The sequence below is a fragment of the Nonomuraea sp. NPDC003201 genome, from assembly GCF_053590415.1.
In genome coordinates, this window is sequence record NZ_JBSFTC010000001.1 from 1 (window position 1) to 112,141 (window position 112,141).

The 112,141-nt window shown below is 71.6% G+C and carries 107 protein-coding genes and 1 pseudogene (1 of these 108 cut by a window edge); 57 read left to right on the forward strand and 51 right to left on the reverse strand.

All coding sequences use genetic code 11. The features are described 5' to 3' along the window. The coding region (locus ACWDX9_RS00005; protein WP_449947040.1) for an NAD-dependent epimerase/dehydratase family protein at positions 1-774 on the reverse strand (774 nt) is incomplete at its 3' end. Between the two features lie 124 nt (positions 775-898). Here ACWDX9_RS00005 and pdxR point away from each other — a divergent pair. The 4 genes from pdxR (at position 899) to ACWDX9_RS00025 (ending at position 5,195) form a co-directional block, all read left to right on the forward strand. Next, positions 899-2,296, forward strand: coding sequence for a MocR-like pyridoxine biosynthesis transcription factor PdxR (gene pdxR / locus ACWDX9_RS00010; protein WP_449947042.1), 1,398 nt, complete (start codon positions 899-901; stop codon positions 2,294-2,296). A gap of 65 nt (positions 2,297-2,361) precedes the next feature. Beyond that, positions 2,362-2,793, forward strand: coding sequence for a hypothetical protein (locus tag ACWDX9_RS00015; protein ID WP_449947045.1), 432 nt, complete (start codon positions 2,362-2,364; stop codon positions 2,791-2,793). A 40-nt stretch (positions 2,794-2,833) separates the two neighbouring features. Then, a complete protein-coding gene (locus ACWDX9_RS00020) occupies positions 2,834-4,051 on the forward strand; it encodes a winged helix-turn-helix domain-containing protein (protein WP_449947047.1) in 1,218 nt (405 codons plus the stop codon). Positions 4,052-4,385: 334 nt separating this feature from the next. Continuing rightward, the gene (locus ACWDX9_RS00025; RefSeq protein ID WP_449947050.1) at positions 4,386-5,195 is read left to right on the forward strand and encodes an N-acetylmuramoyl-L-alanine amidase; all 810 of its coding nucleotides are present in this window, start codon (positions 4,386-4,388) and stop codon (positions 5,193-5,195) included. Between the two features lie 198 nt (positions 5,196-5,393). On the opposite strand, the gene ACWDX9_RS00030 is transcribed toward ACWDX9_RS00025, so the two are convergent. From ACWDX9_RS00030 to ACWDX9_RS00040, 3 genes are all read right to left on the reverse strand, one after another. Beyond that, positions 5,394-6,815, reverse strand: a complete 1,422-nt coding sequence (locus ACWDX9_RS00030) for a serine hydrolase domain-containing protein (protein WP_449947053.1) — start codon at positions 6,813-6,815, stop codon at positions 5,394-5,396. Between the two features lie 11 nt (positions 6,816-6,826). Further along, positions 6,827-8,269 carry an MFS transporter gene (locus ACWDX9_RS00035; RefSeq protein WP_449947056.1) on the reverse strand — a complete coding sequence of 481 codons (1,443 nt, stop codon included), beginning with the start codon at positions 8,267-8,269 and terminating at the stop codon, positions 6,827-6,829. 117 nt (positions 8,270-8,386) lie between these two features. Next, positions 8,387-9,043 carry an L-2-amino-thiazoline-4-carboxylic acid hydrolase gene (locus tag ACWDX9_RS00040; RefSeq protein ID WP_449947059.1) on the reverse strand — a complete coding sequence of 219 codons (657 nt, stop codon included), beginning with the start codon at positions 9,041-9,043 and terminating at the stop codon, positions 8,387-8,389. A gap of 383 nt (positions 9,044-9,426) precedes the next feature. On the opposite strand from ACWDX9_RS00040, the gene ACWDX9_RS00045 reads away from it, so the two are divergent. Then, positions 9,427-9,609 (forward strand): hypothetical protein, encoded by a 183-nt coding sequence (locus ACWDX9_RS00045; protein WP_449947061.1) that lies wholly within the window; start codon positions 9,427-9,429, stop codon positions 9,607-9,609. A 150-nt stretch (positions 9,610-9,759) separates the two neighbouring features. Then, positions 9,760-10,986 (forward strand): S1C family serine protease, encoded by a 1,227-nt coding sequence (locus ACWDX9_RS00050; protein WP_449947062.1) that lies wholly within the window; start codon positions 9,760-9,762, stop codon positions 10,984-10,986. Positions 10,987-11,009: 23 nt separating this feature from the next. On the opposite strand, the gene ACWDX9_RS00055 is transcribed toward ACWDX9_RS00050, so the two are convergent. Then, positions 11,010-11,354 carry a hypothetical protein gene (locus tag ACWDX9_RS00055; protein ID WP_449947064.1) on the reverse strand — a complete coding sequence of 115 codons (345 nt, stop codon included), beginning with the start codon at positions 11,352-11,354 and terminating at the stop codon, positions 11,010-11,012. A 167-nt stretch (positions 11,355-11,521) separates the two neighbouring features. Between ACWDX9_RS00055 and ACWDX9_RS00060 the strand changes: the two genes are divergently transcribed. Then, positions 11,522-12,406 carry a sigma-70 family RNA polymerase sigma factor gene (locus tag ACWDX9_RS00060; RefSeq protein WP_449947067.1) on the forward strand — a complete coding sequence of 295 codons (885 nt, stop codon included), beginning with the start codon at positions 11,522-11,524 and terminating at the stop codon, positions 12,404-12,406. Positions 12,407-12,409: 3 nt separating this feature from the next. On the opposite strand, the pseudogene ACWDX9_RS00065 reads toward ACWDX9_RS00060, so the two are convergent. From ACWDX9_RS00065 to ACWDX9_RS00085, 5 genes and pseudogenes are all read right to left on the reverse strand, one after another. Next, a pseudogene (locus ACWDX9_RS00065) lies at positions 12,410-12,697 on the reverse strand (GNAT family N-acetyltransferase); the annotation flags it as partial. A 503-nt stretch (positions 12,698-13,200) separates the two neighbouring features. Further along, on the reverse strand, positions 13,201-13,866 hold the full coding sequence (locus ACWDX9_RS00070; RefSeq protein WP_449947070.1) for a response regulator: 666 nt from the start codon (positions 13,864-13,866) through the stop codon (positions 13,201-13,203). Continuing rightward, a complete protein-coding gene (locus ACWDX9_RS00075) occupies positions 13,863-15,035 on the reverse strand; it encodes a sensor histidine kinase (RefSeq protein WP_449947071.1) in 1,173 nt (390 codons plus the stop codon). Before ACWDX9_RS00075 ends, ACWDX9_RS00070 begins: the two co-directional genes overlap by 4 nt. A 23-nt stretch (positions 15,036-15,058) precedes the next feature. Next, positions 15,059-15,643, reverse strand: coding sequence for a hypothetical protein (locus ACWDX9_RS00080; protein ID WP_449947073.1), 585 nt, complete (start codon positions 15,641-15,643; stop codon positions 15,059-15,061). Positions 15,644-15,735: 92 nt separating this feature from the next. Next, a complete protein-coding gene (locus ACWDX9_RS00085) occupies positions 15,736-15,915 on the reverse strand; it encodes a hypothetical protein (RefSeq protein WP_355193846.1) in 180 nt (59 codons plus the stop codon). A gap of 154 nt (positions 15,916-16,069) precedes the next feature. Here ACWDX9_RS00085 and ACWDX9_RS00090 point away from each other — a divergent pair, with 154 nt between their 5' ends. Further along, the gene (locus tag ACWDX9_RS00090) at positions 16,070-17,320 is read left to right on the forward strand and encodes a sensor histidine kinase (protein ID WP_449947076.1); all 1,251 of its coding nucleotides are present in this window, start codon (positions 16,070-16,072) and stop codon (positions 17,318-17,320) included. Further along, complete coding sequence (locus tag ACWDX9_RS00095; RefSeq protein ID WP_449947078.1) at positions 17,308-17,958, forward strand: response regulator; 651 nt, start codon at positions 17,308-17,310, stop codon at positions 17,956-17,958. The genes ACWDX9_RS00090 and ACWDX9_RS00095 overlap by 13 nt, the downstream gene beginning before the upstream one ends. Positions 17,959-17,962: 4 nt before the next feature. On the opposite strand, the gene ACWDX9_RS00100 is transcribed toward ACWDX9_RS00095, so the two are convergent. Genes ACWDX9_RS00100 through ACWDX9_RS00115 form a run of 4 tightly spaced genes read right to left on the reverse strand, consistent with a single transcriptional unit; the run spans position 17,963 to position 19,659 of the window. Next, the gene (locus ACWDX9_RS00100) at positions 17,963-18,211 is read right to left on the reverse strand and encodes a hypothetical protein (RefSeq protein WP_449947081.1); all 249 of its coding nucleotides are present in this window, start codon (positions 18,209-18,211) and stop codon (positions 17,963-17,965) included. 53 nt (positions 18,212-18,264) lie between these two features. Then, the gene (locus ACWDX9_RS00105; RefSeq protein ID WP_449947083.1) at positions 18,265-18,627 is read right to left on the reverse strand and encodes a hypothetical protein; all 363 of its coding nucleotides are present in this window, start codon (positions 18,625-18,627) and stop codon (positions 18,265-18,267) included. Positions 18,628-18,633: 6 nt separating this feature from the next. Next, a complete protein-coding gene (locus ACWDX9_RS00110; RefSeq protein ID WP_449947086.1) occupies positions 18,634-19,218 on the reverse strand; it encodes a hypothetical protein in 585 nt (194 codons plus the stop codon). Between the two features lie 15 nt (positions 19,219-19,233). Beyond that, positions 19,234-19,659: an Hsp20/alpha crystallin family protein gene (locus ACWDX9_RS00115; RefSeq protein WP_449947089.1), complete on the reverse strand. Its 426-nt coding sequence runs from the start codon at positions 19,657-19,659 to the stop codon at positions 19,234-19,236. 175 nt (positions 19,660-19,834) lie between these two features. On the opposite strand from ACWDX9_RS00115, the gene ACWDX9_RS00120 reads away from it, so the two are divergent. After that, positions 19,835-20,851: a CapA family protein gene (locus tag ACWDX9_RS00120; protein ID WP_449947091.1), complete on the forward strand. Its 1,017-nt coding sequence runs from the start codon at positions 19,835-19,837 to the stop codon at positions 20,849-20,851. A gap of 103 nt (positions 20,852-20,954) precedes the next feature. Continuing rightward, complete coding sequence (locus ACWDX9_RS00125; RefSeq protein WP_449947093.1) at positions 20,955-22,280, forward strand: hypothetical protein; 1,326 nt, start codon at positions 20,955-20,957, stop codon at positions 22,278-22,280. 49 nt (positions 22,281-22,329) lie between these two features. Here ACWDX9_RS00125 and ACWDX9_RS00130 read toward each other — a convergent pair whose 3' ends face one another. Beyond that, positions 22,330-23,718 (reverse strand): hypothetical protein, encoded by a 1,389-nt coding sequence (locus tag ACWDX9_RS00130; protein ID WP_449947096.1) that lies wholly within the window; start codon positions 23,716-23,718, stop codon positions 22,330-22,332. Between the two features lie 90 nt (positions 23,719-23,808). Next, entirely contained in the window at positions 23,809-25,230 is a 1,422-nt protein-coding gene (locus ACWDX9_RS00135; RefSeq protein ID WP_449947099.1) for a glycoside hydrolase family 43 protein, read from the reverse strand. Between the two features lie 176 nt (positions 25,231-25,406). Here ACWDX9_RS00135 and ACWDX9_RS00140 point away from each other — a divergent pair, with 176 nt between their 5' ends. The 3 genes from ACWDX9_RS00140 to ACWDX9_RS00150 all read left to right on the forward strand — a co-directional run bounded on the left by ACWDX9_RS00140 (position 25,407) and on the right by ACWDX9_RS00150 (position 27,070). After that, complete coding sequence (locus ACWDX9_RS00140; protein ID WP_449947102.1) at positions 25,407-26,429, forward strand: LacI family DNA-binding transcriptional regulator; 1,023 nt, start codon at positions 25,407-25,409, stop codon at positions 26,427-26,429. Positions 26,430-26,552: 123 nt separating this feature from the next. Continuing rightward, on the forward strand, positions 26,553-26,861 hold the full coding sequence (locus ACWDX9_RS00145) for a hypothetical protein (protein ID WP_449947104.1): 309 nt from the start codon (positions 26,553-26,555) through the stop codon (positions 26,859-26,861). Positions 26,862-26,863: 2 nt separating this feature from the next. Continuing rightward, positions 26,864-27,070 (forward strand): hypothetical protein, encoded by a 207-nt coding sequence (locus ACWDX9_RS00150; RefSeq protein ID WP_449947107.1) that lies wholly within the window; start codon positions 26,864-26,866, stop codon positions 27,068-27,070. A gap of 157 nt (positions 27,071-27,227) precedes the next feature. On the opposite strand, the gene ACWDX9_RS00155 is transcribed toward ACWDX9_RS00150, so the two are convergent. Next, positions 27,228-27,563, reverse strand: coding sequence for a hypothetical protein (locus tag ACWDX9_RS00155; RefSeq protein WP_449947109.1), 336 nt, complete (start codon positions 27,561-27,563; stop codon positions 27,228-27,230). 161 nt (positions 27,564-27,724) lie between these two features. Between ACWDX9_RS00155 and ACWDX9_RS00160 the strand changes: the two genes are divergently transcribed. Both ACWDX9_RS00160 and ACWDX9_RS00165 read left to right on the forward strand, forming a co-directional pair. Continuing rightward, on the forward strand, positions 27,725-28,480 hold the full coding sequence (locus tag ACWDX9_RS00160; RefSeq protein ID WP_449947112.1) for an XRE family transcriptional regulator: 756 nt from the start codon (positions 27,725-27,727) through the stop codon (positions 28,478-28,480). 10 nt (positions 28,481-28,490) lie between these two features. Continuing rightward, positions 28,491-28,958 carry an NUDIX hydrolase gene (locus ACWDX9_RS00165; RefSeq protein ID WP_449947115.1) on the forward strand — a complete coding sequence of 156 codons (468 nt, stop codon included), beginning with the start codon at positions 28,491-28,493 and terminating at the stop codon, positions 28,956-28,958. 354 nt (positions 28,959-29,312) lie between these two features. Here the strand turns inward: ACWDX9_RS00165 and ACWDX9_RS00170 are convergent, their stop codons facing one another. Further along, a complete protein-coding gene (locus ACWDX9_RS00170) occupies positions 29,313-29,780 on the reverse strand; it encodes a hypothetical protein (RefSeq protein WP_449947118.1) in 468 nt (155 codons plus the stop codon). 435 nt (positions 29,781-30,215) lie between these two features. Here ACWDX9_RS00170 and ACWDX9_RS00175 point away from each other — a divergent pair, with 435 nt between their 5' ends. From ACWDX9_RS00175 to ACWDX9_RS00195, 5 genes are all read left to right on the forward strand, one after another. Beyond that, positions 30,216-31,391: a trypsin-like serine peptidase gene (locus ACWDX9_RS00175; RefSeq protein WP_449947120.1), complete on the forward strand. Its 1,176-nt coding sequence runs from the start codon at positions 30,216-30,218 to the stop codon at positions 31,389-31,391. A gap of 141 nt (positions 31,392-31,532) precedes the next feature. Then, the gene (locus ACWDX9_RS00180) at positions 31,533-32,273 is read left to right on the forward strand and encodes a response regulator transcription factor (RefSeq protein ID WP_350723497.1); all 741 of its coding nucleotides are present in this window, start codon (positions 31,533-31,535) and stop codon (positions 32,271-32,273) included. Next, positions 32,270-33,697, forward strand: a complete 1,428-nt coding sequence (locus ACWDX9_RS00185) for a sensor histidine kinase (RefSeq protein ID WP_449947121.1) — start codon at positions 32,270-32,272, stop codon at positions 33,695-33,697. Before ACWDX9_RS00180 ends, ACWDX9_RS00185 begins: the two co-directional genes overlap by 4 nt. A 79-nt stretch (positions 33,698-33,776) precedes the next feature. After that, positions 33,777-34,193: a hypothetical protein gene (locus ACWDX9_RS00190; RefSeq protein ID WP_449947124.1), complete on the forward strand. Its 417-nt coding sequence runs from the start codon at positions 33,777-33,779 to the stop codon at positions 34,191-34,193. 6 nt (positions 34,194-34,199) lie between these two features. Beyond that, positions 34,200-34,484, forward strand: a complete 285-nt coding sequence (locus ACWDX9_RS00195) for a hypothetical protein (protein WP_449947126.1) — start codon at positions 34,200-34,202, stop codon at positions 34,482-34,484. On the opposite strand, the gene ACWDX9_RS00200 is transcribed toward ACWDX9_RS00195, so the two are convergent. After that, positions 34,468-36,009, reverse strand: a complete 1,542-nt coding sequence (locus ACWDX9_RS00200) for an FAD-dependent monooxygenase (RefSeq protein ID WP_449947129.1) — start codon at positions 36,007-36,009, stop codon at positions 34,468-34,470. The two genes, ACWDX9_RS00195 and ACWDX9_RS00200, sit on opposite strands and share 17 nt — an antisense overlap. A 107-nt stretch (positions 36,010-36,116) precedes the next feature. Here ACWDX9_RS00200 and ACWDX9_RS00205 point away from each other — a divergent pair, with 107 nt between their 5' ends. Both ACWDX9_RS00205 and ACWDX9_RS00210 read left to right on the forward strand, forming a co-directional pair. Then, the gene (locus tag ACWDX9_RS00205) at positions 36,117-37,310 is read left to right on the forward strand and encodes a cytochrome P450 (protein WP_449947131.1); all 1,194 of its coding nucleotides are present in this window, start codon (positions 36,117-36,119) and stop codon (positions 37,308-37,310) included. A gap of 78 nt (positions 37,311-37,388) precedes the next feature. Further along, the gene (locus ACWDX9_RS00210) at positions 37,389-39,719 is read left to right on the forward strand and encodes a M28 family peptidase (protein WP_449947132.1); all 2,331 of its coding nucleotides are present in this window, start codon (positions 37,389-37,391) and stop codon (positions 39,717-39,719) included. A 129-nt stretch (positions 39,720-39,848) separates the two neighbouring features. On the opposite strand, the gene ACWDX9_RS00215 is transcribed toward ACWDX9_RS00210, so the two are convergent. Next, positions 39,849-40,802, reverse strand: coding sequence for an NAD-dependent epimerase/dehydratase family protein (locus tag ACWDX9_RS00215; RefSeq protein ID WP_449947134.1), 954 nt, complete (start codon positions 40,800-40,802; stop codon positions 39,849-39,851). Positions 40,803-40,880: 78 nt separating this feature from the next. Here ACWDX9_RS00215 and ACWDX9_RS00220 point away from each other — a divergent pair, with 78 nt between their 5' ends. The 5 genes from ACWDX9_RS00220 to ACWDX9_RS00240 all read left to right on the forward strand — a co-directional run bounded on the left by ACWDX9_RS00220 (position 40,881) and on the right by ACWDX9_RS00240 (position 45,568). After that, positions 40,881-41,804, forward strand: a complete 924-nt coding sequence (locus ACWDX9_RS00220) for an AEC family transporter (RefSeq protein ID WP_350723511.1) — start codon at positions 40,881-40,883, stop codon at positions 41,802-41,804. Positions 41,805-41,817: 13 nt separating this feature from the next. Further along, complete coding sequence (locus ACWDX9_RS00225; RefSeq protein ID WP_449947138.1) at positions 41,818-42,942, forward strand: sensor histidine kinase; 1,125 nt, start codon at positions 41,818-41,820, stop codon at positions 42,940-42,942. A gap of 67 nt (positions 42,943-43,009) precedes the next feature. Continuing rightward, complete coding sequence (locus tag ACWDX9_RS00230; protein WP_364245146.1) at positions 43,010-43,681, forward strand: response regulator transcription factor; 672 nt, start codon at positions 43,010-43,012, stop codon at positions 43,679-43,681. A gap of 99 nt (positions 43,682-43,780) precedes the next feature. Further along, complete coding sequence (locus ACWDX9_RS00235) at positions 43,781-44,761, forward strand: NAD(P)-dependent alcohol dehydrogenase (protein WP_449947141.1); 981 nt, start codon at positions 43,781-43,783, stop codon at positions 44,759-44,761. A 57-nt stretch (positions 44,762-44,818) separates the two neighbouring features. Continuing rightward, entirely contained in the window at positions 44,819-45,568 is a 750-nt protein-coding gene (locus ACWDX9_RS00240; RefSeq protein ID WP_449947144.1) for a sulfite exporter TauE/SafE family protein, read from the forward strand. Here the strand turns inward: ACWDX9_RS00240 and ACWDX9_RS00245 are convergent, their stop codons facing one another. Then, positions 45,569-46,270 (reverse strand): hypothetical protein, encoded by a 702-nt coding sequence (locus ACWDX9_RS00245; protein WP_449947147.1) that lies wholly within the window; start codon positions 46,268-46,270, stop codon positions 45,569-45,571. It abuts the gene before it with no gap. Positions 46,271-46,405: 135 nt separating this feature from the next. Between ACWDX9_RS00245 and ACWDX9_RS00250 the strand changes: the two genes are divergently transcribed. The 4 genes from ACWDX9_RS00250 to ACWDX9_RS00265 all read left to right on the forward strand — a co-directional run bounded on the left by ACWDX9_RS00250 (position 46,406) and on the right by ACWDX9_RS00265 (position 53,787). Then, positions 46,406-47,749: an AAA family ATPase gene (locus ACWDX9_RS00250; protein WP_449947149.1), complete on the forward strand. Its 1,344-nt coding sequence runs from the start codon at positions 46,406-46,408 to the stop codon at positions 47,747-47,749. Then, complete coding sequence (locus ACWDX9_RS00255) at positions 47,746-48,948, forward strand: tetratricopeptide repeat protein (protein WP_449947152.1); 1,203 nt, start codon at positions 47,746-47,748, stop codon at positions 48,946-48,948. Before ACWDX9_RS00250 ends, ACWDX9_RS00255 begins: the two co-directional genes overlap by 4 nt. Before the next feature lie 111 nt (positions 48,949-49,059). Continuing rightward, complete coding sequence (locus ACWDX9_RS00260; RefSeq protein WP_449947155.1) at positions 49,060-50,622, forward strand: cellulase family glycosylhydrolase; 1,563 nt, start codon at positions 49,060-49,062, stop codon at positions 50,620-50,622. 300 nt (positions 50,623-50,922) lie between these two features. Further along, positions 50,923-53,787, forward strand: a complete 2,865-nt coding sequence (locus tag ACWDX9_RS00265; RefSeq protein ID WP_449947157.1) for an ATP-binding protein — start codon at positions 50,923-50,925, stop codon at positions 53,785-53,787. Here the strand turns inward: ACWDX9_RS00265 and ACWDX9_RS00270 are convergent. After that, entirely contained in the window at positions 53,784-56,333 is a 2,550-nt protein-coding gene (locus tag ACWDX9_RS00270) for a M4 family metallopeptidase (protein WP_449947159.1), read from the reverse strand. The two genes, ACWDX9_RS00265 and ACWDX9_RS00270, sit on opposite strands and share 4 nt — an antisense overlap. 250 nt (positions 56,334-56,583) lie before the next feature. Here ACWDX9_RS00270 and ACWDX9_RS00275 point away from each other — a divergent pair, with 250 nt between their 5' ends. From ACWDX9_RS00275 to ACWDX9_RS00285, 3 genes are all read left to right on the forward strand, one after another. Further along, complete coding sequence (locus ACWDX9_RS00275; RefSeq protein WP_449947162.1) at positions 56,584-59,679, forward strand: BTAD domain-containing putative transcriptional regulator; 3,096 nt, start codon at positions 56,584-56,586, stop codon at positions 59,677-59,679. A 103-nt stretch (positions 59,680-59,782) separates the two neighbouring features. After that, complete coding sequence (locus tag ACWDX9_RS00280; RefSeq protein ID WP_449947165.1) at positions 59,783-60,925, forward strand: FAD-dependent monooxygenase; 1,143 nt, start codon at positions 59,783-59,785, stop codon at positions 60,923-60,925. Positions 60,926-60,958: 33 nt separating this feature from the next. Then, entirely contained in the window at positions 60,959-61,531 is a 573-nt protein-coding gene (locus ACWDX9_RS00285) for a hypothetical protein (protein WP_449947168.1), read from the forward strand. Here the strand turns inward: ACWDX9_RS00285 and ACWDX9_RS00290 are convergent. Both ACWDX9_RS00290 and ACWDX9_RS00295 read right to left on the reverse strand, forming a co-directional pair. Next, positions 61,521-62,339, reverse strand: a complete 819-nt coding sequence (locus ACWDX9_RS00290) for an SAM-dependent methyltransferase (RefSeq protein ID WP_449947170.1) — start codon at positions 62,337-62,339, stop codon at positions 61,521-61,523. The two genes, ACWDX9_RS00285 and ACWDX9_RS00290, sit on opposite strands and share 11 nt — an antisense overlap. A 138-nt stretch (positions 62,340-62,477) precedes the next feature. Further along, positions 62,478-63,419 (reverse strand): NAD(P)H-dependent flavin oxidoreductase, encoded by a 942-nt coding sequence (locus ACWDX9_RS00295; protein WP_449947173.1) that lies wholly within the window; start codon positions 63,417-63,419, stop codon positions 62,478-62,480. A 163-nt stretch (positions 63,420-63,582) separates the two neighbouring features. Between ACWDX9_RS00295 and ACWDX9_RS00300 the strand changes: the two genes are divergently transcribed. Next, a complete protein-coding gene (locus ACWDX9_RS00300) occupies positions 63,583-63,768 on the forward strand; it encodes a hypothetical protein (RefSeq protein ID WP_345000866.1) in 186 nt (61 codons plus the stop codon). Between the two features lie 13 nt (positions 63,769-63,781). On the opposite strand, the gene ACWDX9_RS00305 is transcribed toward ACWDX9_RS00300, so the two are convergent. After that, positions 63,782-64,882 carry a serine hydrolase domain-containing protein gene (locus ACWDX9_RS00305; protein WP_449947176.1) on the reverse strand — a complete coding sequence of 367 codons (1,101 nt, stop codon included), beginning with the start codon at positions 64,880-64,882 and terminating at the stop codon, positions 63,782-63,784. A 102-nt stretch (positions 64,883-64,984) separates the two neighbouring features. Between ACWDX9_RS00305 and ACWDX9_RS00310 the strand changes: the two genes are divergently transcribed. Beyond that, positions 64,985-65,644, forward strand: a complete 660-nt coding sequence (locus ACWDX9_RS00310) for a TetR/AcrR family transcriptional regulator (RefSeq protein ID WP_449947179.1) — start codon at positions 64,985-64,987, stop codon at positions 65,642-65,644. Here ACWDX9_RS00310 and ACWDX9_RS00315 read toward each other — a convergent pair. Beyond that, positions 65,625-66,419, reverse strand: coding sequence for an N-acetylmuramoyl-L-alanine amidase (locus tag ACWDX9_RS00315; RefSeq protein ID WP_449947182.1), 795 nt, complete (start codon positions 66,417-66,419; stop codon positions 65,625-65,627). The two genes, ACWDX9_RS00310 and ACWDX9_RS00315, sit on opposite strands and share 20 nt — an antisense overlap. Positions 66,420-66,683: 264 nt before the next feature. Between ACWDX9_RS00315 and ACWDX9_RS00320 the strand changes: the two genes are divergently transcribed. From ACWDX9_RS00320 to ACWDX9_RS00370, 11 genes are all read left to right on the forward strand, one after another. Then, positions 66,684-67,316, forward strand: a complete 633-nt coding sequence (locus ACWDX9_RS00320; RefSeq protein WP_449947185.1) for a GOLPH3/VPS74 family protein — start codon at positions 66,684-66,686, stop codon at positions 67,314-67,316. 26 nt (positions 67,317-67,342) lie between these two features. Continuing rightward, positions 67,343-68,818 (forward strand): APC family permease, encoded by a 1,476-nt coding sequence (locus ACWDX9_RS00325; RefSeq protein ID WP_449947188.1) that lies wholly within the window; start codon positions 67,343-67,345, stop codon positions 68,816-68,818. A gap of 22 nt (positions 68,819-68,840) precedes the next feature. Then, positions 68,841-69,431 (forward strand): GNAT family N-acetyltransferase, encoded by a 591-nt coding sequence (locus ACWDX9_RS00330; protein ID WP_449947191.1) that lies wholly within the window; start codon positions 68,841-68,843, stop codon positions 69,429-69,431. A gap of 96 nt (positions 69,432-69,527) precedes the next feature. Then, on the forward strand, positions 69,528-72,038 hold the full coding sequence (locus tag ACWDX9_RS00335) for a glycoside hydrolase family 9 protein (protein WP_449947193.1): 2,511 nt from the start codon (positions 69,528-69,530) through the stop codon (positions 72,036-72,038). A 77-nt stretch (positions 72,039-72,115) separates the two neighbouring features. Next, positions 72,116-72,436, forward strand: a complete 321-nt coding sequence (locus ACWDX9_RS00340) for a PadR family transcriptional regulator (protein WP_350723555.1) — start codon at positions 72,116-72,118, stop codon at positions 72,434-72,436. Beyond that, on the forward strand, positions 72,433-73,344 hold the full coding sequence (locus ACWDX9_RS00345; protein WP_449947197.1) for a hypothetical protein: 912 nt from the start codon (positions 72,433-72,435) through the stop codon (positions 73,342-73,344). The genes ACWDX9_RS00340 and ACWDX9_RS00345 overlap by 4 nt, the downstream gene beginning before the upstream one ends. Before the next feature lie 34 nt (positions 73,345-73,378). Then, positions 73,379-74,314, forward strand: coding sequence for a hypothetical protein (locus ACWDX9_RS00350; protein WP_449947199.1), 936 nt, complete (start codon positions 73,379-73,381; stop codon positions 74,312-74,314). A gap of 28 nt (positions 74,315-74,342) precedes the next feature. Then, positions 74,343-75,230 (forward strand): hypothetical protein, encoded by an 888-nt coding sequence (locus ACWDX9_RS00355; RefSeq protein ID WP_449947201.1) that lies wholly within the window; start codon positions 74,343-74,345, stop codon positions 75,228-75,230. 7 nt (positions 75,231-75,237) lie between these two features. Next, the gene (locus ACWDX9_RS00360) at positions 75,238-76,947 is read left to right on the forward strand and encodes a peptidoglycan-binding protein (RefSeq protein WP_449947203.1); all 1,710 of its coding nucleotides are present in this window, start codon (positions 75,238-75,240) and stop codon (positions 76,945-76,947) included. After that, positions 76,940-77,686: an ABC transporter ATP-binding protein gene (locus tag ACWDX9_RS00365; RefSeq protein ID WP_449947206.1), complete on the forward strand. Its 747-nt coding sequence runs from the start codon at positions 76,940-76,942 to the stop codon at positions 77,684-77,686. Before ACWDX9_RS00360 ends, ACWDX9_RS00365 begins: the two co-directional genes overlap by 8 nt. Then, complete coding sequence (locus tag ACWDX9_RS00370) at positions 77,686-78,864, forward strand: ABC transporter permease (protein ID WP_449947208.1); 1,179 nt, start codon at positions 77,686-77,688, stop codon at positions 78,862-78,864. The genes ACWDX9_RS00365 and ACWDX9_RS00370 overlap by 1 nt, the downstream gene beginning before the upstream one ends. On the opposite strand, the gene ACWDX9_RS00375 is transcribed toward ACWDX9_RS00370, so the two are convergent. From ACWDX9_RS00375 to ACWDX9_RS00400, 6 genes are read right to left on the reverse strand one after another with little or no spacing between them, the layout of a single operon-like run. Then, complete coding sequence (locus ACWDX9_RS00375) at positions 78,857-80,284, reverse strand: pyridoxal phosphate-dependent decarboxylase family protein (protein ID WP_449947209.1); 1,428 nt, start codon at positions 80,282-80,284, stop codon at positions 78,857-78,859. The genes ACWDX9_RS00370 and ACWDX9_RS00375 overlap by 8 nt on opposite strands. After that, entirely contained in the window at positions 80,281-80,916 is a 636-nt protein-coding gene (locus tag ACWDX9_RS00380; protein ID WP_449947212.1) for a TetR/AcrR family transcriptional regulator, read from the reverse strand. The genes ACWDX9_RS00375 and ACWDX9_RS00380 overlap by 4 nt, the downstream gene beginning before the upstream one ends. A gap of 57 nt (positions 80,917-80,973) precedes the next feature. Continuing rightward, a complete protein-coding gene (locus ACWDX9_RS00385) occupies positions 80,974-81,393 on the reverse strand; it encodes a hypothetical protein (protein WP_449947215.1) in 420 nt (139 codons plus the stop codon). A gap of 47 nt (positions 81,394-81,440) precedes the next feature. Next, entirely contained in the window at positions 81,441-82,346 is a 906-nt protein-coding gene (locus ACWDX9_RS00390) for a D-ribose ABC transporter substrate-binding protein (protein WP_449947217.1), read from the reverse strand. An 11-nt stretch (positions 82,347-82,357) separates the two neighbouring features. Then, complete coding sequence (locus ACWDX9_RS00395) at positions 82,358-83,323, reverse strand: ABC transporter permease (RefSeq protein ID WP_449947220.1); 966 nt, start codon at positions 83,321-83,323, stop codon at positions 82,358-82,360. Continuing rightward, the gene (locus ACWDX9_RS00400) at positions 83,313-84,815 is read right to left on the reverse strand and encodes a sugar ABC transporter ATP-binding protein (RefSeq protein WP_449947223.1); all 1,503 of its coding nucleotides are present in this window, start codon (positions 84,813-84,815) and stop codon (positions 83,313-83,315) included. The genes ACWDX9_RS00395 and ACWDX9_RS00400 overlap by 11 nt, the downstream gene beginning before the upstream one ends. An 89-nt stretch (positions 84,816-84,904) precedes the next feature. Between ACWDX9_RS00400 and ACWDX9_RS00405 the strand changes: the two genes are divergently transcribed. After that, positions 84,905-85,879 (forward strand): ABC transporter substrate-binding protein, encoded by a 975-nt coding sequence (locus tag ACWDX9_RS00405; RefSeq protein ID WP_449947225.1) that lies wholly within the window; start codon positions 84,905-84,907, stop codon positions 85,877-85,879. Positions 85,880-85,915: 36 nt separating this feature from the next. Here ACWDX9_RS00405 and ACWDX9_RS00410 read toward each other — a convergent pair whose 3' ends face one another. From ACWDX9_RS00410 to ACWDX9_RS00425, 4 genes are all read right to left on the reverse strand, one after another. Continuing rightward, the gene (locus ACWDX9_RS00410) at positions 85,916-87,055 is read right to left on the reverse strand and encodes a monooxygenase (RefSeq protein WP_449947228.1); all 1,140 of its coding nucleotides are present in this window, start codon (positions 87,053-87,055) and stop codon (positions 85,916-85,918) included. A 124-nt stretch (positions 87,056-87,179) separates the two neighbouring features. Further along, the gene (locus tag ACWDX9_RS00415; protein WP_449947231.1) at positions 87,180-87,845 is read right to left on the reverse strand and encodes a hypothetical protein; all 666 of its coding nucleotides are present in this window, start codon (positions 87,843-87,845) and stop codon (positions 87,180-87,182) included. A gap of 9 nt (positions 87,846-87,854) precedes the next feature. After that, a complete protein-coding gene (locus ACWDX9_RS00420) occupies positions 87,855-88,784 on the reverse strand; it encodes a hypothetical protein (protein WP_449947234.1) in 930 nt (309 codons plus the stop codon). Continuing rightward, positions 88,775-89,095 (reverse strand): hypothetical protein, encoded by a 321-nt coding sequence (locus tag ACWDX9_RS00425; RefSeq protein WP_449947236.1) that lies wholly within the window; start codon positions 89,093-89,095, stop codon positions 88,775-88,777. The genes ACWDX9_RS00420 and ACWDX9_RS00425 overlap by 10 nt, the downstream gene beginning before the upstream one ends. A 131-nt stretch (positions 89,096-89,226) precedes the next feature. On the opposite strand from ACWDX9_RS00425, the gene ACWDX9_RS00430 reads away from it, so the two are divergent. Together ACWDX9_RS00430 and ACWDX9_RS00435 are read left to right on the forward strand one after the other, a co-directional pair. Further along, positions 89,227-89,613 (forward strand): YbaB/EbfC family nucleoid-associated protein, encoded by a 387-nt coding sequence (locus ACWDX9_RS00430; RefSeq protein ID WP_449947239.1) that lies wholly within the window; start codon positions 89,227-89,229, stop codon positions 89,611-89,613. 14 nt (positions 89,614-89,627) lie between these two features. Continuing rightward, positions 89,628-90,005, forward strand: coding sequence for a YbaB/EbfC family nucleoid-associated protein (locus tag ACWDX9_RS00435; protein ID WP_449947242.1), 378 nt, complete (start codon positions 89,628-89,630; stop codon positions 90,003-90,005). A 1-nt stretch (position 90,006) separates the two neighbouring features. On the opposite strand, the gene ACWDX9_RS00440 is transcribed toward ACWDX9_RS00435, so the two are convergent. Beyond that, the gene (locus ACWDX9_RS00440; protein ID WP_449947245.1) at positions 90,007-91,083 is read right to left on the reverse strand and encodes a sensor histidine kinase; all 1,077 of its coding nucleotides are present in this window, start codon (positions 91,081-91,083) and stop codon (positions 90,007-90,009) included. Positions 91,084-91,136: 53 nt separating this feature from the next. Then, the gene (locus tag ACWDX9_RS00445; RefSeq protein WP_449947248.1) at positions 91,137-93,080 is read right to left on the reverse strand and encodes a family 10 glycosylhydrolase; all 1,944 of its coding nucleotides are present in this window, start codon (positions 93,078-93,080) and stop codon (positions 91,137-91,139) included. Between the two features lie 322 nt (positions 93,081-93,402). On the opposite strand from ACWDX9_RS00445, the gene ACWDX9_RS00450 reads away from it, so the two are divergent. Next, positions 93,403-94,917, forward strand: coding sequence for a golvesin C-terminal-like domain-containing protein (locus ACWDX9_RS00450; RefSeq protein ID WP_449947250.1), 1,515 nt, complete (start codon positions 93,403-93,405; stop codon positions 94,915-94,917). A gap of 101 nt (positions 94,918-95,018) precedes the next feature. Here ACWDX9_RS00450 and ACWDX9_RS00455 read toward each other — a convergent pair whose 3' ends face one another. The 3 genes from ACWDX9_RS00455 to ACWDX9_RS00465 all read right to left on the reverse strand — a co-directional run bounded on the left by ACWDX9_RS00455 (position 95,019) and on the right by ACWDX9_RS00465 (position 96,654). After that, positions 95,019-95,384, reverse strand: a complete 366-nt coding sequence (locus ACWDX9_RS00455; RefSeq protein WP_449947253.1) for a DUF2809 domain-containing protein — start codon at positions 95,382-95,384, stop codon at positions 95,019-95,021. A gap of 228 nt (positions 95,385-95,612) precedes the next feature. Continuing rightward, positions 95,613-95,837, reverse strand: a complete 225-nt coding sequence (locus ACWDX9_RS00460) for a DUF397 domain-containing protein (RefSeq protein WP_431913763.1) — start codon at positions 95,835-95,837, stop codon at positions 95,613-95,615. Beyond that, a complete protein-coding gene (locus ACWDX9_RS00465) occupies positions 95,824-96,654 on the reverse strand; it encodes a helix-turn-helix domain-containing protein (protein ID WP_449947257.1) in 831 nt (276 codons plus the stop codon). Before ACWDX9_RS00465 ends, ACWDX9_RS00460 begins: the two co-directional genes overlap by 14 nt. Before the next feature lie 136 nt (positions 96,655-96,790). Here ACWDX9_RS00465 and ACWDX9_RS00470 point away from each other — a divergent pair, with 136 nt between their 5' ends. Both ACWDX9_RS00470 and ACWDX9_RS00475 read left to right on the forward strand, forming a co-directional pair. Further along, positions 96,791-97,234, forward strand: coding sequence for an ATP-binding protein (locus ACWDX9_RS00470; protein WP_449947260.1), 444 nt, complete (start codon positions 96,791-96,793; stop codon positions 97,232-97,234). After that, positions 97,231-97,449, forward strand: a complete 219-nt coding sequence (locus ACWDX9_RS00475; protein ID WP_449947262.1) for a hypothetical protein — start codon at positions 97,231-97,233, stop codon at positions 97,447-97,449. Before ACWDX9_RS00470 ends, ACWDX9_RS00475 begins: the two co-directional genes overlap by 4 nt. Before the next feature lie 4 nt (positions 97,450-97,453). Here the strand turns inward: ACWDX9_RS00475 and ACWDX9_RS00480 are convergent, their stop codons facing one another. The 5 genes from ACWDX9_RS00480 to ACWDX9_RS00500 form a co-directional block, all read right to left on the reverse strand. Beyond that, positions 97,454-98,212 (reverse strand): SDR family NAD(P)-dependent oxidoreductase, encoded by a 759-nt coding sequence (locus ACWDX9_RS00480; protein WP_364245274.1) that lies wholly within the window; start codon positions 98,210-98,212, stop codon positions 97,454-97,456. 20 nt (positions 98,213-98,232) lie between these two features. Continuing rightward, complete coding sequence (locus ACWDX9_RS00485) at positions 98,233-98,811, reverse strand: TetR/AcrR family transcriptional regulator (RefSeq protein ID WP_449947266.1); 579 nt, start codon at positions 98,809-98,811, stop codon at positions 98,233-98,235. Positions 98,812-98,849: 38 nt separating this feature from the next. Then, positions 98,850-100,070 (reverse strand): hypothetical protein, encoded by a 1,221-nt coding sequence (locus ACWDX9_RS00490; protein ID WP_449947269.1) that lies wholly within the window; start codon positions 100,068-100,070, stop codon positions 98,850-98,852. Continuing rightward, positions 100,067-100,582: a SigE family RNA polymerase sigma factor gene (locus ACWDX9_RS00495; protein WP_449947272.1), complete on the reverse strand. Its 516-nt coding sequence runs from the start codon at positions 100,580-100,582 to the stop codon at positions 100,067-100,069. The genes ACWDX9_RS00490 and ACWDX9_RS00495 overlap by 4 nt, the downstream gene beginning before the upstream one ends. Before the next feature lie 61 nt (positions 100,583-100,643). Beyond that, positions 100,644-102,179: an IucA/IucC family C-terminal-domain containing protein gene (locus tag ACWDX9_RS00500; RefSeq protein WP_449947274.1), complete on the reverse strand. Its 1,536-nt coding sequence runs from the start codon at positions 102,177-102,179 to the stop codon at positions 100,644-100,646. An 81-nt stretch (positions 102,180-102,260) separates the two neighbouring features. Between ACWDX9_RS00500 and ACWDX9_RS00505 the strand changes: the two genes are divergently transcribed. Further along, positions 102,261-103,778, forward strand: coding sequence for an IucA/IucC family protein (locus ACWDX9_RS00505; RefSeq protein WP_449947277.1), 1,518 nt, complete (start codon positions 102,261-102,263; stop codon positions 103,776-103,778). Between the two features lie 18 nt (positions 103,779-103,796). On the opposite strand, the gene ACWDX9_RS00510 is transcribed toward ACWDX9_RS00505, so the two are convergent. After that, the gene (locus ACWDX9_RS00510) at positions 103,797-104,885 is read right to left on the reverse strand and encodes a sialidase family protein (protein ID WP_449947279.1); all 1,089 of its coding nucleotides are present in this window, start codon (positions 104,883-104,885) and stop codon (positions 103,797-103,799) included. 167 nt (positions 104,886-105,052) lie between these two features. Here ACWDX9_RS00510 and ACWDX9_RS00515 point away from each other — a divergent pair, with 167 nt between their 5' ends. Beyond that, entirely contained in the window at positions 105,053-106,459 is a 1,407-nt protein-coding gene (locus ACWDX9_RS00515) for a dihydrolipoyl dehydrogenase family protein (RefSeq protein ID WP_449947282.1), read from the forward strand. Positions 106,460-106,470: 11 nt separating this feature from the next. Here ACWDX9_RS00515 and ACWDX9_RS00520 read toward each other — a convergent pair whose 3' ends face one another. Genes ACWDX9_RS00520 through ACWDX9_RS00535 form a run of 4 tightly spaced genes read right to left on the reverse strand, consistent with a single transcriptional unit; the run spans position 106,471 to position 109,675 of the window. Then, a complete protein-coding gene (locus ACWDX9_RS00520; protein WP_449947284.1) occupies positions 106,471-106,875 on the reverse strand; it encodes an STAS domain-containing protein in 405 nt (134 codons plus the stop codon). A 42-nt stretch (positions 106,876-106,917) separates the two neighbouring features. Next, positions 106,918-107,439 carry a MarR family winged helix-turn-helix transcriptional regulator gene (locus tag ACWDX9_RS00525; RefSeq protein ID WP_449947286.1) on the reverse strand — a complete coding sequence of 174 codons (522 nt, stop codon included), beginning with the start codon at positions 107,437-107,439 and terminating at the stop codon, positions 106,918-106,920. Positions 107,440-107,480: 41 nt separating this feature from the next. Then, positions 107,481-108,479, reverse strand: a complete 999-nt coding sequence (locus tag ACWDX9_RS00530; protein ID WP_449947288.1) for a hypothetical protein — start codon at positions 108,477-108,479, stop codon at positions 107,481-107,483. Next, entirely contained in the window at positions 108,476-109,675 is a 1,200-nt protein-coding gene (locus tag ACWDX9_RS00535) for a hypothetical protein (RefSeq protein WP_364245304.1), read from the reverse strand. The genes ACWDX9_RS00530 and ACWDX9_RS00535 overlap by 4 nt, the downstream gene beginning before the upstream one ends. A 390-nt stretch (positions 109,676-110,065) precedes the next feature. On the opposite strand from ACWDX9_RS00535, the gene ACWDX9_RS00540 reads away from it, so the two are divergent. Beyond that, positions 110,066-112,141 carry the 5' portion of a transglycosylase domain-containing protein gene (locus ACWDX9_RS00540; RefSeq protein WP_449947292.1) on the forward strand. 66 nt of this gene lie beyond the right edge of the window, so only the first 2,076 of its 2,142 coding nucleotides appear in the window; the start codon lies at positions 110,066-110,068; its stop codon lies off the right edge, out of view.

Here is a 112,141-nt window from a genome sequence, read left to right on the forward strand (position 1 = left end):
GGGCGCGGGGGCGGGAGCCCCGACGGCGGCGGCCAGCGCGGGCAGCCACTCGCGGGCGGGCGCGGGCTCGTCGTCCACGATGTTGACGGTCCCGCTCGGCCAGCGCAGCGCGGCGACGGTCGCCTCGGCCGCGTCCTCGACGTGCACGAACGAGCTGACCGCGCCGTCTGCGGCCAGGCCGCTGAGGAAGACCGAGGCCGGGTCGTCGGTGGGGCCGCCGTTGCGCAGCACGTCCGCCACGAGGCCGCCGGGCCGGTACCACGTGCCGGGTCCGTAGAAGAGGCCGTAGCGCAGCACGACGTGCTCGTCCAGCTCCGCGACCGCCTCTTCGAGCGCCTGGACGCCGCCGACGACGCCCGAGCGCGGCGCGGGCGCGGTCACGTCCAGCGGCGTGTCCTCCGTGGCCGGGGCGTCGCCCGCCTCGTACGCCCAGGCGATGGACTGGGCGACGATGCGGCGCACGCCGGCCCGCTCGGCGGCGTCGACCAGGTTGCGGGTGCCGATCCTGCGGATGCGGCCGTTGTCGGCGGGGGTGCCGCCGTTCAGCGCGGTCAGCTGGTGGACGATCGCGTCGGGCGCGGCCTCGGCCACCGCGCGGGCGACCGCCTCGGCGTCGAAGACGTCCAGCCGTACGGCGCCGGCGCCGTGGGCGCGCAGCCGGTCGAGGCCCGAGTCGGTACGGGAGCTGCCCGTGACGCGGTGACCGGCCTCGACCAGCAGGGGGACGAGGTAACGGCCGATGGCGCCGGCGGCACCGGCGACGAAGACGTGCATGCGGAGGTTTCCTTGCGTTGGGCGGCGCGGGCGGTCGGGCGGATCGGCGCTCGCACGGCCAGGCTAGGAGACAACTGTCCCAGTATTATGGTCCAGTCATCGGCCGGAAAATTGGACCATTTACATGACCGACGCGCTCGGGCCCGAGCTCCTGCTGGAGCTGCCCGGCTGGGGTTCTCGTGGCAGGGCGCTGGAGGAGGCGCTGCGGTCCGCGATCCGCGGCGGGCGGCTCGTGGCCGGCACACGCCTGCCGTCGAGCCGCGATCTCGCCTCCCAGCTGGGGCTGTCGCGGGGGACGGTGACGCAGGCGTACGAGCAGCTGGTGGCCGAGGGCTGGCTGACGGCGCGGCAGGGCTCGGGCACCCGCGTGGCGGCGGGCACCGCGGAGGCCCCGGCCCGTTCCGGGAGGTCGGCGGGCTCGGCGGAGGCCGCCGCGTCGGGGCGCCACGACCTGCGGCCCGGGCGGCCGGACGCGTACGCGTTCCCCCGCGAGGCGTGGGCCCGGGCGATGCGGCACGTCCTGCGGGAGGCGCCGACCGAGGTGTTCGGGTTCGGCGATCCGCGGGGGCGCATCGAGCTGCGCACGGCGCTGGCGTCGTATCTCGGCCGGACCCGCGGCGTCCGGGTCGATCCCGCGAACCTGATCGTCTGCTCCGGGTACACGCAGGCGCTCGGCCTGCTGGCGGAGGTCTTCACCGAGCTCGGCGTGCGTACGGCGGGCATGGAGGACCCGGCCATCGGCGACCACGTCCGCCTCCTGGCCGGCCGGCTGCGCGTCGCCGCCGTTCCCGTGGACGCGGCGGGCCTGCGCGTGGACGCGCTGCGCGACTCGGGCGCCGAGGTGGCCGTCTGCACGCCGGCGCACCAGTTCCCGCTGGGTGTGAGCATGGCGCCGGAGCGCCGCTCCGAGCTGCTGGAATGGGCGGACGACAGCCTCGGCTGGATCGTCGAGGACGACTACGACGGCGAGTTTCGCTATGACCGGCATCCGATCGCCGCGCTCCAGTCGCGCCGCCCGTCCAGGATCGTGTACGCGGGCTCGACCAGCAAGACCATCGGCCCCGCCGTCCGGCTGGGCTGGATCGCCTGCCCGCCCCTGCTGCTGGAGCCGCTCACGGAGGCCAAGCGGCGGGCGCGCGAGACCCGGCCCCTGGAGCAGCTGGCCCTCGCGCGCATGATCGAGCTGGGCGACTACGACCGCCACCTGCGCACGATGCGCCGCGGTTACCAGCGGCGCCGGGACACGCTGGTCGCCGCCGTGCGATCCGGCCTGCCGGACGCCCGGGTACGCGGCATCGACGCCGGCCTGCACGCCCTGCTCGAACTGCCCTCCGCGCCGTCGGAGCGGGCCGTCGTGGAGGCGGCGCGGGCGGCCTCGGTCGAGGTGCATCCGCTGGGCGAGTACCTGCGCGGCGACCGCGACCGGCACCCGCCGTCGCTGGTCGTCGGGTACGCCACGCCGCCGGCCCACTCCTACCCCGCCGCGCTCGACGCGCTGATCCGCGGCCTGCGCCGGCTCTGACCGGAACCCCGCGTTCGCCTGACTCGTTTTCTCATCAACACGGGGTCCCCGGGGGAAAGGCGGACATGGTCACGAGTGAGCGGCGGCTGAGAAGGCGCGCCCGCCGGCAGGCGGGCAGGTTCGTGTCGGCGCCTCCGGAGAAGCGCCGGCGCCTGACCCAACGGCAGCGCCGGCGGATGGCGCACCAGGCCAGGGCGGACGCCGCGCAGCGCCGCTCGGTGTGGCGGGAGTGGGGACCGGTCACGGCGATCACGCTGGCCGTCTTCGAGCTGATCTACTTCTTCCTGGTCGCCGACATGGTCGGGGGGACGAGCGTCGCCGGTGTGATCGTGACGGGCGCCATCGGCTGCGTCACGGTCTGCTCCAGATTCGTGCAGGAATATGCGGCGTGGAACAGGGCCGATTCCAGGGCCGTCCCGTTCCTCGTCGTGGCCGTGGTCTCGGTGGCCGTGACGCTGGTCGCCGTGGGCGCCGAGACGCTGTCGGAGATGCTCTGAACCCGTCTCGTACGAACGTGTTTTCGAGTAAACTGCCGGCATGCCGAACCCGCTGGCCCTCAGCCTGGAGAGCGCGCGACGCCTGGCCGTGACGTGCCAGCACCTGGCCGGCCCGCGTCCCGGCGGCGGCCTCGACGGGCTGCGGCAGGTGCTGCGCACGCTGCGGTGCCTGCAGCTCGACCCGATCGACGCGGTGGCCCGCAGCCACTTCCTGGTGCTCTGGAGCAGGCTCGGCGGCTACGACCGCGCCGACCTCGACACGCTGCTGTGGCAGGAGCGCTGGCTCTTCGAATACTGGGCGCACGCCGCGTCGATCGTGCTGGCGGAGGACTATCCGATCCACCACGTCATGATGCGCGGCTACGCGACGGGCGAGTCCCCGCACGCGCAACGGGTGCGCGGCTGGATGGAGGCCAACGACGGGCTGCGGCAGCACGTCCTCGACCGCTTAGGCACTGCCGGGCCGCTGCCGCCGGGGGCGTTCGACGACCTCACGAGCGTGCCCTGGCAGTCGAGCGGGTGGACCAACGGCCGCAGCGTCGAGCGGATGCTCGACTTCCTGTGGTTCCAGGGCAGCATCATGGTGGCCGGCCGGGCGGGCCGCACGCGCCACTGGGACCTGGCCGAGCGCTGGCTGCCCGCCTGGGCCGACGCCACCCCGCTGCCCCGGCGGGAGGCGGTGTCGCTGGCGGCCGAGCACGCGCTGCGCGCCCTCGGCGTGGCCCGCGTGGCCGACATCGAGCGCCACTTCATCCGCGATCGCTACCCCGAGCTCCCCGAGGTCCTGGACGAGCTCCAGCGCTCCGGCCGCGTGGTGCCGGCCGAGATCGAGGGCGGCACCGAGCGCTGGCACGTGCACCGTGACGTCCTCGGGCTGCTGGAGCGCGAGTGGCAGCCGCGCACCACGCTGCTGTCGCCGTTCGACAACCTCATCTGCGATCGGGCGCGCACCGAGCGGCTGTGGGGTTTCGAGTTCCGTACGGAGATGTACGTGCCCAAGCACAAGCGGCGCTACGGCTACTACATCATGCCGATCCTGCACGGCGAGCGGCTCATCGGGCGACTGGTGCCCCGCTTCGACCGGCGCAAGCAGGTGCTGGAGATCGAGGGCCTGTTCCCGGAGCCCGGCCTCCCGGGCGACGAGGTCTCCGTCCGGGCCATCGGGGAGGCGGTGACCGAGTTGGCCGTGTTCGCGGGGGCCCGCGAGGTCGCCTACGCGGCCACCGTGCCGGCGCCCTGGCGGGCCGTCTCAGGCTGAGCTGCGGCATCGCGCATCCCCGTTCGATTCCCTCGATCACGGGCAAGTAGGGCATGCTAAAGATCCGTCAGCATCCGCCCCGCATCACCAGGGAAGCCGTAGTCATCCACCCCGTCACCGCCCGCAGCATCCGGCGATGGATCCGCACAGGACGTCTGACCAGCGACGACGTCTCCCAGCCCATCGCCCGCGCGACGGTGCCGTGTCGCCCCGAAACCCCGCTCAGCGCGGCGATCACGCCTTTACCCTGCTGTGATCACATATAGCAATCTCATGACTACTTTTCGTTAATCGGCGGTTGCGAGACTCATCGAAAAGCTTGAGGGAGGTCCCTATGCCGTACCTGACCCAGCTGGCCGACGTCGCCCGCCGCACAGGATTCCCCGTGACCGAAGTGGCCGGGTGGCAGACCCGCGGCCACGGCCCGCAGCCCCAGGTGCAGGGCGTCGTGTGCCACCACACCGCAGGCCTCGCCGGCGGCGGCGACTACCCGTCGCTCGCGGTGGTCCGCGACGGCCGCCCCGGCCTCGACGGGCCGCTGTCCCAGTTCGGGCTCGGAAGGTCCGGCCACATCTACGTCATCGCCGCCGGGCGTTGCTGGCACAACGCGCCTTCGACCTCGACGATGCACACCAACTCCGCCTCCCTCGGCATCGAGGCGGAGAACGACGGCACCCAGCCCTGGCCCGATGTCCAGAAGGACGCGTACATCCGGTTGTGCGCGGAGTTGTGCCGCGAGTTCGGGCTGCCCGCCTCGCGCGTGAAGGCGCACCGGGAGGTCAACACCTCCAAGCCGGACCCGCACTCCATCGACATGAACGACTTCCGGGCGGCCGTCGCCGCCCTCATCCAAGGCGCCCCCGCGCCTGACCCAACGTCCTGGACGGAGGAGATCGTGAAGCAACTGCCTATGGTCCGGCCGGGTGACGACAGCTTTGACGTCAAGACCGTCAGAGGCTGCCTGTTCGCCCGGGGCCGAGTTCCCGTGTCCGCGTACGCGCAGGTGGGGCTGGAGGACTGGCTCAAGTCCACCCGCTGCGACCCGGGGCTGGTCGAGCTGGTCCGCGGCTTCCAGCAGGCGGAGGGCATCGGCGCGGACGGCGTCGTCGGCCCGAAGACCTGGCCGTCCCTCCTCCGCGTCTGACCCCGCGACACCCCTACCCCCCACCCAACGGTCCGGGCCCCGACGCCCAGGGCCCCAACGGCAATCGGCCTGACGGCATGAGCCCGGCGGCTGGGTGCACCTGCCGCCGGTCAACCGGGCGCGCTTACCGTCAGTCGAGCGCAGCGGGCGTCGGTTGGCCGGGGGCGCTTACCGGCGGTCGAGCGCAGCCGCCGTCGGTCAGCCGGATACCTTCGGTGTGGCGCGCATCCCGACGTAGCACACCGGGGTCCCGTCGGGCAGGGTCGAGAAGACGACGGGCATGTAGTCCTCGCTGAACGAAGCCCCGATGCCCGAGGCCGCGAACACCGTCTCCGAGACCGGGGTCAGATCGGCCTCCAGCGGCGGCGACAGGTCCTTCATGCCGTCGACGAACTCGTACCGGATCCGGCTCGGGCTGATCGTGATGACGACGCCCTCGCGCTTGTACGTGCCCACGAACGGCGCCATGTCCACCGCAGGCGGCTGCGCCGGCGGGCCGAACGCGTCCGGCATGCGTACCCCGGCCAGCTCGGTCAGCAGCTCGCGGAACAGGGCGGCGTACACCTGCCGGGCCCCGCCCCCGTTGGTCATGAGCGCGACGGCCACGCCGGCCTGCGGGACGACGCGCAGGTAGGCGTACTGGCCGATGGCGGCGCCGTCGTGGCCGTAGCCGAAGACCCCGTCCCAGTCGTAGAGGGTCCAGCCCAGGCCCCAGCCGTCCGCGCTGACGGTCCACTTGTCCGGGACGTCCACCTCGCGCCGCTGCATGGCCGCCACCGCGTCCGCGGGCATCACGCGCGTGCCGTCGGGAGCCAGGCCGCCGGCCAGGTGCGTCTGGGCGAAGCGGACGAGGTCGCCGGACGAGGTGATGATCCGCCCGGCCGGGCCGGCCGAACGCGGCATCATGTCCCAGACGGGCGCCGGGTCGGGGTCCTGTCCCGGCTCCCCCAGGTGGCTCATCGCCGCGCGGAACCGGAGCGCCTCCTCCTGCAGCGTCATGGAGCGTTCGAGCCCGAGCGGCGTGAACACCATGTCCCGCAGCGCCTGGTCCCAGGTCTTGCCGGTCAGCACCTCGACGAGGCGGCCGAGCACGATGTAGCCGAGGCCGCCGTAGGAGACGGCCATGCCGGGCCGGCAGTCCAGCGCCACGCCCCGGGCCGCCTCGACGTACTTGGCCAGGCAGTCGTCGCCCCGGCCGGAGTCGTGATTGAAGTCGTTGGTGACCCCGCCGGTGTGGCTGAGCAACTGCCGGACGGTGATCACCTTGGTGGCCTCCTCGTCGGGAGTGGCGAACTCCGGCAGCATGTCCACCACCCGGGCGTCCAGGTCCAGCCTTCCCTCGCCGACAAGCTGCATGACCAGCGTCGCGGTATAGACCTTGGCGATCGAGCCGGACAGGAACACCGAGTCGGGGGTCATCGGCACGCCGGTCGCGCGGTTCAGCACGCCGGTGGCCAGTTCGTGGATGTTTCCGCCGGTCAGCACCGCCAGGGTCGCGCCGGGCACGTGGTGGGCGGCGCACAGCTCGTCGAGCCGCCGCTGCCAGTGCTCGACGTAGAAGCCGCGGCCGGTCGAGTCCAGCGTGCCCCAGTCGCCGGTGGCGTTCCAGTTCAGGTTCATGATCTTTCTCCTTAGATCGAGGCGGTCTTCTTGGGCATCACCAGCAGGGCCAGTACGGCGGCCGCCACCACGCCGGCGGCGCTGATGAGGAAGGCGGACGACATGGCCGTGGTGAAGGCGTCGCGGGCGGCGGCCGCGATCCCGGCGTCGCCGAGGCCGAGCGCGCTCCCGATCGAGAGGCGGGCCGCCGCCGGCGCGGTCGCGGGCATGGCCGCGGTGTAGGCACTGGCGAGGACGCTGCCCAGGACGGCGATGCCGAGGGCGGCGCCGGCCTGCTGGATGGTGTCGTTCAGGGCCGAACCGACGCCGGCGTGCTCGGCCGGGATCGTCCCCATGAGGGCGGAGACCGCGGCGGGCATGGCCAGGCCGCCGCCGGCGCCCATGAGGAGCAGCGAAACGGCCGCGGTGGCCGGGCCGCTCGACGCGTCGAGGGTGCTCAGCAGCGCGAATCCGCCGGCGCTCACGGCGAACCCGGTGACGATCAGCTGACGGTTGCCGATCCGCGCGCCGAGGGTCGCGCCGAGGGTGTTGCAGGCAAGGGAGGCGACGGCCATCGGGATGAAGGCCAGGCCCGACTCGGTGGGCGTGTAGCCGAGGACGTACTGCAGGTACTGGGTGAGCACCAGCAGCAGGCCGCCGTTGCCGATCTGGACCAGGGTGAGCGAGAAGCTGCCGCCGCTGAAGGTGCGGTTGCGGAACAGGCCGAGCGGGACCATGGGGTGCGGCGTACGCAGCTCCCAGAGCACGAACCCGGCGAGCGCGACGACCGCCACGGCCAGCGCCGGCACGGACAGGCCGTGCGGCAGCTCGATGATCGTCCAGACCAGCGCCGACATGCCGGCCACCGACAGCACGGCGCCGATCGGATCCGGCTTGGTCTGCGGGCCCCTGGACTCGGGCATGAGCACCAGCGAGGCGACGATGGCCAGCGCCGCGATCGGCACGTTGATCAGGAAGACGGCGCCCCACCAGAACCAGGCGATCAGCGCGCCGCCCAGCACCGGCCCGCCGACCAGGCCGACCATGGCGACCGCGCTCCAGGCGGCCATCGCCTTGCGCCTCTCCCGCTCGTCGAACACGATGATCAGGATCGACAGGGTGCTCGGCATGATGAGCGCGCCGCCGATGCCCATCACCGTGCGGGCGGCGATCAGCGTCACCGGATCGGCGGCGTAGGCGGCCGCCAGCGAGGCCACCCCGAACAGGGCCAGCCCGATGATCATGACCCTGCGCCTGCCGAACCGGTCGGACAGGCTGCCCGCCGTCAGCAGCAACCCGGCGAAGACCAGGATGTACGAGTCCAGGATCCACTGGATGTCCTGCGCGCTCGCGCCCAGGTCGGCGGTCAGCGGCGGGATCGCCACCGAGAGCACCATGTTGTCGATCACCAGCACGAGCGTGCTGAGACACAGCACCACCAGGATCAACCAGCGGCGCGAATCACGTGCATGCATCAGACTCTCCCAGACTGCGAGTACGTTGTCCTCGTCATGCGAACACTGTACGCACAAGGGAGTAGCGTACGCAACCGAGGCGGGCCCGCGTCCGGACGCGGGCCCGCCCCTACCGGGTCAGTCCTGGTTGCGGGTGAAGTGGAACGGGCAGTGGCTGCCGCCCAGGCCGATGGTGGTGCGGCGCTCGAACGCGAAGCCGTGCCTGCCAGGCTCGATGGCCTCGATCCAGTTGGCGTCGAACGCGCACATGATCGGGGTCAGCTCGGGAGCCCCGTTGGCGGTCAGCACGTCGTGATAGAAGCACCGGCGGACGTCGACGTGATAGCGCCGGTCGTCGTCGGCCGGCCGGTCGAAGACGAACCCCTTGCCGAACGCGTGCTCCTCGCGCGACTTGGACACCGCCACCATGGCCAGGAACGGGTCGGGAGCGCTGTCCAGCATGGCCAGGGTGCCCTGCCGGGTGGCCTCGCCGAGCGGCTCGACGAACGCCGCGCGCACGGCGTCGATCGTCGCCGGCCGGCCCAGCCTGGGCAGCAGCAGCTCGTACGCGGCCACGAGGGCCAGGGTCATGCGCAGGTTGTGGCGGGCGGGCTCGTCGACGATCAGGTGCCGGTTCGCCGCTTCGAGCTCCTCGTGACGCGCTCGCATGGCGGAGACGAGATCGCCGTGCTCGCGGGCGAGGTGGTCGTAGAAGCCGTCGAGGAGGAGGGCGGTGTCGCCATCGGGGTCGGGAACGTAGTCGCCGCCGGAGAGCCCGAACTGGTCGGTGGACATTGCGGTCCTTTCGGTACGGTGCTCGGTCCGTACACGGCCGCGATCTCGCCCGGAGGCGTGACTGGCCGTGCTCGCGACCGAGCGAGCACGCCAGCGCGCTCCACCGACCTACCAGGCGCTGACAAGCTTGAGTTGATGTTGTCCCGGCCAGTCTAGCGATTGATCGTTCAGGCGAGCGCCTCGGCCAGGGCGACCACGCCTCCGGCGGCCAGCCCCACGACCACGACCAACGGGCTGCCCTTGAGCGCCTCGACCGTGTGGAAGCCCAGGTCGCGATACTCGGACATGCCCTCGGTGCCCGGCAGCACCAGGAGCCCGGGCCGCAGCCCACGAGCACGATCCAGTCGAGCACCACCAGGTCGAACAGCGACAGCGTGGCGAACATGACCGCCCCGGCCACCGCCACCGCCGTGAACCCCAGGTCCGAGCCCAGCGCCGACCGCAGGCGCAGGATCGCCCCCGCCATGAGCGGCAGGCAGCACCCGCCCCAGAAGATCACCCCGAACCACAACGCCACCCGCCGGCCCCGCTCGCTGACGTCGGGCATCGCGGCGATGGCCGGCTAGATTTCTCCGGCTGTTCCGCCCGTGGCGAGACCGTCGCGGCCTGCGGCGATAAGGCGGGCGTCAGGGTGCGCCGGGCACGGAGATCTTGGGCTTAAGCAGGACTTACTCGCCGTTCGTCACGCTGGTGTCATCGGGACTCTAGGAGATGACATGGACGCGAACGCCCCTCGCGAGGACAGTGCCGGCGGCTGGAGCCAGTTCGGTGACAAGCCGCCCACCACCGGGACCTTCACCCGGCCCGGGCCGGTGCTGCCGCCTCCTCCGCCGCCGCAGCGACGGGCCGGGTTCGTGCTCACGCGCAAGGCGGTCGCCGGGCTGGCGCTGGCGGCGTTCGCGGCGCTGACGGCGACCGCGCTCGGGGGCGGCGCCGTCGGCGCCTACGTCGCCGGCGCCGGGCAGCCGATCCCGACGGTCACCAAGACCGTGGCGAGCCCGGTCTTCCGCACGGCCTCCGGTCAGCTCACGGTCGCGCAGGTGGCGGAGAAGGTGCAGCCGTCGGTCGTGATGATCCAGGGGCAGTCCGCCGAGGGCTCCGGCGTGGTGCTGTCGGAGGACGGGCTGATCCTCACCAACAACCACGTGGTGAGCGGCCAGGGCAGGCAGCTGACGGTGAAGTTCAGCGACGGCAAGACGGCCAAGGCCACCGTGGTCGGCACCGACCCGGCCACCGACCTCGCCGTCATCCGGACCGCGGACGTGTCGGGGCTGGCCAAGGTCACGCTGGGCGACAGCGACCAGCTCAAGGTGGGGGACGACGTGCTGGCCATCGGCAGCCCGCTCGGCCTGGACGGGACCGTGACGTCCGGCATCATCAGCGCGCTCGACCGTACGGTGACTGCCGGCGGCGGCCGGGGCGACCAGCAGCTCCCGCCGGGATTGGGCGGGCAGGGGCAGAGCCAGGCCGAGGAGCCGACCACGCTCGGCGGCATGATCCAGACGGACGCGGCGATCAACCCGGGCAACTCCGGCGGCGCCCTGGTGAACGCGGCCGGCGAGCTGGTCGGCATCAACAGCGCGGTCGCCGCCGACGGCGTCAACCTCGGCTTCGCGATCCCGGTGAATACCGCCAAGCAGGTCTCCGAGCAGCTCATCAGCAACGGCAAGGTGACCCACGCCTTCCTCGGGGTGAGCGTCACCGACGCCACCGGCGACGTGCCGGGCGCGCTGGTCCGCCAGGTGAGCGCCGGCAGCCCGGCCGAGAAGGCCGGGCTGAAGCAGGGGGACCTGATCACCAAGATCGGTGACACGGCGGTCGCCGGCGGCGACACGGTGGTGGGCCAGGTCCGCGGGTTCAAGGTCGGCCAGCAGGTGCCGGTCACGTACCAGCGGGACGGCAAGACCGACACCGTGACCGTGACCATGGAGGAGAAGAAGTAACCCGTCTCCCGCGAACTTCCCGGTCAGGCGCTGACCGGGAAGTTCGCGCGGAACACGCCCTGCGGGTCGCGGGCGCGCTTGAGCTCGCGCAGCCGGGCCAGGGTCCCCTCGTCGAAGGCGTACGCCGCCCGCTCCCCCGCGGCCAGGAACGTGTACGGCTTGCGCCCGCTGACGCGCAGCTCCCCGACCAGCTCGGCACGGGCCATGGCGGGAGCGGGGTCGGTCGGCTCGGCGGTGATGTCGGCCAGGTTCGCGACCGGCAGCACGGCCCGCTTGTCCACGACAGCTCCGTCGATCTTGTCCAGGGCGGCCAGCAGCGCGCCACCCTCGACGGCGTCGCCCAGGTAGGCGGCGTCCACGGCCACCATGGGCGGCCCGTCGGGGAGCTGGACCCGGTTGAACCAGACCGACAGCTCGTCCGGCGCGTTCTCGGTGATCCGCCGGAGCGGGAGGCGAGAAGGTGACCGCGATCGCCTGTCACCTTTGGCGGGGCTGCGCCGTCAGGTAGGTAAGAGCCCTGATCGAGGATGTGACCGTGGACGCCGACGACTTTCTGGCCGACCGATTCGAGGAGCACCGTACCCATCTCAAGGCGGTGGCCTACCGGATGCTCGGCTCCCTCGCCGAGGCCGAGGACGCCGTCCAGGAGTCGTGGTTGCGGCTCAGCCGTACGGACTCGGGTGAGATCGACAATCTGGGCGGTTGGCTCACCACGGTCGTCGGCCGGGTCTGCCTGGACATGCTGCGCACGCGTACGTCACGGCGCGAGGACCCGCTGGAGCTGCGGCTGCCCGACCCGGTCATCAGCCCTGAGGACGGGGGCGACCCCGAGCAGCAGGCGCTGATCGCCGACTCGGTCGGGCTGGCGCTGCTCGTGGTGCTGGAGTCGCTCAGCCCGGCGGAGCGACTGGCGTTCGTGCTGCACGACATGTTCGCGGTGCCGTTCGAGCAGATCGCCCCGATCGTGGACCGCACTCCCGCGACGGCGAAGAAGCTCGCGAGCCGGGCCCGGCAGCGCGTACGCGGGACGGTCCCGTCGCCCGACCCCGACCCGGGCCGGCAGCGCCAGGTCGTGGACGCCTTCCTGGCCGCCGCGCGCGACGGCGACTTCGAGGCGCTGCTGGGTGTGCTCGATCCGGACGTCGTGATGCGCGTGGACATCGGGGCCGCGGCCGGGATGTGGACGATCACCGGCGCGGCGGCCGTGGCCGGCGAGGCGACGCGCTTCCAGCGGTTCGCACACGATTACACGGTGGAGCCGGTGCTGGTCAACGGCATCGTCGGGCTCGTCAGCAGGGAGAACGGCCGGCCGCGGTCGGTGCTCGGCTTCACGGTCACCGACGGCAGGATCGTCGCCGTGGAGATCCTCACCGACCCGGAGCGCCTCGCCCTGCTCGACCTGAGCGCGCCGGCCGAGTGAGCGTCAGCGGAGGGAGATGTACAGGGCCTCGCCGACCTTGCGGTAGCCGACACGGGCGTAGACCCGCGCGGCGCCGTCGTCGGCCGGAGTGAGGAACGGGGTCGTGACCCCGGCGCCCGCGCACTCGCGGGTCAGCAGCGCCGTGACCGCGCCCGCGATGCCGCGCCGCCGGTGCGAGGGCAGCACCGCGATGCCCGCGACCTCGGCGACCCCCTGGTGCGGGCGGCCGAGCTGCCCGGCGCCGACGGCCTCCCCGGCGTCGAAGGCGGCCGCGATCAGACCGCCGCCGTCGAGGACCCGCCGGAACCGCGATGTCGTGCCCGGTGGGCTCCGGCGCGTCGAACGCCTCGTTCATCACCCGCGCGACCTGCCAGAGGTCGGGGTCCTCGGTCACGAGCGCGACCCGTACGTCCACCGGCCGCTCCACCACCTCGTCCGGCGGGCACACCAGCAGCGGGTAGCGCCCCTCCTGGGCGAACCCGGCCGCGAGCAGGGCGTCCTCCACCTTCGGGGACACCTGCGGCACGTATTCCAGGCGGGGCGTCCTGGCCCGCGCGCGGAACGCCTCGACCAGCGCGGCGACCTCGTCGGCCGTGGGCGCGGCGTCGTCGTCGGGAACGGCGTAGTTGAACGGGAGCGCGTCGTCGTGCTCGTCGAACTTGATCGTGAACGGCCCGCACCGGACCGCCCGGTCCCCCGCCATCGACCTGAGATAGGCATGCACGTGAGCGTCCAGCAAATGCGTTCTCCTTCCCGAAGGATCCGACGCATACGCTATCGCCAGTGCCGCCTGATCACCCGCCCCCGGGGACGATCAGGCCGCTCTCGTAGGCGGCGATCACCGCCTGCACCCGGTCCCGCAGCCCCAGCTTGGTCAGCACGTTGCTGACGTGGGTCTTCACGGTGTGCTCGCTGACCACCATGGCCTGCGCGATCTCCGCGTTGGACAGGCCGCGGGCGATCATGCGCAGCGTCTCCTGCTCGCGTGCCGTGAGCACGGCCAGCCGCTCCGTCGGCGGCACGGCGGGACGGGCGGCCGTTCTGGCGGTGAACTCGGCGATCAGCTTCGTGGTGACCGACGGCGCGAGCAGTGACTCGCCGGCCGCCACCACCCGTACGGCGTGGATGAGGTCGTCGCGGCGGACGTCCTTCAGCAGGAACCCGCTCGCCCCCGCGCGCAGCGCGTCGTAGACGTAGTCGTCGAGGTCGAACGTGGTCAGCATGAGGACGCGGCAGCCGCTGTCCGCGCACACGATCCTGGCCGCCTCGATGCCGTCCATGACCGGCATGCGGATGTCGAGCAGCAGCAGGTCGGGACTGTGCTCGCGGACGGCCGTGACGGCCTGCTCGCCGTCTCCCGCCTCGGCGACGACCTCGATGTCCGGCTGGGCGTCGAGGATCATGCTGAACCCGGCGCGTACCAGCTCCTGGTCGTCCGCGACCACCACGCGCACGCTCATGCCGCCACCGCCCGGCCGGCCAGGGGGAGCCGTACGAGGACCCGGAAGCCCGGCCCGTCGGGGCGCCGGCCGAAGTCGGCGGTGCCGCCGCAGGCCGCGGCCCGCTCGCGGATGCCGATCAGGCCGTGGCCGCCCGAGGGGAGCGAGCTTCCCGAGCCGCGGCCGTCGTCGGCGATGTCGATCATGAGGGTGTCGTCCTGCCAGGTGAGTCTGATGTCGGCACGGGCCGCGCCCGCGTGCTTGACGATGTTGGTGAGGGCTTCCTGGGTGATCCGGTAGGCGGCGATCTCCGTGTCGGGAGTCAGCGGCCCCGGCACGCCGGAGGCGGAGTATGTCACGTCGAGACCGGTGGCCCTGACCTGTTCGGCCAAGGTGGTGAGCGCGGCGATCGTCGGCTGCGGCGCCCGCGGGCCCTCTTCCTCCTTGAGCACGCTCAGCATGCGGCGGAGCTGGACCATGGCGTCGCGCCCCGCGGCGGCGATCGCGTCGAAGACGGCCTCCGCCCTGGCGGGGTCGCTCCTGACCACCACCGGTCCGGCTTCGGCCTGGACGACCATGAGGCTGACCGCGTGGGCCAGGATGTCGTGCATGTCGCGGGCGATCCTGGCCCGCTCGCGTTCGGCGGCCCGCTCGGCCTCGGCCTGGCGCTCGCGGGCCAGCTGGACGGTGCGTTCCTCAAGCGCGGCGGCGTGGGCCCGGGAGGCTGCGGCGGCCCGGCCGATGGCGTAGGCGGCGGTGAAGAGCACGACGCCGCGCATCGCGGTCTCGGAGGAGCCGACGATGAGCAGGCCGCCGGCGATCGTGAAGGCCAGCATGATCAGGCGGGGCCACCTGGCGGAGTAGGCGGCCACGGTGTAGAGCGCCATGAGCGAGCCGTACCAGATGGGCTGCGCGGCCACCTCGTCGACGAGGTCGTAGAGTCCGGTCGCGATGAGGCTGGCGGCCAGGACGGTCACCGGCGCGCGGCGCCGCCAGATCAGCGGCACCGCGGCGGTGACCACGACCGCGTAGCCCCACCAGTGCCAGGGCCCGCCGTACGGGTTCTCGCGGGTGAACAGCGGCCACAGCTGCGCGACCAGCACCAGCAGCGCGAGCGCCGCGTCCACCCAGATCGGCGGCAACGAGCTCGACCACCGGCGAATCGCCGCGAAGAACTGTAGATCGGACACGACATCCCATCTTGCCTCGTACGTCATGCGAGCGCGGCGGCGGGCCTGGGCGTGGCGGGGACCTGGCGGGCGACGGGGACGAACGAGACCAGCAGGCAGAGGGCGCCGAGCGGGATGAGGTCCTTCTCGATGAACGGCAGGATGAGGTCGACCATGACCAGGAGGGGCGTCCACACCCTGACCCGGCGCAGCGCCGCGAGCTGCACGACGAGGGCGAGCTGGCCGGCGAAGAACAGGAGCGGGACGACGTCGTAGACGACGACCGAGACGCCGGGGACACTCTGGACCCGGTCGAACAGCACGCCCATCGCCTCGTTGTCGGCGGACATGAACCCGACCGCGATGTCGATGCCGAACTGCGCGAGCAGCGCCACGACGCCGACGGTCCCGGCCGTCGCGCTCGCGGTGGCCAGCGCGTTCCCCCCGGCCATCCGCCGCATCTGCCAGAAGACGGGGACGAACAGGACGAGTGCCGCCATGAAGGCGAGGTGGCCGGTGGTCCACGCGATGCCTGGACCCCGGCTGCCGTCGAGGCCGTCGAGGATCCGGATCACGCCGTAGGCGAGCACGAGCAGGGGCGCGGCGATGAAGGGGATACGGGAGTTCATGGGGACGATCCTCGGCCTCGCGGGGGTCCTCGGGCATCGCCGGTGCGGGCGATTCCGCGCCTCCCTCTCAGGAGCGAGGACGAATCCGTCGCTCAGCCGCGCCGCTGCGCGTAGTGCTGCTGGATCAGCGCGGCCGCGCAGGCCATCGTGGCCAGGCCGAACCCGATGCCGACGAGCATGTTGAGATCGGAGGTGGAGGTGACCATGTTGCCGACCGCGAAGATCGCCAGCAGCAGCCACAGAACGGGTCGGGGGATACGGACGGGGTTCATGGCGTGCTCCTCACAAGATCGGGTGACACCCCAAGACGCTACGGATCGCCGTCGCCACGGGCGATCCCGCCAGTGAGACGGCCCGAGGTACAGCAGGCTGTACTGTTCGTCCGCCATCACGTCTTCGTCCTGGGAGATGCCCTAGGGTCTGAGGATGCCGACTCCCGACGCGGAGCCCTTACGCCGGTGGGACATGGTGGCCCGGACCCGCGCCACCCTCGACGCCCTCGAACACCTCGTCGGCGGCGTCGGCACCGCGATCCTGGCGATCCTGGCCGTGTTCGTGGTGGTCATCACCGCGCTGGCCTGCCTCGTCGGCGTGGGCCTGCTCCTGGTGCCCACCGCTCTGCACGTGCTGCGCGTCGTCGCCGACCGGGAGCGGGGGCGGCTGTCCCGCTGGGGGCCTGACGTCGTCATCAGTCCCGACCCGGTCCCGTCCGAGCTGCGGGCGGCGATCGCGAACCCGGCGAGCCGGCGCGAGCTGTACTGGGTGCTGATCCACGGGTTCTTCGGGCTGCTGCTCGGGGCGGTCGGCATGACGCTGCCGCTCAGCGCGGTACGCGACCTCACGTTCCCGCTGTGGTGGCGGCTGATGCCGGACGGGGCGGGCGTGGACCTCTGGGTGGTGCGCGACCTCCCGGGCGCCCTCGCGGTCGGCGCGCTGAGCGTGGGCTGGATCGCGCTGACGCTGGCCCTCGTCCCCGGCATGGCGCGCCTGCAGGCGTGGCCGGGGCGGCGGCTGCTGGCCGCCGATCCCAGCACCGACCTGGCGCTGCGGGTCGCCCAGCTCACCGCGACCCGCGCGGAGGCGCTCGACGCGCACGCCGCCGAGCTGCGGCGGATCGAGAGATCGCTGCACGACGGCACGCAGAACCGGCTCGTCGCCGTCAACGTCATGCTCGGCGCGGCCCGCCGCGCGCTGGCCCGCGACCCGGCCACCGCCGACGCCATGCTCGAACGCGCGCAGGACGCCGCCGAGCAGGCGCTGGCCGAGCTCCGCGCGGTCTCGCGCAGCATCCTGCCCCCGGTGCTGACGGACCGGAGCCTCGCCGACGCGCTGACCGGCCTGGCCGCCGGCTGCCCCGTCCCCTGCCGGATCGACGTCGACATGCCCGGCAGGTGCGCCGCGTCCGTCGAGGCCACGGCCTACTTCGTGGTGGCCGAGGGGCTCACCAACATCGCCAAGTACAGCCAGGCGCGGCACGCCACCGTCACGATCCGGCGGCACGACGACCGGCTGGACCTCCGGATCACCGACGACGGCCGCGGCGGAGCGGACGAGCGGAGCGGGTCGGGGCTGGCCGGGATCCGCCGCCGAGCCGAGGCCCTCGACGGGACCTTCGCGCTGACCAGCCCAGAAGGCGGACCTACCACCATGAATGTGAGCCTCCCATGCGGATTGTGATCGCCGAGGACGACCCGCTCCTGCGTGAGGGTCTCGCGCTGCTGCTGCGGGCGGAGGGGCTGGACGTCGTGGCCACCGCGCCTGACCCGGACGGCTTCCTGTCCGCGATCGACGCCCACCGGCCGGACGTCGCCATCGTGGACGTCCGGATGCCCCCGACCCACACCGACGAGGGCATCGTCGCGGCCGTCGAGGCCCGGCGGCGCCAACCGGAGCTGGCCGTGCTCGTGCTGTCGGCGTACGTGGAGCAGGCGTTCGCCACCGACCTGCTCGCCCACGGCAGCGCCCGGCTGGGCTACATGCTCAAGGAACGGGTGGGGCGGGTCGAGGAGTTCATGGGCGCGCTGCACCGCGTGGCGGAGGGGGGCACGGCCATCGATCCGGAGGTCGTCGCGCAGCTGCTGGCCCGCAGCAGGCCCGACAGCCGGCTCGACCGGCTCAGCCCGCGCGAGCGCGACGTGCTGGCCCTGATGGCCGAGGGCCTGGGCAACGCCGCCATCGCCGAGCGGCTGTTCGTCACCGACGGCGCCGTGCACAAGCACATCCGCAGCATCTTCTCCAAGCTCGACCTGGCGCCGACCGACCGGACCGACCGGCGCGTGGCGGCCGTCCTGCACTACCTGGAGAACGGAAAATAGCGGGCTAGGCGCCCAGGTCGCGGGCGATGTTGTCCAGCCTGATCGCCAGGTCCTCCAGGGCCTCCTCGCTCAGGCCGCCCTCTGGCAGCCGGGCCGCGAGCTCGTCGCGGTGAGCGATGACCAGGCCCTTGTGCGCGTCATCCACCTCATCGGCCGGCAGGACCACGCAGTCACCCCGGACGAACACCAACGTGGCGTCGGGTTCCTCCGACTGCAGCAACTGGCGGACGCATTCAAGATCGATGAGAGACATCTCTGCTCCTCTGCCCCGACTGACCTCAAACTGGGCGCTTACCCAGAGGGCACTCATCCGAACGTCGGAGGGCCGCCGTCCGCGTGCGAGCGCCGCACGCTGAACGTCACCAGATACACGGCGGCCCCCAGCGCCACGAGGGCAGGCGGTACCGCGAGCAGCGGCCGCGCGGCCAGCAGGGCCAGCACGGTCAGAACCACCCCCACCAGCAGCCCGAGCGCGGCCGCCAGCAGGCGCACGCCGAGCCAGCTCGACGGCGGCGGCGCCTGCGGCCACTCGCCATGGCCGCCTCCGTGCACGTCGGGCACGCCGGTGTCGCTCACCACGCCGGAGGAGGTGATGTCCTCGGGAGGCGGCGGCTCGCGCAGCACGGGAGCGAAGAACTCGTCCTCAGGATCGTCGTCGCGCCTGTTCATCCTGGATCACCTCGCCGCATCGGCTTCCTCCAGCTCGTGCAGGAACGGGTTGACCACGGCGTTCAGCTCGGCCAGGAGCGCTTCGAGCGAGGCCTGGGCGTCGTCGAGGTTCGGCAGGCCCGCGGCCCGCGCGTGGGTGGGCGTGGGCAGGCGCTCGACCGGGAGCGGCACGCGGAGCTCCAGCGTGCTCAGCGCGGTCGGCCGCTCGTACGGCGGCGGCACGTAGGTGGGCTCCTGGCGCTGCCAGCTCGACCAGCCCCGCGGCAGCGGGAACGGGAGCGGGGCGGCCAGCTCGACCACCGCCAGCAGGCCCGGCGCCTCCTCCGGGCGGTGACAGGTCGCGTCGAGCACCCGTGGGTGGCGGCGTACGTAGGCGTGCTCCGCCACCGGGCGCGTGGCCACCTCCCATGCGCCCAGTGCGAAGTGCAGCGGGTCCAGAGTGACGCCGCCCGCGGCCGGCTCGCCGTGCACGGCTTCGAAGGCATGCCGCCATCTGCGCAGCTCCTCGCCGTAGCGCTCCTGCGCGCTGCCCGGCTCCGCGCCGTCGCGCCCTCGCGCGGCGCCGAGCCAGAACGCCTGCGTGCCGGCCATGCGCCTCCCCCGGTGTCAGCCCTTGATCTCGATGCGGCGGGCGCGGCCCTTCTCGGTCTTGGGAACGCGCAGGATCAGGATGCCGTCCGTCAGCTCGCCGCCGATGTGCTCGGTGTCGGCGTCGCTCGGCAGGATCGTCCGGTAGACGAACCGTCCGGTGCGCCGGCGCAGCATCTGGCCCTTCTCCTCCTCGTTGATCTCCCCGGACACGCACAGCTCGCTGTCGTTGACCTCGACGTTGATGTCGTCCCGCTTCAGGCCGGGAAGCTCCGCCCGCACGATGTAGGCGTCCGGGGTCTCCTCGGTCTCCGCCACCGGCCGCCAGGCGGCCATGTCGCTCTCCGCGCCCTGCTCGAAGAGCCGCCCCATCTGATCCCACAGCTGCTCGAACTCGGTGAAGGGATCCCAGGACCGCCTCTGCCAGGGAACACCCGCCTGCATCGCTCCGCGATTGCGCCTTATCGGCAAAGCCACTGCTTTCTCACCTCCGTGACGTGAGGGACACCGTCGTCCCCCTCCTCCAAATTCATCCCGTACCCGCAATCTTCCGTCATGAACGGTTCCGTCGCAGGTCAGAGGGTGTGTCGAAGCCATCGGACGGGGAAGCTGGGTGGACATGACCGACGGAACGGGGACCATGCCGGGCCCGGGCGCCGGGGAATCGGTCACGCTGGCGCTCGCGGGCGACACCATGCTCGGCCGCGGCGTGGCCGAGCGGCTGAGCCTGACCGCCGACCCGGACGACTTCTTCGACACCGGCGTGCGCTCGGTGCTCTCCCGGGCCGATCTGGTCCTGTTCAACCTCGAATGCTGCGTCTCGGCCCGCGGCCGGCGCTGGGACCCGCTGCGCAAGGCGTTCCACTTCCGTGCCCCGCCCCAGGCCGCGGCGATGCTGGCGGAGCTGGGCGTGCACGCGGTCACGCTGGCCAACAACCACGCCCTGGACTACGGCCACGAGGCCCTCCTCGACACCCTCGACCACCTGGCGGCTGCCGGGATCCGCACCGTGGGCGCGGGCGCCGACCTGGCCCGGGCCTGGGAGCCCGCCGAGCTCAAGGTGGGGGATCTCCGGCTGGCGGTGCTGGGCGTCACCGACCATCCCCCCGAGTTCGCGGCCACCGAGCGCAGGCCCGGCGTCGCGTACGCCGACCTCGGCTACGGGGTGCCGGACCGGCTCACGAGCACGATCGGGAGCCTGGACGCCGACCTCGTCCTGGTCTGCGTCCACTGGGGCCCGAACATGACCTCCAAGCCCGTCACGCACGTCCGCCGCGCCGCCCGGGCCCTGGTGAAGGCCGGCGCGTCCCTGGTGGCCGGGCATTCCGCGCACGTCTTCCACGGGGTGGCCGGACCGGTCCTGTACGACCTGGGCGACCTCATCGACGACTACATCGTGGACCCCGAACTCCGCAACGACCTCGGGCTGATCTTCCTGGTCACCCTGGACGAGCAGGGCCCGGTACGGCTGCGCGCCGTCCCCATCGCGCTGGACTACTGCCGTACCAGGATCGCGAACGACATGGAGACCCGCTGGATCCGGGCCCGGTTCACCGCCGCCTGCGCCGACCTCGGCACCGAGGTCAGGTCGGAGGCCGGCACGCTCACCGTCGATCTCCGGCCACAGGTGGATTGACCGGACGCGCCACCCACTTCGGGTACGCGATCAATTACCCACAGTGACCATATGGTGGGGGTCAGTGGCCCTTTTGGGTCCGGCACCTAGCGAGAGGATCGACATGGCGCACGAACCGAGAATCGACGTCGAGAGCAGAGCCCAGTCGGTCAGGAACAGCCTGACAGAGGAGCAGTCCGAGCGGATCGCGGACGCGCTCGGCGAGCAGGGGATCTGGTTCTCGACCCCGCATCCCCGCGTGAGCGAGGCGCCCAGGCCCGACCGCGTCTGGGAGCTGGTGGGCGACAAGCCGCACCTGGGGCGCACGGCCACCGGGCGGGCCGCGATCTATCTGGCCGACGGGCACGCCGCGCTGACCCGGCCGCTGATCTTCGCCGACGGCTTCGGTTACGGACCCAGCGACCTGGACGCGTTGTGGGCCCACTTCAACAGCGAGCGCAGCCCCGGGTTCCTGGACCAGCTCCGGACCATGGGCATCGACGTCATCCTCCTGGGCTTCGACCAGCGTCAGACGTACATCCAGGCCAACGCCGCCGTGGCGGTCACCTGCGTCCAGCGGGCCATCGGGGAGCGGCAGGGCGACCTCCCGCTGGTCGTCGGCGGCGTCAGCATGGGCGGCATGGTCACCAGGTATGCGCTGGCGCGCATGGAGACCGAGGGTGCCGACCACCAGACCGACAAGTACTTCTCCTACGACACCCCGCACCTCGGCGCCTGGATCCCGCTGGTGCTCCAGCAGCTCGCCTACCTGCACGAATCGCTGGAGCCGAGCGCGAACGGCCCCGGGCAGGCCGAGCTGATCCGCAGCCCGGCCGCGCAGCAGCTCCTGTGGGCCTGGGTCGAGAACGAGGACTACTCGGGCCCCGTGACCACCGCGAGCCCGCTGCGCACGGACTTCCTGGACGACCTGCGCCGGGTCGGCTGGTTCCCGATCCGCCCGTACAAGCTGGGCCTGGCCAACGGGGTCGGCGACGGCACGGGGCGCGACCTGCCGCCAGGCACGCCGGTGTTCGACCTGCACTACGATCCGCTGCAGCTCACGGCCAAGATCCAGCCGGACATGGGCCAGCTGCAGAACGTCGGCACGGTCAAGTTCGGGGCCCCGACGTGGACGAGCGCCACCTCGCACGTGGCCGCGTTCGACGGGGCGCCGGGCGGCACGCTCGACTCGTGGGGCAGAGTGGCCGACGCGATCGGGCTGCCCGTCCAGGATCGGTTCCGCCACAGCTGCTTCGTGCCCGCGGTCAGCGCCATCGCCCTGGCCAGGGACCCGTACCAGTGGCAGACCGACCTGTGCAGGGACCTCACCGAGCTGCCGAAGGACGAGACATTCCTGGACGCGTTCTGCTGCGACACGGCCAACACCGAGCACGGCAACGTCTCCGAGGTGCTGATCGACTGGTTCCTGGAGCAGCTCGCCGGCTGGTAGCGGTGGCGAAGAGGCGCCGGCTCGCACGCGGGCCGGCGCCTCTTCGTGTCTAGCGGGTGCCGCGGTGCACGACCAGGAGCTGGTCGCGGGTGGCGTTCCGGTCGCGGTAGGCGATCGCGGCCGGGGCCTCGGCGCTGTGATGGCCGGGCAGCCGCTCGTCGGCGCTCCACGAGGAGCCGTCGAAGACGGTCCACCACAGGCGCTGGTCGCTCGCGCCGCGGTGGACGCAGTAGAGGCGGTCCTTGTAGACGGTCAGCGCGGGGCCCTCGGCGGCCGAGTGCATGGTCAGCTTCTGGTCGGGCGTCCAGGCGGAGCCGTCCCAGCGCGTCCACCACAGGCTGGAGTCCTTGCCGGTGTGCACGCAGTAGAGGTGGCCCCGCCAGACGGCCAGCGCCGGGTTGGACCGGCAGGCGTGCTGGGGCAGCTGGGTGCAGGGGCTCCAGGAGGAGCCGTCCCACCGCGTCCACCACAGGGTGGAGTCGGTGCCGGCGTGCACGCAGTAGAGCTGCCCGTCGAACGTGGCCAGCGCGGGGGCGGAGGCGCTGGGGTGCTCGGGGAGCTTGGCGTCGGGGCTCCAGGTGGAGCCGTCCCACCGCGTCCACCACAGGTTGTCGTCGCCGTCGCCGCGGTGCACGCAGTAGAGCCGCCCGTCGTACGCCGCCAGCGCCGGGCCCGAGTCGCTGACGTGCCCGGGCAGTCTCCGGTCCGCGCTCCACCCTTCCTGGGCGTCGTAGACCGTCCACCACAGGCTGGGATCGTCGACCTCGCCGCGGTGGACGAGGACCAGCCCGTCCTGGAACTCGGCGAGGGCCGGGGCCGACACGCTGAAGTGCTCGACGAACGTCTGGTCAGGAGTCCATCCCTCGCCGGGCTCGTGAACCGTCCAGTACAGCCGCTCCCCGTCGCGCCGGTCCTCGCGGGCCGGCACCAGCATGGCGGGCGCGACCCACGGCGAGACCAGCTTCACGCCGTACGGCCGGGCGACCGAGGTGATCCAGTCGGCCTTGGCGCGCACCTGCCGCTCGATGTGCGGGGCGAGCCAGGAGCCCAGCACGGTGGCCGCGGTCTCGCCGACGAGCTGCGGGATCTCGGCGACCAGCAACGCGGCGCTCTCGTTGAGGTGGATCTCGAAACCCCACCACCTGGAGACCGGCCAGACCTCCGCGCCCATGGTGCCGAGCTCACTCTGCAGCCGCCGTACGCGGTCCTGGGCCTGGGGCGACAGCCCGGCGATCTGGCGCCCGCTCTCCCGCTTGGCCGCCGACCACTCGACCTCGACGGCCTCCCGTACGGACGACTCGTCCAGCAGCTCGCTCTCGACGGCCGCGTCCACGGCGGCGGCGGCCACCGGGTCGTCCTGGCTGTGCAGCAGCACCTCCTCGCCGTCCACCTCCGCCGTGTCGAGCCCCGCTCTGTCGGCCCGGGTGTCATCAGTCATTTCCAGCCCCCCTGGAGTGATCCGCACCATTCGATGCGCATATGCACCATCTATGGTAACCAGAGGTAGTTGTCCGATTACTCTGTGGGGCTACCTCTCGACGTCCACGGTGAACGCGTCGAACACCGCCCGGCCCGCGCCGTCCCCCGCCGCGAACAGGCCCAGCACCGCCCCCACCCACCGGCTCTGCGTGGCCTGGAAGGGAGCGCCGACCTCGCGCAGCCCGTCGCCGGTGTCGGCCAGGAACGTGACGAGCGCGTTCTCCCCGATCCGCGCGCCGACGGTGACGTGCGCGCCGTCCTTGACGGGCAGGGGCTCCATGCCCCCGCACACCAGGACGGTCCCGCCCGCCGTGCGCTCCAGCCCGACGTAGGCGTAGGTGAACCCGAGCACGACCAGTCCCGCCCGGCCCTCCCCGTCCAGGGTGAGGCCGGTGGTGACCGTGCACGGGTCGCCGGGCAGCCGCTGCCCGAGCACGGACGGGCGCTCCCTGAGGTCCTCCGGCCCCGGCGCGCAGGCCAGTCGGAGGGTGCCGTCCCGCAGCTCCCACCAGGAGGGGTCGGGGTTGGCCTGCCAGCTCCACTGCAGGCCGAGCTCCGGCCCGGCGAAGTCGTCGGAGGTGGCGGGCTCGGCCGGCGTGCCGCCGGGGACGGGCACGGGGCTGCCGGGCACCGGCTCGCCGTCCGCGCCCATGACCGGCCAGCCGTCCTCCTCCCAGGTCATGGGCTGCAGGTGGACGACCCTGCCGTAGGCGCCGCGGTCCTGGAAGTGCATGAACCAGTGCCCGCCCGACGGGGTGTCCACCCAGCCGCCCTGGTGCGGCCCGTTCACGTCGGTGCCGCCCTGCTCCAGCACGATCCGGTCCTCGTACGGGCCGAAGACCGAGCTCGCCCGGAACACCGACTGCCAGCCCTGCTCCACGCCGCCCGCCGGGGCGAAGACCCAGTACGTGCCGTCGCGCTTGTAGAGCTTGGGGCCCTCCAGCGTCCGGTAGCCGGGCAGCAGGTCGGCGTCGATGATCAGCGTGCCCGCGTCCAGCACCTCGCGGGCGTCCGGCGACATGCGGTGCAGGGTGAGCCGGTTGTTCACGCCGGCGCGGCTCTTGGCCCAGCCGTGCACCAGGTACGCCTGGCCGTCGTCGTCCCACAGCGGGCACGGGTCGATGAGCCCGGCGCCCGGCTTCACCACGTGCGGCGCGGTCCACGGACCCCGCGGGTCCTCCGTGCTCACCACGTGGATCCCCACGTCGGGGTCGCCGTAGAAGATCCAGAACCGCCCGTCGTGGTGGCGCAGCGAGGGCGCCCACACGCCGCAACCCGGCCGCACGTCGTCATAGCCGCTCGTCACGGCGTGCCCGATGATCGTCCAGTTGACCAGGTCGCGCGAGTGCAGGATAGGCAGGCCCGGGACCTTGGTGAACGTGGAGGCGGTCAAGTAGAAGTCCGCGCCGACGCGGAGCACGTCGGGGTCGGACCAGTCGGCGTTCAGCACGGGGTTGCGGTAGGTCGTCATCCCTCACTCCTTGGCGGTGCTGCAATCGGTTGCAGGAAACGTCGCACCCGCATGCACCTGCCGTCAAATGGCCCGGATACCCGCCGACGGCCGGGAGCAGGCCGTCATGCCTGAAATTCGAAATTTTCGGGGCGCTGGCCTGGCGATTCCCAGGCGCGGCGGGGAGAGTGGGGGTCATGACGGTCGAGGACCAGCCCCAGCAGTTGCCCAAACTGGCCGTGATCGCCCGCGAGGCCGGCGTGTCCGTTGCAACCGTTTCCAAAGCTCTCAACGGCCGCTCCGACGTCTCCGCCCACACCCGCCGGCTGGTCGCCGAGGTGCTGGAGCGGCGCGGCTACCCCAGGCAGCGGGTCAGGCCCGCGCGGGGGAGCATGGTGGACGTCATGCTGCAGGCCCTCGACTCGCCGTACGCGCTGGCGATCCTGGGCGGGGTGGAGGACGCGGCCTGGCGGGCGGGCGTGGACCTGGTGGTCTCGGCCGTGTGCGACCGCACCAAGCACGGCCAGCCCCCGCCCGCGTGGCTGGACCGGATCGGCGCCCGCGACAGCGCCGGCGTCCTGCTCGTGCGCACGTCGCCGACCGCCGCGCAGCGGGCCTGGCTGGCCGACCGCGGGATCCCCGCGGTGATCGTCGACCCGCGCCGCAAGCCGCCGTCCAGCCTGCCCGCCGTCGCCTCGGCCAACCTGGACGGCGCGCGGGCGGCCACCGAGCACCTGATCGCCCTCGGTCACTCGCGGATCGCCGTCGTCACGGGCCGCCCCGGGGTCCCGTGCGCGGCCGAACGGCTGGCCGGCCACCGCCAGGCCATGGTCGCGGCCGGGCTCCGGGCCGATCCCCGGTGGGAGGCGTGCGGCTACTTCCAGCAGGGCGATGCCTTACGAGCCACCCGCCGCCTGCTCGCCTCCCTCCCCCATCTGCCGACCGCCGTCTTCGCCTGCTCGGACTCCATGGCCGTCGGGGTGTACCAGGCATTGGGCGAGCACGGGCTGCGCGTGCCCGACGACGTGAGCGTGATCGGCTTCGACGACTCCTTGGCCGCCGCGCACGTCACACCGGCCCTCACCACGGTCCGCCAGCCCTGGCCCGAGCTGGGCGCTGCGGCGCTGACGGCACTGCTCACCGACGGCGCCCCGGGCCGGATCGAGCTGCCGACCGAGCTGGTCACACGATCGAGCACCGCTCCACCCCGGCCGTCGTGACCACTTTGTTCAAGTTCACCTACTCGCACATGAACCTTGGTGGTCGAACCACTGCCAGAGGCCTTCGCTTCGTGGGTGGATCGGATGGCGGCGGCCAGGGACCGGCGCGGTTACAGTTGATGCGTGACTGCCCTGCACGACGCTACCGAGTTGAGCGTCACCGAGGCGGCCCAGCGAGGGGTTGCCCGCCTGGTGGCCGAGGCGGAGCAGGGGATCGATCTGGTGCTCACCCGCCGGCACCAGCCGGTGGCGGCCGTGGTGAGCATCCGCCGGCTCAACGAGTTGGAGGCGGCGACGGCCGATCTGCGGGATCTGGCGGTGGTGCTCGCTCGGTCGGTCACTGACACGGGGGAGCGGGTCTCGCTCGATGAGGTGCTGGGCGCTTTCGGGCACACTCGCGAATCGCTGGCCGCCATCCCGGACGACGAGTAAACGTGTCCGACGTCGTCTTCACGGCGCCGGTGGTCGACGACCTTCGACGCATCGGCCCAGACGCGGTGCCCAAGATACTCAAGAAGAACCTGCTGCCGCGCCACTACCAGAGCTTCGGGACTGGAGACCCTGCGTTGTGGGCCGGGTCGTCATCGAATCACTGGTCTACCGCAGGTGAATGCGAATTCTGGAGCCTGCACTCGGCTTGAAGGTTCCTGGCCAGTTCCTCCAAAGTCGCTCCGCAGCGGACGTTGGCGAGCCCGCTATCACTACGTACCAAGTGGGTGCGGATCGCGACCCAGCCGCCGGCCATGTCTGTGATCTGCCACCCGGGGAACCTGCTGAGCAGGTGCTGCAGGGTCGCGTTCATGGTTGCACCCCTGCGACCAACGGCGAGTGCGGATGCGCCCCGCGCAGCTCCGCGTAACGCATAGCGATACGCCGTGCGGCTCTGCCTGGATCCGGGAGCGGGTGCCTGGCATAGACGGCACGCTTTCGGCCCGGCTCCCAGCCCGTACGCCACCAGAAGGCGTCGTGGCGGCACCAGACGAGGAGGCCGACCCAGACGGAGACGAGGGCGATGCCGTAACCGTCTTGCACGTCGCTGGAGATGTTCAGGTGGATTAACGCCCGCTGCAACTGCTGCGCCGCGTCCAGCGACGTGACGACCTGTGGGCCGCGCAGCGCTTGCTGTGGATACATCCACCTACCTCCCGTGACTTCGGTGCCAGTACGACCAAGTGAAGCCAGGTGGGCGGGACCTTTGAACTTCGCCGCAGCCCGGTGTCGGGACGTGTTGAGCCACCGAGAAACGTCCCGAGACGGCCTTGCAACGTCCCGGACGTTAACGTCCACTGGAATGCGTGAACGAGCGCCTACGCACAGCGATGCTCCGCCACGGTGTGGCCCTGGAAGACCTGGCCGAGACGTGTGGCGTCGGGCCCAAGACGGTCGAGCGCTGGATCAACACAGGCCGGGTCCCGCACCGGCGGCACAGGTGGGCAGCGGCGAAGCTGCTGACCGCTGACGAGACGTACCTGTGGCCTGACGTGCTGGAGAGCAGTCAAGCGCGCCGAGGCCGGGCGAACAGGTCGGAACTCGTGGAGGTCTTTCCCGACCGGGCCAGCGTGCCTCGTGAGCTGTGGCTACGGTTCCTGACCGACGCTCAGGAGCGGGTGGACGTCCTGGTCTTCTCCGGGACGTTCTACGCCCAGACGCAGCCGAAGATCGCTCGATCACTGGCCGAGGCTGCGCAACGCGGTGTCGCGATCAGGCTGTGCTTCGGAGATCCCACCGCCCAGTCTGTCGAGACCCGCGATCGCGAAGAAGGGTTGGGCGGGACGTTGGCCGCCAAGATCCGCTCTTCCCTGACCTACTACCGGGCGCTGCCCGAGTTGGATGGCTGCGAGGTCCGTCTGCACTCCACCACGCCGTACGCCTCGCTGTTCCGCTATGACGATGACGTCCTGGTCAATCCACACGTATACGGAGAACCGGCCTCGGCCAACCCGACCTTCCACTTCCGCCGCCTCGATGGCGGGACGATGGCCGAGCACTACATGTCGTCGTTCGAGCGCGTCTGGGCCGGAGCCGTTCCGTGGTCCGGCGCGGAGATCTGAGAGGCACCTCATGGGACGAGTCGAGTACTGGAACGACCCGAGCGCACCCAAGGCGAACAGTCTCGTACCGGCCTGTGGGACGGTCACCGTGGACGACGCGGGGCGCATCCTCATGCAGTGCCGTCGCGACACGGGCCAGTGGGCGTTGCCGATGGGCAAGATGGAGATCGGTGAGACGCCCTCGCAGTGCGCCGTACGGGAAACCGAAGAGGAGACCGGAGTCTTGGTCGAGCCGGTGGGCATCCTTGGGATCTACTCCGACCCTGGTCACATCGTCGCCTACACGGACGGCGAGATCCGCCAGGAGTACGAGGTCATGTTGATCGCCCGCCCGGTCGGCGGTCAGCCGGAGGCCAACGACGAGGCGAGCGATGTGCGGTGGGTTGAGCCAGGTGAACTGCACTTGCTGGACATTCACCCCACGCAGTGGCGGCAGCTCAACGACTACCTGGAGCAGAGGCATCCCCACGTTGATTGAACCCAGGCCATCCGTAGCCGCCATGCGCCGTAGAACGCTCTAGTGACCAGCCCCGGCAACCGCTTGCCAAGCTCGGCGCCGTTCTTCTCTGGCAATAGGTCGCCCCATACTCCCCGGCCCACAAATTCTCCGAAGGCGAGCCGGTCCGGGGTGGGCAGCAGACGGCCCACCATCCAACCGGTCAACGGGCGGGGACGATGGCGCCGGAGGCGCGGGGGGGTGCGCCGGAGGCGCCTGAATAGGGGCGTCTGAGCCCCTGCGCGAAGCGCCCCCGGCGAAGCCCTTTGTCCGGGGCGGGTGTCAGCGGGCCCACCACCCAGATGGGCAACGGGTGGGTGGCCCCTGGCCCACCTACTACTTGCCGTCGTGGTTGCGGTGGCGCTGCGGGCGGGGGGCCAGCACGTCGAAGGAGGCCGTGGCGGTCTGGTTGCCGACCTTGACGGTCACGGTCTTGCTGCCGGGCTTGGCCTTCGACGGCACGGTCAGGGTCTTGGTGGCCTCGCCGTCGGAGAGCGTCACGCGGTAGCTCTTGCCCTCGGGGCTGGTCACGACGGCCGTGCCGGAGCGCAGGCCCTTGGCGGCGATCGTCACGTCGTACGAGTCGCCGGCGCGCACCCGGTCAGGGTCGACGGAGACCTTCAGCGCGAACCTGCGAGCGTCGTCGCGGCCCTTGACCAGCTGGTCCTGGGGCACGGTGGGCGTGACGGGGTTCGAGTGCGTCGGCTGCGGGGCCTTGGCGGTGGCCGCCGGCTGCGGCCTGGCGTCGGCGAACGCGGCGCCCGACAGGGGCAGCGTCAGCAGGGCGGCGCTGGCGAGGGTCACGGCGAAAGGCTTGGAGAAGCGCACTGGATACGAATCCAATCCGGGACGGACCTGGCCGAACATCTGAATTCAGCCCCGAAGGTCTTCCCTCGCCAATCACCCTGCCGAGCCAACCTGAGAAACGCCTGTGCCCACCTTATGTATTGGATAAGCGCAGGTAGCGGCCTCGACCTGGGGTCAGTGATCTGCAACACATAATTTCTCTTATGCGATTCTCAGATTCTTCCCGGGTTCGTTCTCAGATTCGGCGGCCGCCCTGGGGAATCGGCGTGGCGACGCGATCTCCAATGAGATCACGGCACGATCACGGCAAGCTGTGTGCCAGCTAAATCCGGGCATAGGGGGACATAAAGGCTGGGCTGAGAGGGATACCTTCCTGCCTCACAGACGCACCGAACGCTCATGGCGTTCCCGCGACGAGCAAGGAGTACCCCCTTGAAGATCAAGCACGCCCTCGCCCCCGTCGGCGGCGGGCTGGCCGCCACGGCGCTGCTCGGCGCCTCGCTGGCGGGCGGCGCGCAGGCCGCCCCGCACGTGAAGCCGACCGAGAGCGTCAGCATCACCACCGCCAAGGGCATCGCCGCCTACTGGCTGGAGAACAACGGCGCCGCGCTGAAGGCCGCCACCTACATCGAGGAGGACACCACCGACGTCGACAAGCTCACCTCCACGGGCACCCCGTCCACCGACACCAAGGCGGGCTCGGTCGCCCCGACCGGCACCACCACGACCACCACCAAGTCGAAGAACGTCAACCTGCCGAAGACCGTCGGCAAGGTCTTCTTCGTCGACTCGGCGGGCAAGAAGCGCTGGTGCTCGGCCTCCTCCATCCAGGGCAAGTACGCCAACGTGGTCGCCACGGCCGGCCACTGCGTGTACGACACGGCCAATGACGAGCAGCTCATGGACAACTGGGTCTTCGTGCCCGGCTACTACCAGGGCAAGGCCCCGTGGGGGGTCTACGTCGGCAAGCAGGCGTTCGTGCACTACGACTACAGCGTGTACGAGGACTACGACCGCGACTACGCGTTCGTCTCGGTCTACAACGGCGTGACCGTCAAGGACTCGACCGTCACCAGGTCCGAGTACGAGGCCGACCGGGCCAAGCCGGGCACCGACACCACGAAGGCCGACCACGGCTACTACGACCGGTCGTCGAACACGTACCACGTGATCGACGCCACGGACGCGGGCCGGCTGGGCGACAACGTCGGCGGCCAGGGCATCTCCTGGAACCAGCCGCTGAAGAAGGCGCACTACGTGTTCGGCTACCCGCAGGCCGCGCAGCCCGACGGCAACAAGCCGTTCACCGGCGTCACGCCCAAGTGGTGCTACGGCACGACCACGGCCAAGACCGTGGGCTCGGCCGCCAAGAAGATCGAGGAGCACGTCGGGCTGAAGTGCTCCATGACCGCCGGCGCCGACGGCGGGCCGTGGCTGCTGAAGTACAGCAGCGCCAAGCGGCTCGGCTACCTCAACGGCGTGACCAGCGCGTTCTACGACCAGGACGAGAACGACCGGGTCGACTACATCAGCTCGCCGTACTTCGACGCCGAGACCTACAGCGTCTACGCCTCCGCGGCCAATGTCTGGTCCGGGAAGCTCTTCTGACCGAATAAGGGGGTGACGGCTTCGCGTAGGAAGGGCCCGGCACGCCGCCGGGCCCTTCCGCGCATCGCCCGGGAGCAGCTCACAGGCGATTCACAAGCAGGCATCATCAAACCTTCATAGAGGGAGGTCATCGTCACGAATATGCACACGACCAGCCCGAACTCCCGGTCCGAGCCCGTGCGCCGATCGGACGGCAGCTCGATCAACATCCTCGTCGTGGACGACGAGCCTCCGCTGACCGAGCTCCTTTCCATGGTCATGCGCCAGGAGTCCTGGGACGTCCGCAGTGCGCACAACGGCAGCGAGGCCATCCGCGCGGCGCGCGGGTTCCGTCCGGACGCGATCGTCCTGGACGTCATGCTGCCCGACATGGACGGGATCCAGCTCCTTCCCCGGCTGCGCGCGGTGCTGCCGGGCGTGCCGATCCTGTTCCTGACCGCGCTGGACTCGCTCCAGGACCGGCTCGTCGGACTGCGGGCCGGCGCCGACGACTACGTCACGAAGCCGTTCAGTCTGGAGGAGGTCGTCATCAGGCTGCGGGGCCTGCTGCGCCGCTCGGGCGCGGCCCAGGCGCGGGCCGACGCCGGGCTCGTGGTCGGGGACCTCACGCTGGACCAGGAGACCCACCAGGTACGGCGGGACGGCAAGGAGATCAGGCTCACGCCGACGGAGTTCGAGCTGCTGCGCTTCCTCATGCACAACCCGGGCCGGGTGCTCAGCAAGTCGCAGATCCTCGACCGGGTGTGGGCCTACGACTTCGGCGGCCAGAGCAACGTCGTCGAGCTGTACATCTCCTACCTCCGGCGCAAGATCGACGCGCAGCGGCAGCCGATGATCCACACCGTACGCGGAGTGGGCTACACGCTCAGACCCGCCGGATGACGATGTCGCTGGAGACCAGGCTGGTGGTCTCCTCGATCGCGCTGCTGGTCACCGTCTGCGCCGTCATCGCCACCGCGACGACGCTGCTGTTCCACGACTTCCTCACCGACCGGCTCGACAGCCAGGTCACCTCGGCCGCCCGCCGCTCGACCAGCGCGGCGGCGCAACGGGAGGACCCGCCGCCGCAGGCCCGGGAGGTGTCGTTCCTGCTGTCGCCCGGTCAGGCCGAGGGCACGTTCGGCGCGCGGATCCGCCAGGGGGTGGTGCGGCGGGCCGCCGTGCTGACCGGCATCGCCACCGTGCGGGAGCTGCCCGCGCCGCCGTCGCTCGCCGCCGTCACCGGCGAGCCCGTGACGGTCGACCTGGGTCCGCTGGGCGCCTACCGGATGGCCGCCGCCCGCACGCCCGACGGCGACGTGCTGGTCACCGGGCTGCCCATGACCGCCGTGGACTCCATGCTGACCAGGCTCGTCGTGGTGGAGGCCGCCGTCACGCTGGCAGGCGTCGCGCTGACGGCCGTCGCCGGCACCCTGCTCGTACGCCGTGCCGTACGCCCGCTCGGACGGCTCGCGGCCACCGCCGCCAGGGTGTCGGAGCTGCCGCTGGCCACCGGGGACGTCGTGCGCCTGGCCCGCGTGCCCGAGGTGGACACCGACCCGCACACCGAGGTCGGGCAGGTGGGCGGCGCGCTCAACCGCATGCTCGGGCACGTCGAGACCGCCCTCGGTGTGCGGCACGAGAGCGAGACGAGGCTGCGGCGGTTCATCGCCGACGCCAGCCACGAACTGCGCACGCCGCTGGCCTCCATCGTCGGCTACGCGGAGCTGACCAGGCGCAGCGGCGAGTGGCACGGGCCGCAGACGGAGCACGCGCTCGGCCGCATCCGCTCGGAGGCGGGCCGGATGACCACGCTGGTGGAGGACCTGCTGCTGCTGGCCAGGCTGGACGCGGGCCGCCCGCTGGAACGGGTGGAGCTGGACCTGTCGCCGATCGTGGTCAACGCGGTCGGCGACGCCTACGCGGCCGCACCCCGCCACCGCTGGCTGATCAGCCTGCCCGACCAGCCCGCCCTGGTCCTGGGAGACGCCGACCGCCTGCACCAGGTGGTGACCAACCTCCTCGCGAACGCCCGTACCCACACCCCGCCCGGCACCACGGTCACCGCGACGGTCCGGCTCGGGGAGCGGGTGCGCGTCGAGGTCGCGGACGACGGGCCGGGCATTCCCGGGCACGTGCTCCCCCACGTGTTCGGCAGGTTCGGGCGGGGCGACGGGTCGCGCTCCCGGCTGGCCGGCGGCAGCGGGCTGGGACTGGCCATCGTGTCGGCGGTCACGGCGGCCCACGACGGGCGGGTCGAGGTACGCAGCGAGCCGGGGAACACGGTGTTCACGCTCAGCCTGCCGCCGGGCCGGACCCGGAAGTAGTTTTTTGCGGCGAGTTATCGCGACCCTTTGGAGGGCTTTCCGTGATGAGCCATCCCCCGGTGCTACGTTTCAGTGGATCATGTCGCGAGAAATGGCGGGCAGCGCATTGAGGGCATTCGTACGGATTGTTGCGGGCCTCGCGTTCGGGTGCGGTGTGCTGCTGGCCCCGACCGCCGCGTCGGCCGAGCCGCCGCCCGACGGGAGCTCCCTGCTCACCGAGCTGGTCGGCGCGGATCTGGGTACGGTGCTCAGAGCGCTTCCCGGCGTTTTCTGCGGAAATCGGCTGATCGCCTACAACTCGCCGTCGCCCAATTCTCCGACCAAGTGTGTTAACGGCGCGGAGAACAGCGGGAACTCCACCAACAGCGGGAACTATCACAATGAGGGAAATCCCATCAACAGCGGCAACTTCGATAATGCGAACGGCGCCGTGAACAGCAGCAACACCATCAACGGCGGCAACAATGCCAACGGCTCCCAGACCATTTCCCGGTGACCGGCGATGACGACCTTCAGACGGCGAACCGGGGTGGTGGCGACGCAACTCGCGCTGATGTTGTCGCTGGCACCCGCCTTTCCCGCTCTCGGGCACGGCATCCCCAAGGACAGCGGCAACTCCTGGAAGAGCGGCAACTACCGGAGCGTGGGCCGGCAGCTGAACAGCGGCAACTTCGAGAATGCGAACGGCTCCGTGAACACCGGCAACACCATCAACGGCAGCAGCAACAACGCCAACGGGCCCCAATGCATCCTCATACGCAGAGCCGTCCTCAAGGGCGGCTGCTGACGGAAGGGCCGTGACCGAGCGCCCGCCTCATAACGCCGTCGGGATGCTCGCCGCGCCAGGCCACGTGCTGGTCGGGGCGGACCAGCGTCAGGGGCATGCCCGGCAGGTCCACGGCCCGCAGCGGCACCCCCAGCTCCCGCGCCTCCTCGGCCAGCGCCACGGCCCCGGGCAGGCGCTGGTCCCCGACCACGCTGAAGCCCCGGCCCAGCCGGTCGTACAGGGACACGCCGGGAGCCAGCCACCGGTGCGGCAGCCGCTCCCCGGTGCCCTCGGCGACGACGGGCGAGCCCTCGTACGTGTAGCCGAGCACCAGGTCCAGGCTGTGGAACTCGCTGTCCTTCGTCCTGCGCACCGCCTCCGCCACGGCGGGCCGCACCTTCTCGAACTCGGCCTCCTCCCCCATCAGCGCCGGGTCGGCCAGCTCGGGGGCGAGGGTGGCCATGTTCGCGGCGGCGGCCTCGATGGTGTCGGCGGCGACCGGGCGGCGCTCGGTCTCGTAGGTGGCCAGTAACGTGGCGGGCGCCCATCCGTGCAGTACGGCGGCCAGCTTCCAGCCGAGGTTGACCGCGTCCCCGATCCCGGTGTTGAACCCGTGCCCCCCGTACGGCGGATTCTGGTGCGCCGCGTCGCCCGCCAGGAACACGCGCTCGCTCCCGTACCGGTCGGCCAGCAGCATCCGCGCGGTCCACGGGTCGGTGGCCAGGATCTCCGCCTCGATGTCGGCACCCGCCAGATTGCGGACCAGCCGCATCGGATCAACGCCCGTGGCGGGGACGCCCTGGGCGATGCACCACCAGGTGTCCTCCAGGTCGAGGCGGCCGACGATGCCGGGCTGGGCCGGGTTCAGCACCCAGTAGTGCACGGCGGGGCCGTGCGGCATCCGCTCGGCCAGCCCGGGGGCGCGGAAGACGATGTTGAAGTTGGGCCTGGCGTCCTGGCGGCCCTCGTAGCGGGCGCCGATGGCCGCCCTGGTCACGCTGCGCGGGCCGTCGCAGCCGACCACGTACCGGGCGCGTACCGCACGCTCCTCGCCCGTGGCGGACGCGATGCGCACCGACACCCCGTCGGCGTCCTCCCGCAGCCCGGCCACCTGCCATCCGGTCAGCAGCGCGTCGCCGACGGCCTCCCGCAGCACCTCCTCCACCAGCGGCTGCGGCACCTGCTGGCCCGGCTCGGCCGCCAGCTCGGAGCCGACCAGGTCCAGCCCGAAGCACCCGCCGATCCTGGTGACCTCCCGTCCGAGCAGGCTGCTGACGAACACGGCCTGGTCCGACCACCCGACGGCCAGCGGGGCGCGCTCCCGCACCCGCTCCGCCAGGCTCCATCTCCGGAGCAGCTCCATCGAACGCGCCGACGTCGTCTTCGCGCGGGGCCGCAGCCACGACACCTCCTCGCGCGGCTCGACCACCAGGCACCTCACGCCCTGGTACGCCAGCTCCACGGCGACCGCCAGCCCCACGGGCCCGCCTCCGGCGACCAACACCGGCACATCCACAGGAACCGCCCTCCCCGTCGTAAGGATCATGCTGTCCCTTCCCCCACACCCCCGCAACCCCGGCGCGGGCGCACTGGAGACCGGCTTGGGGGGTTGTTACGGTTTACGCCTCAACCGACGATCATCAAGGGGTTTGCATGACCGAGTCCTCGACGATGCCGCTGCACATGCGGCGGGTGGGGTTCGACCCGGCTCCCGAGCTGGCGGCGCTCAGGGAGGAGGAGGGGATCAGGCGCGTCACGACCCCGTTCGGCCTGGACGTCTGGCTCGTCACCAGGTACGCGGAGGTCCGCGAGGTCCTCGGCGACGCCGAACGATTCAGGATCGCCCAGCAGACGGTGGCACGCCTCCCCGGAGCGCCAGAGATGACCCCCGAGCAGTTAGCCAAGATCCAGGCGGGCAACCTCCTCGGCGTGGACCCGCCCGAGCACACGCGGCTGCGCAAGATGCTGACCCCCGAGTTCACGAACCGGCGGATGCAGCGGCTGGAGCCCCGGATCAGGCGCATCGTGGACGACCACCTGGACGCCATGGAGGCCGCCGGTTCGCCGGCCGACCTGGTCACGTCGTTCTCGCTGCCGATCCCGTCGCTGGTCATCTGCGAGCTGCTCGGCGTCCCGTACGAGGACCGGGACGGCTTCCAGCGCCGCACCAGCAGGATGCTCGACCTGTCGGTGCCCGGCGAGGAGCGGCTGGGGCTGCAGTTCGAGGCGCGCACGTACATGGAGGCCCTGGTCCAGCGCATCCAGCAGGACCCGGGCGAGGAACTGCTCGGCATGCTGGTACGCGAGCACGGCGACGACCTGACCACGGACGAGCTCGTCGGCATCGGCAGCCTGCTGCTGTTCGCGGGCCACGAGACCACCTCCAACATGCTGGCCCTGGGCACCCTGGCCCTGCTGCGCCACCCCGAGCAGCTCGAACTCCTCAGGAAGGAGCCCGAGCGCATCGACGCCACGGTGGAGGAGCTGCTGCGCTGGCTGAGCATCGTCAACTCGGGCACGACCAAGGTCGCGACGGCGGAGGTCGAGCTGAGCGGCCGTACCATCCAGCCCGGTGATCTGGTCCTCTGCGCCCTGCCCGCCGCGAACCGCGACCCCGCCCTCATGCCCGACGCGGGCACGTTCGACATCTCCCGCGGCGCTCCCGGACACGTCGCCTTCGGCCACGGCATCCACCACTGCCTGGGCGCCCCGCTGGCGCGCATGGAGCTGCGGATCGCCTTCCCGGCGCTGCTCCAGCGCTTCCCGGGCCTGCGCGAGGCGGGCGCCGCGGACTTCCGCTCCTCCCACATCGTGTACGGCATGAGCTCCCTGGAGGTGGCCTGGTAGACCTGCGGAAAACCGCAGGTCGATCCGGGCACGCGCATCATTCCGCCGCCATGGCCCGCGTACCTAGCGTTCCTGGCCATGACGGGAAAGTTGTTCGACGTCCCCCGCCGGGCGCTGGCGGGGCTGTGCGCCCTGCTCGCGCTGGCCGGTGTGATCATGCTGACCGCCATGGCGGACAGCACCATGCAGCCCCTGCCCGCCTCGGCGCCGGACGGGGAGTTCAGCGCGGAGCGGGCGCTGCGCCACCTGGAGAGGTTCGCCACCGAGCCGCGCCCGATCGGCAGCCGGGCCGGTGAGCGGGCCAGGGACTACCTCACCGGGCAGCTGCGCGCGGCGGGGCTCGACGTGCGGGTGCAGCGGGCCATCGGCGCGAACACGTCGGCCGGGCTGGCGTCGTTCGGGCAGGTGGACAACATCGTGGCCACGGCGAAGGGCAGCGACCCGACCGGGACGGTGGTGATCGCCGCGCACTACGACTCCGCGGCCATGGGCCCGGGCGCCTCCGACGACGCCGCCGCGGTCGCGGCCATGCTGGAGACGGTACGGGCGCTCAAGGGCACCGCGCTCCGCAACGACCTCGTGCTGCTGATGTCGGACGGCGAGGAGGACGGCGTGCTGGGCGCCGAGGCGTTCGTCAGGGAGCACCCGCTGGGCCGCAAGGGAGGGGTGCTGCTCAACTGGGAGGCCCGGGGCGTGAGCGGGCCGTCGCTGATGTTCCAGACGTCCAGGAACAACGCCGGGCTGGTCGGGACGTTCGCCGGCGCCGTGCCGCACCCGCGCGGCGACTCCACGCTGGGCGAGCTGTACCGGCTGCTCCCGAACAACACCGACTTCACCCCGATGGCCGAGAGCGGCTTCACCGGCATGAACTTCGCCTACATCGAGGGCTCCTCCCGCTACCACACCGCCGACGACTCCCTCGCCCACCTCGACCGGGGCAGCCTGCAGCACCACGGCTCGAACATGCTGGCGCTGACCCGCGCGCTCGGCGGCGCCGACCTCGAAACGCTGGACGCGGACCATGACCTCACCTATTTCCGGATCTTCGGGACCATGGTCACGTACCCGAACGCGCTCGTCTGGCCCCTGGCCGGGCTCGCGGCGGCGGCGGTCGCGGGGCTGGCGGCGCTGGCCCGGAGAAGGCGGCTGCTCAGCCTGCCCCGGCTCGCCGTCGCCGCCGCGTCGGGGGTCGTGCCGCTGCTGCTCGCGGCGGCCCTGGCGCAGGGGTTGTGGGAGGTGCTGGTGGCCTGGCGGCCCGCGTACGACGGGATGGGCGGGCTGCTGCACCGGCCGCAGGCGTTCCAGGCGGCCGTCGTGATCCTGGCCGCGCTGGCGCTGCTCTGCTGGTACCTGCCGCTGCGCCGCCGCCTCGGCCCCGCCGCGTTGGCTGTCGGCGCGCTGGCCTGGCCGGCCGCGCTCGGCCTGCTGTGCGCCCAGGTCGCGCCGGGCATGTCGTACGTGCTGACGCTGCCCGCGCTGTTCTGCGCGCTCGGCGGGACGGCCGCGATCCTGCTGCGCGGCGCGGCCCGCCAGGTGGCGGTGCTCCAGGTGACGGCGGTGACCCTGGGCGCGGTCGTGGCGGCGGCGCTGCTGCCCGCCCTGGCCAGGACCGCGTTCGACGGGATGGGCCTCGCGCTCGGCGGGGTGCCCGCGCTGGTGCTGGCGGTCTTCGGGCTGACGGTGCTGCCGATCGCCGAGCTGTGCCTGCCGGAGCGCAGGCAGTCCCTGGTCCCGCTCGCCGCCGCCGGGCTCGCGGTGCTGCTGGTGCCGATCGGCCTGGCCCGGGACGGCTTCGACCCGGCCAACCCCTTGCGCACGCACCTCGCGTACGTGATGGACGCCGACACCAGGACCGCCAGCTGGGTCAGCGCCGACGCGGAGCCGCCCGCCTGGACCAGGAGGTACGTGTCCGGCCACGACACCACACCACTGCCACCCGGCTACGCCCGCGGCACCTCGCTCTGGACGGGACGGGCACCGGCGGCGGCCGGCGCCGCCGAGCCCCGGGTGACCGTGCTCGGCCGCGACGGCGACACGGTCCGGCTCCGCGTGACCGCCGGCAGGGCGGCGCGCTCGGTCACGCTGCGGGTCGAGCGCCCGATCGCCGCGGCGACGGCCGCCGCCGACGGCCTGACACCGATGAGCGTCGACGTCACCGGCGTCCGGGCCAACACGTGGCCAGGTGAGATCCGCTTCCGCGGCCTGCCCGACACGGGAGCGGAGATCTCGCTGCGGGTCCCGGGGACGGACCGGTTCCGGCTGACCGCCGTCGCGGAGACCGACGGGCTCCAGCGGGTTCCCGGATTCGTCCCGAGGCCGAAGGGCGTGGTGGCGGCGACCCGGGAGGACGGCGACCTCGTGGCGGTCACCCGTACGTACGAGATCAGCGCGAGGCGATCGGAAGGTTGAATTTCCTTAAGAGGAAGCGGGGCCGGAGCCGGACGGGGAACGTCGTTACGACGTCGTGGTCGGCAGAAACGCCCCCTCCGAACGGTGGCGGATAATCGATTACGGAAACGGATAGGAAGACGCCCGGCCTCAGCGGGTGATGGTGCCCGCCCGGACCAGCCAGTCGACCGCCTCGGAGACGGCCTCGAGCGGCGCGTAACGGGGCCGGTGCCCCAGCAGCCGTTCGGCCTTCTCCATGCTGCAGTGGGGGCTGTAGGAGATGTGGTCGAGCGTGATCTGCGCGTCCCGCTCCGAGACCGTCTCGCGCCACCGCTCCCACGGCAGGAACGTCAGCCGCGCCTCCTGCCCGAACCAGCCCGCCACCGCCTCGGCGTAACCGCGCAGCGTCAGGGCGCTGGTGGCAACGGAGTGGAAGCTCTCGCCCACGGAGGCCGACGGGTTGACCATGGCGTCCACGAACAGCCGCGCCACGTCGTCGGCGTGCACGTGCTGGACGGTCTCCAATCCGAAGTTCGGCAGCGCCAGCTCGCCGCCGTCGGCCAGCGTCTGGAACACGGCCGGATCGACGTTGCCCGCAGGGTTGACCGGCACCCAGCCGGGACCGGTGATGTGGCCCGGGTGGATGATCGTGGCGGGGAAGCCGTCGCGGTGCGCGCGTTCGAGGAGGTGGGCCTCGATGGCGGCCTTCTGCTTGCCGTACTCGCCGAGTGGTCGCTTGGGCATGTCCTCGGTCGTCGGCACCCGGCTGCTCGGCCCGTGCGTCCAGATCGTCCCGCAGTGCAGGAACTGCCGGACCTTCCCGGTCAGCGCCGCCGCCAGGTCGCGGGCGCTGGTCTCCGTGAAGCAGATGAGGTCGATGACGACGTCGGCCTCCAGCTCCACGATCCGCCGCCCGAACGTGCCGTCGGCGTCCTCCGCGTCGCGGTCGGCGGTGATCTGGGTGACCCGCTGCCAGGCCCCGTGCGGGCTGTAGGGCTCCCGCTTGCCCCGGCTCACGGCCACGACGTCGTGTCCGCCTTCGACCAGCCGGGGGATGAGGTACGTGCCGATATGACCGCTGGCGCCAATCACCGCTACTCGCATGCGCACAGCGTAGACCCGCTGCTTCGCCGGTCAACCATCCCGATACGCTGCTGAACGTCCCATTTCGGAGGTTGGTCAGTGTCGGGGGTTGTCGCGGCGTTCGCCGCCCTGGTGTCCGTTGCCGTGATCGGCTACCTGATCGGGATGGGGGGCCTGCTGCGGGCCAGCGACGAGCTGGTGCTGTCGCGCCTGGCCTTCTTCGTGGCCACCCCGGCGCTGATGTTCGCCACCGTGTCCCGGGCGGACCTCCACATCCTCTTCTCGCCGGTGCTGCTGACCGAGGTGGTGGCGGTGGCGTGCGTCCAGCTCGTCTACGTGCTGGTGGCGCGCCTGGCCTGGGGCCGCGACCGCCGCGAGGCCACGATCGGCGCGCTGGCCTCGTCGTACGTGAACGCCGGCAACCTCGGCGTGCCCATCGCGATCTACGTGCTGGGCGACGGCGCGCTGGTCGCCCCGATCCTGCTCTTCCAGCTGATCGTCCTCACCCCGGTCTCCTTCCTCATCCTCGACAAGGGGGCCCGCTCGGTGCGCGCGGCCCTGCTCCTCCCCTTCCGCAACCCCCTCACGGTCGCCTCCCTCCTCGGGCTCGTGCTGGCGATCACCGGGATCTCCCTGCCCGTCCTGGTCATGCGCCCGGTCGAGCTGCTCGGCGGCGCGGCCGTGCCCGTCGCCCTCCTCGCGTACGGCCTCAGCCTGTACGGCTCCCAGCGCACCCCCGCGGCCCCCGAGGCGAACGGCGTCGGCAAGGACATCTTCCTCGCGGTCACGCTCAAGGCCTTCGTCCAACCGGCCGTCGCCTACCTGACCGCGCGCCTGGTCCTCGGCCTCGACGGCAGCGCGCTCCTGGCCGCCACCCTCTTCGCCGCCCTGCCGACGGCGCAGAACATCTACGTGTACGCGGTGAACTACGACACCGCCCGGCGCCTGGCCCGCAGCGCGGTGCTGCTGACCACGGGCCTGTCCATCCCCATCATGACCGCGATCGGCGCGGTCCTCGGGTGACTACCATGAAGACGTGTTTCGCTCCTTGTGGAACGAGCCCCGTCCCCCCGATCCTCCGTTACGCGTCTGGCGGGACTGGGCGCTCGTAGGGGTGCTCGTGCCGCTCGCGGTGCTCGAAGGGGTCGTCCGCCCCGACCTGCCGTGGCGGGCCGTCTCCGTGACCGTCACGGTCGGGCTGGTGTTCACGCTGCTCTGGCGGCGCACCAGGCCGCTGCTGATGCTCGCGATCCCTTTCGTCACCACGATGCTGGCCCCGCTGGCGACGGGCGGTCACCGTGCCGAGACGTACACGATGGCGTTCCTGCTGATCATCGTGTACGCGCTCTACCGGTGGGGGTCGGGGCACGAGATCGTGCTCGGCTTCGGGATCATGCTGCTGTCCGTCGGCGTCTCGGCGTCCTTCTACGACCTCGCCCCGGCAGACGCGGTCGGCGCGTTCGCCGTCATCTTCTCGGCCGTCACGCTGGGGGTGGCGTTCCGGTTCCGGGCGAGGGCCCGGATGCGCGAGCTCGACCAGGTCAAGCTGCTCGAACGCGAGCAACTGGCCCGCGACCTGCACGACATCGTCGCCCACCACGTCTCCGCCATGGCGATCCGGGCGCAGGCGGGCCTGGCCACGGCGCCCTCGAAGCCGGAGGCCGCCATCGACGCGCTCCGCGTGATCGAGGCGGAGGCGTCGCGTACCCTTGCCGAGATGCGCGCCATGGTCCGCGTCCTGCGCCGCAACGAGCCGGCGGACCTGGCGCCCGGACGGCGGATCACCGATCTCGAAGAGCTCGCCGGGCGCGTCCGCCTCGGCCCGTCCGTGGAGGTGGAGATGCTGGGCGACCTCGACGACCTGCCTCCGGCGGTCGACGCCGCGATCTACCGCATCGCGCAGGAATCGGTCACCAACGCCCGGCGGCACGCCCGGCACGCCACCCGCATCCGGATCCGCGTCGCCGCCGACGACACGTCGGTGCGCCTGCGCGTCAGCGACGACGGCGAGACGAGCTCCGCGAACCCGATGCCCGGCTACGGGCTCATCGGGATGACCGAGCGCGCCGGCCTGCTCGGCGGCACCTGCGAGGCCGGCCCCGACCCCGGCCGCGGCTGGACCGTCACCGCCGTACTGCCCCGTACGGGAGCGGCGACGTGACCGCCATGCTCCGCCACGCCCGGGGCGGCGACGTGACCGCCGTGCTCCCCCGCACCGGAGCGGCGACGTGACCGCCCAGGACCGCGACATCCAGGTGATCGTCGCGGACGACCAGGAGATCGCCCGCACCGGGCTCAGGATGATCCTCGACGCGCAGCCCGGCATCGAGGTCGTCGGCGAGGCCGGCGACGGGCGGCGGGCCGTCGAGCTCGCGCAGCGGCTGCGTCCCGACGTGTGCCTGTTCGACATCCGGATGCCCCGCCTCGACGGCATCGAGGCCACCCGCCGCCTGGCCGGGCCGGGCGTCGCCGATCCGCTCGCCGTCGTCGTCATCACCACCTTCGACCTCGACGAGTACGTCTATGCCGCCCTCAGGGCCGGCGCCCGCGGCTTCCTGCTCAAGGACGCCGGCCCGGACCTGCTCGCCCAGGCCGTCCGCGCCGCGGCCGACGGCGACGCGCTCATCGCCCCCAACATCACGGCCCGGCTGCTGCAGACCTTCGCCTACTCCGGGCGCGCCACGCCGCCGGCGCAGCCCCGCGAGGCGCTGACCGGCCGGGAGGAGGAGATCCTGGCCACCGTGGCCCGCGGGCGGACCAACAACGAGATCGCCGACGAGCTGCACATCTCCCTCAGCACGGTCAAGAGCCACATCGCGAGCCTCATGCTCAAGCTCGGCGTCCGCAACCGCGTCGAGATCGCCATGTGGGCGTACGAGACCAAGCGCGTCAAGCTCTGATCGGGCCGATCGGCCAGGGAAGAGGTCGTACTTTCGGCCGTAGAGCGGGCGTGGCGGGTCTGGCGACACTGGTCGCGAGTCCCCCACAAGGAGAAAGCCATGAAAGCGTTCGTCCTTCCCGCGTACGGCTCACCCCTCGTCCTGACCGACATCGACCAGCCCGTTCCCGGCGACGACGAGGTGCTGGTCCGGGTGCGCGCCACCTCCGTCCAGCCCTACGACTGGCACTTCCTCCGCGGCGAGCCGTACGTCGCCCGTGTGATGGGCGGCGGCCCGGGGCTGCGCGCCCCGCAGTTCAGCGTCCTCGGCGCCGACGTGGCCGGGGAGGTGGAGGCGGTCGGCAAGGACGTGACCGGGTTCCGGCCCGGCGACGAGGTGTACGCGATGCCCAAGCAGGGCGGCTTCGCCGAGTACGTGTGCGTGCCGGAGAGCGAGCTGGCGCTCAAGCCGAGGAACATCTCGTTCGAGGAGGCGGCGGCGGTGCCGATGGCGGCCGGCACCGCCCTGCTGGCCCTGCGCGACGACGGCCGCGTCCAGCCCGGGGAGCGCGTTCTCATCAACGGGGCCTCCGGCGGCGTGGGCACGTTCGCCGTCCAGCTCGCCAAGGTGTTCGGCGCGCACGTCACCGGCGTGTGCAGCTCCAGGAACGTGGGCCTGGTCAGGTCGCTCGGCGCCGACGAGGTCGTCGACTACACCAAGGAGGACTTCACCCGGAGCGGGCGGCGCTACGACCTGCTGCTGGACATCGCGGGCAGCCGCTCGGGCTCCGCCTGCCGGCGGGTGATGACCCGCAAGGCGACCCACGTCCTCGTCGGCGGCCCGGCCGGCCGCTGGTTCCAGCCCGCGAGCCACGTGTTCGCGACGGTCATCGCGGGGCTGTTCGTGTCCCAGCGGGTGGTCGTGACGCAGGTCGTGCCCTGCACGGAGACCAAGCAGAACCTCATGACGCTGGCCGAGCTGATCGAGGGCGGCGAGATCCACCCGGTGATCGACCGGACCTACCCGTTCGCGGAGATCCCGGCGGCCGTCAGCTACCAGGAGGAGGGCCACGCGTCCGGCAAGGTGGCGATCTCCATCTGATCCCACATCTTGGACTGATTTGTCTTAGTAAGAGAGATGTGTCCTAGAGTTCCGAGCATGACACCACTGGAGATGGTCGCGGTGCTGGCGGCCGGGGTGGCGGGCGGGGCCATCAACACCGTCGTCGGCTCCGGGTCGCTGATCACGTTCCCCACGCTGCTGGCCGTCGGCCTGCCGCCGATCACGGCGAACGTCTCCAACAACATCGGCCTGGTCCCCGGCGGCCTCACCGGCGTCATGGGCTACCGGGCCGAGCTGAAGGGCCAGCGGGAGCGGCTGCTCAGGCTGGCCCCGGCCTCCGTCATCGGCTCGCTGGCCGGCGGGCTGCTGCTGCTCAACTTGCCCGAGAGCAGCTTCAACATGATCGTGAGCGTGCTGATCGCCCTGTCCTGCGCGCTGGTCCTCATCCAGCCCAGGCTGAGCCGCCTGCTGTCCGCCCGGCCCGGGCGCGCGCACGGCGGGCCGTGGCTGTGGCTGGGCACGCTCGCCGCCGGCGCCTACGGCGGCTACTTCGGCGCGGGCCAGGGCATCCTGCTCATCGGCCTGATGGGCATCATGCTGGACGAGGAGCTGCAGCGCGTCAACGCGGCCAAGAACGTGCTCGCCCTGCTGGTCAACTTCACCGCCGCCGTCCTGTACATCCTGGTCGCGGACGTCGACTGGCAGGCCGTGCTGCTGGTGGCGCTGGGCTCGATGATCGGCGGCTTCCTCGGCGCGCGCCTGGGCCGCAGGCTGCCCGCGCCGATCCTGCGCGGCGTGATCGTCTGCATCGGCGTCGTCGCGATCGTCAAGCTCCTGGCCACCTGATCAGCCGGACAGCCCGAAGAAGAACGCGGCCGGGATCAGCGCCACGACCAGGGCCGCGGCCCACCACCGGGGAGCGGGGCCGGCGCGCAGCACGGCGACGCCCAGCGGCACGAACGCGACCGCCAGCCCGGCCAGCGCGACCAGCGAGATCGGGTCGCTGCTGCCCTTGAGCACGCCCAGCGGCAGCCCGGCCGCCAGCGCGAGGCAGACGCACCGGATCACGCCGAGCGCCCTGGCGCGGTAGGCGCCGACGGCGAGCACGATCCAGCCGGCCATGATGCAGACGTTGACCGCCTTGAACACGTGGAAGGCGCTGTAGGTGGCCTCGACCGCCCGCCGCGCCGCGTCCAGCCCGAGGACGTCCACCAGGTGGAAGGCCAGGTGGCTCACCCCGGCGTGGAAGACCCGTCCGAAAAGGCCGAGGATCACCAGCGTGGCGCCCCATTGCGCCCAGCCGGGGTGCGAGCTCCTGATCAGGCGGGCCAGCGAGGTCACCGCGGGCCACAGGAGCACGACGCCGGCGGCGTACAGGCTGTAGGACAGGACCATCCGCTCCGGGTGGGCGGCGTAGGCGGCGAGCTGGTCGGGGAAGAAGTCGCCCTCGCCCGCCCGGATGAGCACCCCGGCGAGCAGCAGCGACGGGCCGAGCACCAGCCCGGCGCCCTCGACCCAGCGCCCGGGAAGCGTGTGCGTGATCGTCATGCCACCGATCCAAGCGGCGGGCGCGCCCGCGCACACGGGCGCTGTCGCGAGAACCGGCGGTAGAGCCAGCACTACCAGGATGTAATCTGCGTAGTTTTAGTACGACCGAATCCTGCGACAGAAGGGACCAGGCACGTGCCCGACGATGCCGGCCTCCAGGCACTACGCGAGGCGGCCCGCCTGTCTCCGGACAACCTCCCGCTCCGCCGGCATCTCGCCGAGCAGCTGCTGACCAAGGGGTACCTGGCCGACGCCGAGGCCGAGTTCCGCGCCGCGCTCCTGCTCGCGCCCAAGGACCCGGACATCTCGGCGGGGCTGGCGGAGGCGTTCGTCCGGCAGAGCGCCCACGGCGCGGCGCTCTCTGCGCTGGAGCCGTTCCTGGCCTCGCCCGGCTACCCGCCGCGGATGGGCGTGCTCGCGGCCAGGGCCCTGCTCGGCGAGGGCGACTTCGGCCGGGCGGCCTACCGCTACCACGAGGCGGTCTCCCGTGACGCGTCCGTCGCCGACCCCGAGCTGGCCGCCCGCCTGACCACCCCGGTCGCCCCGTCCGTGCCCGCGGCGCCCGCCCCGTACGCGACGACGCCTGCGGACGCGCCCTCCGGCGCGGAGGTGGAGAAGTCGAAGGTCACCTTCGCCGACGTGGCCGGGATGGACGAGGTCAAGGAGGCGCTGCGGGTGAAGCTGCTGCTGCCGCTCCAGCAGCCCGAGCTGTTCGCCGCGTACGGCAAGCGCGCCGGCGGCGGCGTCCTGATGTACGGCCCGCCCGGAGCGGGCAAGACCCACCTGGCCAGGGCCGCGGCCGGCGAGCTCGGCGCGTCGTTCGTCAACGTCGGCCTGTCCGACATCCTCGACATGTACGTGGGGTCGAGCGAGCGCAACCTGCGCGCCACGTTCGAACTGGCCCGCCGCAACCGCCCGTGCGTGCTGTTCTTCGACGAGGTGGACGCGCTGGCCGCGCGCCGCTCCGACATGCGCCAGGCCCACACCCGGCAGCTGGTCAACCAGTTCCTGGCCGAGCTCGACGGCGTGGACCAGGACGCCAACGAGGGCGTCCTGGTGCTGGCCGCCACGAACGCGCCCTGGTACATCGACGTGGCGTTCCGCCGCCCTGGCCGCTTCGACCAGCTCGTGTTCGTGCCGCCGCCCGACGCGTCGGCGCGCGCGGCCATCCTGCGCCTCCTCTGCCGCGACAAGCCGCTGGCCGAGATGGACTTCGACGCGGTGGCGCGGGTGACCGACCACTTCGTCGGCGCGGACCTGAAGGGCGTGGTGGACCGCGCGGTGGAGGCCAAGCTCCACCAGTCGATCAGCGCCGGCCGGCCCATCCCGATGAACACCCACGACCTGCTGGCCGTCGCCCAGGTCGCCAGGCCCACCGCCGTGCGCGAGTGGCTGGCCACCGCGCGCAACTACGTGCTGCACGCCAACGAGTCCGGTGCGTGGGACGAGCTGATGCCCTGGATCAAGGGCAAGCGGTGAACCCACGCGAGTCGATCCAGCGGGCCGGCACGCTGCTGCAGATGCGCCGCCCGGCCGACGCGGAGCGGGAGCTGCGCGGCGTGCTCGCCGTCATGCCCGAGCACTTCACCGCGTTCTCGCTGCTCGGGCTGGCCCTCGTCCAGCAGGGCAGGACCGCCGAGGCCGTGTCCGCGGCCCAGGAGGCGGTACGGCTGGCGCCCGACCAGTCGTACCCGCACTACATGGCCGGGCAGGTCTACCTCCGCATCCAGCGGCCGGACCTGGCCGTCACCGCCGCCGAGACGTCGCTGGCGCACAACCCCGAGTCGGCGTCGACCTGGGAGCTGCTGGCCCGCGCCCACCTGCGGCTGGGCCGGTACCGCCAGGTGGTCGAGGCGGCCCGCCGGGGGCTGGCCATCGATCCGCAGGAGTCGGACCTGGTGAGCCTCCTGGCCATGGCGCACGTCAAGCTCGGGGAGGCGGAGCAGGCCAGGGCCGCCGCCGCGGACGCCGTACGGCTCGATCCGGAGAGCGAGACCGCGCACCTGGCGTACGGGCACGCGGCGCTGGCCGCCGGCGACGCGAAGACGGCCGCCGCGGCCTTCCGCGAGGTGCTCCGGCTCGACCCCGGCTTCGACCCGGCCAGGGACCTCCTCGTCATGGCGCTCAAGCAGCGCAACCCGCTCTACCGGATCCTGTCGAACCTGCGCGGCCGGTTCCTGGGCGGCTGGCGGATGGTCCTCCTGCTGCCCGCGGTGCCGCCGCTCATCGCCGTGTTCGTCCTCATCGCGGTGCTGCACTGGGCGGCGTGGGTGGCCGAGGCGGTGACCGTGCTGCGGCTGGCCCGCGCGAAGGCGACCAGGCTGCTGTTCGAGGGAGTCGAGGCCCGCGTGGCCATCGCGAGCTGCGCGCTGCTGGCCGCCGGGGTGGGCGTGCTCGCGCTGGGCATCGCGCTCGGCCAGGACGCGCTCGGCATGGCGGGGGCGGCGCTCATGGCGCTGGTCACCCCGGTGCAGGAGGCCACGCACACGGGCTCGGCCCGCGGGCGCCGCGCGCTGTACGGCTGGACGGGGCTGCTCGTGGTCGCGATCGTCGCGTCCGTGGTCCTCGGCTCGCCGAGCGCCGCGCTGCTGGCCCTGTACGCCGGGATCGGCACGATCTGGGTGGCCGCCGGCGTACGCCGGTTGTTCCCCGCTCCCGAGCGCCAGCCTGCCCGGTGAAACTTTCAAGCATTCTGCCTGGTCACAGCCATAGAACCCACGGTGCGTTGACGAGCGTGAAGACGGCGTCCGAGCATGACGCCGCGTTCTCCCTCTCCGAAAGGCACCCCCATGCACTTGTCCAAGGCGATGACGGCCGCCCTGGCCACGCTGGTGGCCGGAGCGGCAGTCGCTGTCGCGGTGACCACCGCCGCCCCGGCAGGCGCGGCCGCCGGCACGGGCACCGGCTACCTGCACACCAGCGGCAACAAGATCGTTGACAGCACGGGCGCGACCGTGCGCCTGACCGGCCTGAACTGGTTCGGCATGGAGACCGACAACCGGACCTTCCACGGCCTGTGGTCGAGCACTCCCTGGAAGGGCCACATCGACAAGATGGCCTCGCTGGGCTACAACACGATCCGCGTGCCGTACTCCAACGACGCGCTCAAGTCCGGCGCCACGGCCACCGGCATCAACGACTACGTCAACCCCGACCTGATCGGCCTGTCGCCGCTGCAGATCCTGGACAAGATCATCGCGTACGCGGGCGGCAAGGGCATGCGGATCATCCTCGACCGCCACCGCCCGACCGCCGCGGGCCAGTCCGCGCTCTGGTACGTCGCCGCCACGCCCGAGAGCACCTGGATCAACGACTGGAAGACGCTGGCCCAGCACTACGCGAACAACCCCACCGTCATCGGCGCCGACCTGCACAACGAGCCGCACGCCGAGGGCACCAACCCCAACGCGACCGGCTCCTGCTGGGGCTGCGGCGACCAGGCCCGCGACTGGCGGCTGGCCGCCGAGCGGGCCGGCAACGCGGTCCTTTCGGTCAACCCCAACTGGCTGATCTTCGTGGAGGGCGTGAGCTGCCCGAGCGGCGGCCTGTCCAACGTGTGGGACGGCGATCCCACCAACGACGAGGACTGCGGCTGGTGGGGCGGCAACCTGTCGAAGGCGGGCCAGTATCCGGTACGGCTCAACGTGGCCAACCGCCTGGTCTACTCGCCCCACGACTACGCGACCTCGGTCTACCACCAGACCTGGTTCGACGCCCCCGACTACCCCGCCAACCTGCCGGCCATCTGGGACAAGTACTGGGGCTACCTGTACAAGCAGAACATCGCGCCGATCATGATCGGCGAGTTCGGCACCACCCTGGCCGCGAACGTGGACAAGATCTGGCTGCAGGAGCTCCTGAAGTACACCGGGACCGGGGTGAACGGGATGTCGTTCACCTACTGGTCGTGGAACCCGAACTCCGGTGACACCGGGGGCATCCTCAACGACGACTGGACCACCGTCAACCAGGCCAAGCAGGCCATCCTCCAGCCGTACCTGATCCCGCCGACCGGCGGCACCGGGCAGCCCTCCGACACGCCCACGCCCAACCCTCCCGGGCAGTGCACGGTGACGTACAAGCAGACGAGCTCCTGGCAGGGCGGCTTCCAGGGCGAGCTGACGGTGAAGAACACCGGCACCGGCACGATCAACAACTGGGCCGCAACCTGGACGTTCCCGTCGGGGGTGACGCTGGTCAACGGCTGGAACGCGGTCGTGACCCAGTCGGGCACCACGTGGACCGCCAAGGGCCCCGACTACGCCAGGAACCTCGCCCCCGGCGCGTCGGTCGCCGTCGGCTTCACCGCCAACGGCACGGCCGCCCAGCCTGCCAACGCCACCTGCTCCTGACCCTTCCCACCGTCACGGGCTCCCGCCGTCGCGAGCTCCTGACCCTCCGCCGTCGCGGGCGGACGCGCTCCCGCCCGCGGCCCCCGAACGAGCGCCCGCCCCGCGATCCACGACCGAGCACCGCGGGGCGGGCGCTCGCTTTCCCTTCCCCAAGGGAGCGCATCCTCTACGGCCCTCCCCCGAAGACGGCGTCCCTAACGTCTCCCTCCACCAAAGGCAAAGAGGGTTGACCACGGGTCCCACGTAGTGGATAACGGATTCCGACAAAGGGAGTAAACCTGCACTGTTACGGAGACCCCGATGGCAAGCGCGGCTTCTCCCGCATTGGTCGGGCGCGACACCCAGTTGCGGCTGCTCACCGGCGCCATCGCGGAGCCCCCCTCCGTCATCCAGGTGCAGGGCGAGGCGGGCATCGGCAAGACCAGGCTCGTCAGAGCGGCCATCGACCCCCTGCGTCAAAGCGGGCGAACCGTGCTGCTCGGCCACTGCCACCAGATCCGCGAGCCGCTCCCGTACGGCCCGGTGCTCGACGCGCTCCGGGACGTCGCACCGGCGCTCCCGCCCCAGGACCGGCTCAGCCCGCTCACCGGCGTCCTGCGCGGCCACCTGCCCGAGCTGGCCGGCCACCTCCCGCCCGCCCCGTCGCCGCCGGCGTTCGACGATCCGCGGGCCGAGCGGCACCGGCTGTTCCGGGCCGTCCACGCGCTGCTGGCCGCGGCCGGTCCCGTCGTCCTCGTCGTGGAGGACCTGCACTGGGCCGACGACGGCACCCGTGACCTGCTGCGCTTCCTCACCGACCAGCCGCCCGACGGGCTGGCGCTGGTGGTGACGTTCCGGCGGGAGGAGCTGCCGGTGCCGGGGCTGCCGTTCGGGCACGCGTACCGGCGGACTCCCGGGGTGCGCGGCGAGGTGATCTCGCTGACCCCGCTCGACGTCGAGGGTGTGCGCAGCCTCACCGGCGCGCTGCTCGGCCGGTCGGCGCCGACCCCCGAGTTCGCCGCCCGGCTGCACGAACGCACCGCGGGCGTGCCGTTCGTGATCGAGGAGGTGGTGCGCTCGCTGCTCGACGACGAGGGCCGCTTACCCGAGCCGGACGCGCTCGACCGCATGGCCGTGCCGCTGCTGCTGCGCGAGGCGATGACCGAACGGCTCGCCGGGCTGTCGCCGGCCGCGCTGCGCGTCGTGCGGGCCGCCGCCGTCCTGGGGCTGCCCGCCGACGAGACCTTGATCGCCGCCGTCTCCGCGCCCACCCCGTCCGAGCCCGGGCTTGGCCAGGCGCTGGAGGCCGGCGTGCTGCTCGAGCACAAGGACGGCCAGTACGGCTTCCGCCACACCCTCGCCCAGCAGGCCGTCTACGACACGATCCCCGGCCCCGAGCGCCGCCAGATCCACCACCGGGCCATGACCGCGCTGTCCGGGCTCGACCTGCCGCCCCTCGTCCAGCTCGCCCACCACGCCCGCCGCGCCGGCGACTACGCGGCCTGGCAGCGCCACGGCGCCGCCGCCGCCGACCACGCCGCCGCGCTCGGCGACATCCCGCTCGCCGTCGAGGTGCTCGAAGGGCTGCTCGCCGACCCCAAGCTCCCCCACGACGCCCGCGGCCCGCTGGCGCTCAGGCTCAGCAGGGTCGCCGCCATCGGCCTGTCCCACCGCCGCGTCGTACGCATCCTGCGCCACCTGCTGTCGGACGACTTCCTGTCCCCGCAGGTACGCGGCCAGGCCCGGCTCAACCTGGGCGTGCTCCTGTCCAACCAGGCGGGCGCGGTCGCCGCCGGCCGCCAGGAGATCCTGGCCGCGCTCCCCGACCTGCACGACAGCCCCAGCCTGGCCGCCCGCGGGCTGGCCCTGCTGGCGATGCCCGCGTGGGGCGGCGAGCCGCTCTCCATGCACCAGGAGTGGATGGTCCAGGCGGAGAAGCTCCTCGACGACCGCGACCCCGAGCTGACCGCCGCCGTACTGGTCAACAAGGTCACCTTCGCCATGCTGGTCGGCGCGCCCGACGCCTTCGAGCTGGTCGGGGAACTGCCGGTCAACGACCCGGCCCCGGCCGTGCGCCGCCAGGTGGCACGCGGCTACTCCAACCTGTACGACGCCGCCGTGGCGCTCGGGCACTATGCGGCGGCCGAGCGGTTCGCGGACCAGAGCAGGCGCATCGCCGAGGAGACCGGCGCGCTCTACCCGGAGTTCCTGCTGGAGATGTCGTCGATCCGGCTCGACCTGCTGACCGGCCGCTGGAAGGGGCTGCGCGAGCGGGCCGTCGCCGCCGTCGAGATGTCCTTCGAGGCGCCGCTGCTGGCGGTGGACGCCCGGCTGACGCTCGGCATGCTGGCCCTGGCCAGGGGCGAGTGGGACGAGGCCGGCGAGCACCTGGAGGCGGCCGGCGTACGCGACCTGGACTCGGGTTTCCTGCCCGTCGCCGCGGCGGCCTCCGGCGGGCTGGTGGAGCTGCACCTGACCCGCGACTCCCCGGAGTCGGCGCTGCGCGAGGCCGATCTGGCGGTGGGCCGGCTCCGGCGCAAGGGCGTGTGGGTGTGGGGCGACCAGCTCGTGCCGGCCGCCGTCCTCGCGCTGCTCAAGGCGGGCAGGCGGGGCGCGGCGGCGGATCTGGTGGCGGAGTTCGCGGCGGGGATCGAGGGCCGGAACGCACCGTCGGCGGAGGCCGGGCTGGACGCCGCCAGAGGGGCGCTGGCCCAGGACGGGGAGGAGGCGGCCCGCCACCACGCCAGGGCCCGGAGCGCGTATGAGGCGATGCCGCGGCCGTACGGCGCGGCGCGGGCGGCCGAGGCCGAGGCGGGCGCGCGGTTCGCGCTCGGCGACCGGGCCCGGGCCGCCGACCTCGTCGCCGACGCGGGCGAGCGGTACGCGGCGCTCGGCGCCACCCACGACGCGGCCCGCTGCCGCCACCTGCTGCGCGAGATCGATCCGACCGGGGCGCGGCGCAGGGGCCGGCGGGGCCGCAGCGGGGTGCTGTCGCCCCGGGAGAGCGAGGTGGCCAGGCTGGTCGCGCTCGGCCGGACGAACCGGGAGATCGCGGAGGTGCTGTTCCTGTCGCGCCGCACGGTGGACACCCACGTGGCCAGGGTGCTGCAGAAGCTCGGCGTGCGGACGAGGGCGGACGTGCGGGAGCCCCGGCCGGACGACCGGCCGGGGCTCGTGGAGAGCTAGACGGTGATGCTCCAGGAGTCGATGAAGCCGGTGTCACCGGCGTAAACGTCCTCGATGTCGAGCACCCAGGTGCCCGCCGCCTGCTGGCTCACCGGGACGGTGAACGTCCTGGTGCCGTACTGCGTGCAGGTCGTGCCGCCGTACCTGTCGACCGCGTACCAGGTGCCGCTCGGCCCGCGTACCCAGATGTCGAGGTCCTCCGCGCACGTGTGGCTGATCGTGATCGAGATCCGGACCGGTGAGGTCGCGGTGCCCGTCGCGGTGGAGGTGATCGAGCTCTGGGTGTTGTTGAAGTCGGTGATCGGATAGTTGGTGTCGTTGGTGAACGTCCGGCCGCCGGAGGTGCTCTGGACGGTCAGCGCGTACGTCGCCGTGTGCGTGCCCGTCACGCCGGTGCCCGTCACCGTGACGGTGTAGCTGCCGGCCGGGGTGGTGGGCGCGGTCGAGATCGTCAGCGTGGACGAGCCGCCCGAGGTCACCGAGGCCGGGTTGAACGCGGCCGTGGCGCCGGTCGGGAGGCCGCCGGCCGACAGGTTCACCGTCTGCGCGGTGCCCGCCGTGGTGGCCGTGCTGACCGTGGACGTGGCTGCCGAGCCCGCCTGCACCGTGCCGGATGTGGGGCTGAGCGAGATCGAGAAGTCACGCGTCGGCGGGTTCGAGCTGACGGTGAGCGCGTACGTCGCCGTGTGCGACGTCGAGCCGGTCCCCGTGACGGTGATGTTGTACGTGCCCGCCGCCGTCGACGAGCCGACCGAGAGCGTCAGCGTCGAGGAGTTGCCCGAGGTCACCGACGACGGGCTGAAGCTCGCCGTGGTGCCGCTGGGCAGCCCCGACGCGCTCAGGGTCACGGTCTGGGCGCTGCCGGAGGTGGTCTGCGTGCCGACCGTGGCCGTCGCCGAGCCGCCGGGAGCCGCGCTGCCGGAGGTCGGGCTGAGCGAGATCGAGAAGTCGCTGGTCGAGGTGCCGCACGCGGGCTCGCCCGAGGCCGCCGCCACGCTGACCGCGCTCCACGCCGCCTTGGTGGTGTTGCACTGGGCGCTGTTGGCGCCGAACAGCTCGATCGCGGCCGCGACAGAGGCGGCGCGGATGTTCGTGTAGCGCCAGGACGAGGTCTTGCGGGCCAGCGCGCCCATGTAGATCTTGCCGGCGTTCTGGATGCCGACACCGGTGACCGACGAGGGGCCGCCGGAGCAGATCGGGCTGGACGGCTTGCCGCCGCCGGGGTTGTTGCCCTCGGCCAGCAGGTAGAACCAGTGGTTCAGCGGGCCCGCCGCCGCGTGCACCTCGGTGCTCGGGATCGAGGAGGAGTAGCAGTTCGGGTCGCCGAGCGCGCTCGGGTTGTACATGTTCCGGATCGGCCCGTCGCCGACCAGGTTGACCTCCTCGCCGACCAGGTAGTCGGCCGGGTCGTTCGGGTTGGCGGCGTACGCCTCGGTGAGCGCGCCGAAGATGTCACCGGTGCCCTCGTTGATGCCGCCGTTCTCGTTGCCCGATCCGGCGCCGCCCGGGGTGGTCTGGAAGATCGCGTGCCCGAACTCGTGCGCCACGACGTCGATGGGGGTCGCCTGGCGGGCGTTGTCCTGGCTGTGGCCGAAGTTGGTGTAGCTGCCGTTCCAGTAGGCGTTCACGTCGGCGAGCCCGACCCGCGCGGGGAAGCCGCGGCCGCTGCCGTTGATGCCGCTGCGGCCCAGCCAGTCGCGCAGCATGTCCCACTCGCGCTGCACGCTGTAGAGCGCGTCCACGCAGGCGGTCTCCAGGTTGGTGCCGCCGGCGTTGCCCCAAGCGTCGTCGGTGCCGGTGTAGGCGCTGCCGTTCTGTCCGCCGCACTGGATGCCGGGCCTGGACGTGTCGGTCATCGAGTACGAGCTGCCGGAGCCGCTGGTCCCGATGGTGACCTGGCCGTAGTAGTAGCCGTTGCCGGTGCCGGCGCGTACGAGGTCGTACGAGTCGGCGATCTCACCGGTACGCGCGTCCACGAACACGTGCTGGATGCTCGGCTTGCCGTCGGCGATGCCGCTGACCGTGGCGTCCCAGGCCAGCCTCGGCTTCTCGCCCCAGGCCAGGACGACCAGGCGGGGCGCGGCGGTGTCGTCCACGCGCGAGAGCTTGGTCCTGGCGACCTCGGTGGCCTTGGCGGCGCTGACCGTGGCCCTGGTCGGCACGTCGCCCGGGGTCGGGCCCGTCGCCGCGACCGTGTCCCGGACGTTCCCCGCCGCGTCGGTGACCACGACGGCGTCGCCGCCGACCATCGGCAGGCCCTTGTAGGTGCGCTCGTACGACACGTAGAACATGTCGGCCGCGCCCGGGGTGACCGCCACGCGGCTGTAGGCCTCGTCGGGGCCCCGGGTGAGCTCGTCGAGCTGGCTGGAGACGGCCTTGTCGGCCACCTGTGCGGCGAGCGAGGCGGGGTCACCCACGCGCGCCGTCTGCTGCTGCTGCTGCGGTGCGGCTCCCGGAGGGGCGGCGTTCGCGGGTGGCGTCTGTAACGCCAGGGTCGTGGCCGTGGCCACGCCGACGACCGCCGCGAGTAAGGCTTTGCGTTTCACGGCTGTGCTGCTCCTTTCGAAGATCTCCCTCGGAGCCGGCGCGCTTCGTGAGCGCACGACGGCCCGCGCGCCGCACGGGGATCGCCTCGGCGGCGGGATTGCAGGGAGATTGGGGGGTGGAAGCTAGCAGTGCTGTTGCGCCTTGATGCCGCGACGCTAAACGGTCACTCCCGACTGGGAAATACGTATACGCATCGGTAGGTATACCGATAATTCCGTTTCAACTGCTCAGTTGGGGGACAATCGGGGCGTGCAATTCGGCATCCTGGGCCCGCTCCAGGTGCGCTCCCCCGATGGCGAGCCCCTGGCGATCGGCGGTCCGCGCCCGCGTGCCCTGCTCGCGTTGCTGCTGCTCGACGCCGGGCGGATGGTGAGCGTCGAACGGCTCATCGACGGCCAGTACGGCGACCGGCCGCCCACGGAGGCCGCCAACGCCATCCAGGCGCAGATCTCCCGGCTCAGGCGGAGCCTGCCGGCCGGCCTGATCGAGTTCCACGGGGCGGGATACCGGCTGGCGGTCTCGCCGGACGACGTGGACGCGCACCGGTTCGAGCGGCTGTCCCGCGAGGGGCGCAGGCTGCTGGCGGCCGGTCGGTTCCCGGGAGCCGCCTCCTCGCTGAGGGAGGCCCTGGAGCTGTGGCGGGGACCGGCGCTCGCGGACGTGGCCGACGCGCCGTTCGCGGGGCCGCAGGCGCTCCGGCTGGAGGAGCTGCGGGTGTCGGCCATGGAGGACCTGATGGAGGCCGAGCTGGGCCTGCCCGAGGGCAGCCCGGTGGCCGCGCTGCAGGACCTGGTGGCCGCGCATCCGCTGCGCGAGCGGCCACGCGGGCTGCTGATGCGCGCGCTGGAGGCGGCGGGGCGGCCGTCCGAGGCGCTGACCGTCTTCGACGAGACGCGCCGCCTGCTCGCCGACGAGCTCGGCACCGACCCCTCGCCCGAGCTGGCGGCCCTGCACCTGGCGATCCTGCGCGCCGAGCGGCACCAGGTCCGGCGGGTCGCGCCGCCTGCCCAGCTGAACCGACTCGTCGGGCGGGAGGACGAGCTCGCGCGGCTGGCCGCTCTGAGCGGCGTCCGCCTGGTGACGCTCGTCGGCCCCGGCGGCATCGGCAAGACCCGCCTGGCCATCGAAGCCGCCACCCGCCTCCTCCACCCGGAGACGGCCGCCGCCGACGGGGGTGCGGCGCGGCGCGGCCGGGAGGCGTGCTTCGTGGACCTGTCGCTGGTGGACGGGACCGGGCAGGTGGCGAGCGCGGTGCTGGCGGCGCTCGGGTTGCGCGAGTCGGCGCTGCATGGGCTCCCCGACCCCACCGAACGCCTGGTGGCGGCGCTGGCCGAGCAGGACCTCCTCCTCGTCCTGGACAACTGCGAACACGTGCTCGCCGAGGTCGCCACGCTGGCCCGCCGCCTCCTCGCCGCCGCCCCCGACCTGATGATCATGGCGACGAGCAGGGAGCCGCTGGGCATCACCGGCGAGCACCTGGTCCCGCTGGCGCCCCTGCCCACCGACCCGGCCGTCACGCTGTTCGCCGAACGGGCGGCGGCCGTGCGGCAGGAGTTCGCGGTCGGGCCCGGCAACCTGGACGCCGTCCTGCGGATCTGCGCGGCGCTGGACTGCCTGCCGCTGGCCATCGAGCTGGCGGCGGCCCGGATGCGCACGTTCGGCGTGGAGGAGATCGCCACCCGGCTGGCCGAGCACGACAGGTTCCGGCTGCTGTCGCGCGGCGACCGTACCGCCCCCACGCGCCACCAGACGCTGCACGCCATCGTGGAGTGGAGCTGGAGCCTGCTCGACGCCGAGGAGCAGGCGCTGGCCAGGCAGTTCTCCGTGTTCGCCGGTGGCGCGAGCCTGGAGGCGGTGGAACGGGTGTGCGGCGCGGACAGCGCCGACCTGCTGGCCGACCTGGTGGACAAGTCGCTGGTCGAGACCGACGGCGAGCGCTACCACATGCTCGACACCATCCGCCTGTTCTGCGTGGAGCGGCTGGCGGAGGCGGGCGAGGAGGACCGGCTGAGAGCGGCCCACGCGGCCTGGTTCCTGGAGTTCGCGCGCCGCTCCGACGGTCACCTCTACAGCGCCGAGCAGCTCCGGTGGCTGGCCCTGCTCTCGGCCGACAACGCGAACATGCAGGCGGCGCTGCGGTGGAGCGTCGAGCACGACCCGCCGGCGGCGGCGCGGCTGGTGGCGGCGCTGGCCATGTACTGGTGGCTGAGCGGGCGGCGGGGGGAGGCGACCCGGCATGCCGTGCGGCTCCTCGACGCCATCGGCCCCGAGCTGGGGGAGGAGTACGTGCTGGTGGTGCTGCACGCCGTACCCGACGCCGAGTCCCCGCACTGGAAGCAGGCCCGGACGGTCATCGGCTCGCTGGACCGGCCGATGCGGTCCCGGTTCGGCCCGGCCCTGTGGGGGATGCTCGCGGGGCCGCCCGTGCCCGGGGACGCGGTCGCCGTCCACGTGATGGGGCCGGATCCGTGGAGCAAGGCGCTCGGACGGCTCAGCGGCGCGCTGCTGGAGCTGGTGAGCGGCGGCGTCGCCGGCGCGGAGCGGGGACTGGAGTCGATGCTCGCGGAGTTCGGCGCCTTGGGTGAGCGCTGGGGGAAGACGCAGGGGCTCGACTGGCTCGGACTGATCGCGAGCTGGCGCGGTGAGTGGGGACGCGCCATGGGGCTGTGGCAGGAAGCGGTCGGCCTGCTCGAAGAGCTCGGGGCGATGGAGGAGCTGGTGGACGTGCTGCACCGGCGGGCGGAGGCGCGCTGGCGGGCCGGGGACGCCCGGGCCGCCCGCGCCGACTGCGAGCGGGCCGGGGATCTGGCGCGCCGGCTCGGGCGGCCGGAACAGACGGCGTGGGTGAGTCTGCGGCTGGGCGAGATGGCCCGCCTGGAGGGTGACCTGGCGGAGGCGTCCCGCCACCTGGAGGCCGCGTTCGCCGCCTCCGAGACCGGCCTGTTCCAGGCCCACGGGGCCAGGTCGCACGTGCTGACGGCGCTCGGCCGCCTGGCCGAGGCGACCGGCGACGCCCCCGAGGCCGCGCGCCGGCACGCGGAGGCGCTGGCCATGACGCTGAATTCGCCGCTGGCCATCGACCTCGCCGACGCCGCGGAAGGCCTGGCGGGCCAGTGCCTGCTGGACGCCGCGGAAAACCCGGAGCGGGCGGCGGTGCTGCTCGGGGTGGGGGTGGCGCTGCGTGGCATGGCCGTGGCCGGGGATCGGGACGTCGCCAGGATCGCCGCCGCCGCCACGGAGGTCCTCGGGCCCGCGGGATTCGCGGCGGCGTACTCCAAGGGGGCGTCGATGAGCAGGGACGACGCGCTCGCCACCCTGATCGCGACCGCGAGCCCGGACCGCTGACCCAGCCGCTGACCCAGCCGCCGACCCAGCCGCTGACAGGGCCCGCCCCGGCTGTCAGCCGGCAGTCGCCCCGCTGTCAGCGGCGCTCGCGAAGCTGACGGACATGAAGAACACCAACGTCCTCATCTCCGGCGCCAGCATCGGCGGCCCCGCACTCGCCCTCCTGCTCTCCCGCTACGGCTTCAACGTCACCGTCGTCGAGAAGGCCCCGTCGCTGCGCCCCGGCGGCCAGGCCGTCGACTTCAAGGGCCACACCCACCGCACCGTCCTGACCCGCATGGGGGTGCTCAAGGACATCGAGGCGCTCCAGACCGGCGGCAGTGACCAGGTGATCGTCGACGCGGACGGCCACAAGCTGACGGTCATTCCCGGCGAGTTCACCGGCGGCGAGATCGAGATCAAGCGCGGCGACCTGTCCAGGGTCTTCTACGAGCGGACCGCCGCGAGCTGCGAGTACGTCTTCGGCGACTCGATCACCTCGCTCACCGAGACCCCCGGTGGCGTGCACGTCACCTTCGAACGCTCCGCCCCCCGCACGTTCGACCTGGTGGTGGGGGCGGACGGCATCCACTCCAACGTCCGCCGCCTCGCCTTCGGCCCCGAGGCCGACTACGTGAAGCACCTCGGCTACTACTACGCGCTGGTGGACGTCGAGGGGGACTTCGGCACGGTCTCGAAGATGTACAACGAGCCCGGCAGGATGGCCGCCGTCGGCGGGCCGAAGGCGCCCGCGTTCTTCGTCTTCGCCTCCGAGCGCCTCGACTACGACCGGTACGACATGCGGCAGCAGAAGGAGCTGCTGACCCGCGCCTACGCGGGCATGGGCTGGCAGGGCCCGGCGCTCATGGAGGCGGTGCGCCGCTCCCCGGACGTCTATCTCGACTCCCTCAGCCAGGTCACCATCGACCGCTACAGCCAGGGCCGCGTGGTGCTGCTCGGCGACGCCGCGTACGGCAACACCCTGGCCGGCTTCGGCACGGGCCTGGCCACGGTCGGCGCGTACGTGCTCGCGGGCGAGCTCAAGCGGGCCGGCGGCGATCACCGCGTGGCCTTCGCGCAGTACGAGGAGCAGATGCGCGGATACGCCAAGGTCGCCAAGAACGGCAACGCGGGCCCCTTCCTCGCCCCCCGCACCAGGAAGGGGATCCGGATGCGGAACTGGATGTTCAAGTACGGCTTCCTGCTCGGTTGGATGATGAAGATGACCGACAAGTTCGCGAACGACATCACGCTGAAGGAGTACTGAACCTTTCGCGCATCGGCCGCATCCAACCCACACATGAACAAGATTCAGCAGCTTGCCGCCCTGTCCGTGCTGCCCGTCGCCGCGGCCCTGATCGCCCTGCCCGCCCAGGCCGCGGAGCGCCCCACCTGCCCCGTTCCGACGAAGGCGGAGGTGAAGCGGTCGTTCGACAGCAAGATCGACAAGCCGGCAAGGGGCGCCACCGCCATCAAGGGGGTCCGCGTCAACCACATCCCGAAGGGCTTCACGTACGGCGGGGTCGTCGCCGGCAAGCACGACGGCATCACCGAGTACGGCTACCAGTGGCTGGACGACCGCCCCAACGCGGACATCAAGCAGCGCTCACTCTGGGTCAGGGTCGTGTGCTGGCCGCAGGCGAGCAAGCCGGCGCAGCTCAAGAACGGGCCGTTCGACATGGGGACGTTCTCCGGCGACACCGAGACCGTGAAGATCGGCGGCCGTCAGGTGCTCACCCAGGAGGGCGACGGCGCGCTCGGCGCCGGCCGGTACGCGGGCTGGGTCGAGCGCAAGGGAGTCGTCGTCACCGTGATGGCCAGCACGCCCCTCGTCCCCGAGCTGTCGAAGATCATCAAGGGGATCAGGCTCTGAGCAGGCCGACCCCGCCATCGATGCGCAGCTGCGGGGTGCCGTCCAGAAGGGGGATGTGGGGCTCGTCGTCGCCGATGTGCCAGTCCTGGACGGGCACCAGGCCCGGCCCGATCAGCTCGAACCCCTCGAACAACTCCAGCACCTCGTCCCGCGTGCGGAACCGCGCCTGCGCGGGGGTGCCCGCCGTCGCCATCGTGAGCTGGGCGATCGCCTCGGGGGCGCTCTCCGCCATCCCGTGAGTGGCCACCAGACAGCTGCCCGGCACCATGCGCTTCCTGAAGGCGGCCACGATGCCGCCGGGGTCCTCCTCGTCCATGACGTAGTGGAGCACCCCGACCATCAGCACGCACACCGGCTGCTCGAAGTCGATCAGGCCGGTGACGCTGGGGTCGGAGAGCACGTCCTCGGGGCGGCGCAGATCGGCCTGGATGCTGGCGATGCCCGGCGAGTCGGCGAGCAGCACCTGAGCGTGCAGCCGCACCACGGGGTCGTAGTCCACATAGACCACTCGGCAGGCCGGGTTCACCGAGCGGACGGTCTCGTGGATGCTGGGCGAGGTCGGGATGCCGGTGCCCAGGTCGATGAACTGCCGCAGGCCCTGCTTCGCCAGATGGCGGACGGCCTCGACCTGGAACCTACGGTTGGCCCTGGCCACCAGACGGGTGTCCGGGGCGACCGCGAGGAGCTTCTCCGCCACTGCCCGGTCGACCGCGACGTGGTCCTTGCCGCCGAGCAGATAGTCGTACACCCGGGCGGAGCTGGGAACCGTCGGGTCCACTCCGGGCGGAACGCGTTCTAGCTCGGTCACTGGGGGCCGTCTCCTTCCACGCGTGCGACTCCGAACGCCATACTACTCGGCAGTCCCGCACGTAATAGGGCAGATTACGCAGGCACCCTCAAGCCGGACGGGCAGTCCGAACAGAACAGGTTCTGCCCTGCCCGCCGATCAGGAGAACCGGGCCAGGAGCTCCTCGGCGGCGGCGAAGCCGGCGACCACGTCGGCCACCGTGCGCCGCTCGCGCACCATGCCCACGGCCTGCCCCGCGTAGATGCAGGCCGTGTCGAAGTCGCCTTCGGCCCGCGCCGCCGCCTGCCGGGCCGGGGCGTCGTCGTCCGCGGCCAGCTCGTCCTCCCGCCCGGCCCACCGGTCGAAGAACGCGTTGCGCAGCGCCCGCCCGCCGAACTCGGGCGGCCAGTCCAGGCGCTGCGCGATGTCGAAGACCCGCCCGTACGCGGTGCCCGTCTCCTCGGCCGCCAGCAGGCGCTCGGTGGCCGTCTCCGAGAGGGCCGTCTCCGCGCATCCCATGAAGGCCGTCCCGACCCAGGCCCCGGCGGCACCGGCGGCCAGCACGGCGGCGAGCCCGCGCGCGGTCGAGATGCCGCCCGCCGCGAGCACCGGGACGCTCACCGCGTCGAGCACGCTCTGCAGCAGCGGCAGCGTGCCCACCGCGTCGCGCCCGTGGCCGCCCGCCTCGGCCCCGCGCGCCACGACCGCGTCCACCCCGGTCTGCTCGGCGGCGCGGGCCTCGTCGGTCGTGCCCGCCTGGGTGACGACCGTGATGCCCGCCTGCCGGAGCTCCTCCACATAACGCGCATACGGCCCGAAGCTCACGGAGACGATCGTGGGCCGGAGCTCGAGCACAGCGTCGAACTGGGCCGGGTTGCCGGCCAGCGCCCAGGCCATGAGCCCGATCCCGTACGGACCGCCGCCCGCGACGGCGGCCTCCTTGGTGATCCACTCACCCGTGGCCGCGGCGGCGACCCCGATCATGCCGAGCGCGCCCGCCTCGGAGACGGCGGCGGCCAGCCGGCCCGCGCCCACCCCCGCCATCGGCGCCCCCACCACGGGCACCGCCAGGCCGAACCGTTCGGTAAGCCATGTGCGCAAGGTCATCTCCCCATAGAAAACCCCTGTTGGGACCAGTCTTCCATGGCCTTCCCGACCCCCGGACCGGAAAATACAGCCGGATGACCGATGCGCTCGCGGCACACACCTGTGCATCCTGGTGGGGAACGTCTTTCGTTCCGCAGCGGAGAGGAGTCACGAGCGCATGGACAACGCGGCAGGCCGCCCGACCGTGATCTTGGACAATGGCGTGGTCGGCAGGGTCATGCTGGCACATCCCTCCAGGCGCGACCTCGTGCTCGTGCTCGGCATGGACGGCACCCTGCTCAGCTGCCAACTCGACGACATCGCCTGCGTGGTCGGGGGCAAGCCCCTCTGCCGCGACGGCTGACCTGCCGGACGTTCTAGGCACCGGTCACGATGCCGCCGATCAGGCTCGCGACCGCGAAGTCGTTGGTGAGCCGGTTCTTGGTGAGCGCGAACGCGGTGCCGGTCGCCGTGTCGGCCCAGGCCGCGCTGCCGCCCGCCCCGGGCACCCCGAACACCGTCGGGCTCGCCTCGGCGGTCGAGCCCGGGCCTCCGATGCCGTACCCGAGCCCCCAGGTCGTCGGCATGCCGAACACCTCGTCGAGCCCGCTGGAGGCCACCGCCGTCGCCTCGCGCAGCCGGCCGGGCGGGATCAGCCGCGTCCCGTCCACCTCGCCGAGCAGCGCCGCGTACATCCGCGCGATGGCCCGGGCCGAGGTCTTGCCGCCCGCGGGGATGTCGGAGGACAGGTAGTCGCCGCGGCTGCCCAGCTCGGCGGTCGGCATCAGCGCCATCGGCCCCGCCTTGAACATCGGCAGGTCCGCCGGCATCTCGCCCCACGCCGCCGGGTCCACCGGCGCGTCCTCCAGCCTGGCCAGCCGGTGGTGCTCGGTCTCCGGCATCCCGAAGTAGAGCTCGTCGGCCACTCCCAGCGGGCCCGCCACGTCCTCCAGCAGCACCTGCGAGATGGGCTTGCCGGTGACCCGCCGGACGATCTCGCCGACCAGGAACCCGAACGTGTACGCGTGGTAGCCCACCTTCGTGCCCGGCTCCCACCACAGCTCGGCGTCCTCCAGCGCGGCGATCATCTTGTCCCAGTCGCAGACGTCCTCAGGCGTGGTGTCGAGCGGCACCCCCGGCACGCCGGCCGTGTGCGACAGCACGTGGCGTACGGTCACGCCCTGCTTGCCGTGCCGCCCGAACTCCGGCCACAGCTCCGCCACCGGGGTGTCGTAACCGAACAGGCCCCGCTCGGCCAGCACGTGGGCCACGGTCGCGGTGGCGCCCTTGCCGATCGAGAAGTTGTAGAAGGGCGTGTCAGCCGTGACGGGCCGCCCGGTCCCGGGGTCGGCCACGCCCGCCACCACATCCACGACCTGGACGCCGTCACGATAGACGGCCACCTGGAGCCCGCGCTCCGCGCCTGACTCGACGAGCCCGTCGGCGGCTTCCTGCACCTGCTGCTGAAGATCACTCATGTCCTGCTTTGTCCTTTTCATCGGTGGAACTAGACGGTACGGTACTCACTTAGTACGGAACTGTCTAGTACTGTGTTCTCGTCGAAGGACGAAGGGATGGGCATGGCACCGGAAGAGGACGGCCGCACGGCACGCAAGCGCAGGCAGATCATGGATGCGGCCCGGCCGGTGTTCCTGCGCAACGGCTACGTGGGCGCGAGCATGGACGAGGTGGCGGCGCTGGCGTCGGTCTCGAAGCAGACCGTCTACAAGCACTTCACCGACAAGGAACAGCTGTTCACGAGCATCATCCTCGACACGACGACCCAGGTCGACGGGCTGGCCAAGCTCATCACCGCGGCGCTCGACGACAGCGAGGACCTGGCGAAGGACCTGGGCGAGCTGGCCCGCCAGTTCCTCGGCGCGCTCATGCGGCCCGACGTGCTCCGCCTGCGCCGGCTGGTGATCGCCGAGGCCGACCGGTTCCCCGACCTCGGCCGCACCTGGTACCAGCAGGGCTTCGAGCGCTCGCTGGAGACCCTGGCCGCCGCCTTCGACCGCCTGGCCACCCGCGGCCTGCTCCGCCCGGACGACCCCGAGCTGATCGCCCAGCACTTCGTGGGCCTGCTGCTGTGGGTCCCGGTGAACAAGGTCATGTTCTGGGGCGGCGGCGACCACTACACCGAGGCCGACCTCGAACGGCTCTCCGAGTCCGCCGTCGCCGCGTTCCTGCGCGCGTACGGGGCCTCCCCGACCGGCAGGGCTAGGTCAGATATTTCCTGAGCCCGGCGGCCAGGGCCACGGCCATGCGCTCGCGGAAGCCGGGGTCGGACATCTTGGCCGCGTCGCCGCGGTTGCGCATGTTGCCGCACTCGATGAACACCGCGGGGCGCACGGAGAGGTTGAGCCCGCCCAGGTCGGTGCGGGTCTGCAGCCCGTCCACGCCGGTGTAGGTGGCGTACGGCAGGCCCGTGCCGTCCCGGTAGGCGTTCCTGATGTCCACCCCGAGGCGCCGGGACGGCTTGATGATCTGGTCGTTGTGCCCGGAGACCAGCCCCGGCATGATCACGTGGAAGCCGTGCCCGCTCGGCGCGGCGCCGTCGCCGTGGATGGACAGGACCGCGTCCGCCCTGGCCTCGTTGCCGATGGCGGCCCGCTCGGTGACGCACGGGCCGACGCCCTTGTCGTCGGGCCTGGTCAGCACGACCTTGGCGCCCATCTTCTCCAGGATCGGCCTGAGCCGGCCGGCGACGTCCCAGGTGAAGGCGTGTTCGGGGTATCCGGCGTCCGTCTGCGTGCCGGTCGTGTTGCAGGGCTTCCTGCCCGTGATGATGTCGACCTGGCGGTTGATCTCCGCGGGGTGCGCGGCGTTGCCGCCGTTGTGGCCGGGGTCGATCACCACGATCTTGCCCGAGAGCGCGCCTCCGGCCGGCGTCCGGCCGGCGGACGGCGCCGCGGGCAGCGCCGCCTCCTGCGAAACGGGCACGGCGCTGCCGCACGCCGTGGTCAGCGCGGCCAGCGTGACGACCGCCACGAATCCGGTCCGGTACGCGCACATGATCCCGACCGTACCGGCTGCCGAAGGGCAAACCCAAGACTCACCTGACCTGCGCGTTCGTGTCGCGGCACGGCTTTCCGGCACCCGAGAATTCCTCATTTTTTATCTGGCACTTTTACCCAAAATCACCATTTTTCCGGACTTAGTGATAAATGGGCCTACCCGGGCGATCACGTTCTTGGTAGACATTTCCGCTGGCGGCCAAACGCCGCCGGCCGAAAGCGGGTTGTCCTTTTAAGGCGATAATGAGCGGACCGATTCAAGGTGCTTGCCGATGATTTCTTCCTCGTCTCATGGGACACGACCGGCACGGGCAAACCCCGCCTCCACGTGCAGGGCATCGCGCTCGGCCTGGCGGGTGCCCTGATCGGCGAACTCGTGCTGCACCAGAGGGTCGCCGTGCGCGGCGTGCGACTCGACGTGATCGACTCCGAGGACGTCACAGATAAGGTGGCCAATCGGGTTCTGTCCGATATCGGGGATTCGCCGCACCACACCGACGTGCGCACGTGGCTGGCGTATCTGGCGCAGCGCTCGGTCGATGACGTGGGCGCGCGGTTGGTCGACGCCGGGCTGCTGGAGCGCGAGGCCCCCAAACTGCTCAGGCGCAAGCCGCCCCGGTTCTTCTCCACCGACTTCAGCAAGGCCATGTGGCCCGCGACCCGGCTGCGGCTGGCGCTGGTCCGGCAGTGGCCGCTGTCGCCGCAGGACATGGCGCTGGCCACGCTGGTGGACGCGTGCGACATGACGGAGACCGTGCTCGACGATCCGGCCGACCGGCGGGTGGCCCGCCGGTACCTGACCACGCTGCTGACCTCGATGCCCCAGCCGCTGCGCGACCTGAGCCGCCAGGTGAGCGCCGCCGTCGGCGACGCCGTACTGACCTACCGCACCTGAACACCCCCCACCCCCGGAGGAATCCGATGCTTCCCGTGAAGTCCCGGCCCGACCTCGTCGCCGGCGCGCTCGCCGCCGACCGGCTCGGCGCGCCCTCGGTCGTCTACTTCGTGCTCTCCGCCGCGGCGCCGCTCACCGTCGTCGCGGGCGTGGTCACCACCGCGTACGCGGTCACCGGGATCACCGGGCTGCCCATCGCGTTCCTGGTGGTCGGGGTGGTGCTGGCGGTCTTCGCGGTCGGGTACGTGGCGATGGCCCGCCACATGGCCAACGCCGGCGCGTTCTACACCTACATCAGCCGCGGCCTGGGCCGGCCCGCGGGCATCGCGGCGGCCTGGGTGGCGCTCATCGCGTACAACGCGCTGCAGGTGGGCCTGTACGGCGCGTTCGGGACGGCGGCCACGCCGCTGCTGGAGCGCTGGTTGGGCCTCACGCCGCCCTGGTGGCTGGTCGCCCTGGTCGCGTGGGCGCTGGTCGCGGTCCTGGGCCTGATGCGGGTGGACGTGAACGGCCGCCTGCTGGCCGTGCTGCTGACCGCCGAGGTGGCGGTCATCCTGCTGTTCGACTTCGCGGACCTGGCCCACCCGGCGGCCTCCGGGTTCTCGATGGAGACGCTGTCGCCGGGCGCGCTGTTCGCACCCGGTGTGGGGGCGCTGCTGGTGATCGCGACGCTGGGGTTCGTCGGGTTCGAGTCGTCCGTGGTGTTCTCGGAGGAGAGCCGGGAGCCGCGCCGTACGGTCCCGCTGGCCACCTACTCTGCCGTGGCGATCATCGCGGCCGTGTACGCGCTGTCGTCATGGGCGATGACGGTCGCCACCGGGCCCGCGAACATCGTGGCCGTCGCGAACCGCGACCAGGCCGACACCATCTTCAAGCTGGCCGGGGCGCACCTGGGCGACGGCGTGGTGGACATCGCCAGGGTGCTCTTCGTGACCAGCCTGTTCGCGGCGATGATCTCGTTCCACAACACCACCGCCCGCTACTTCTTCGCGCTCGGGCGCGAGCGGGTGCTGCCGGCCGTCTTCGGCCGGACGAGGGCGCGCAGCGGAGCGCCCAAGGCGGGCTCGATCGCCCAGAGCGTGTTCGGGCTGGCGGTCATCCTGGTCTACGCGGCGCTCGGGCTCGACCCGCTGGTGCAGCTGTTCTTCTACGGCGGCTCGTTCGGCGGGTTCGGGGTGCTGCTGCTGATCTTCGTGACGTCCGTCGCGGTGATCGTCTTCTTCGTCAGGGAGCCGGGCGGGGAGACGCTCGCGCGCCGGGTGATCGCTCCGGTGCCCGCCGCGCTCGCGCTGGCCGTGATGGTATGGCTGGCGGTGACGAACTTCGCCGCACTGCTCAACGTACCCGAGAGTGATCCGTTGACCTGGATTCTGCCCGGTGTTTACGGGGTAGCTGCGGTAATTGGGGTGATTTGGGCGTTCATCCTGCGTACCGGACAACCCGCCGTTTACTCACTGGTCGGGATGGGCGCCAAGGCGGCGACCGCCCAGGACGGCAGCTGACAGAACGAGAGGAGCCTGGGCGATGAAACAGCAGACGTGGGCGATGCGGCCGGTCATCCGTCACGCGACGGCGGACGACGCGGGACGGGTGGCGGAGCTCATCGCGACCGCGTTCTCCGGGCTGAGGGCGGTGCACTACCTCGTGCCGGAACGCAGGGAGCGGCACCGGGTCATGACCGCCAACTTCCGGATCCTCGTCGACCACGCCGTCGAGCACGGGGAGATCCACCTCATCGACGACGGGCCCGCGGTCGCGGTCTGGTTCCCGCGCACCGCGCCGCTGCCCGAGCCGCCCGACTACGACCGCCGCCTGGCCGAGACGACGGGCGAGTGGGTCGAGCGCTTCCGCGTGCTCGACGAGTTGTTCGAGGCGAACCATCCGGCGGAGCCGTACCACCATCTGGCCTTCCTGGCGGTGCACCCGGACCGCCAGAACGAGGGGCTCGGGTCGGCGCTGCTGCGCTACCAGCACGCCCGGCTGGGCGGCGTGCCCGCGTACCTGGAGGCCAGCGACCCGCGCAACCGCGACCTGTACGCGCGCCACGGCTACCGGCAGAGCGAGCCGTTCGCGCTGCCGGACGGGACGCTGTTCTGGCCGATGCGCCGCGCCTGAAAGTTTCATAGTTTCCGCAGGCCGTTGACGGGACGGCGACGGGAAAGGAGGATCGGAGGGCTCCGATTGGGAGCGCTCCCAACCCTGAGGACCTCCATGACCCGAAGCCGGGCCGCCTTACTGGCCCTCCTCACCATGGTCGCCCTGTCCCCCGCCACGACGGCACTGGCGGACGAGGGACCCGAGCAGATCGTGAACGGCACCTTCGACTCCGGCACCGCCCCCTGGTGGAGCACCGGCAACACCACCCTCGCCATAGACGCGGGCCGGCTCTGCGCCGACATCCCCGGCGGCACCGCCAACCCGTGGGACGTGATCATCGGCCAGAACGACATCCCGCTGGTGGCGGGCGACACGTACGCGTACCGGTTCAGCGCCTCGGCGACCCCCGCCAAGGTCGGCAAGGCGCTGATCCAGCTCCCGGTGGACCCATGGACGCAGTACCTGTCGGCGAACCCGGAGCTGAGCGTCTCGGGCAACGACCACTCCTACACGTTCACCGCCCCCGTGTCGCTGCCGAACTCCCAGGTCGTCTTCCAACTGGGCGGCAGCGCCGAGCCATGGAGGTTCTGCATGGACAACGTGTCGCTCAAAGGCGGCGCCGAACCCGAGGTGTACGAGCCCGACACGGGCCCGCGCGTCCGCGTGAACATGGTCGGCTACCTCCCCCAGGGCCCCAAGAACGCCACCGTGGTCACCGCCGCGACCACGGCCCTGGACTGGGAGCTCAAGAACGCCGACAAGCAGACGGTCGCCAAGGGCCGGACCACCCCCAGAGGCGTGGACGCCAGCTCCGGCCAGAACGTGCACACGCTCGACTTCGGCTCCTACCGCAGGCCCGGCAAGGACTACACGCTGACGGCCGACGGTGAGACGAGCCGGCCGTTCGACATCGCCGCGGACATCTACGACCAGCTCCCCACGGACGCGCTGAAGTTCTACTACACCCAGCGCAGCGGCATCGAGATCCTCGACAGCCTCAGGCCCGGCTACGGCCGGCCCGCCGGGCACGCCGGCGTCGCGCCGAACCAGGGCGACGTGAGCGTCCCCTGCCAGCCCGGCGTCTGCGACTACTCGCTCGACGTCAAGGGCGGCTGGTACGACGCCGGTGACCACGGCAAGTACGTCGTCAACGGCGGCATCTCGGTCTACCAGCTCATGGCCGCGTACGAGCGGGACAGGGCGGCCTTCAAGGACGGCCAGCTCGCCATCCCGGAGAGCGGCAACGGCCGGCCGGACATCCTGGACGAGGCCCGCTGGGAGCAGGAGTTCCTGCTGAGCATGCAGGTGCCGGAGGGCAAGCCGTTCACGGGCATGGCCCACCACAAGATCCACGACCGGAGCTGGACGGGCCTGCCGCTGCTGCCGCACCTGGACCCGCAGCCGCGCGAGCTGCACCCCACCTCCACGGCCGCCACGCTCAACCTCGCGGCCACGGCGGCCCAGGCGGCCAGGCTGTTCGCCCCGTACGACCCGGCGTTCGCGGCCAGGAACCTCAAGGCCGCCCGCAGGGCGTGGGCCGCGGCCAAGGCCGACCCGGCCAGGTACGCCGACCCCAACGACGGCACCGGCGGCGGCGCCTACAACGACGCCGACGTGAGCGACGAGTTCTACTGGGCGGCGGCGGAGCTGTTCATCACGACGGGCGAGAAGGAGTTCAAGGACTTCGTGCTGGCCTCGCCGCACCACTCGGGCGACATCTGGCGTGACCGGGGCTTCGACTGGGGCAACACCGCCCAGCTCGGCCGCCTCGACCTGGCCACGGTGCCCAACGCGCTCCCCGACCGGGCGCGGGTGCGGCAGTCCGTGGTCGAGGGGGCCGAGAAGTATCTGGCGGTCCAGCGGGCACACCCGTACGGGCTGCCGTACAACCCGCCGGACTTCGACTGGGGCTCGAACAACCTGGTCCTGAACAACCTGGTCGTCCTGGCCACGGCGTACGACCTGACCGGCCACGAGAAGTACCGGGCGGCCGTGCGCGAGGGCATGGACTACATCCTCGGCCGCAACGCGCTCAACCAGTCGTACGTGACCGGCTACGGCGAGGTGGCCTCGCACAACCAGCACAGCCGCTGGTACTCCCACCAGCTCGACCCGGCGCTGCCCAACCCGCCGCGCGGCACGCTGGCCGGCGGCCCGAACTCCGGCATCCAGGACCCGCTCGCGCAGCGGCTGCTGAAGGGCTGCAAGCCGCAGTTCTGCTACATCGACGACATCGAGTCGTGGGCGACGAACGAGCTGACCATCAACTGGAACTCCCCGCTGGCCTGGGTCTCCGCGTTCCTGGCCGACAAGAGCGGGCGGTCCGACTGCCGGGTGCGCTACACGGCGCACGGCTCGGGCCAGTTCACCGGCCAGATCGTGATCGAGAACACCGGCAGGCAGACCGTGGACGGCTGGACCCTGCGCTGGTCCTTCCCCGGCGGCCAGCGCGTCCGGCAGGACTGGGGCGCGGCGCTGTCGCAGTCCGGCTCGGTGGTGACGGCCACGAGCTCCGGCAAGATCAAGCCGGGCAGGTCCGTGACGTTCGGCTTCGTGGCCACGAACCCCTCGGGCCCCAACCCGTCCCCTGAGGTCTTCCACCTGAACGGCGAGCGCTGCGGATGACCCCGCCCGTCCGGCGGCCTCTCCGCGAGAGGCCGCCGGACGTTGCGGACGCTCCGTTGAACGGAATAATCTGGGCCATGCCCAGGGGAACCTCAGAAGTCAGCGAGCCGATGTTCTTCGTGCTCGCCGCCCTACGCGCCGGCCCGCTGCACGGCCACGCGATCAGCAAGTCGATCAAAGAACTGTCGAGCGGCCGGGTCCAGCCGTCGGTCGGCACCCTCTACGGCATCCTGGAGCGCCTGAACGAGCGCGGCGTGATCACCGTGGACCGGGAGGAGACGGTCAACGGCCGGAACAGGCGCTACTTCCGGATCACCGACGAGGGACGGACCCTGGTCGAGGCCGAGGCCAGGCGCATGCAGGAGGCCGCCTCCCTCGTGCTGCGCCCGATCACATGACCGCCACCATGCCCCAGCCCATGACGTCCCTCGAACGGCGCTACCGCCGGTTACTGCGGGCCTACCCGAGGCAGTATCGCGCGGCGCACGGCGACGAGCTGGTCGACGTCCTGCTGGAGTCGGCCGGCCCCGGCAGGAACGTCCCGGTGCCCAAGGAGGCGTGGGGCCTGCTGGTGGGCGGCGTGCGCAGCCGCATCGTCCACCTGGCGACGGGCAGCGCCTGGGAGGACGGCCTGCACCTGGGCATCACGGCCGTGGCCGCCGCGAACCTGGCGGCGCTGCTCCCCTACGCGGGCGCGGTGCCGCTGTGGACGCTGCTGTCGGCGCTCGCGCTGCTGGCCGTCCTGCGCGGACGGCTGACGGTGGCGTTCCCGCTCACGCTCGTCGCGGGCGTGAAGGCGGTCGCGGTCGCGGGCGGCTGGCAGATGTTCGAGCCGACGCTGATGCCGGTGTACCCGTCGGTCCTCACCGGGCGTGCCCTGTTCCAGGACAGCAGCCCCTTCGCCGTGGCCTTCGGGTACGCGGTGGTGCTGCTCGGGCTGCTGGTGCTCATGTCGAGAAGGCGGGAGACGCCGCGGATCCGGTCATGGTGGTGGCCGGCGGCCGTGGTGGCCGTCGCGTGGGCGGGTCCCCAGTGGATGGAGGAGGGCAGCTGGTACCCGCTCAGCCTGAGCCGGCTGGCGACGGAGGCGGCGGCGTTCGGGCTGGCCGTAGCGGGCTGCTACCTGGCGCGCGACCACCGGTGGGCGCTCGCGTCGGGCATCTACCTGCTGGTGAGATCGATCGAGCTGTCCATGAACGCCGATTCCCTGACCAGGCAGCACCTGGCCTACTGGGGCGTGCTGGCCGTGCTGGCCCTCGGGGCCGCCTCCGTGCCGTTCCGGAGGCGGCGGCACTGTCTGGATTGACCATGCTCCGTTAAACGGAGTATGGTCGTCCGCCATGACGAGGAAGACGCTGCCTACCGCGCTGCTCGCCCTGGCCGTCCTCTGCGGCTGCGGGGGCGCCACAGAGACCGCCACAGAGACCGCCACAGAGACCGCCACAGAGACCGCCGCCGCGCCCTCCCCCAGCGCGGCGGAGGCTGCCAAGGACAAGAAGCACCAGCTCGAAGCGGCCAAGGCCGACTGCATGAAGCAGAAGGGCTTCAAGTACGTCGCATGGGTGAAGCCGGAGCAGCCCCAGAGCGACGAGGACCGCCGCCGGGACGCGGGCGACTACCAGGCCATGCGGAAATATCGCGAAAAATACGGCTTCGAGGTCTTCGCCGAGTTCGTCTACCCCAAGGAGATGAACGCCCCGGCGGCCCAGAGGGAAAGCCCCAATCAAGACCCGAACATGAAGATCCAAGAGGCGCTCTCCGAAGCTCAGCTGGGCGCCTACCACAAAGCCAAGGACGTCTGCATGGTCACGGCGGCCAAGCAGGTCCTCGGCGTGACCCTGAAGTCGAACCTCGACTACTACAACCAGATAGCCCTCACCAGGAAGCGCGCGACGGCCGCCACGCTCGACAGCGACCCCAAGCTGGTGGAGCTGGCCGGCGCCATGGCCACCTGCCTGAAGGGCAAGGGCTACGCCGTCACCGACACCGCGCCGACGGCCATGGCCAAGCGCGGCCAGGACGCGTTCTTCAAGGAGCAGGACAAGCTGGGCCGGGAGCAGGACGACACCGTGCCCGATGTCGCGCCGCCGGCGAAGAAGGGCGAGAACCAGCCGATCAACATGCCGTCCCTCACCGCTGAGCAGGCCCGGCCCTACCTGGCCAAGGAGATCAAGGCCGCGCTCGACGACCTGGAGTGCGGCAAGGACTTCTACCCGGTCTTCACGCCGCGCAAGTCGGCGATCGACGCGCAGGTCAGGGCCCAGTTCGCCTACTGACACCCAGGATCGGAGGACGGACTTCGCCATGCTCACCAGACTCACCGTGACCGCCACCGCCCTACTGGCGCTGGCCGCGCTCTCCGGCTGCGGAGGCGCCACCGAGAGCGCCGCGCCCTCGCCCGGTTCGACCGCCGAGGACAAGGAGGTTCAGCTCGAAGCGGCCAAAGCGGACTGCATGAAGCAGAAAGGCTTCAAGTACGTCGCATACGTGACGCCGCACAAGCCGGGCACCGAGGATGACAAGAGCCGCGCTTATGGCAACTACCAGGCAATGCGGAAATATCGCGAAAAATACGGCTTCGGGGTCTTCGCCGAGTACATCTACCCCGACATCTTCAACACCCAGGCCGGCAGCCCCGAGGGCAACCCGAACGGGAAGATCCAGTCGGCGCTCTCCAAGGCGCAGCTGCAGGCGTACCGGAAGGCGATGGACGCCTGCCAGGTCTCGGCGGCCAACAAGGTCCTCGGCCTGAAGCTGAAGTCGACGGAAGACTTCTACGACGCGCAGTTCAAGGCCTCCGTCCGGGCCCGCAAGGGCAAGCTCGACACCGACCCCGAGCTGGTCGAGCTGGCCACCGCCATGGCCACCTGCCTGAAGGGCAAGGGCTACGCCGTCGGCGACACCGCGCCGGACTCCATGGCCGATCAAGGACAGAAGACGTGGCAGCTCAAGCAGGACAAGCTGGGCCGGGAGCAGATGGACGACGTGCCCGACGTCGCTCCCCCTGTCGAGGACGACAAGCCGCCGATGTACTACGTGCCGACGCTCACCCCCGAGCAGGCCAAGCCCTACCTGGCCAAGGAGATCAAGGCCGCGCTCGACGACCTGGAGTGCGGCAAGGACTTCTACTCCGCCTACCTGCCGAAGGAACTGTCGGTCCAACGGCAGGTCAGCGCCCAGTTCGGCATGTGACCACCTCATGAAGTCACCGCGCAAGCTCCTCGCCGGCGTCGTCGCCGGAGTTGTGATCATCGCGGGCGCCGGCTGGGCCGTGGGCTCACGGCTGCGCTCCCCCGCCGACGAGGCGGCCCGCCGCGCCGCGCCGCGGGCCTCGCTCGTCACCGCCGCCGTCGAGCGCCGCAAGCTCGTCAGCACCGTCGTGGTCAGCGGCACGCTGGAGTACGGCTCGCCCCTGCCTGTCAGCCTGGCCGGGGCGGTCGGCGGCACGGCCGAGCAGCAGCGGGCCACCCGGGCGCCGCGCCAGGGCCGGCTCGCGGAGGGCTCGGTCTTCCTGGAGGTCAACGGCCGTCCGGTGTTCGCACTGCGCGGGTCCGTGCCAATGCACCGCACGATCGCCCCCGGCAGCAAGGGGGACGACGTCAAGCAGCTCCAGCGGGCGCTGCGCAGGCTGGGGTACGGCGGTCCCGTCTCCGGCGTGTTCGACCAGGCCACGATCGCCGCCGTCACCCGCATGTACACGAAGAAGGGGTACGAGGCGCAGCAGCCGACGCTGACCGACCGGCAGTCGTACGACACGCTGCGCAAGGCCGTACAGACCGCCCAGGAGACCCTCGCCGCCGAGAGGAAGGCGCTGGACCAGGGGCGCGACGTGCTGCCGCTCAAGATGAGGCTGGCCAACGCCAAGGCGGACCTGAAGACGGCCGAGCGCGCCCTCCAGGAGGCCGAGGCCCGGGAGGTGACGCCGGAGGACGAGACCAGGACGGCGGCGGCCGAGGCGGCCGTGCGCGCGGCGCAGGAGAAGCTGGCCGAGGCCGAGCAGGCGCTGGCCGAGGCCAGGAAGCAGCCCACGCCGGCGGCCACCGCCACCCCTCAGCCCACGGCCTCCACCGACACGAGCCTGCTGGAGCTGCGGGTCCAGAACGCCCAGGCCGACCTGGCTGCGGCCCTGGAGGCGCGCGAGCGGGTCGATGAGGAGGCGCGGCAGGCCAGGGAGAAGAGCCTGGTGGAGCTGCGCAAGGCCGTACGGACCGCGAAGGAGGCCAGGGCCACCGCCGAGCAGGCGCTGCGCCAGGCCAGGCAGCTCTCCCCGACCAGGCTCAAGGTGACCAACGCCGGTAAGGACGTGGCGGCGGCCAAGGGGATGCTGGCCGAGTTCGCCCGTACCTATGGGACCTCCATCCCGCCCGGCGAGGTGGTGTTCCTGCCGAAGCTGCCCGCCCGGGTGCGCAAGGTCTCGGTCAAGCAGGGGCAGCAGGTCGAGAAGGAGGTCGCCACGGTGACCAGCTCGGCGTTCACGGTGACGGGGTCGGTGGAGGCGACGGAGGCCGAGCTGCTGCGCACGGGTATGGAGGCGGCCATCGAGCTCGACACGGGCAAGACGTACAAGGCGCGCCTCACCGCGGTCGGTGACCAGGCCAAGGTGCCCGGCTCCGAGGAGGCCAAGGACGGGTCGGAGCCCGTCCTGATCACGCCCGCCTCGATGAAGGGGCTCAAACCGGGGACCGCCGTCACGGCGCGGGTGACGGTGGGGGCGACCAAGGAGCCGGTGCTGGTCGTGCCGGTGGCGGCCGTGATCACGGGGGCCGACGGGAGGGCCCGGGTGCGGGTCGAGTACGCCACGGACCAGACCAAGGACGTCGAGGTGCGTACGGGCCTGACCGCCGACGGGAACGTCCAGGTCGCCGGCGCGATCGAGGAGGGCGACCGGGTGGTGGTCAGCGGTGCCTGAGCCGGTGATCTCGCTGGCGGAGGTAAGCAGGGAGTTCGCCGCCGAACCGCCGGTCCGGGCGCTCGACCGCGTCACGCTCCGGGTGGACAGGGGCGACTACCTGGCCATCGTCGGCCCGTCGGGCTCGGGCAAGTCGACCCTCCTGAACGTGCTCGGCCTGCTCGACCGCCCCAGCTCGGGCAGCTACCGCCTCGACGGCACGGAGACCACCACCCTGCGCGACGGGGCCAGGACCAGGTTGCGCGGCGACCGGATCGGCTTCGTCTTCCAGTCCTTCCACCTGCTCTCCCACCGCAGCGTGGTCGAGAACGTCATGCTCGCCGAGGTCTATCGGAGCAGAGGAGCTCGGAGGGAGAGAGCGAAGCCAACGAGCTCCGAAGCGGCTGCGACCATGAGCGCAGTCAGGCAGGCGCGTAAGGGCAGGCGGGAGCGGGCCCTGGCGGCGCTGGAACGAGTCGGCCTCGGCCACCGGACCGGGTTCGCGCCCGACCGGCTGTCCGGGGGCGAGCGCCAGCGTACGGCCATCGCCAGGGCCCTCATGGGCGAGCCGTCCCTGCTGCTGTGCGACGAGCCCACGGGCAACCTCGACAGCCGCAACACCGAATCGGTGCTCGGCCTGTTCGACGAGCTGCGGGGGCAGGGGATGACGCTCGTGGTCATCACCCACGAGCAGGAGGTCAGCAAGCGGGCCGGGCGCCGGGTGCGGATCACCGACGGCGTGCTGGTGGAGGAGGAGTGATGCACGTACGCGACCTGCTCGGGGAGGCCGTGGCCGGCATGCTCGCCCGGCCGGTGCGCTCGGCGCTCACCACGCTCGGGACCGTGCTCGGCATCACCACGCTGGTCATCACGCTCGGCGTGGCCGCCACCGCGGGCAACCAGATCGTCGGCCGCTTCGACGCGCTGGTGGCCACGGCCATCACGGTGGAGGTGCCGGAGTCGCCGAACACGCCGCTCGTGGAGTGGGACTCGATCGACCGGCTGACCAGGCTGCGCGGCGTCGAGTCCGCCGCCGCGCTGGCCGAGTCGGAGGACAGCGCGAACCTGTCCGTGCGCTCCAACGACATCGTGGACCCCACCAGGGTCACCGCGCAGTCGTTGACCGTGCTGGCCGCGACGACCGGGCTGCCCGAGGCGGCGCGCGGCAGGATGGTGCAGGGCAGGTTCTACGACCGAGGGCACATCGAGCGGCGCGACCGGGTGGCGGTGATCGGCGACCAGGCGGCCAAGCTGCTCGGCGTCGGCCGCCTCGACCGGGCGCCGGCCATCTTCATCGGCAAGCACGCGTACACGGTCATCGGCATCCTGGGCGACCTGCGCCGCGAGCGGAACCTGAGCACCGCCGTGTTCGTGCCGCCCACGGTGGGCAGGCAGTTCGGGCTGCGGGACGTCACCAGGGTGCTGGTCAACACGAGCCTGGGCGCGGCGGACCTGGTGGCCCGGCAGGCGCCCACCGCGCTCAGCCCGGGGAACGGCGACATGCTGCAGGTGATGGCCCCGCCCAGCCCCACCAGGGCGCGTGACCAGGCCCAGGACGACGTCAACGCGCTCTTCCTGATCCTCGGCCTGGTCTCGCTCGTGGTCGGCGCGGTCGGCATCGCGAACGTCACGCTCGTCACCGTGATGGAACGCGTGCCGGAGATCGGCCTGCGCCGCTCGCTCGGGGCGGCCAGGCGGCACATCGCCGCCCAGTTCCTGCTGGAGTCGACGCTGACCGGCCTCGCGGGCGGCGTGATCGGCGCCAGCCTGGGCGTCGTCACGGTCGTCGCGGTGTCGGCCGCCAAGCAGTGGACGCCGCTGCTGGACGTGCGCCTCGCGGTCGCGGCGCCAGTGGCGGGAGCCCTGGTGGGCCTGCTGGCCGGGCTGTACCCGGCGCTGCGGGCGGCCAGGATGGAGCCGGTGGACGCGCTCAGGTAGCGTAGACGGCCGACAGGAACCGGACGAGCACCGCCTCCCTGGCGGCCGCGGGCAGCGCGTCCAGGATCGCGTTGACCGTCGCCATCTCCGGCTGCCCCGCCTCCGGCCGCAGGTCCACCCCCACGGAGGAGGCCAGCTCGGCGAAGTCCGCCTCGTCGAGCGTTTCCAGGTCCGTGGCCGCCACCAGCTCGACCAGCCCGTCGGGCAGCACGACCGGCCCCCGCTCCCGGGCGGCCTCGGCCGACTCGGCGATCACCTTCAGCAGGTCCTCGACCCCCGCGAGCGTCACCCCGGTGACCGTGATGTGCAGGTTGGCCGGGATCCCGGCGTACGAGAGCTGCGGCTGCAGGAACCAGCCCCGCTCCCGCGCCTCGTCCGCCAGCACGAACACGTCGATCCCGTCCCCGGCGAACGCCACCAGCGACGACTCCGGCTCGCCGAGCACCCGCAGCCCGGGGATCCGCGCGAGCCCTTCGCGCAGCTTGGCCGTCGCCTCCAGGGTCGCCCGGCCCAGCTCCAGGTAGCCCTCCGTGCCCAGCGCCCGCAACGTGGCCCAGGCGCCGCCGAGCGGCCCGGCGGACCTGGAGCTCTGCACGGTCGCGTTGACGATCGTGTAGCCGGGCCACGCGGCGGAGGCGAAGTACGCCTTGCGCCGCATCGCGGGATCGGCGAAGAGCACGACCGAGGCGCCCTTGGGGGCGTACCCGAACTTGTGCAGGTCGCACGAGAGCGACGTGACGCCCGGCACGGACAGGTCGAACGGCGGCACCGTCGCGCCCGCCGCGCGCAGCCACGGCAGCAGCCACCCGCCGACGCAGGCGTCCACGTGACACGGCACGCCCGCCGCCGCGGCCACGGCGGCGACCTCCTCGACCGGGTCGACCACCCCTTGGGGGTAGGAGGGCGCGGAGGCGACGACCATGATCGTGTTCTCGTCGATCGCGTCCGCCACGTCCCGCGCCCGCACCTTGTACGTCTCCAGGTCCACCGGCACGGCCACGACCTCGACGCCGAGATAGTGCGCCGCCTTGTGGAAGGCGGGGTGGGCGCTGACGGCGAGCACCAGGTTCGGGCGGCCCCTGTGGGCGGCGTCGTGCGCGGCATCGCGCGCGGCCTTGACCGCCAGCATGATCGACTCGGTGCCGCCGCTGGTGAAGATGCCGTGACCGCCGCCGAGCAGGTCCGCGACCGCGCCGACGACCTGCCGCTCCATCTCGACCACGCTGGGGAACGCGGTCGGGTCGAGGCAGTTCACCTCCAGCATCTCGAAGTACACCCGCGCCGCCGCCTCGTGGACCTCGGCCCGGCCGGTGTCGTAGACGTACGCCGTCACCTGGCCGCCGCGCACGGGTAAGTCGTGCGACCTCAGCCTGGCCACCTCGGCCAGCAGCTCCTCGGTGGTCCTCGCTCTGGGGTTCACGTGGGCTCCTTCGTGCGGGGGTCGCCGGGCAGGCCGAGCGTGCGGTGGACGCTCAGGTGCAGGTGGGAGCGGAAGCGGCGCAGGGCGGCCCGGTCGCCGGCGGCCCTGCGGCGGCCCTCCGCGTCCAGCACGCCGCCCTTGGCGAACCCGTGCACGGACCAGATGACCATCCACATCGCGTACTCGAGATCGACCTTCTCGTCGATCGGCCCGCCCTCGACCGCGGGCCGGACGGCGGCGGTCACCGAGGCCACCAGCGGCTGCACGTACTCGCGCTCCAGCTCGGTGATGTCACTGGCGTCGGAGAGCCAGCGGTGCATCCACAGGGCGGGCACCTCGGGGTTGTCCACGCAGAAGTCGAGGTAGTCGTCCAGCAGCCGGTGGACGGCCGCGACGAGGTCGTCACCGGGCAGCCGGGCGAACGCCAGGTCCAGGGCCGCCTTCTCAGCCCGGTGCGCGCGCTCCATGACGGCCAGGTACAGCTCGCGCTTGCCACCGACGTGGTAGTTGACGGTGGCGATGTTCATCCCCGCGGCCTCGGCGATCTGGCGTGTGGAGGTGCCGTCGAAGCCCCGCGCGGCGAACAGCTGTGTCGCGACCTTGAGGATCAGGTTGACCTGTCCGCTGTCCATGCGGCCGAAGGTAGTCCTACCCTTACCTTTTGGTCAATCGCTTGATGGAGACCCGGCTCAGTCCGGCGCCCAGTACTTCACCATGATCTTGTCGAGCTGCTGCACCACCGGCTGCCAGCTCGGCGTCAGCGTGTAGCGGCTCACGCGGTGCTTCTTATAAACAAGCGTGTACTTGAGGAAGTCCGCCCCCTGCGGGGTGGCCTCGGACCGCCCGAGCTTCAGTGTCTTGAGGGACGTGCGCAGCCTGCGCTCCTCCTTGCCGGTGAGGCACTTGTCGACGGTCGGCCCCGTACGGTGGCTGAGCCGCACGCAGCCGTTCGTGTAGACGATCACATGGTCGCTCAGCCCCGCGAACCCGCCTTGCTTCCGGTAGTCGATCAGCACCTTCTTCGGCGCGACGGCCGCCTGCGCGGGAGCCGGGGCCGCGGACAGGGTCAGGGCCGGCAGGAGCACCGGCACGAGCACGATTCGCCACATTTTCTTCACACCTACTTGGACGGATGGGAGCGCCGAACGGCTCAGCCTCAGCCGAACTGGTCCGCGTTCTCCTTGGTAACCGGTTTCACGGGCACGGCCACCGCCTTGGGGATGCTCTCCCCCTTGGCGGCCTTCACCGCGGCGTCCACCGCCTGCTGCCCCAGCAGCCTGGGCTGCTGGGCGATGGTGACGGAGAGCGTGCCGGCCCGGACCGCCTTGATCGCGTCGGGCGTGCCGTCGAACCCGACCACCTTGACCCGCTGCCCGGCCCGGGCCCCCAGGGCCTTGATCGCGCCCAGGGCCATCTCGTCGTTCTCGGCGAACACGCCGGCGAGGTCGGGGTGCGACTGGATCAGGTTCGTCATGACGTCCAGGGCCTTGGCCCGATCGAAGTCCGCCGGCTGCTGGGCCACGACCTTGATGTTCGGGTACGCGGCGATGCCCTCGGCGAACCCCCTGCCGCGGTCGCGGGAGGCGGAGGTGCCCGGCACGCCCTGGAGCACGGCCACGTTCCCCTTCTCGCCGAGCAGCCTGGCCAGCTCCTGGGCGGCGAGCCGCCCGCCGGCCACGTTGTCGGAGGCCACGGTCTGGGCCACCTCGGCGCCGTTGACGCCGCGGTCGGCGGCGATCACCGGGACGGCGGCCCGGTCGGCCGCCTTGACCGCGGGGACGGCCGCGTCGGAGTCGACCGGGTTGATGATGATCGCCTTCATGTTCTGGCTGGTGAAGTTCTGGACCTGGTTCACCTGCTGCGACGGATCGTTCTGGGCGTCGGTGACGGTCAGCCTGGCGCCCAGCTTCTTCGCCTCGGCCTGCGCGCCGTCCCGGAACTGCACGAAGTACGGGTTGTTCAGCGTCGACACCGACAGGCCGATCTTGACGTCGCCCGTGGCTCCCCCGCCGCCGCACGCGGCCAGGCCGGCCAGCGCGGCACCCGCTATGAGCATCCGCATGATCTCTCCCCCTAAGTGGTTGCCCTGCGCCGCAGGGTGTCGACGAGCACCGCCAGGGCGATGACCACACCGATCACGACCTGCTGCCAGAACGCCGAGACCGACAGCAGGTTCAGGCCGTTGCGCAGGACTGCCAGGATGAGCGCGCCGACGAACGTGCCCAGCGCCCTGCCCTTCCCCCCGGACAGGCTGGCGCCGCCGATCACCACGGCCGCGATGGCGTCGAGCTCGTACCCGGCCGCCGCCTGCGGCTGCGCCGAGGCCAGGCGGCTGGCCAGCACGATCCCGGCCACCGCCGCGAAGCCGCCGGACAGCGCGTACGTGATCAGCTTCTGGCGGCCGACCTTGATGCCCGACAGGCGGGCGGCCTCCTCGTTGCCGCCGATGGCGTACATGGCGCGGCCCGCGTACGTGCGGTTGAGGATCACGGCGGCGATCACCCCCATGACCACCATCACGATCACGGGGACCGGCAGGACTCCGCCGGCCGTGTCGCCCAGGTGCGAGACGGCGTCCGGCATCGGGATCGGGCTGCCCGCCGAGATGACCAGGGCCAGCCCGCGGGCGACCCCGAGCATGGCCAGCGTGGCGATGAACGGCGGCAGCCTGCCGTACGCGATCAGGACCGCGTTGACCAGCCCGCACACCACCCCGACCAGGAGGGACACCAGGGTGGCCAGCGGCCACGGCAGGCCGGCGACGCCGGCGGTCCAGGCCAGGACGATCGCGGAGAGCGCCGCGACCGAGCCCACGGACAGGTCGATGCCGCTCGTCACGATCACGAACGTCTGCCCGAACGCCAGGATCGCGGTGACGGCGGCCTGGACGCCGACGTTGAGCAGGTTCGTCACGCTGAGGAAGTCGGGCGACAGCAGCGACAGCGCCACGACCAGCACCACGAGCGCCGCCAGCGCGCCGTTCTCGGCGAACCAGGCGGCCGCCGGTGACCGGCGGCCCAGGAGCGCGTCACTCGGCACGGGAACCCTCCACCTCCGCGACGGCCAGGGCCATCACGTCGTCCTGCGTGGCCCCGGCCGCGCGCAGCTCGCCGACGAGCCGCCCCCGCGCCATGACCAGGATCCGATCGCTCATCCCGAGGACCTCCGGCAGGTCGCTGGAGACCATCAGCACGGCGTCCCCCTCGGCCGTGAGCTCGTTGACGAGCTCGTAGATCTCGACCTTGGCGCCGACGTCGATGCCGCGCGTCGGCTCGTCGAGGATGAGCACGCGGGCGTCCGCCATCAGCCACTTGCCGATGACGACCTTCTGCTGGTTGCCGCCGGAGAGCGTGCGCACCTCCTGGTCCAGCCCGGCCATCCGGATGCCGAGCCGTCCGGCCGCCTTCGCGGCGGCCGAGCGCATCCAGGAACGGTCCACGAAACCGGCCCTGGTGGCGGCGCGCATGGTGACCAGGCCCAGGTTCTCGGCGACGCCGGCCTGCGGCACCAGGCCCTGGCCCTTGCGGTCCTCGGGGACGAGGCCGAGCCCGGCCTCCATGGCGGCGTGCACGTCGCCGGGCGGCAGCTGCGTCCCCCGCACGGTGACCTCGCCCGCGTCGTAGCGGTCGGCCCCGAACACCGCCCGCACGACCTCCGTGCGGCCCGCGCCCACGAGCCCGGCCATCCCGACCACCTCACCGGCCCGCACCTCGAACGACACGTCGCCGAACGCGCCCCTGTGGGTCAGCCCGGACACCTCGAGCAGCGGCCTGCCCCGCCTGGCCGGCCGCCGCGGGTACTGCTGGTCGACGGGCCGCCCGACCATGAGGGCGACCAGCTCGTCCCTGCGGGTGTCCGCCGGGACCCGGGCCACGGACCTGCCGTCGCGCAGCACGGTCACCCGGTCGCCGATCTCGGCGATCTCCTCCAGATGATGGGTGATGAACACGACCGCCACACCCTCCTCGCGCAGCTGCCGCACGATCGCGAACAGCCGGGCGACCTCGCCGGTGGTGAGCACGGCGGTGGGCTCGTCCATGATCAGCACCCGGGCGTCCAGGGCCAGCGCCTTGGCGATCTCGACCATCTGCATGCGCGCGATGCCCAGCCCGGCGACCGGCGTACGCGGGTGCACGTCCACGCCGACCCGGTCCAGCAGCCCCTTGGCCTGCTGCTCCATGCGCCCGGTGGCCACGAAACCGAACCTGCGCGGCGGGCGGCCGAGCGCGAGGTTCTCCGCGACCGTGAGCTGGGGGACGAGGTTGAACTCCTGGTAGATGGTGGAGATCCCCAGCCGCTGCGCGTCCCCCGCGGTGCGGAGGTGCACCGGGCGGCCGTCCATCAGGATGCGGCCCTCGTCGGGGTGGTAGGCGCCGGAGAGGATCTTGATCAGCGTGCTCTTGCCCGCGCCGTTCTCGCCCAGCAGGACGTGCACCTCGCCGGTGCGCAGGCTCAGGTCCACGCCGTCGAGGGCGACCACGCCGGGGAAGGTCTTGCGCAGCCCCTCGGCCTTGAGAATCTCCTCGCTCACGTGGTGGTCTCTATCCGCTCACGAGGCCGGTGAACCACTGAATGCCCAGGTCAGGGTTATTGTCTTGCTGAGTGGGGAGTGAAAATGGGATGACGTCCTCGCGGCTCCGCATCGGGGTGCCCGTCTCCCTGTCGGGGATGCACGCCCGTTTCGGCGGGCAGGTCCGGCTCGGCCTCGAAGTCTGGCAGTCCCTCGACCCGGCCGTGGAGCTGATCGTCGAGGACGACCACAGCGAGCCCCGCTCCCTGGACGTCGTGCTCCCCCGGCTGGCGGGCCAGTGCGACCTCCTGCTGGGGCCGTACTCCACGCAGCTCATGCGGCGGGCGGGGCGCATCGGCGCGGCGCTCGACATGCTGATCTGGAACCACGGCGGTTCGGGCGACGACGTGCAGGCGGCCAACCCGGGGCATGTCGTCTCCGTCCAGACGCCGGCCGGCCGGTACGCCGAGCCGTTCGTCCGCCGGCTCGCGGAGAGCGGCGACCACAGCCCGCTGCGGATCGTGAGCGGCAAGGGGCGCTTCGCCCTGCAGGTCGCGGAGGGCGCCGCACGGGCCGCGCACGCGGTGGGCATCCCGGTGGTCTTCGGCGGCCCGGTGGACGACGCCTGGAACCTCTTCTGCGCCGGGGCCTTCGAAGAGGACGTGGAGGTGGTCAGGCGGGCCCGCCGCGCGCGCACCATCTGCGCCGTGGCCGCCGGGGTGCGGGAGTTCGGGGCAGCCGTGGACGATCCGCGCGGGATCTACGGCGTCGGCCAGTGGTTCCCCGGCGGCGCGGGCGAGGCGGCCTTCGGGGTCTCCGAGCGGGAGTTCGTCGCGGCCTACGAGAAGCGGACCGGAGTGCCGCCGAACTACGTCGCGGTCCAGGGGGTCGCCGCCGCGATCATCGCGACGTACTGCGCCGCCCGGGCCGGTGGCACCGGGCGGGCGGAGCTGTGGTCGGCCGCCGCCGGCCTGGAGACGGCGACCCTGTTCGGCGACTTCGCGATCGACCCGGGCACCGGGCTGCAGACCGGGCACCGGGCGGTGCTCACCCGGTGGGAGAGCGAGGGGCCCGTCGCCGCCTGAGGTCAGGCGGCTCGGGGATCGGGCGACTCCGGGAGGTCAGGCGGCTCCGGGGGTCACGATCGCGATGCCCAGGCACATCTCGTCGCTGGTCCCGTCGCCCCACACCACGTACCGGGGCGGCAGCTTCTGCAGCTGGGGCAGCAGGGCGCGCAGGCCCGCGTCGTGCGTGCACGTCACCCGTACGACGTCGCCCTTGTTCACTGTGACGGGCTTGGGCAGGACCCGCAGCGACTGGTCGTCGAAGTTGTACTCGGGCACGTCCAGGAGCGTCTGCGCCTTCGGCGTGCCGGGGTTGAGCTCGACCTTGATGGCGCGGCCGAGCAGGTGCATGTGGCCCGCCATGGCGTGGACCGTGGCGGTGCCCTCGACGGGCATGTCACAGTGCTGGGTCGGCCCCGGCTTGCTCGGCCCGCAGTACTTGGTGAGGATCGCCACCTGCTTCGTCAGCTCCTCGCCGAACCTGGCGCCGACGTCCTTGACCGCGGCGGCCCGGTCGCAGAGCGGTCCCGACTCCTTCGGCGTGCAGGGGAGCTCCACCGGGGCCTGGAACAGGGCGGTCTCCAGGGGCCGCAGGGTCTGGTCGGTCACGCGGAGGCGGATGCCCGAGCGGTCGGTGCCCGGCTTGCCCTCCACGCCCAGCAGGTTGTAGTGGACCTGCATGACGAGCCGGCTGCCCGGCGGCAGCTCGTAGCCGTACTTGGGGTCGAGCAGCGTCTCGCTGGTGCCGGGGGCCCAGTGCGCCACCCATGAGGAGTCGCCGACGCCGTCGTCGCCGAAGCACGTCCAGCCCTGGCCGGGGGTGCGCCGGTCGATCTCGCGCGCCTTGGCGGCGTGCTCGGGGTCGATCCTGAAGAAGATCGCGTGGTGGACGAGGTCGAGGTTCTGGGGCTGGAACTGGGCGCCGGTCAGGAACACCTTGCTCGCCAGCTTGGGGTCGATGAGGAAGCAGCGGTAGTCGTCCGTGCCGCCGTTGGGCGGGTTCGGCGTGTACGGCTCCGCCATCGTCAGGTTGACGAACCGTTCACCGGCCCGCAGCGGGGCCGCCGCAACCGTGGCCTTGGCGGCATGTCCGGTGTGAGCGGTGTGACCGGCCGGCGTGGCGGTGCTCCGGGCGCCACACGAGGCGAGCAGGACGACCGCGAAGAGCAACACGGCCGTCCGGGCGAGTCGATTCATACCTCAACACTCGCCCGGCAAGCGGGCTCCGGGCATCCTTCCACGGGACGCTCTCGCTCGTCCCCTGGTAGGACTCCGGCATCCGACTCAGGTCGCCCCTGGGGTGTCCGCGCCGGCCGTTTCGTCAGTCCGCCTCGCTCAGCAAACTCTGGGCGAAGGAACGGATCTCCTCGTCCTCCGCGTTGACGGCGTGCTCCAAGAGGCCCGTGTCCTCGTCGGACAGGCGCGCGGCGGCCGCCGCGGCGAACAGCCGGGCCGTCGGGTCGGGCCCTTCGAGCCGGGCGAGGACGTCACGCGGGTCGGGCTCCTCGTCGTCCTGACGGACCAGCCATTCGGCCGACTCCTTGACCGGACCGGCCTCCAGGCTCGACGCCCCCGCCTGCAACTGGTCGGTCGAGGCCTCGGACAGGAACTCGAGGACCTTCCAGCGGACGGCGGCGTCGTACTCCGTGCTCATGCTCATGACGCGCGCTATGGCGGACCCGTGCCGGTCGTCGGCGTTCGACAGCACGACCTCGATCGCGAAGTACCGTACGTTGCGGATCGGGCTGGACAGGAGGGCCGGGACCTCGTCCATCATCGGGGCGGCGAGTTCTCCCAGCTCGGACAGCAACCAGGTGCCCGTCCGCACGACCACCTCATCGTCGCTGTGCAGGAGCCTGCCGAGGTTCTCGACGGGGTATCCGGCGTACAGCTCGGCAAGCAGATCGTTGGCCGCCGTACCGACGATGTCGTCGGACGGATGCGCGAGGATGCGCTCCATCAACTCGTCGCCTGTCTGTGTCTGCATCAACTGCCGCTATCTCCCGAAAAGTCGCCTAAGGGTGCCTTTTTCCCGATTGATTCTCTCCGCGTGGCCAGTCTCGTAGCCCAGGCGTTCCTGCTCCTCTTCCCGCTTCTTGATGCTGGCTTTCAGATCTTTCTCGAGCTTCTGCTTCTCCTGCTCCGTCATGCCCCTCGTGCTTTGGGGGAGGTCACCGTGGAACTTCCCGGTCTGGTCCCTCCCACCCATGCTGCGTCCGCCCCGGCCGCCACCGCTGTTCCTGTTGTTCCTGCGGCCCATCTTGGCCATGCCGTCGGTGACCGAGCGAGGGCCGGATGATGTCCGTAAGCCCGCGGGCCGCAGTGGGACGCTGCGGCCGCCTGCGCCGGCGAGTGCGGGGGTGCCTCCGGGGCCGCCGGGGCGGCGGAGGTTGTCCAGGACGCGGCGCATGGGTTCGGTGATGCGGCGGCGGATGATGGGGGCGATGACCTTGCCGGTGCCTTCGCCGCCTTCGTGCAGGATCTTGCCGACGGTTTTGCGGGCCATGAGGGTGCGGGCGGTGGCGTAGCTGACGCCGACTGCGCCGCCGAAGGCCAGCGCTTTGTACACGGCGACCGTGGTGAAGACCGCCTGGGTGCCGGCGGCGACCTTGACGGCCGAGACCACGGCGGCGCCGGCGTCCAGGACGGCGGGGGCGAGTTTCATGGCGTTGCCGGCCTGGGCCAGGTGGCCGCCGTCGGCGCCGGTCCTGGCCCAGTGGGCCTGGGCGCTGGCACCGCCCTCGCCGCGGTAGACCTGCTGCACCCCGCGCATCGAGGCGTCGGCGCCGCTCGCGGCCGGCACGCTCGCGGCCTGCGCGACCCGCGACGCGTTCCCCTCAGCCCTTACGTCGTCCTCGTCGAGGTTCGGCCACGGGCCCAGCATCGCCATCATCCCGGCCGCCGCCGGGGGCAGCACTACACCCATGTGCGGCCGAGCTGCTCGGTGTTCTGGACGTTCGCGGCCTCCGTGCCGGCCGTGTTCTTGACCACGGCGTTCAGGCCCTCGCCGGTCCCGCTCATCTCCGTGGACAGTCCGGAGAGCGCGGCCATCGCCGTCGCGCGGCATTCGGCGTACGCGTTGGTGAACACGGCGAAAAGCCCGTCGTCCCCCCAGGAGGACACCCCGTCCCCACGTGCCTTGAGCGGCTGGAGAGCGGCGTCGTAGTCCTCCCCATGGGCCGTGATCCGCGAGGCCTCCTGCCCCACCGCCCCCAGAGCGATCTCGAGTCCCGTCATGGCGAATGACCATATATTGACGTATCACGGTCTGCGCAACATTTCGGGTTAATGAGATCTACATCGCCAAGTAAGGATCTTGTCGTTGTATGTCTAGACTTGGTCCGCTCTCCTGACGACTGGAGGTCGCCATGTCCTTCCCCACACCCGAGAACGACGCCGCCTACCTGGAGGATTACTTCGCCCAGGGCCGGCGGGCCATCCGTGACCTGCGCGCGGCACAGGCCGCGATCCGGCAGCTGGAGGGCCTGGCCAAGAGCAAGGACGGGCTGATCGAGGCGGCCGCCGACGGCCAGGGCGGGCTGACCCGCCTGCGCATCGACCCGCGCGCCCTGCGGCTCGGCGAGGCTGCGCTCGGACGCGAGGTGACCGCCGTGCTCCAGGCGGCGCAGGAGGACGCGGCTCGCAAGGCGGCGGTGATCGCGGACGAGGCCATGGGCGCCGCGAACCTGCCCGAGCCGCTCGACGAGACGTTCGTACGCCGGCGGGTCGAGCAGGCGACCCGCGACCTTCTCTAGGCTCGGAGGCAAGTGTGTTCGGCCATCCCTACGACCCGGCCAACATCAGGGAACAGGACGTGGACGAGGTCGCCCGCCAGGGTGAGCGGATGCTGGCCTGGCTGGAGGCGGCCCAGGAGGACCTCGAAAAGATCGTCGGCACCGGCGAGGCGGCGGCCGGCCAGGTCAAGGCGACCGTCGACGTCAACGGGCGCGTCCTGGACGTCCGGTACGGCCCGCGCGCGACCCGCCTGAACAGCCACGAGCTGGCCGAGCAGACGCTCGCCGCGGTGGGCGAGGCGTGCGCGGACGCCCAGCGCCAGACCGAGGACCTCATGCGCGAGGCCCTGCCCGGCTACGACCCCGCGGAGGCGAACGCCCAGTTCGAGCGGATGCTGAACGACTGGCGGTGACCTACGACGTGGGGAACGTCGCCTCGACCCGGAAGCCGCCCTCCCGGTCCTCCCAGGTCTCCAGGGTGCCGCCCACCAGCTCCACCTGCCGCCGCAGGTCCAGCAGCCCCATCCCGGGTCCGGCGCCGCCGACCCAGGCGTCCGGCTGGCCGGGGGTGTTGCGCACGGCGATCCGTACCGATCCCGGGCGATAGCGCACCCGCACCCGCGCCTCCGCCCCGGGCGCGTGCTTGCGGACGTTGGTGAGGGCCTCCTCGACCATCAGGTACGCGGTGCGCCCCACCACGCCCGACACGGGCACCGGCGTGCCGTCCACCACCAGCTCCGCGGGGACGCCCGCGCAGGCCGACTCGGTGACCAGCGGCCGCAGGTCGGGCAGCGGGAGCCCCAGGTCGAAGCCCTCCCCGGTGCCGCGCCGCAGCAGCGCCACCATGTGACGCAGCTCGTCCAGCGCCTCGAACCCGGTCGCCCGGATCTCCTCCGCCGCCGCCCTCCCGCGCTCGTCGCGCGCCGCCATGGCCAGCACCCCGGCCTGGAGCACCATCCGGCTGACCCGGTGGGTGACGACGTCGTGCATCTCGCCCGCCAGCCGTTCGCGCTCGACCCGCTGGGCCCGCTCCGCCAGCTCGCGGCGCAGTCGCTCCCGGACGGCCACGTACATGCCGTACAGGGTGGCCAGGGCGAGCGCCGCCTCGGTGCGCAGGATCAGCGGGAGCCGGTCGGGCAGCGACAGGACGGCCAGGCCCAGGATGATCACCGGCAGCCAGCGCTGGATGCCGCGATACCGCTCCGCCGCGAACGCCATCGCGCCGTACGCGGCGAAGGCGCACGTGGGCGGCCAGAGCGGCGCAGCGTCCGGCAGCGGCACGTGCCAGACCACCGACAGCACGGGCAGGGCGATCGCCGTCCCCGCGCTGACCCAGGCGACGGTGAGCGGCGCCCTGCGCGTCCAGAGCACCGGCACCGCCGCCACGAGCAGGACCACGAGGACCGGGCCGGTGTAGCCGGTCGCCAGCGTCAAGCCTCCCGCGGCCAGGACCGCGACCGCGTCGATCGGCCGCGGACGGACACCGTCCACCGGCTCATCGTACGATCACGCACCGGCCCTGCCCAGCCTCCAACCGGGCGACCTCAGGTCTTGGTGATGCGGACGGCGTCGGCGATGACGTAGCCCGTCGCCGAGGTCCACCGGCTCACCCCGACCACGTTGTACGTGCCCGCCGCCAGCGTGTACGTGCCCAGCACCCGCCACTGCCCGCCGCCGCTGCGCTGGTCCACGGTGACCGTCTGGTTCCCGCCGGAGGTGGCGACGATGTACGGCGTCGCGCTGTTGTAGCCGGAGTCGGCCGGGTACCACACCTCCACCCGGTAGGTCCCGGCGCTGGGGATGGTCGTCTGGTACCAGGCGGGATCGCTGGCCGAGACCGGGTTGGCGAAGCGGTAGTCGGCGCCGTGCAACTGTCCGGAGAAGGCGGACGTGCCCCAGTTCGAGCTGGCGATGAAGCCCGCGTCCGAGTTGTCGATCACGACGCTGAACCCGTCGCCGGACTGCCCCACGGGCTTGCCCGTGCTGGGCGCGCTCTCCTGGTGGGTGCGGTTGAGGGCGGTCACGTAGTACGTGAACGCCCCGGAGGCGGCGGACGAGTCCGTGAAGGACGTCTTGCGGGTCGTCGTGAGCAGGTTGCGGGCGTCGGCGAAGGAGCACGGGTCCGCGGTGGACTGCAACCCGTTCACCCGGTACACCGCGTAGTACGTGCCCGAGCCCGTCCACGCGAGCTGGACGCCGGTCGAGCCCTGGGTGGCCGAGGTGATCGCGGGCGCGGGCGGCGCCGCCGCCGAGCCGCGGGCGGGCAGCAGCGCGGGCTTGGTGTAGTGGGCGTTCACCACCCGGGTGAACGACCCGATCCGGTCCGCCTTGACGTCCTTCGCGCTGAAGAAGATGTCCCCGGACACCTCGGGATGCCGGCGGTTGTCGGTCAGGTGGTCGCTCAGCTCCGCCGGGTCCTGCCAGGCGGCGTCCTGCCCGGAGGCTCCGGCGCGGTAGGCGGCCTGGCCGACGACGAGCTGCACGCCGGTGCCCCGCACCTGGTCGGACCACCAGGCCGTGAGCACCTCGTAGGCGGCGGCGGAGAAGCCGATGTGCCAGTAGATCTGGGGCGAGATGTAGTCCACCCAGCCCTGCTTGACCCATTTCCGGCTGTCGGCGTAGATCGCGTCGTACGACTGCAACCCGGACGTGCGCGAGCCCAGCGGGTCGGTCGAGGAGTTGCGCCAGATGCCGAACGGGCTGATCCCGAACGACACGTGCGGCTTCGCGGTGTGGATGCGCTGGCCCAGCTCCTGCACGAGCAGGTTGACGTTGTTGCGCCGCCAGTCGGCGATGTTGCCGATCCCGCCGCCGTGCTGCGCGAACGTGCCCGCGTCGGGGATGGTCTGTCCGTCCACCGGATAGGGGTAGAAGTAGTCGTCGAGGTGCACGCCGTCCACGTCGTACTTGGAGACGGCGTCCATGATCGCGTCCTCGATGAAGGCGCGTACCGCCGGGATGCCCGGGTTGTAGTAGAGCTTCCCGCCGTACGCGAAGCGCCACTCGGGGTGCTGCCGCGCGGGGTGCGTGGCCACGAGCTTGTTCGGATCGGCGTGGTTGGCGATCCGGTACGGGTTGAACCAGGCGTGGAACTCCAGGTTGCGCGCGTGCGCCTCGTTGACCATGAAGGCCAGCGGGTCGTACCCGGGGTTCCCGCCCTGGGTGCCGCTCAGCCACTCCGACCACGGCTCGAACGGTGACGGCCAGAACGCGTCGGCCGTGGGCCTGATCTGCACGACCACGGCGTTCATCCGCTTCTGCACGGCCATGTCCAGCCACGCGCGGAACTCGGCCTGCTGCTTCGCCGCGCTCAGCCCCGTGCCGCTGGGCCAGTCGATGTTCGCGACCGTGGAGATCCACATGGCCCTGAGCTGGCGTTTCGGGGTGGCGGGGTCAGGCGTGCAGGCGGCCGCGGCGGCGGAGAAAGTGGAGGTCACAAGATGGACGAGTACGGCGAAGGCCGCGAGAGCAGCGCGCAACGCGATCACGAAGAGAAGTTTCAGCGCGTTCAGGAGAAAGTGCAATAGTCTTCACCGCTTCGGTGGGGCCCAATCTCGGGGCGCAGAACACGCACCACGTCAGGCGCGCCCGCTCTCTTCGAAGCGGCACTCGAACCTCTTCCCCCAGGCGGCTTCGACACCGGACGAACGCCGTCAAAGGGGCGAAAAGTTTCACCTAACACGTGAGTAATGTCAATTATCGACATATGTCAAGACGTGCCATACGGTGGGCGCGTCTAGCGGTCCACCCGGAGGTAGCAGGTTCCGCGCGCCAACGGTGCGCCGCTTACCACCAACGAGGAGCACCCCCATGACTCTCGTCCGCACGCGATTAGCAGCCCTCGCCACCTCGACCCTCGCCGTCCTCCTCATCACCGCAGGCCAGCCCGCCCTGGCGGTGGCCAAGGACAGCCCGCTCCAAGCGGCGTTCGCCAAGGCGGCCGCCGCGCAGGACGTCCCCCGCGACCTGCTCGTCGCGCTCGCCTACGCCGAGACCCACCTCGACGGCCACAAGGGCGAGCCCAGCGCCAGCGGCGGATACGGCGTGATGCACCTGGTCAGCAATCCGACCAACCACTCGCTCGAGAAGGCCGCCGAGCTGACCAAGCTCCCGGCCGACAAGCTGAAGGCCGACGACGAGGCGAACATCCTCGGCGGCGCGACCGTGCTGCGTACCCTCGCCGACGGGCTGGGCCTCGACGAGACGGCCAGGAAGGACGCCGGGCGCTGGTACCAGGCCGTGGCCAAGTACGGCAACGCCTCCTCGCCCGAGCTGGCCCGCCTCTACGCCGACGCCGTGTACGAGCAGCTCGGCCTCGGCATCGACATCCGCGGCGTCAAGGTCAAGCCGCAGGAGGTCACCGCCGACCGGGGCGAGCTCGCCAAGGCCCGCCAGCTGAACGCGCAGGCCGCGGTGGCCAGCCCCGACTACCCGCCGGCCGCGTGGGTGGCCGCCAGCTCCAGCAACTACACCGCCTCCAGCCGCCCGTCGGCCTACGCCATCGACCGGGTGGTCATCCACGTCACCCAGGGCTCGTACGCCGGCACCATCTCCTGGTTCCAGAACTCCGCCGCGCAGGTCTCCGCCCACTACGTGGTCAAGTCCTCCAACGGCGCCATCACCCAGATGGTGCGTGACAAGGACATCGCCTGGCACGCCGGCAACTGGAGCTACAACACCAGGTCCATCGGCATCGAGCACGAGGGCTACGTCGCCGACGCCTCGTGGTTCACCGACGCGATGTACCGGGCTTCCGCGGCCCTGACCAAGGCCATCTGCGACAAGTACGGCATCCCGAAGGACCGCAGCCACATCATCGGGCACAACGAGGTCCCGGGCGCGACCCACACCGACCCGGGCTCGTACTGGAACTGGACCACGTACATGAACTACGTGACCGGTGGCGGCACCCCGTCGTGGTCCACGACCATCGACAACACCACCTCCGGCCAGTTCACCGCCAGCGCGAACTGGGGCACCTCCACCTACTCCAGCCAGCGCTACGGCGCCGACTACCGCTACGCCGACCCCGTCGCCGCCAGCGACCCGGCGTGGTACTCGGCGACCATCCCGAGCGCGGGCACGTACCGGGTCGAGGTCTGGTATCCGGACGATCCCGGATACAACAGCTCGGCGCCGTTCATCGTGGCGGCGTCGGGCGGCAACCAGACCGTCTACGTCGACCAACGCTCCGGCGGAGGGGCCTGGAAGAGCCTGGGCACCTTCTCGCTCAACGCCGGCACGTACAACGCCGTCGGCGTGAGCCGCTGGACCTCGGGCACGGGCTACGTCATCGCCGACGCCGTCCGCATCAGCCGGGTCTGAGAATCACCTCGTACGGCCCGCGTCCTCTCCGCAGCGAGGGAGCGGGCCGTACCTTTACGTCTCAGGGCGACATGCCGTGCCGGTGGGGTGGTGTCCGAGAGTCAGCCGGTCTGATCACCAGATCGGACCCATCGGCGTTCCCAGGCCAGGGCCGCGATCACACCGATGGCATAGGCGACCAGGTCCCATGGGTCGGGGAACGCACCGACCAGGACACCGCCGATCCCCGGCGGGGTCATGCCGACTATTTGGTAGAACTCGACGGCGGCGGCGATCGCGGCCGTGGCCACGGCGCGGCGTGCGGCGGTGGTGCGCCACAGCAGCCCCAAGAACGCGTAGACCAGCATGGTGGCGGCTACGTCGCTCACGTAACCGCGGATGAACGGTTGTCCCGGGCCCCGGTAGAAGAGGACGAACGCGCCGACGGCGAGGGCGGCGCCACCCAGAAGGACCATGGTGCGGCGCATGAGATTGACATCTTCTCCGAATCTCAACGATCAGGACGACCTGATCATAGAGTTCGTCCCCTATGGCGGCATACATTCCGTAGGCGTCGGCCAGGATCCGGCAGCGGCGCGGCACGTCCATCTCCCGCAACAGCGGATCGGCGTCGACGCGCCCTGTGCCAAGCGGCCGGCTGCCTGCATCCTCACCTGTTCACGGCGGGCTGCATGTCAGGGCGCGTCGCTTCCGGGTCAGAAGTCGAATTCGCCGATTTTCGCGCCGCCCACGAAGGCGCGGAAGACGCCTCCGCGTACGATCATCGGCGGGACATCGGGCTGCTCGGAATCCCGGATCGCGTACCGGTCACCGCTCAGCTTGGCCGCGTAGAGGCAGTCCCCTCCGTTCGGGCCGGAGAGCGTGGACTTCGTCCACTGCGCGGCATCCAACTCGGCGCGCAACTCGTCACTGATCTTCATACTTCGCTGCCACCTCACGAACTAGGCGCTGGCTCACGTGCATGGGATGTGCCCATTTGTGGATTGCGTCGTATATGACGTTAACGCCCCTTACCATCTCTTCGCGAGCGGATACGGCACCCTGCACGGCGTCTTCGAGGTAGACGTGGTCCTGCATGTCGCACCCCTGGGCGAGGGCGAAGCCTCCGAGCACACCTGCCGTGGCGCCCACTTCCAGGGGCACGATCTGGAACGAGATGTTGGGCCGCCCGGCCATTTTCAGCAAATGCTCCAACTGCTCGCGCATCACGTCCTTTCCGCCAACCGGCCGAAGGAGCACGCATTCGTCGAGCAGGGCCCAGTACATGGGTGGATCCTCGCGCTCGAACACCGACTGTCGCCGAAGCCGCGTCTCGACGGCTTCTTCGACCCACTGCTCGGTGGCCCTTGGTGCAACAGAAAGCATGGCCCGCGCGTAGCGAGCCGTCTGGAGGAGCCCTGGGATCACGAGCGGTTGCCAGGTTCGGATGGTGTGTGCCCTTTCCTCCACCTTCGGCCACTCGCTGAACCACTTCGGAGTGGACATGACGGTGGTGTTCGGCAGGAGCCCGAAGAGCTCCCCGTTCAGCCCCAGAATCGCCTCGGCCGCCAGGGTGAACTTCTTGCCCGGCCTCCGCTTGCCGCGCTCGATCAGGCCGACCAGGCTCTCGCTGCATGAGAGCAGGTCCCCCAGAGCCGTCTGGGAAAGACCTGCCGCGTTACGCGCCTTCTTCAGTACCTCGCCGTAAACCTCTGTCATGCCTCCGCCCTTTCTCAGGACCCGGACAAGCACCAGCACGTCCGTCTGGAAACGGACTGTGACGAGCCGATTACAAAATAGCCCGGCGGCGGCACCCTGGGAAGTGCTTCCAGACACCTGGTCAGCCTGTTGTCCGAGCCAAATATCGGCGTAACAGAACAAAGGCGGTGATTTTGTGCGGGCAAGAACCACATCAGCAGAGCTCGCCGATGTCGTCCTATGGCGCGATACGACGCTGCGCCGCAACGACAAGACGTCGTGGCAGGCGCGGCAGGCGACCGGGCTTTGGCTCACCGACAGCCATCCGACGGTCCGCTCCGACGCGCTCCAGATCGTCTCCGAACTGGTGGCCAACGTCATCCGGCACGTCCCGGGCGGCAGGCGGCGCGACTGGGTGAAGGTCCGGCTGGGCTTCGGCGACGGCTTCGTCCGCCTTGAGGTGATCGACCCGGGCGCTCCGGAACCGGAGCCGCGCTTCGTCCCTCGCCAGTTGGGCCCCATGGAGGAGTCGGGTCGCGGCCTCGGCATCGTGGCCCGGCTGAGCGCCAGATGCGGCACGCACGTCACCGAGGAGGGGCATCGCGTCGTGTGGGCCGACCTCGTAGCGGGCGTGCCGTGACGGCGATCAGGAGGATTCCCGGCTGGGAGATCATCGAAGGCGCCGGAGGCGGCTACATCGCCATCCGCACCGTTCTGGTGTCCGAGCACAGCCCGCTGTCCAACGTACGGTGCGCCGCGACCCTGCCGGAGTTGTTCGAGCGTCTGGAGGAGGAAACGCGCGGCAGGGCCAACTCGAACGGACCGCAGGGCAGAGTCCGTGGTCGAGCAGAATGACCGGTCAGGCGGTGGCGCCGCCGTCGATCACGTGGTCCTGGCCCACGACGAAGCTCGACTCCGCCGACGACAGCCACAGCGCCGCCGCCGCGACCTCCTCCGGCGTGGCGACCCGGCCGATCGGCAGCGCGCCCCTCATGCGCTCGTCCCGCTCCTCCCGGGTCTCGCCGGGCCGCGTCGCCATGGGCGAGTCGATCGGGCCGGGGCTGACGGCGTTGATCCGTACGCCGTCAGCGATGTGGTCGCGGGCGGCGGTGCGGGTCAGGAAGCTCACCCCGGCCTTCGAGGCGGCGTACGCGGCGGCCCCGGGCAGCCGCCAGTGGGCGCCCAGGTTGGAGGCCACGTTGACGATGACACCGCCGCCGTGGGCGCGCATGTGGGCGATCTCGTGCTTCATCGACAGGAACACGCCCTTGAGGTTCACCGCGAGCGCAGTGTCCCAGACGTCCTCGTCGTAGTCGGCCAGCGGCGCGAGCATGCCGAAGACGCCGGCCGCGTTGAGCGCGACGTCGAGGCCCCCGTACCGGGAGACCGCGGCCTCGACCATGGCGGCGACCTCGGCCGACCGCGTGACGTCCACGGCGAACGCGCTCGCCCGCCCGCCCCGCTCCTCGATCAGCTTCACGACCTCGGCCAGCCTGGCCGTGTCGCGCCCCGCGACCAGCACGGAAGCGCCCTCACCCGCGTACGCCAGCGCCGCGGCCCGTCCCAGGACGCCGCTCGCGCCGGTGACCAGGGCGACCTTGCCCTCAAAGCGATTCATCTATTCCATACCAATCGTTCTCAAATTTGGACGGCGACCATGGCCTGGTCGACCGCGTCGCGCAGGCGGCGCGGATCGGGGTCGGCCCTGCCGAGCACCCTGATGCCCTGCAGCAGCACGAGCAGGAACCTGGCCAGCGCGTACGGGTCCTTCTCCGCCGGGATCTCGCCCTGTGCCCGCGCCCGGACCAGGGTGGCGGCGAGCACGGCCTCCAGCCCCGCCCAGCTCTCCGTCACCTTGCGGGACACGGCGGCGTCGCGCGTGGCGAACTCCACCGCCGTGTTCACCACCATGCAGCCCCGCCGCAGCTCGTCGGCCAGGCACTCCGCGACGTACGAGTCGAGGAAGGCCCGGACGGCGGGCAGCGCGGGCCCCGGCTGGGACAGCCGCTCGACCACGTTGTGCTGCTCCAGGTAACGCTCCAGCGCCTTCAGGTAGAGCTCGCGCTTGCCGCCGAAGGTGCCGTAGATGCTCGCCCGGGCGATCCCGAGGTGCTCCACGAGGTCCGCCATCGACGTCGCCTCGTATCCGCGCTCCCAGAACAGCTCCAGGGCCTTCTGCAACGCGACCTCGGGATCGAACTCCTTGCTCCTTGCCACGGGGCCAAAGCTAGCACATTCAAGAACGATCGATCCAGTTACCTGGGAGTGAGCACCCATCGCCAGGAGCCGTCCTGGTCGGACCGGCGGTTCGCGCCGAGCTGCGTCGTCCGCTGACCGTCCACGCTCACCAGGACCAGCCCGTTGTTGAACTCGCTCCCGCACGACCCTGCGCACCCCATGGCGATGACGTTGTCGTCGTCGGCCCAGGCGTGCAGTTGCAGCACCCGCTGCTGCCCGACGACCTGGCCCGTCCCCGCGTCCGTGATCTTGGTCGGCAGGCCGTCTGGGCCCAGGACCAGGCGGCCGTTCGGGGAGGTCGCCGAGATGTGCGAGTAGTCCACGTATCGTTCCCCCTTGGGCCACTCCCCCTGCTCGCCGTCGAGGGTGTAGAAGACCCGGTCCGGAGTGGTGCTGGTGGGGGCCCAGAGCATCGTGCCGTCCAGGCTCCAGCCGAGGTCCTGGCGACCGTTGATGTTGAAGGGCTTGTCGTCGTTGTGCAGCGCATCGCCCATCGCCGGCAGCTCGTGGTAGTCGGCCGTGCCCGCCTCCACGTCGACGATGTAGTAGCCGGCGCGGGGGCTGTTCCCCATCGGGACCGCCTGGTCGCCCTTCCCCTGCAGGACATCCGGGTAGCTCGAGTACGCCGTGGCCAGGACCTTGGTGCCGTCGGGGGACCACGTGACCGACCCCACCGGGTGCTCCAGGTCGATCCACTTCAGGATCTGCCGGGTGTTCAGGTCGAGGATCCCCAGCCGCCTGCTGATCAGCTCCCCATCCAGCACGGCGGCGACCTGCAGCCCCGGGGCCACGTCCACCCAGGCCCACGAGGTCTCCTCGTAGCCGTCGGTGCGCGGGTCGTACAGCGACCACCTGTACACGACCCGCTGCTCGTTGTCCGAGATCCGCTCCCGCCGGGTGGTGTAATACGCGGACACGGCCATGCGTCCCGCGGCGATCAGCTTGACCGGCGGGCTGTGCTCCGTGTCGGTCCGCACGTCCGTCGGCGCGGGCGACGGGCGTGGGGGCAGCGTGACGCCGGTGGCCGCGCGCATGGTGGCCTGCGGGTCGCGCACGTCCGGCCCGGCGCCGCGCAGGCCCACGGCGGACAGCGCGATCGCCGCCACCAGCCCCACGGCCAGCACCACCATGCCGACGGGCTTCCAGGCACGCCTCCGCAGCGCCCGGTCCGCCAGATCGTGCGGCACCCTCGTCTCGTCGGCCCACTCCTGCAGCGTGTCCCTGAGCAGCCGCGTCATTTGGCCACCTCCAGTTCCTTGGCCAGTTCGGGGGCGATCTCGCGCAGGCGGGCCAGCGACCTGTGCGCCGTGCTCCTGACCGTTCCGACGGAACAGCCCAGCGCCCGCGCCACGTCCTGCTCGGGCAGATCCTCGAAATACCGCAGCACCAGCACGGTGCGCTGCCGCGCCGTGAGCCGCGCCAGCGCCGACCGCAACACCATGCGCAGCTCGCTCTGGTGGTTGAGGTCCCGGTCCGCCAGCTCGGGCGGCTCCGCCTGCACGACCTCGCCGCGCCGCCTGCTCGCCCGCCACCAGCTGATCTGCTGGCGGTACATGATCTGCTTGGCGTACGCCTCAGGCGCGTCCACCCGCCGCCACCGGCTCGCCAGCTTCGCCAGCGCGGTCTGCACCAGGTCCTCGGCCGCGTGCTGGTCACCACCGGTGAGCAGGAACCCGAGTCGCATGAGTGCGGGGGAGCGCGCAGAGACGAACTCGCGGAAACGTTGCTCGTCCGCGACGTCCACGATCACCTCCAGGGGATAGTCGTCACCCCCTCAGACGCCCCCCGGCCACCCCACTATGCGTCCCAGGTCACGGGGCCAGGGGATTGGGTACGGGCACGGCCCGCATGTCGCCGCCCCCGGCGTTCAGCCAGCGCAGCAGCAGGTTGGCCTTGGCCGGGATGTGCGTGGCGGCCAGCAGATCGCGCAGCTCGTCCGGATCCCCGTGATCCTTGCCGCACCCCGTGAACACCGTCCTGGCCCGCGCCCACAGCTCCCGCCGCAACCCCGGATGGCGCTCGGCCAGGGCTCCCGCGATCTCGCAGAGGTTGTTGGTCACCAGGCAGTACACCAGCCGCTCCCACGCCCGCGCACCCCCGATGCCCTTCAGCGACGGGTGCCGCTCCGCGACGAGCTTGACCCCCTCGTGGTCGCGGAAGACGGCCTGCGCGGGAAGCCCGTGCTCGTCCACCGCGATCAGCACGTTCTGCAGATGGCACTCCAGCACGACCCCATGGCGGAAGTAGGCGTGCAGGAGCGGGGGGACCACGTGGTCGAGATACCGTTCCCACCACACGAGCGCGAGCTCCTCGCCCAGCCCGTCGAGCGGGTTGCCGGGGAAACCCTCGCTGATCCCGGCCGCGAGCAGCACCGTCAGCCCCGGGCTCACGTGTTCGCGCAGGCCGTCGCGGACGATCACCGCCAGCGCCTCCCCGCCGTCCCGGTCCAGCTCGGCGCTGCGGTAGCCGCGGTCGCGCAGCACGGCGGGCCGGGCCACGTGGTCGGGCAGGTCGTCGAACGCCTGTCCGACGACCTCGGCCATCACGGCCAGCCGGCTCAGGTCGCGCAGCCACAGCCGCCGGATGTCGTTCGTGATCCGCACGTCCAGGCTGAACTTGCAGAACAGGTCCAGCTCGGGCAGGTACACCGTACGGATCGACGAGGTCGGCGACGCGAGGACCCCGGTGACGCCCACGTGGCGCAGCGGCGGGCCGCCCAGCAGCTCCACCTGCCAGGGATGCGCGGGCAGCAGGGCCAGGCCGTCGCCGGGAGGCGGCCCCAGCCGGTCGAGTGCGCCGGCCTCCCCCACCTCCACCAGCCGCTCGGCCGGCACGCCGAACAGCGGCAGCTCGAAGCTCGCGTACGCCTCCGGCGCGTACGGGAGCCAGGCCCCCGGACCGGACCCGCCGCGGGCCTTGGGCGCGGGGTGGTAGCGATGGCCGGCGACGAGGGCCTGTTCGGAACGCAGGTAGAGGTCCGCGGGCGGCGTCGCGGCCCGCCTGGCGGCCAGCAGGGCGGCCATGACGTCCCGGCTGTGCGTGATCTCGGCGGGCAGCGTGTCGTTGTCGACGCCGGTCCCCGCACGCAGTTCGGCGGCCGTCAGCGCGACCAGGTCGTCCAGGGAAAGGGGGCGCCAGCCGTCGGGCGTCCGCTGCTCGGCCCGGTCCGGGAACCGCCCGCCGGCGACGCGCAGGAGCCGGCCGGTCGCGGGCAGCAGGAAAGCCCCGGCGCGCGCGGGCCGGGCCACTTCGCGGATCAGGCAGTTGAGCAGTGCCGTCGTCGCGAGGTTCGCGGCGTCTGTCTGTGCCTCTCGCGGGAGAGGAAGAAGGCCGTCGGTAGGTGCCATGGCGACCTTATCCCTACCCTTTGTCCCTATTGGTGCCAACAGGGTAGCTACTGGGCGGGTTTCCTGGAAATGGTGGGAAATATGAGGCGTTGGGAGGCGGAATTCGCGGCCGACCTTTCCCTGGTGCGCCCGGAGCTCTCGGCGGCGTACATCGCGGCCCTCCCGGACGCGCGGGCCGCCGTACTCGGCCGCCTCTGGCGCAGCCTCCTCCACGAACCGCTCCCCGGGCTCCTGGGCACGCGGGGACGGGCCCGCGTCGATCTGGCGGACGGCCGCGCGCTCACCGGGTCGGCGCGGGAGCCGTACGACCTCGGGGGCGAGCCCGCGCTCTGGCTGGACGGCCACCCCCACACGCACCCCGCCGAACTGCTCGCCGCCCTGGGCCTGCCCGGCACCGCCGGGCTGGTCGAGGACCTGGACAACAGCGTGGCCTCGCTGGCGCTGTCCCGCGCGGAGCCCGCCCGCGTCCCGGCCACCCCCGAGGAGTACGAGCAGAGCGTGGTGGACGGCCATCCGTACCACCCGGGCTGCCGCAGCCGCCCCGGCGTCTCCGTGGCGGAGCAGCTCGCCTACATGCCGGAGCACCGCGCCGTCGTCCGCCTGGACCTGCTCGCGCTGCCCGCCGCGGACTGCCTGGTCTCGGGCCCGTGGCCGGCCGCGCTCATGGACGGCGACCGGCTCCTGCTCCCCGTGCACCCCTGGCAGAGCGCCCACGTCCTGCCCGCGCTGGGCCTGCGCCCGCACGTCACGGGCGCCGTCCCGGCCCGCCCCCTGATGTCCGTACGGACCCTCGCGCCTCTCGACGGCGGCCCGCACGTCAAGACGGCGTTCAGCACCCGGATGACCTCCGGCGTCAGGGACATCTCCCCCGGCTCGGTACGCGACTGCGTCCACCTGTCGGACCTGCTCTCCACCCTGTCCGCCCGGCTGGGCGGGCGGCTGGGCGGGCGGCTCGGCATCGCCCGCTACCTGGCCGGCGCCGCCGGGAAGGTGAACGGCGAGCACAGCCCCGACGTGTCGGCCATGCTCCGCGAGCCGACCGGGAACGCGATCCCCGTCGGCGCCGTCACCCGGGCGACCGTGCGGGACCCGGCGGCCTGGCTGGCCGCGTTCGCCCGCCTGGTCTGGAGGGACGCGCTGGGCCTGCTGGCGCTCGGCGTGGCGCTCGAGGCGCACGGCCAGAACCTGCTCGTCGAGCTCGACCCGGACGGCCTCCCGCGCCGGCTGGTCTACCGCGACCTGGCCGATGTCAGGATCAGCCCCGCCAGGCTCGCCCGCAACGGGATCGAGGCGCCGCCGGTCAGCGCCAGGCTGCTCACCGACGACCCCGGGACGCTGCACGCCAAGCTCTTCGGCGGGCTCGTCGGCACCACGTTCGGCAGCCTGATCGCGCTGTTCTGCCAGGGCGACCGGGCCGCCGAGTCCCGGCTGTGGGACGTCGTGGCCGCGGCCGCGCGCTCCGCGGAGTTCGCGTGCGCCGAGGACCGCGAGGCCCTGTTCGGCCCGCACCTCACGGTCAAGGCCCACCTGCTCGCCCGCCTGGAGGGCGCGCCGCCCGGTGACAGCTGGACCAGGCTGCCCAACCCGCTCGGCGCGTAACGGTCAGCGCTTGTTGGATCAGGGGGCGAGTTCGGCGACGGGGAGGCGGCGGAAGGCAATGCTCTCGTACGCGCCGAAGTCGCCGGTCTCGAACAGCAGGCCCACCGTGTCCCCGTCCACCCGGACCAGGTCGGAGTAGGCCGCCGGCAGCCCCGACACCGTGTGCGCGACCCGCCAGGTCACCCCCAGGTCGTCGCTGGCGCGTACGGTCATCAGCGCCCGCGCGTCCGGCGCGGCCGGCCCCGAGAACAGGAGCACGTCCGGCGACGAGCACCACAGCGTGCTGCCCTCCACCACGGGCCCCACCAGCCCCGCCTGGGGCCGGAAGGGCAGCAGGAGGGTCTGGCCGCCGTCGGCCGAGTAGGCGTCGGCCCTGGTGCCGGGGGCGGTGGACTCGGTGCGCGTGTTGAGGTAGAGGCGCCCGTCCGGCAGCTCGGTGGCCGTGGTCTCGTTGACGTTGACGTATCCGTCCGGGTTGTCGTCGACGTACCCGATGCGCCAGGTCTGGCCGCCGTCGTCGCTCAGCAGCCCGTGGCCGCCGTTGTACTTGCCCTCGGTTCCGTTGTCGGACCCGCCGGGCGGCAGCGAGTGGTTGGCGGGGACCACGATCCGCCCGCCGCGCAGCGCGACGGCGTGGCCTGGAGCGGTCGCGTACCAGCGCCACTCGGAGCGCTTCACGCTGCCGGTGATCTCGCGAGGCGCCGACCACGTGACCCCGTCGTCCGAGCTGACCTGCACGAACACCCGCCGCCCGTCGGCCGCCGCCACCTGGCCGCGCCGGATCTTGTCCTCGGTGGCCTGCGGCCCCTGCCTGACGAAGACCAGCACGATCCGGCCGTCGGCCAGCGCCACGGGCGCGGGGTTGCCCGCGGTGCCCCGGCGCGGCTCCGTGGCGACCACCTGCAGCGCTCCCCACGTCCTGCCGCCGTCCGTGGAACGCCTGAGCACGACGTCGATGTGGCCGGAGTCCCCGGCAGAGGCGTGCCGCCCCTCCGCGAAGGCCAGCACGGTGCCCGCCTTCGTCACCACCGCCGCGGGGATCCGGTACGTGTTGTAGCCGTCCGTCCGCTGCCGGTACGGCACTGACGTCGGGTAACGATCCGCCATGCGGGCACGCTACGGCCGCCGGGTGAACGAGACGTGAAGACGAGTGTGACAGGCGGTGGAGGTGGGATGTAAGCGACAGAGGGGGCACCCAACCGGCCTGCCCTCAGCATGGCCGGGCCGGCGGCATGAAAGAGTTCACCTCATAAGCGAGTGCTTCTGGAGGCGTGGTGGCTGACGAGTTCGACGTCATCGTGATCGGTGCCGGTCCCGCCGGTGAGAACGTCGCGGACCGGGCCGTCCGCGGCGGCCTGACCGCGGCGATCGTGGAGGAGCGGCTGGCCGGCGGCGAGTGCGCCTACTGGGCGTGCGTCCCCAGCAAGGCGCTGCTGCGGCCGGTCGACCTGATGGGCGAGGTGGCGCGGGTCCCCGGGCTGTCGCTGGGACCCGTCGACGCGGAGGCCGTGCTGGCCCGGCGCGACGAGACCGTCTCCAACTACAACGACTCCGGCCAGGTGCGGTGGATCGAGAGCGTGCCGGCCGAGTTCGTACGCGGGCACGGGCGGCTCGACGGCCCCAAGCGCGTACGCGTCACCACCGAGGACGGCGGCGAACGGGTGCTGACGGCCCGGCAGGCCGTCGTCCTGGCCATGGGCAGCACGGCGGCCCTGCCCCGGGTTCCCGGGCTGGTCGAGGCGGAGCCCTGGACCAGCCATGAGGTGACCGCGGCCCGCGCCATCCCCGAGCGGCTGGCCGTGCTCGGCGGCGGCGTGGTCGCCTGCGAGATGGCCCAGGCCATGCACGGGCTCGGCGCGCGGCAGACGACCGTGCTGGTACGCGGCGGCGGGCTGCTGGCCAGGATGGAGCCGTTCGCGGGAGAGCTGGTGACCGAGTCGTTCGCGGAGGCGGGCATCGAGGTGCGCACCCGCACCGACGCCGTCAGGATCGAGCGCCCCGAGCCCGGCGGGAAGGTGACGGTCCACCTGTCCGAGGGTCCTCCGGTGGAGGCCGACGAGCTGCTGGTCGCGACCGGCCGCCGGCCCGCGACCGGCGACATCGGGCTGGGCACGGTCGGCCTGTCCGACGGGAAGTACGTCGAGGTGGACGACAGCATGCGGGCGACCGGCGTCCCCGACGGCTGGCTGTACGCGGTCGGCGACGTCAACGGGCGCGCGCTGCTCACCCACATGGGCAAGTACCAGGCCAGGATCTGCGGTGACGTGATCGCCGCGCGGGCGCGTGGCGACGAGCTGCCCGCGATGCGGGATCTGGCGGACGGGTTCGGCGCGCCGCAGGTCGTCTTCACCGATCCGCAGGTCTGCGCGGTCGGCAGGACCGAGGCGGTGGCCCGGGAGGACGGGTTCCGGGTGCGCGTGGTGGACTACGAGCTGGGCTCGGTCACCGGGGCCTACCTGATGGGCGACGGCTACCGCGGCCGGGCCAGGGCCGTGGTGGACGAGGACAGGAAGGTGCTGCTCGGCGTCACGTTCGTCGGGCCGGGCACGGCCGAGCTGCTGCACAGTGCCACGATCGCGGTGACGGCCGAGGTGCCGCTGGAGCGCCTCTGGCACGCCGTCCCGTCCTTCCCGACGGTCAGCGAGGTGTGGCTGCGCCTGCTGGAGGCGTACGGCCTCTGACGCCCGGGGGGTCAGTGGCGGTGGGCGGAGAAGCGCGGGAGCGGGGACGACGGTGAGCCGCGGGCTGAGTTGTGCAGCATCAGCTCCGCCACCGTCTCCTCCACGCTCTCCCGCAGCTCCACCCGCGACAGCAGGTCAGTCAGCCGCAGGACCGACAGCAGATGGTCTGAGGGTCGCACCAGGATGATCCGGCCGCTCCCCTGCTCCTCCATCCGCTGCATCGCCATGGCCAGCACCCCAATGACGGACGAGTCGTAAAAATCCAGATCCTCAAGATCGAAGACGAGCACGGGCCCCACACTCCAGTCCCACACCGCTTTGATGCAGGCGCTGAAGCGGACCCGGCCCGCGTGGTCGAGCTCGCCGCCGGCGCGCAGGACCGTGCAATGGAGGTGCCGGATCGTCTCGATGTACAAGCCGTTCCTCACAAGGAAACGACTTCCCCCTGAGCGGGGATATCACGGATTTTCGCGATTTTTTGGGAGCTCCGGGTTGCCGAGCGGCCCGTCCAGCAGCTTGCGCAGGATCGCGGCGAGCGTCTCGGTGTCCTCGGAGGTGAGCGGGGAGGCCAGGCGGGCCAGGTTGGCGGCGTGCTCGGTGAGCGTCTCGTCGATGATCCGCAGTCCCTCGCCGGTCAGCCGGACGTGGAAGCTGCGCCGGTCGGCGGGGTCGAGGCTGCGCTCGACCAGTCCCGCCGCCTCCAGCCGGTCGAGCCGGTTGGTCATCCCGGCCCGCGACATCATCAGCACCGCCGACAGCTCCGACGGGATCAGCGTGTACGGCGGGCCGGCCCGGCGCAGCGCGGCCAGCACGTCGAACTCCCCCTGCCGCAGCCCGCGCTTGGTGAGCACCCGGTCGACCCGCGGCTCCAGGACGCGCATCACCTGGGCGAGCCGCCCGAAGACGCCCATGGCCGTCAGATCGAGATCAGGCCGCTCGCGCCGCCACTCCCCGAGGATCCTTTCGACCGCGTCGTCCATGACCCCGCAGTTTATTCGAGCAGGGATAGTTCACGCCCGTACTAGTGCGTGGCGCCCGACTCCAGCGTCGGCACCGCTCCCAGGCACTGACCCATGATCACCAGGTACGGCGAGTCCGTGGGGCTGGGCAGCGTGAGCTCGGTGATGTTGCCGTCCGTGCGCAGCTCGGGCAGCCCCAGGTCCCCGTCCCTGATGCTGATGACCCGCTCCACCGGCGGCGCCGCGATGCCCAGCAGCTTCCTGGTGGCGTGCCGCATCCAGCGCCACTCGCTGTTGACCCGCCGCCACGTCGCGGGGATGAGGCTGGCCGGCTCCGCCTTCGTGCCCAGCCTGAGCGTGAGGCGGCCGCTCGACCCGAACGTGTCCTTCAGCACCGGGTTGACCACGAACATGCCCGCGCGCAGCACGCGCGTGCCCTGCCGGTTGCGGTTGGCCAGGCCGCCCGCGCTGATCAGCGAGGACACCTCGCAGCGCAACCCGTCGAGCGTGTCGGGGTCGAAGTCCACCGCCGGCGGCTCATCGAACACCACCTTGTCCAGCCGCAGCCCGGCCACGCCGTCGGCCACGACGTGCCCCGACACGGCCTGGCGGACCTCCTCGCTGACCCCGTCGCCCTCCGTGATGTCGAGCACCTCGACGCAGATCAGCCCGTCGTCGGGGATCTCGTCCGCCGTCAGGTCGAAGGCCACCTGGGCGTGCGCACGCCGCCCCCTGAGCAGCACGCACTGGCGCAGCCGGCCCTGGGAGCGCACCTGTACCAGGCGCGGCTGCAGGCCGACCAGGTCGGTCTTGCCGGCATCCCAGCCGCTCACGGACCGATCGTCGGTCGACAGCGACACCAGCACCCGCAGCGCGCGCCCCTGCGCCGAGACCTTGAACCCGGCCAGCCCCGAGGTCTCGAACCTGCCCACGATCGAACTGCCGCGCTGCAGCCTGTCGGTCACCTGCAGCGCGGCGATCTGGCCGCTGCGCACGTGGACGGGCGGGATCGCGGGGAGGATCAGCTGGTCCAGCTCGGTGGCGGATCCTGGGGTGCTCATGGGGTGCTCCTCGTGAATGACGACTCTTCCGGCTCGTGGAAGCTGCTCATGGGGTCTTCGTCGGTACGGACGACATCGCCGAACCGCGGGAACCGGTCAAAGGTGTTCCTGATGAACGGCCCCGCCGGGTCGTGGAAGTCGAACCGCGTGAGCATGGGTTCGCGCCTGGTCCACATGCGGGCGACCGCGCTGTAGAGAGGGTCGCCGTCGCGCTCCACGTGCCACAGGTTCACGGCCAGCGCCCGCGCGTAGTCGACGCCGTACTCCCAGTGCGGCAGGAGCTGGGTGGGCACGTCCGCGCCGCAGCGGCGCAGCCAGAGCCACAGGCGGGCGCGGTCGCGCTGCTCGGGCTCCAGGATGGACTCGCCCTTCTCGTGCTTGGCGATGGCCTCGTCCAGCCACAGGCGGATGTCCGACGGGTCGCGCGCCACGTGCGTGCCGCCGCAGGCGCTCCCCACCGACCAGCCCGCCTGGACGACCGGGATGCCGAACGCGGGCAGGTCGCTGTCGCCGAACGTGACGCACACGTCCGCCATGCTCCACAGGAGGTTCGTGGACAGGGCGCCCGTCACGCACCTCACCCGGGAGTGCGGGTAGCCGACGGGGTCGAGGAACAGCCAGTTCGCCGACGGGTCCGACGAGGCGAAGTCCACCGTCGACTGGAACAGCTCGGTGTCCTCGCCCGGCGTGTGGCCGAAGACCGCGATGGTCGGCCGCCGCGGGTCCAGGCCCAGGCGGGCGCAGCCGTAGTCGCGCAGCTGGTTTCGCTCGGTCTCCGTGCGGATCTGGTAGCCGCTCTTGGCCCGCCAGGCCGTCCGCTCCGCGCCCGGCCTGATCGTGTCCCGGTACGGCCAGACGTGCCGCTCGAAGAACGCGCCGACCCTGGCGGGCAGCTCCTCGCGGAACGAGCAGGGCCCCTGGTCGGGGAAGATCGCGTACGCCTTCAGCGACCCCGTCCCGTGGACGTGCACGACCGGGATGTCCCTGATCACGTACGGATCCGCCCGGCTGGTGACCAGCGCGGCCGGCGGCACCCGCGGCCGGCCGTCCCCCTCGGCCCCGAACATCTCCGCCAGCCTCCGCCACTCGGGCTCGACCAGCGCGAACAGCCGCGCGGAGAGCAGCTCGCAGACCGCCTTCGCGACCATGAGCGTCCGTACCACGACTCTGATGTCCTGGTCGAACGCCTCGGCCACGACGCAGCTCTCACCACTGGGGCTCTCGCCCCAATATGTCCTCGCAGCGGCGAGCAACCGATCGAAATGCTCGCCATCTCCGGCACGACGCATAAGTCCCCCCACCACGACCGGTAGGAAACAGACATTGCCAGACGGGCGCACGCCCACCCGCGCGTCAACACGCTTCTTTGCCCGCACCTGGCAGAAACTGAAGATCGTCACAGGCGCCACAGGCGCCCCACCCGGCACGATCCGGCGTAACGACGCCAGAGCCGGAAAAATCCCGCTTCCCGCGCGAACAAAACTGTCCCATGCGGCGTCCAAGCTTTTACCGAGAGCACGTCATGGCGGGGTTTAGGATGCACCCTAATGCCACGAGTGGGAGGTTTTACAACCATGGGTTCCCGTTTGTCGAGTATCGCGCGCCTGACCGGGGCGGCGGCAGCGGCCGGTGTAGTGGCCGCGGCCATCGCACTGCCCGCGGTCGGAGGCACCGGAGCGATGTTCGTCTCGGCATCCGAGGACCTAGGCCTCAAGGCGCGGGACCTCAAGGAGCCGCCCCTCGCGGAGAGGACGACGGTGCTCGACGCCACGGGCAAGCCGATCGCGACGTTCTACGAGGAGTACCGCGAGAACGTCAAGCTCGACGACATCGCCGAGATCATGAAGACGGCCATCATCTCGATCGAGGACTACCGCTTCTACGAGCACGGCCCGATCGACATCGAGGGCACCGTCCGCGCCCTGGCCAAGAACCTCACCTCGGGCGGCATCGCCCAGGGTGGCTCGTCCATCACCCAGCAGTACGTCAAGCAGGTGCTGCTCAACTCGGCGAGCACCACCAAGGAGAAGAACGCGGCCCTGGAGGCCAGCTACGCCCGTAAGCTCAACGAGCTGCGCTACGCGATGGCGATCGAGGAGAAGTACACCAAGAACGAGATCCTCGAGAAATACCTGAACATCGCGTACTTCGGCGCCCGGGCCTACGGCATCGAGGCGGCCGCCAAGCGCTTCTTCGGAGTCAAGGCCGCCGACCTGACCCTGCCCCAGGCCGCCACCCTGGCCGGCGCCGTTCAGGACCCGCTCCAGACGGACCCCAGCCGCGGCAAGGAGTTCAAGGAGCGGCTGCTGTTCCGGCGCAACGTCGTGCTCGACCGGATGGCCGAGCTGAAGAAGATCACGCCGGAGCAGGCCGCCGAGGCCAAGAAGACCAAGCTCGGCTACAAGGGCACCCCGCTGCCCGGCGGCTGCGAGGCCAGCGACTACCCGTACTTCTGCATGTACGTCCGCAACGAGATCCTCAGCAACACTGACTTCGGCAAGACGAAGAAGGCCAGGACCGCGTTCCTCAACCGGGGCGGCCTGGAGATCAAGACCACGCTCGACCCGAAGATGCAGAAGGCCGCCGAGCTGGCCATCAAGAAGCACGTGTACGCCTCCGACAACCCGGTCGCCTCCGAGGCGCTCGTCCAGCCGGGCACGGGCTCGATCAAGGCCATGGCCGCCAGCCGCAAGTACGGCACCAACAAGCGCAAGAACGAGATGTCCTACAACCTCGTCGCCGACGCGGTGCACGGCGGCGGCACCGGCTTCCAGGCGGGCTCGACGTTCAAGACGTTCACCCTGCTCACCGCCCTCAAGCAGGGAATGAAGATCAACGACGGGATCTCGGTGGGCAGCGGCTACCGCGCTCCGGCCTACTGGTCGTTCAAGAACTGCAAGGGCCAGAACATGGGCGAGCCCAGCTTCACCGTCACCAACGCCGAGGGCGGCGGCGGTGGCTTCAAGTCGCTGGCCACCGGCACCTGGGGCTCGGTCAACACCTTCTTCATGGCGCTGGAGCAGAAGGTGGGCCTGTGCAACGTGGTCAAGACGGCCAAGTCGCTGGGCATCGAGCGCTCCGACGGGCAGGACCTGCAGGAGTTCGAGACGTTCACGCTCGGCATCAACGAGATGGACCCGGTGACCGTGGCCAACGCGTACGCCGCGATCGGCGCGCGCGGCAAGTACTGCGAGCCGATGGCCATCTCCTCGATCAAGGACCGCGACGGCAAGGTCACGAACTACAAGCCCAAGTGCAAGCAGGCGCTCGACCCTGAGGTCGCGGACGCCGCCTCCAGCATCCTTTCCGGCGTGTTCACCAAGGGCACCATGAAGGGCGTCGGCGGCATCGGCCGGCCGGCCGCCGGCAAGACCGGCACCACGGACGAGCAGTCCACCGCCTGGTTCGCCGGGTTCACCCCCGATCTCGCGGGAGCGGTCAGCATCGGTGACCCGCGCGGCGCGGTGACGCACAAGCTGAACCGCATCACCATCGGCGGCCGTTACTTCCCCTCGGTCTTCGGGGCCTCCATCCCCGGGCCGATCTGGAAGGACACCATGCTGTCCGCGCTCAAGGGCATCCCGGCGACGGAGTTCACCCCGGTGAACACCGCGCGCTTCGGCGGCTGCGGTGCGAGCTGCCAGCCCCGGCAGCCGGTGCGC

Coding starts and splice junctions, on each gene's coding strand:
- pdxR (WP_449947042.1), top strand. CDS start 899: ATGACCGACGCGCTCGGGCCCGAGCTCCTGCTGGAGCTGCCCGGCTGG.
- ACWDX9_RS00015 (WP_449947045.1), top strand. CDS start 2,362: ATGGTCACGAGTGAGCGGCGGCTGAGAAGGCGCGCCCGCCGGCAGGCG.
- ACWDX9_RS00020 (WP_449947047.1), top strand. CDS start 2,834: ATGCCGAACCCGCTGGCCCTCAGCCTGGAGAGCGCGCGACGCCTGGCC.
- ACWDX9_RS00025 (WP_449947050.1), top strand. CDS start 4,386: ATGCCGTACCTGACCCAGCTGGCCGACGTCGCCCGCCGCACAGGATTC.
- ACWDX9_RS00030 (WP_449947053.1), bottom strand. CDS start 6,815: ATGAACCTGAACTGGAACGCCACCGGCGACTGGGGCACGCTGGACTCG.
- ACWDX9_RS00035 (WP_449947056.1), bottom strand. CDS start 8,269: ATGCATGCACGTGATTCGCGCCGCTGGTTGATCCTGGTGGTGCTGTGT.
- ACWDX9_RS00040 (WP_449947059.1), bottom strand. CDS start 9,043: ATGTCCACCGACCAGTTCGGGCTCTCCGGCGGCGACTACGTTCCCGAC.
- ACWDX9_RS00045 (WP_449947061.1), top strand. CDS start 9,427: ATGACCGCCCCGGCCACCGCCACCGCCGTGAACCCCAGGTCCGAGCCC.
- ACWDX9_RS00050 (WP_449947062.1), top strand. CDS start 9,760: ATGGACGCGAACGCCCCTCGCGAGGACAGTGCCGGCGGCTGGAGCCAG.
- ACWDX9_RS00055 (WP_449947064.1), bottom strand. CDS start 11,354: ATGGTGGCCGTGGACGCCGCCTACCTGGGCGACGCCGTCGAGGGTGGC.
- ACWDX9_RS00070 (WP_449947070.1), bottom strand. CDS start 13,866: ATGAGCGTGCGCGTGGTGGTCGCGGACGACCAGGAGCTGGTACGCGCC.
- ACWDX9_RS00080 (WP_449947073.1), bottom strand. CDS start 15,643: ATGAACTCCCGTATCCCCTTCATCGCCGCGCCCCTGCTCGTGCTCGCC.
- ACWDX9_RS00085 (WP_355193846.1), bottom strand. CDS start 15,915: ATGAACCCCGTCCGTATCCCCCGACCCGTTCTGTGGCTGCTGCTGGCG.
- ACWDX9_RS00090 (WP_449947076.1), top strand. CDS start 16,070: ATGCCGACTCCCGACGCGGAGCCCTTACGCCGGTGGGACATGGTGGCC.
- ACWDX9_RS00095 (WP_449947078.1), top strand. CDS start 17,308: ATGCGGATTGTGATCGCCGAGGACGACCCGCTCCTGCGTGAGGGTCTC.
- ACWDX9_RS00100 (WP_449947081.1), bottom strand. CDS start 18,211: ATGTCTCTCATCGATCTTGAATGCGTCCGCCAGTTGCTGCAGTCGGAG.
- ACWDX9_RS00105 (WP_449947083.1), bottom strand. CDS start 18,627: ATGAACAGGCGCGACGACGATCCTGAGGACGAGTTCTTCGCTCCCGTG.
- ACWDX9_RS00110 (WP_449947086.1), bottom strand. CDS start 19,218: ATGGCCGGCACGCAGGCGTTCTGGCTCGGCGCCGCGCGAGGGCGCGAC.
- ACWDX9_RS00115 (WP_449947089.1), bottom strand. CDS start 19,659: ATGCAGGCGGGTGTTCCCTGGCAGAGGCGGTCCTGGGATCCCTTCACC.
- ACWDX9_RS00120 (WP_449947091.1), top strand. CDS start 19,835: ATGACCGACGGAACGGGGACCATGCCGGGCCCGGGCGCCGGGGAATCG.
- ACWDX9_RS00125 (WP_449947093.1), top strand. CDS start 20,955: ATGGCGCACGAACCGAGAATCGACGTCGAGAGCAGAGCCCAGTCGGTC.
- ACWDX9_RS00130 (WP_449947096.1), bottom strand. CDS start 23,718: ATGACTGATGACACCCGGGCCGACAGAGCGGGGCTCGACACGGCGGAG.
- ACWDX9_RS00135 (WP_449947099.1), bottom strand. CDS start 25,230: ATGACGACCTACCGCAACCCCGTGCTGAACGCCGACTGGTCCGACCCC.
- ACWDX9_RS00140 (WP_449947102.1), top strand. CDS start 25,407: ATGACGGTCGAGGACCAGCCCCAGCAGTTGCCCAAACTGGCCGTGATC.
- ACWDX9_RS00155 (WP_449947109.1), bottom strand. CDS start 27,563: ATGTATCCACAGCAAGCGCTGCGCGGCCCACAGGTCGTCACGTCGCTG.
- ACWDX9_RS00165 (WP_449947115.1), top strand. CDS start 28,491: ATGGGACGAGTCGAGTACTGGAACGACCCGAGCGCACCCAAGGCGAAC.
- ACWDX9_RS00180 (WP_350723497.1), top strand. CDS start 31,533: ATGCACACGACCAGCCCGAACTCCCGGTCCGAGCCCGTGCGCCGATCG.
- ACWDX9_RS00185 (WP_449947121.1), top strand. CDS start 32,270: ATGACGATGTCGCTGGAGACCAGGCTGGTGGTCTCCTCGATCGCGCTG.
- ACWDX9_RS00190 (WP_449947124.1), top strand. CDS start 33,777: ATGTCGCGAGAAATGGCGGGCAGCGCATTGAGGGCATTCGTACGGATT.
- ACWDX9_RS00195 (WP_449947126.1), top strand. CDS start 34,200: ATGACGACCTTCAGACGGCGAACCGGGGTGGTGGCGACGCAACTCGCG.
- ACWDX9_RS00200 (WP_449947129.1), bottom strand. CDS start 36,009: ATGATCCTTACGACGGGGAGGGCGGTTCCTGTGGATGTGCCGGTGTTG.
- ACWDX9_RS00205 (WP_449947131.1), top strand. CDS start 36,117: ATGACCGAGTCCTCGACGATGCCGCTGCACATGCGGCGGGTGGGGTTC.
- ACWDX9_RS00210 (WP_449947132.1), top strand. CDS start 37,389: ATGACGGGAAAGTTGTTCGACGTCCCCCGCCGGGCGCTGGCGGGGCTG.
- ACWDX9_RS00215 (WP_449947134.1), bottom strand. CDS start 40,802: ATGCGAGTAGCGGTGATTGGCGCCAGCGGTCATATCGGCACGTACCTC.
- ACWDX9_RS00235 (WP_449947141.1), top strand. CDS start 43,781: ATGAAAGCGTTCGTCCTTCCCGCGTACGGCTCACCCCTCGTCCTGACC.
- ACWDX9_RS00240 (WP_449947144.1), top strand. CDS start 44,819: ATGACACCACTGGAGATGGTCGCGGTGCTGGCGGCCGGGGTGGCGGGC.
- ACWDX9_RS00245 (WP_449947147.1), bottom strand. CDS start 46,270: ATGACGATCACGCACACGCTTCCCGGGCGCTGGGTCGAGGGCGCCGGG.
- ACWDX9_RS00260 (WP_449947155.1), top strand. CDS start 49,060: ATGCACTTGTCCAAGGCGATGACGGCCGCCCTGGCCACGCTGGTGGCC.
- ACWDX9_RS00265 (WP_449947157.1), top strand. CDS start 50,923: ATGGCAAGCGCGGCTTCTCCCGCATTGGTCGGGCGCGACACCCAGTTG.
- ACWDX9_RS00280 (WP_449947165.1), top strand. CDS start 59,783: ATGAAGAACACCAACGTCCTCATCTCCGGCGCCAGCATCGGCGGCCCC.
- ACWDX9_RS00285 (WP_449947168.1), top strand. CDS start 60,959: ATGAACAAGATTCAGCAGCTTGCCGCCCTGTCCGTGCTGCCCGTCGCC.
- ACWDX9_RS00300 (WP_345000866.1), top strand. CDS start 63,583: ATGGACAACGCGGCAGGCCGCCCGACCGTGATCTTGGACAATGGCGTG.
- ACWDX9_RS00305 (WP_449947176.1), bottom strand. CDS start 64,882: ATGAGTGATCTTCAGCAGCAGGTGCAGGAAGCCGCCGACGGGCTCGTC.
- ACWDX9_RS00310 (WP_449947179.1), top strand. CDS start 64,985: ATGGCACCGGAAGAGGACGGCCGCACGGCACGCAAGCGCAGGCAGATC.
- ACWDX9_RS00315 (WP_449947182.1), bottom strand. CDS start 66,419: ATGTGCGCGTACCGGACCGGATTCGTGGCGGTCGTCACGCTGGCCGCG.
- ACWDX9_RS00325 (WP_449947188.1), top strand. CDS start 67,343: ATGCTTCCCGTGAAGTCCCGGCCCGACCTCGTCGCCGGCGCGCTCGCC.
- ACWDX9_RS00330 (WP_449947191.1), top strand. CDS start 68,841: ATGAAACAGCAGACGTGGGCGATGCGGCCGGTCATCCGTCACGCGACG.
- ACWDX9_RS00335 (WP_449947193.1), top strand. CDS start 69,528: ATGACCCGAAGCCGGGCCGCCTTACTGGCCCTCCTCACCATGGTCGCC.
- ACWDX9_RS00340 (WP_350723555.1), top strand. CDS start 72,116: ATGCCCAGGGGAACCTCAGAAGTCAGCGAGCCGATGTTCTTCGTGCTC.
- ACWDX9_RS00345 (WP_449947197.1), top strand. CDS start 72,433: ATGACCGCCACCATGCCCCAGCCCATGACGTCCCTCGAACGGCGCTAC.
- ACWDX9_RS00350 (WP_449947199.1), top strand. CDS start 73,379: ATGACGAGGAAGACGCTGCCTACCGCGCTGCTCGCCCTGGCCGTCCTC.
- ACWDX9_RS00355 (WP_449947201.1), top strand. CDS start 74,343: ATGCTCACCAGACTCACCGTGACCGCCACCGCCCTACTGGCGCTGGCC.
- ACWDX9_RS00360 (WP_449947203.1), top strand. CDS start 75,238: ATGAAGTCACCGCGCAAGCTCCTCGCCGGCGTCGTCGCCGGAGTTGTG.
- ACWDX9_RS00370 (WP_449947208.1), top strand. CDS start 77,686: ATGCACGTACGCGACCTGCTCGGGGAGGCCGTGGCCGGCATGCTCGCC.
- ACWDX9_RS00380 (WP_449947212.1), bottom strand. CDS start 80,916: ATGGACAGCGGACAGGTCAACCTGATCCTCAAGGTCGCGACACAGCTG.
- ACWDX9_RS00385 (WP_449947215.1), bottom strand. CDS start 81,393: ATGTGGCGAATCGTGCTCGTGCCGGTGCTCCTGCCGGCCCTGACCCTG.
- ACWDX9_RS00390 (WP_449947217.1), bottom strand. CDS start 82,346: ATGCGGATGCTCATAGCGGGTGCCGCGCTGGCCGGCCTGGCCGCGTGC.
- ACWDX9_RS00405 (WP_449947225.1), top strand. CDS start 84,905: ATGACGTCCTCGCGGCTCCGCATCGGGGTGCCCGTCTCCCTGTCGGGG.
- ACWDX9_RS00410 (WP_449947228.1), bottom strand. CDS start 87,055: ATGAATCGACTCGCCCGGACGGCCGTGTTGCTCTTCGCGGTCGTCCTG.
- ACWDX9_RS00415 (WP_449947231.1), bottom strand. CDS start 87,845: ATGCAGACACAGACAGGCGACGAGTTGATGGAGCGCATCCTCGCGCAT.
- ACWDX9_RS00420 (WP_449947234.1), bottom strand. CDS start 88,784: ATGGGTGTAGTGCTGCCCCCGGCGGCGGCCGGGATGATGGCGATGCTG.
- ACWDX9_RS00425 (WP_449947236.1), bottom strand. CDS start 89,095: ATGACGGGACTCGAGATCGCTCTGGGGGCGGTGGGGCAGGAGGCCTCG.
- ACWDX9_RS00430 (WP_449947239.1), top strand. CDS start 89,227: ATGTCCTTCCCCACACCCGAGAACGACGCCGCCTACCTGGAGGATTAC.
- ACWDX9_RS00450 (WP_449947250.1), top strand. CDS start 93,403: ATGACTCTCGTCCGCACGCGATTAGCAGCCCTCGCCACCTCGACCCTC.
- ACWDX9_RS00455 (WP_449947253.1), bottom strand. CDS start 95,384: ATGCGCCGCACCATGGTCCTTCTGGGTGGCGCCGCCCTCGCCGTCGGC.
- ACWDX9_RS00460 (WP_431913763.1), bottom strand. CDS start 95,837: ATGAAGATCAGTGACGAGTTGCGCGCCGAGTTGGATGCCGCGCAGTGG.
- ACWDX9_RS00480 (WP_364245274.1), bottom strand. CDS start 98,212: ATGAATCGCTTTGAGGGCAAGGTCGCCCTGGTCACCGGCGCGAGCGGC.
- ACWDX9_RS00490 (WP_449947269.1), bottom strand. CDS start 100,070: ATGACGCGGCTGCTCAGGGACACGCTGCAGGAGTGGGCCGACGAGACG.
- ACWDX9_RS00500 (WP_449947274.1), bottom strand. CDS start 102,179: ATGGCACCTACCGACGGCCTTCTTCCTCTCCCGCGAGAGGCACAGACA.
- ACWDX9_RS00505 (WP_449947277.1), top strand. CDS start 102,261: ATGAGGCGTTGGGAGGCGGAATTCGCGGCCGACCTTTCCCTGGTGCGC.
- ACWDX9_RS00510 (WP_449947279.1), bottom strand. CDS start 104,885: ATGGCGGATCGTTACCCGACGTCAGTGCCGTACCGGCAGCGGACGGAC.
- ACWDX9_RS00525 (WP_449947286.1), bottom strand. CDS start 107,439: ATGGACGACGCGGTCGAAAGGATCCTCGGGGAGTGGCGGCGCGAGCGG.
- ACWDX9_RS00530 (WP_449947288.1), bottom strand. CDS start 108,479: ATGAGCACCCCAGGATCCGCCACCGAGCTGGACCAGCTGATCCTCCCC.